The sequence below is a fragment of the Microcystis sp. LEGE 00066 genome (assembly GCF_015207925.1).
Classification (GTDB): Bacteria; Cyanobacteriota; Cyanobacteriia; order Cyanobacteriales; family Microcystaceae; genus Microcystis; species Microcystis ichthyoblabe_A.
Genome location: NZ_JADEVX010000001.1, coordinates 1 through 102,972, shown reverse-complemented (window position 1 = coordinate 102,972; position 102,972 = coordinate 1). Strand labels below are relative to the sequence as shown.

Annotated in this window: 59 protein-coding genes and 3 pseudogenes; 25 read left to right on the top strand and 37 right to left on the bottom strand. The window is 40.1% G+C overall.

Annotated elements, in window-relative coordinates:
* The first annotated feature begins 423 nt into the window (after window positions 1–423).
* The 4 genes from IQ224_RS00310 (at window position 424) to IQ224_RS00295 (ending at window position 2,360) form a co-directional block, all read left to right on the top strand.
* Window positions 424–699, top strand: a complete 276-nt coding sequence (locus IQ224_RS00310; RefSeq protein WP_036402980.1) for a BrnA antitoxin family protein — start codon at window positions 424–426, stop codon at window positions 697–699.
* Between the two features lie 405 nt (window positions 700–1,104).
* Window positions 1,105–1,686 (top strand): hypothetical protein, encoded by a 582-nt coding sequence (locus tag IQ224_RS00305; protein WP_036402971.1) that lies wholly within the window; start codon window positions 1,105–1,107, stop codon window positions 1,684–1,686.
* A 189-nt stretch (window positions 1,687–1,875) separates the two neighbouring features.
* Window positions 1,876–2,094: a hypothetical protein gene (locus IQ224_RS00300; protein WP_002748617.1), complete on the top strand. Its 219-nt coding sequence runs from the start codon at window positions 1,876–1,878 to the stop codon at window positions 2,092–2,094.
* A complete protein-coding gene (locus IQ224_RS00295) occupies window positions 2,091–2,360 on the top strand; it encodes a type II toxin-antitoxin system RelE/ParE family toxin (RefSeq protein WP_002748618.1) in 270 nt (89 codons plus the stop codon). The genes IQ224_RS00300 and IQ224_RS00295 overlap by 4 nt, the downstream gene beginning before the upstream one ends.
* Here IQ224_RS00295 and IQ224_RS23700 read toward each other — a convergent pair.
* From IQ224_RS23700 to IQ224_RS23695, 3 genes are all read right to left on the bottom strand, one after another.
* Window positions 2,286–2,462 carry a hypothetical protein gene (locus IQ224_RS23700; RefSeq protein ID WP_002748619.1) on the bottom strand — a complete coding sequence of 59 codons (177 nt, stop codon included), beginning with the start codon at window positions 2,460–2,462 and terminating at the stop codon, window positions 2,286–2,288. The two genes, IQ224_RS00295 and IQ224_RS23700, sit on opposite strands and share 75 nt — an antisense overlap.
* Window positions 2,463–2,645: 183 nt before the next feature.
* Window positions 2,646–2,921, bottom strand: coding sequence for a hypothetical protein (locus IQ224_RS00290; protein WP_228036038.1), 276 nt, complete (start codon window positions 2,919–2,921; stop codon window positions 2,646–2,648).
* Between the two features lie 52 nt (window positions 2,922–2,973).
* The gene (locus IQ224_RS23695) at window positions 2,974–3,090 is read right to left on the bottom strand and encodes a BrnT family toxin (RefSeq protein WP_002748622.1); all 117 of its coding nucleotides are present in this window, start codon (window positions 3,088–3,090) and stop codon (window positions 2,974–2,976) included.
* 275 nt (window positions 3,091–3,365) lie between these two features.
* Between IQ224_RS23695 and IQ224_RS00280 the strand changes: the two genes are divergently transcribed.
* Window positions 3,366–4,952 carry a hypothetical protein gene (locus IQ224_RS00280; RefSeq protein WP_002748623.1) on the top strand — a complete coding sequence of 529 codons (1,587 nt, stop codon included), beginning with the start codon at window positions 3,366–3,368 and terminating at the stop codon, window positions 4,950–4,952.
* Window positions 4,953–5,510: 558 nt separating this feature from the next.
* On the opposite strand, the gene IQ224_RS00275 is transcribed toward IQ224_RS00280, so the two are convergent.
* The 3 genes and pseudogenes from IQ224_RS00275 to IQ224_RS00265 form a co-directional block, all read right to left on the bottom strand.
* Complete coding sequence (locus tag IQ224_RS00275; RefSeq protein WP_002748629.1) at window positions 5,511–6,773, bottom strand: NAD(P)/FAD-dependent oxidoreductase; 1,263 nt, start codon at window positions 6,771–6,773, stop codon at window positions 5,511–5,513.
* A complete protein-coding gene (locus IQ224_RS00270) occupies window positions 6,770–7,735 on the bottom strand; it encodes a hypothetical protein (protein ID WP_002748630.1) in 966 nt (321 codons plus the stop codon). The genes IQ224_RS00275 and IQ224_RS00270 overlap by 4 nt, the downstream gene beginning before the upstream one ends.
* Window positions 7,735–8,448, bottom strand: a pseudogene (locus tag IQ224_RS00265) (MBOAT family O-acyltransferase); the annotation flags it as partial. The pseudogene IQ224_RS00265 and the gene IQ224_RS00270, both read right to left, overlap by 1 nt.
* Here IQ224_RS00265 and tnpA point away from each other — a divergent pair.
* Window positions 8,423–8,866: an IS200/IS605 family transposase gene (tnpA, locus tag IQ224_RS00260; RefSeq protein ID WP_002740761.1), complete on the top strand. Its 444-nt coding sequence runs from the start codon at window positions 8,423–8,425 to the stop codon at window positions 8,864–8,866. The pseudogene IQ224_RS00265 and the gene tnpA overlap by 26 nt on opposite strands.
* 37 nt (window positions 8,867–8,903) lie before the next feature.
* On the opposite strand, the pseudogene IQ224_RS00255 reads toward tnpA, so the two are convergent.
* A pseudogene (locus IQ224_RS00255) lies at window positions 8,904–9,722 on the bottom strand (MBOAT family protein); the annotation flags it as partial.
* A 162-nt stretch (window positions 9,723–9,884) separates the two neighbouring features.
* Between IQ224_RS00255 and IQ224_RS00250 the strand changes: the two are divergent.
* Window positions 9,885–10,856: an FkbM family methyltransferase gene (locus IQ224_RS00250; protein ID WP_002748633.1), complete on the top strand. Its 972-nt coding sequence runs from the start codon at window positions 9,885–9,887 to the stop codon at window positions 10,854–10,856.
* Window positions 10,857–10,966: 110 nt separating this feature from the next.
* On the opposite strand, the gene IQ224_RS00245 is transcribed toward IQ224_RS00250, so the two are convergent.
* Together IQ224_RS00245 and galE are read right to left on the bottom strand one after the other, a co-directional pair.
* Window positions 10,967–11,392: a hypothetical protein gene (locus IQ224_RS00245; RefSeq protein ID WP_002748640.1), complete on the bottom strand. Its 426-nt coding sequence runs from the start codon at window positions 11,390–11,392 to the stop codon at window positions 10,967–10,969.
* A 129-nt stretch (window positions 11,393–11,521) separates the two neighbouring features.
* Complete coding sequence (gene galE, locus IQ224_RS00240; protein ID WP_002748641.1) at window positions 11,522–12,520, bottom strand: UDP-glucose 4-epimerase GalE; 999 nt, start codon at window positions 12,518–12,520, stop codon at window positions 11,522–11,524.
* Between the two features lie 69 nt (window positions 12,521–12,589).
* Here galE and pap point away from each other — a divergent pair, with 69 nt between their 5' ends.
* From pap to IQ224_RS00215, 4 genes and pseudogenes are all read left to right on the top strand, one after another.
* Window positions 12,590–14,083 carry a polyphosphate:AMP phosphotransferase gene (pap, locus tag IQ224_RS00235; protein ID WP_002748642.1) on the top strand — a complete coding sequence of 498 codons (1,494 nt, stop codon included), beginning with the start codon at window positions 12,590–12,592 and terminating at the stop codon, window positions 14,081–14,083.
* 98 nt (window positions 14,084–14,181) lie between these two features.
* Window positions 14,182–14,466: a hypothetical protein gene (locus IQ224_RS00230; protein ID WP_002748643.1), complete on the top strand. Its 285-nt coding sequence runs from the start codon at window positions 14,182–14,184 to the stop codon at window positions 14,464–14,466.
* Complete coding sequence (gene purN / locus IQ224_RS00225; RefSeq protein WP_036402974.1) at window positions 14,463–15,101, top strand: phosphoribosylglycinamide formyltransferase; 639 nt, start codon at window positions 14,463–14,465, stop codon at window positions 15,099–15,101. Before IQ224_RS00230 ends, purN begins: the two co-directional genes overlap by 4 nt.
* Before the next feature lie 414 nt (window positions 15,102–15,515).
* Window positions 15,516–15,758 (top strand): annotated as a pseudogene (locus IQ224_RS00215) (transposase); the annotation flags it as partial.
* Between the two features lie 255 nt (window positions 15,759–16,013).
* On the opposite strand, the gene IQ224_RS00210 reads toward IQ224_RS00215, so the two are convergent.
* The 9 genes from IQ224_RS00210 to IQ224_RS00170 form a co-directional block, all read right to left on the bottom strand.
* Entirely contained in the window at window positions 16,014–16,691 is a 678-nt protein-coding gene (locus IQ224_RS00210; protein WP_002740199.1) for an MAE_28990/MAE_18760 family HEPN-like nuclease, read from the bottom strand.
* 18 nt (window positions 16,692–16,709) lie between these two features.
* Window positions 16,710–17,873 carry a DUF262 domain-containing protein gene (locus IQ224_RS00205; protein WP_002748648.1) on the bottom strand — a complete coding sequence of 388 codons (1,164 nt, stop codon included), beginning with the start codon at window positions 17,871–17,873 and terminating at the stop codon, window positions 16,710–16,712.
* 481 nt (window positions 17,874–18,354) lie between these two features.
* On the bottom strand, window positions 18,355–19,641 hold the full coding sequence (locus tag IQ224_RS00200; protein ID WP_002748653.1) for a glutamyl-tRNA reductase: 1,287 nt from the start codon (window positions 19,639–19,641) through the stop codon (window positions 18,355–18,357).
* 184 nt (window positions 19,642–19,825) lie between these two features.
* Window positions 19,826–20,863, bottom strand: coding sequence for a class II fructose-bisphosphatase (gene glpX, locus IQ224_RS00195; protein ID WP_002748655.1), 1,038 nt, complete (start codon window positions 20,861–20,863; stop codon window positions 19,826–19,828).
* A 775-nt stretch (window positions 20,864–21,638) separates the two neighbouring features.
* The gene (locus tag IQ224_RS00190; RefSeq protein ID WP_036402674.1) at window positions 21,639–22,400 is read right to left on the bottom strand and encodes a sulfite exporter TauE/SafE family protein; all 762 of its coding nucleotides are present in this window, start codon (window positions 22,398–22,400) and stop codon (window positions 21,639–21,641) included.
* Window positions 22,401–22,952 (bottom strand): DUF2854 domain-containing protein, encoded by a 552-nt coding sequence (locus IQ224_RS00185; RefSeq protein WP_002739647.1) that lies wholly within the window; start codon window positions 22,950–22,952, stop codon window positions 22,401–22,403. It lies immediately after the preceding gene.
* Between the two features lie 178 nt (window positions 22,953–23,130).
* A complete protein-coding gene (locus IQ224_RS00180) occupies window positions 23,131–23,760 on the bottom strand; it encodes a DUF3782 domain-containing protein (protein WP_084989970.1) in 630 nt (209 codons plus the stop codon).
* Window positions 23,761–23,873: 113 nt separating this feature from the next.
* Window positions 23,874–24,524, bottom strand: a complete 651-nt coding sequence (locus IQ224_RS00175; RefSeq protein WP_002748281.1) for a DUF3782 domain-containing protein — start codon at window positions 24,522–24,524, stop codon at window positions 23,874–23,876.
* Window positions 24,525–24,647: 123 nt separating this feature from the next.
* The gene (locus IQ224_RS00170; protein WP_084989971.1) at window positions 24,648–24,836 is read right to left on the bottom strand and encodes a hypothetical protein; all 189 of its coding nucleotides are present in this window, start codon (window positions 24,834–24,836) and stop codon (window positions 24,648–24,650) included.
* Window positions 24,837–24,882: 46 nt separating this feature from the next.
* On the opposite strand from IQ224_RS00170, the gene IQ224_RS00165 reads away from it, so the two are divergent.
* Window positions 24,883–25,083: a hypothetical protein gene (locus tag IQ224_RS00165; RefSeq protein WP_084989972.1), complete on the top strand. Its 201-nt coding sequence runs from the start codon at window positions 24,883–24,885 to the stop codon at window positions 25,081–25,083.
* Entirely contained in the window at window positions 25,080–25,334 is a 255-nt protein-coding gene (locus IQ224_RS00160; RefSeq protein ID WP_084989973.1) for a type II toxin-antitoxin system RelE/ParE family toxin, read from the top strand. Before IQ224_RS00165 ends, IQ224_RS00160 begins: the two co-directional genes overlap by 4 nt.
* Window positions 25,335–25,524: 190 nt before the next feature.
* Here the strand turns inward: IQ224_RS00160 and IQ224_RS00155 are convergent, their stop codons facing one another.
* The 7 genes from IQ224_RS00155 to pdxH form a co-directional block, all read right to left on the bottom strand.
* Window positions 25,525–25,815 (bottom strand): UPF0175 family protein, encoded by a 291-nt coding sequence (locus tag IQ224_RS00155; RefSeq protein ID WP_104398401.1) that lies wholly within the window; start codon window positions 25,813–25,815, stop codon window positions 25,525–25,527.
* Window positions 25,816–25,897: 82 nt separating this feature from the next.
* Complete coding sequence (locus IQ224_RS00150; RefSeq protein WP_002739840.1) at window positions 25,898–26,167, bottom strand: type II toxin-antitoxin system RelE/ParE family toxin; 270 nt, start codon at window positions 26,165–26,167, stop codon at window positions 25,898–25,900.
* Window positions 26,160–26,408 carry a type II toxin-antitoxin system Phd/YefM family antitoxin gene (locus tag IQ224_RS00145; protein WP_002739617.1) on the bottom strand — a complete coding sequence of 83 codons (249 nt, stop codon included), beginning with the start codon at window positions 26,406–26,408 and terminating at the stop codon, window positions 26,160–26,162. Before IQ224_RS00145 ends, IQ224_RS00150 begins: the two co-directional genes overlap by 8 nt.
* Before the next feature lie 800 nt (window positions 26,409–27,208).
* Complete coding sequence (locus IQ224_RS00140) at window positions 27,209–29,713, bottom strand: CHAT domain-containing protein (protein ID WP_194032330.1); 2,505 nt, start codon at window positions 29,711–29,713, stop codon at window positions 27,209–27,211.
* 59 nt (window positions 29,714–29,772) lie between these two features.
* Window positions 29,773–30,471 (bottom strand): COP23 domain-containing protein, encoded by a 699-nt coding sequence (locus tag IQ224_RS00135; protein ID WP_002748275.1) that lies wholly within the window; start codon window positions 30,469–30,471, stop codon window positions 29,773–29,775.
* A gap of 69 nt (window positions 30,472–30,540) precedes the next feature.
* Window positions 30,541–30,798 (bottom strand): trypco2 family protein, encoded by a 258-nt coding sequence (locus IQ224_RS00130; protein ID WP_002748273.1) that lies wholly within the window; start codon window positions 30,796–30,798, stop codon window positions 30,541–30,543.
* A gap of 231 nt (window positions 30,799–31,029) precedes the next feature.
* Window positions 31,030–31,674 carry a pyridoxamine 5'-phosphate oxidase gene (gene pdxH, locus IQ224_RS00125; RefSeq protein ID WP_002787824.1) on the bottom strand — a complete coding sequence of 215 codons (645 nt, stop codon included), beginning with the start codon at window positions 31,672–31,674 and terminating at the stop codon, window positions 31,030–31,032.
* Between the two features lie 51 nt (window positions 31,675–31,725).
* Between pdxH and IQ224_RS00120 the strand changes: the two genes are divergently transcribed.
* The 3 genes from IQ224_RS00120 to recQ all read left to right on the top strand — a co-directional run bounded on the left by IQ224_RS00120 (window position 31,726) and on the right by recQ (window position 35,733).
* Window positions 31,726–32,496, top strand: a complete 771-nt coding sequence (locus IQ224_RS00120; protein ID WP_002770439.1) for a segregation/condensation protein A — start codon at window positions 31,726–31,728, stop codon at window positions 32,494–32,496.
* Between the two features lie 411 nt (window positions 32,497–32,907).
* The gene (locus IQ224_RS00115; RefSeq protein WP_194032329.1) at window positions 32,908–33,519 is read left to right on the top strand and encodes a DUF3318 domain-containing protein; all 612 of its coding nucleotides are present in this window, start codon (window positions 32,908–32,910) and stop codon (window positions 33,517–33,519) included.
* A gap of 108 nt (window positions 33,520–33,627) precedes the next feature.
* Entirely contained in the window at window positions 33,628–35,733 is a 2,106-nt protein-coding gene (gene recQ / locus IQ224_RS00110) for a DNA helicase RecQ (protein WP_194032328.1), read from the top strand.
* Window positions 35,734–36,071: 338 nt separating this feature from the next.
* On the opposite strand, the gene IQ224_RS00105 is transcribed toward recQ, so the two are convergent.
* Together IQ224_RS00105 and lnt are read right to left on the bottom strand one after the other, a co-directional pair.
* The gene (locus IQ224_RS00105; RefSeq protein WP_002740130.1) at window positions 36,072–36,314 is read right to left on the bottom strand and encodes a hypothetical protein; all 243 of its coding nucleotides are present in this window, start codon (window positions 36,312–36,314) and stop codon (window positions 36,072–36,074) included.
* 60 nt (window positions 36,315–36,374) lie between these two features.
* Window positions 36,375–37,901, bottom strand: coding sequence for an apolipoprotein N-acyltransferase (lnt, locus tag IQ224_RS00100; protein WP_194032327.1), 1,527 nt, complete (start codon window positions 37,899–37,901; stop codon window positions 36,375–36,377).
* Between the two features lie 237 nt (window positions 37,902–38,138).
* Here lnt and IQ224_RS00095 point away from each other — a divergent pair, with 237 nt between their 5' ends.
* A complete protein-coding gene (locus IQ224_RS00095; RefSeq protein ID WP_194032326.1) occupies window positions 38,139–38,897 on the top strand; it encodes a GAF domain-containing protein in 759 nt (252 codons plus the stop codon).
* Window positions 38,898–38,978: 81 nt separating this feature from the next.
* Here IQ224_RS00095 and IQ224_RS00090 read toward each other — a convergent pair whose 3' ends face one another.
* Window positions 38,979–39,365, bottom strand: coding sequence for a hypothetical protein (locus IQ224_RS00090; protein WP_002739650.1), 387 nt, complete (start codon window positions 39,363–39,365; stop codon window positions 38,979–38,981).
* Between the two features lie 79 nt (window positions 39,366–39,444).
* Between IQ224_RS00090 and hpsP the strand changes: the two genes are divergently transcribed.
* From hpsP to IQ224_RS00070, 4 genes are all read left to right on the top strand, one after another.
* Window positions 39,445–40,605, top strand: a complete 1,161-nt coding sequence (hpsP, locus tag IQ224_RS00085) for a hormogonium polysaccharide biosynthesis glycosyltransferase HpsP (protein WP_194032325.1) — start codon at window positions 39,445–39,447, stop codon at window positions 40,603–40,605.
* 365 nt (window positions 40,606–40,970) lie between these two features.
* A complete protein-coding gene (locus tag IQ224_RS00080) occupies window positions 40,971–41,537 on the top strand; it encodes a glyoxalase-like domain protein (RefSeq protein ID WP_016517333.1) in 567 nt (188 codons plus the stop codon).
* Between the two features lie 49 nt (window positions 41,538–41,586).
* Window positions 41,587–41,928, top strand: a complete 342-nt coding sequence (locus IQ224_RS00075) for a hypothetical protein (protein WP_194032324.1) — start codon at window positions 41,587–41,589, stop codon at window positions 41,926–41,928.
* A gap of 28 nt (window positions 41,929–41,956) precedes the next feature.
* Window positions 41,957–43,291 (top strand): flotillin family protein, encoded by a 1,335-nt coding sequence (locus IQ224_RS00070; protein WP_194032323.1) that lies wholly within the window; start codon window positions 41,957–41,959, stop codon window positions 43,289–43,291.
* A gap of 267 nt (window positions 43,292–43,558) precedes the next feature.
* On the opposite strand, the gene hemL is transcribed toward IQ224_RS00070, so the two are convergent.
* Window positions 43,559–44,860, bottom strand: coding sequence for a glutamate-1-semialdehyde 2,1-aminomutase (gene hemL / locus IQ224_RS00065; RefSeq protein WP_194032322.1), 1,302 nt, complete (start codon window positions 44,858–44,860; stop codon window positions 43,559–43,561).
* 464 nt (window positions 44,861–45,324) lie between these two features.
* The gene (locus IQ224_RS00060) at window positions 45,325–46,512 is read right to left on the bottom strand and encodes an RNA-guided endonuclease TnpB family protein (protein WP_194032332.1); all 1,188 of its coding nucleotides are present in this window, start codon (window positions 46,510–46,512) and stop codon (window positions 45,325–45,327) included.
* Window positions 46,513–46,602: 90 nt separating this feature from the next.
* Between IQ224_RS00060 and dnaN the strand changes: the two genes are divergently transcribed.
* On the top strand, window positions 46,603–47,751 hold the full coding sequence (gene dnaN / locus IQ224_RS00055) for a DNA polymerase III subunit beta (RefSeq protein ID WP_012266634.1): 1,149 nt from the start codon (window positions 46,603–46,605) through the stop codon (window positions 47,749–47,751).
* A 569-nt stretch (window positions 47,752–48,320) separates the two neighbouring features.
* On the opposite strand, the gene IQ224_RS00050 is transcribed toward dnaN, so the two are convergent.
* The 7 genes from IQ224_RS00050 to IQ224_RS00020 all read right to left on the bottom strand — a co-directional run bounded on the left by IQ224_RS00050 (window position 48,321) and on the right by IQ224_RS00020 (window position 83,389).
* Window positions 48,321–49,256: a methyltransferase domain-containing protein gene (locus tag IQ224_RS00050; protein WP_194032321.1), complete on the bottom strand. Its 936-nt coding sequence runs from the start codon at window positions 49,254–49,256 to the stop codon at window positions 48,321–48,323.
* Between the two features lie 76 nt (window positions 49,257–49,332).
* The gene (locus IQ224_RS00045) at window positions 49,333–50,316 is read right to left on the bottom strand and encodes a hydroxyacid dehydrogenase (protein WP_228036037.1); all 984 of its coding nucleotides are present in this window, start codon (window positions 50,314–50,316) and stop codon (window positions 49,333–49,335) included.
* A gap of 68 nt (window positions 50,317–50,384) precedes the next feature.
* Window positions 50,385–52,142 carry an ABC transporter ATP-binding protein/permease gene (locus IQ224_RS00040; RefSeq protein WP_036400363.1) on the bottom strand — a complete coding sequence of 586 codons (1,758 nt, stop codon included), beginning with the start codon at window positions 52,140–52,142 and terminating at the stop codon, window positions 50,385–50,387.
* 82 nt (window positions 52,143–52,224) lie between these two features.
* A complete protein-coding gene (locus tag IQ224_RS00035) occupies window positions 52,225–60,120 on the bottom strand; it encodes a type I polyketide synthase (RefSeq protein ID WP_194032320.1) in 7,896 nt (2,631 codons plus the stop codon).
* A 131-nt stretch (window positions 60,121–60,251) separates the two neighbouring features.
* Entirely contained in the window at window positions 60,252–61,007 is a 756-nt protein-coding gene (locus IQ224_RS00030) for an aspartate/glutamate racemase family protein (protein ID WP_002742839.1), read from the bottom strand.
* Window positions 61,008–61,038: 31 nt separating this feature from the next.
* Window positions 61,039–71,472 (bottom strand): non-ribosomal peptide synthetase/type I polyketide synthase, encoded by a 10,434-nt coding sequence (locus IQ224_RS00025; RefSeq protein ID WP_228036036.1) that lies wholly within the window; start codon window positions 71,470–71,472, stop codon window positions 61,039–61,041.
* A gap of 196 nt (window positions 71,473–71,668) precedes the next feature.
* Complete coding sequence (locus IQ224_RS00020) at window positions 71,669–83,389, bottom strand: type I polyketide synthase (RefSeq protein ID WP_194032318.1); 11,721 nt, start codon at window positions 83,387–83,389, stop codon at window positions 71,669–71,671.
* 732 nt (window positions 83,390–84,121) lie between these two features.
* On the opposite strand from IQ224_RS00020, the gene IQ224_RS00015 reads away from it, so the two are divergent.
* The 3 genes from IQ224_RS00015 to IQ224_RS00005 are packed head-to-tail and all read left to right on the top strand — an operon-like array spanning window position 84,122 to window position 102,753.
* Window positions 84,122–92,485 (top strand): non-ribosomal peptide synthetase, encoded by an 8,364-nt coding sequence (locus IQ224_RS00015; RefSeq protein ID WP_194032317.1) that lies wholly within the window; start codon window positions 84,122–84,124, stop codon window positions 92,483–92,485.
* A gap of 15 nt (window positions 92,486–92,500) precedes the next feature.
* Window positions 92,501–98,881 carry a non-ribosomal peptide synthetase gene (locus IQ224_RS00010; RefSeq protein ID WP_194032316.1) on the top strand — a complete coding sequence of 2,127 codons (6,381 nt, stop codon included), beginning with the start codon at window positions 92,501–92,503 and terminating at the stop codon, window positions 98,879–98,881.
* Window positions 98,878–102,753 carry a non-ribosomal peptide synthetase gene (locus tag IQ224_RS00005; RefSeq protein ID WP_036400352.1) on the top strand — a complete coding sequence of 1,292 codons (3,876 nt, stop codon included), beginning with the start codon at window positions 98,878–98,880 and terminating at the stop codon, window positions 102,751–102,753. The genes IQ224_RS00010 and IQ224_RS00005 overlap by 4 nt, the downstream gene beginning before the upstream one ends.
* Window positions 102,754–102,972: the final 219 nt, after the last annotated feature.

The window sequence follows — 102,972 nt, the reverse complement described above, 5'->3', positions numbered from 1 at the left end:
CCCCCAACTGCACCACTAGCTGTCTGACACTGGCTGGGGTCTTTTCCCAATCCTCTGCGTCAATTCCTGCCGTCTCTAGTAGGTGCTTCTCATCCATGCCTCTTAGATTACCAGATTTCGTTCCCCCGCTAAACGGTTACCCCGTACTTTTTCAGCAAGCCCTAATTATCGGTTAATTTCCCCTATTCAATAGTTTTAAATTTCCCAAAAGCGCGAGTATGTCCAGCTTTTGGGGAACAAAGAAAATAGTGCTATATTTGGCTATTTATTTAGGTCATTTCCTCAAATGCTTTGGACAAAAATTGACCATACTTGGCGATTAATGTTTCCTCTCCAACCATTAAAAGTGTCAAAATAATAGTAAAGTTTTGTGACAAAGTGCAGTCAGATATAAGAATCTTTGCTAGAACTCCAGGACGAAATATGAACAACGAACCTACTTCGAGCAACTCTCAAACTGATTGGCAACGATTGGATGCGATGAGCGATGAAGATATTGATTTATCAGATTGTCCAGAGATTACGCCAGAAATGTTTGCTAAGGCGGTAGTGCGGCGGGGTTTACCTGCTACAAAAGCCAAGGCTCAAGTTACACTCCCCATTGATAGCGATGTATTAGAGTGGTTTAAGTCTCAAGGGCGTGGCTATCAAACACAGATCAATCAATTGCTACGAGCGTATAGGTCGGCACATCAATAACAGGCAGATTCATGTTTTTGTATTTGAAAACAAGGATGGCAGCGGCATAACAAGGGATTTACCATACTTTAATTAGACTGAAAACCGCTATAACAAATCACCGCACCCGAAATAATAGTGAAATTTTGTGACAAAGTGCAGCCAGATACAAGAATCTTTGCTAGAATCCCAGAAGGCCCCTGTGATAAGTCTCCTTAAAAGTAGATTGTTTGCAGTAAGCTCATCTGGTTGACACGCTTTTGAGTGTGATCTGGGGGAAGTTTCTTGCGATTGCGCCTAAATGGAGTGACATACAGAAAGTTGACCCATATCGTTACTCTGAAGAGTGTTATACAGAGAGTTTCCGTATAATTAACAGTTATGCGGCAACCCTCGGATAACAGTACCTACATAGAGTTAAAAGCCATGACTAGAATTCGAATTGAGCTGGTTGATGTATATTGCCGTGACACTGAGGATGTTACTGGTGCGGATGATTTTTACATCTTGGGTGGTGTCGGTTCTTACTCAAAATTAGGAGCGACAGGCGATGATCTGAAAATTCGCCCAGTCTTGACTGTTCCTATTAAAATTAACGACAAGCAGCGCAAACCATTTGGTAAAGGGGGCGGTATTATATTTGATGATGACGTACCTGAAAACAACACTTTGTACATTGCCTTCGCTGGATATGATGAAGACGCAAACAAAGACTGGTCAAAGCATGGTGAAATGGTGACGAAAGTGGGAAGTGCCATATCTGCGGGCTTAAAAGCGGTTCCCTATCCCCCTGCCCAAATTACGGGAACAATTCTTCCGCTTGCGATTGCGGGTGTAGGACTCGCAATGATGCTGGATAAAGATGATGAATTGGGACAACTCAAGCGTGATTTGCCAGTTTCAGCAATTCCCAGTGGGAGCCACGCCCAGTTTTGGACTCTCCGAAAAAAAGGAGGATGGTATTCGAGTTGGGATTACACCGTGACCTATCGAATTCACAAGGGATAATATTGCCGTAGGGTGCGTTCCCTAATCTGTATTCTACTGCTCTACCGATCGATTTTTGGGAACGCACCATGCACATTTATTGAGGCTGTGAGTTTAAGTGCAATGCTGAAGGCACTGGGTAGCAGTACGCCATCGCTGTAGCAACGTGGAGGCTAGAATATATCAAGCCCTATACGTTAGATGTTGTCTATGACTGAACGACTTGAGCAGGCGATCGCCCAATTACAAACCTTGTCAACCGATCAACAGGACGCGATCGCAACCCTAATTTTGGCAGAACTCGAAGAAGAAAAGCGATGGAATGACTCCTTTGCCCGCTCACCAAACTTGCTGGCTAAACTAGCAGCCGAAGCAATGGCAGAACATCGATTGGGCAAGACTCAAGAATTAGACCCAGAAACGTTGTGAAGTCTTGTACCACTGCTCGTTTTCGGGAGATGTTTGCAAATCTTCCAAAACCGATTCAAGAGCAGACCCGTAAAGCGTATCGGCAATTCAAAGAAGACCCAAGCTATCCCAGCTTGCGATTCAAGAAAGTCCATCCAAAGCTGCCCATCTATTCTGCACGCATCAATAGGGATTATCGTGCTGTCGGTCAATTAGAGGATGATACGGTGATTTGGTTCTGGGTTGGTTCCCATGCAGAGTACGATATGCTGCTGGAGCAATTGTAGTGCGATGCCGAAGGCACTGCGTAGCAGCACGCCATCGCCATAGGGTGCATTCCCTAATCTGGCTCCTGCTGCTCCACCAGTAGATTTTTGGGAACGTACCATGCACATTGATTAAAGTTGTGAGTTTAAGTGCGATGCCGATCTTGTAGGGTGCGAAAACGCGCGTGTAACGGACCTTTTTCAAGTCAGCTATAATGTCGGTTAGACAATGCTCTTATGAAGCGTTTAACCATCAGATATACATTCACGAGCATATTGTTTCACCAGTAATTCGATTATTTTTTCCTAAGTAATTTGCTTTCGATCTGTTTGAGATTTAAAGAAGCTTACACTTTCTTCTGTTAATTCTAATGTTACTTGAGTAGTTTTGGTTTTACCTTTAGGAACTAACTGGTCTGGAGGCGGTAAAAAATCTTTAACGACTTGTCCCAGTTCCATTGGTTCATCAGTATAAGTTATTTTGCTGTTCATATAGTTTACGTCCTTTTCGTCAACAACCAGCTCCAAAAATTCTAACTTTTCCTTCCCGGTAAGTAAAGCGTACTGTGATAATTTCTTCATTGATTTGCCCTATACAGTAAAATCGATTTTCTTCTTGACTGTGAGCCAGATCTTATACGATAACTCTGTTGGGGTCAAAAAATGCATATTGAGCTAATTCAAAGGAAACATCGTGTTTCTGTTGGTTTAAACGATTTTTATCTTCATCCCATTCAAAGCTTTCATCCATAGGCGGAGTTGATAAGCCTAATCACTATGATTTTAACATAGACTTTCAAGAACATGAGTTGAATCAAATTGATCGGCTGGTGATAGAACATCAGACAACATTACTCGATACATGGTATGACTACTTTCACATTTGAGACAGAACCGACCGTAAATCAAGTGCAATCGCTGATCGCATGGTGCGATCGCCGATCTTGTAGTTTCAGCCTTGTTTTCTTGTATAATAGAGTTGAAGTTGTATAATCTCAAATCGTCATTCGTAAATTATGTTAATCAATGCAAAAATTAATTAACTTCAGACCCAAAGATAGAATGCAGTTAACAGCAGTGGTTTTGATAATCTTAGCCATTGCCTTCGCATTTTTTACGAGAATTATCACTGCTTTTGAATACGTTACCTTTGATATCGGACCAGAGCCCGATCAGATAGTAATTGGCAATACTGTAATCAATATGTGGCAGGGAAAAATACCCGCTTTAGGTATGGCTGGTTCTGGAGGAAAATATCCCTTTACTATTCCTCCTCTTTACTTTTATTTAGTATTTCCTTTTACTATTTTTGGTTCCGATCCCGCTTTTCTAGTTTTAGCTAATGGTGTTTTTTCCTTTTTAGCGATTCCACTCCTAATCTATCTAGTTTATCAACTTTTGGAAAAGGTGGAATTTTCCAAGCGAATCCTCTTATCGAGTCTAGCTGGGTTTTGGTATAGCACGTTTTATACAGACTATTTTATTAGTAATTTTTCTTGGAATCCTAGTCCAATACCGTTTTTTCTAATAATCTTTGTACTTCTTTATAAATTTCAGTTAGAGACTAAACAATCTTCATATTATCAAGCAATTTCTTGGATAGTCTATGGTGTAATTTTAGCCATCTTGGTAAGTTTACATTCTACTACAATGTTCGTTCTTCCTGTCGTATGTGTCCTTACTTCTCTATGGTTTGTCTATAAAAACAGGAAAAATTTTCTCAAGTGTCTTTTACCTTTTTTAGCGATTATTTCCTCGAATATTGCTCTACTACACTATTGGAAAGTAGAAATCGCTCGTAATTTTAGCAACACCAAAGCGATCATCAATGCAATTATAGGTTCGGACGAGACAACAACTCAAAGTGGTAATCTGTTAGCTCGCTTATTTAAAGCTATTTGGGAGTTTGTTTTTCTTGGTAATCAAGTGTATTTTATCTCGAAGGATTGGCTATGGTTTAATTTATTTTTGTCAGTGTTTTTTTGTGTTATTTCTTTATACTTTACCCTCAGAAAGTTTCAAGGTAACAAAACTATATTAGCTGTTCTTGCTCTAACTTGGCTAATTTTTATGTATGCTGCTTCCAATTATCAAGAAGAATACTTTTTCTCTCACCGTAAAATATTAATTTGGTTTGCACCAATGTTGATGGGAATTATCAGTTTGGCTTACTTAAATTTTAACAACAAATGGCCAAGATTTTTCGGTATTATTTTAATTGGATTAATTGGTTATTCTATCGCTACAAATCTCTACTTCGATCAACGCTATATATCTAGCAAATATAGTACAGAAAGACTACTATCTGCTTCTGATATTATAGACATTTTTAATCAGATTCCCCCTAGATCAAATATTTGTTATCCAGCCAAGAAAGGCAAAAGAAAAATAAACAATCAATACGACTATATTGATAATCATATAACTAAAAGAAACTTACAGGTTGTTAATAGCTGTCAAACAGGTGACTATATACTGCAATCCAAGTTTAAAATGGACTTAGAAATGAATGATCTATTTCCCATTTTTTCCCTAACTAAAACTCCATCGCTAGAGCAGAAAGCTAATCTTGTTTTAGAAACTCCCGAAGCCTATTTATATAAACTAAATTAGCTGAGTTGAAAATTGACTAAATCAATTTTCTTTAGCTATTTAACGAGTATTTTTTGATTCAATCGGTTGCTTAGATAACAACTGTGAATAACGTAGTGCGATCACCGATCTTAAGCGTTTAACCATCAGATATACATTCAGATCTTCTAGGGTGCGTTCCCTAATCTGGCTCCCACTGCTCCACCGAGTTAGGGAACGCACCATGCACATTGATTAAAGATGTGAGTTTAAGTGCGATGCCGAAAGCACTGGGTAGCAGTACGCCATTGTTGTAGTAACGTGGAAGCTAGAGTATATTAAGCCCTATACGTTGGATGTTGTATATGACTGAACGACTTAAGCGAGCGATCGCCCGCTTAAAAACCTTGTCAACCGCTCCACAGGATGCAATCGCAACCCTAATTTTGACAGAACTCGAAGAAGAGCAGCGATGGTAAGCTAAACGGCGCTTAACCTGCATGATCCAATAGCTATAACCCTTTTGGAGTCTATATCGGTGATCCGAAGTAAAAGCCGTTTAGCTTATGATACTAAATCCAGTTATTAAAAACTGATTATTTATTCTCCCTTTTGCCTTGTTCCTCTCCTGATATGTAGCCTATACTCAACGGATTTAGTATTAGATAACACCTGTGAATAACGGAATCGGAAAAGAATTTTTTTTGCCCAATGTTGAAACACTTTTAACTGATGGCGTTGGCTGGGTAAACGCAGTATATAGACAAAGCGACGCATTATATCAGCCAATCTACCAGTAATATTAATGCCAAAACTGGAAACAAGGGCTGATTGTTTACCCAGGGTTAACATATCACCTAAATGAAGATAATAATAGGGTTGGGGCGATTTTTTTCTGATCACTGCCGAGATATTTTTTGCTAATAGACTGGCTGCTTGATAGGCTGCTTGTGCTGTGGCAGGAATTACCTGTTTATTAGGATAAATTTCGGCTAGATCCCCAAGGGCAAAAACTTCGGGATAGTCGATTAATTGTAAACTGAAACGGGTTAATAATTTGCCCTGTGCTGTTTTCTGACAATCTAAATTATTGATCCAATCCTGTGCTTGGGTTCCTGCTGTCCACAATAATAAATCAATGGGGATAAATTCATTTGTATTATCTTTAAATACGGTTATGGAATTAGCTGCAACTTCCCTTAATCCCGTGTTTAAATAGAGACTAACATTCTTGGCTAAAAGGGAACGATAGGAAGCAACACGCACCGATTTAGGGAAGTTTTGCAGTATTTCCTCGTTCCTTTCCACTAGATAAACTTTGCCTTTTTTTCCTAAACGATCAGCCACCTTACAGGCTAATTCTACCCCATTGGGACCACCGCCAATAATTGCTAAATTAATTGAGGATTTTCCTTGAGTTTCTAAGTCATGAATTGCTGTTTGTAATTTTTCTACATCCTCTAAACTCCGAAAAGTTAGCCCATAATCAGCTAACCCCAGTATATCCGGCCAACAATTCCGCACTCCCACCGCTAAAACGAGGTAATCGTAATCTAAAATTTCCTCATTTTCTAAATATACTTGATGATTGTTTAAATCAATATTACTGGCTTTTTGAGTTTTTAAATTAATCTGAGTTCCTGTTAATAATTGACGGTAGGAGGGGGCAATTTCCCAGCGTTGCAATTCTCCTGTAATTAGTTCATAGAGAAGAGGAGTAAAGAGAAAATGGTCTTTTGGTTCGACTAAAGTTATTTGCCATTGACCTGATTTTACTGCTGTTAATCGACTCAAATTGAGTGCTGTGTATAACCCTCCAAAACCACCACCGAGAATGCAAATCTTAGTTATAGGTTTATTCATGGATTTTTATTCTCAGTTGTGTTTAAGAGAGGTTTCAGTTCCGAAACTAATTGTTCTGAACGAATAATTCTCGCTGGGGGCAAAAGATGATAGTGAGTGTCAGCAAAAATAGTAGAATCGGTCTTAATATTCAAGTCTTTTGGGTCGTAAATTGTTGGCACAACCCGACTTAATTCTTCGGCAGATTTGCGAATATTAGCCAAGGTTTTACCATCATTTTTGGCATAAACCCAGGGCAAAGAAACCACTAAAGTCGCCCCTTTTGCTTCTAAATCTTTCTTGAGTTTTTCAATCAATTTAATCGAGTGAGCAGAGACAGGAGTATCAAAGGTCATTTGCCACCATTTCCATTTCCCTGTTTTTTCCTTAACTATAGTCGGATCTCCTGTATTAGTAATCGGATCGGAAAGATAACCCGTCATTCTGCCTTTAGTGAATAAATCAACCGTGGATTTAGTGACTGCACGCATCCCCGGAATACCTAATAACCAAGTATCCTCGATCATGGTTTTTAAAGGTATTCCACCTAACCCCGGTTTGCCAATAGCGACGCTAAAAGGTGCGGATCCCCAAAGTCCTTCGCCGCGATTAAAACCGTCCTCATCCATGAGCATGAGATATTCAGGAATCAGCAGAATTACATCCCCTTTGCGTGCTTTTTCGAGAATCATAGCGGCAATGACATTTAACCCGATATCACCCTGTAAACCGAAGTTAACCACCGGTATTCCCAATTCTTTGACCATTAATTCCGAATTTATGCTATAATGCGCCCCCGATCCTGCCGTGACGATTAAACGTCGCGGTCCTTCGATCCTATCTGCGATCGCTGATTTTTCTTCGTACATCATCCGCAGCCAGCTTAATTCGCCGCCGTAGATGACATTATAAACAAAGCCGAGGGACCAAGCGACTCCCAGAGAAGCTAACCAGGGGAAAATGTTAAAAGATTTAGTATTCATCAGAATTCAAAGTAAATAAAATCACTGGTATTAGTGGAAGCTAGGAGAATAGTTAAACCTAGCAATATTTTAGACAGCCAAGGCGATAGTAATAGTTCATATTCAAACTTTTTCTGGGCAACAGCCAGATGTTCGAGGATTAAGACAATGATACCAAGAGCTAAAGCGACGCTTAAAACTGCTCCTTGATTGAGACTATAGGAACTAAAAATCTCAGCGATATTAGCTAAGGAATAATTGAAAGGATTGGCAATAATCAGCATTTTGCCAATTAATCTTCTGGTGTTAATCTCCATGAAAAAGAGACAACCAAAAATGACCGCCAATTGCGTTAAAGCCCAGGAGACAATTTGCGGCTGAAAAACGTATTTTCCGACAAAAGCATAGAAAGGTCGGCCTAAATAACGCAGTAATAATAATAATGCCCCGTGGTAAGCCCCCCAAAAGATGAAATTCCAAGCTGCACCGTGCCAGAAACCAGAGAGAGTAAAGGTGATAAATAGGTAAAAAGGCGCCCAATTTTTATTGGAACCCATCAGGGGTAAAAACACATAATCCCGAAACCAGGTGCTGAGGGTAATATGCCAACGTCGCCAAAATTCGTTAATACTTTGGGATGTATAGGGGGCTAAAAAGTTTAATCTCTTCGGGTCTAATTCCCCGCCGCTCGCGGCGTACAATAGAAAAATGAGTGAATACATCCATAAGAGCCATAATGTAAGTGTTTTGCTATATCATTTAGTGTTCCCAGCCAAATATCGTAAAGCCGTTTTCGACGAACAGGTAGATAGCTTGTTGAAAGAAGTCTGTCTAGAGATGGAAAAACGATACGAGATAAAGTTTGTAGAAATTGGAGTGGATAAAGATCATGTGCATTTTCTGGTGCAATCAGTACCGACCTATAGTGTGACAAGGATAGTGACAATGATTAAAAGTATAACGGCGAGAGAAATTTTCAAAAAGTGTCCTCAAGTGAAAAAGCAGTTGTGGGGAGGAGAGTTTTGGAGTGATGGATATTACGCAAGTACGGTAGGAAAGCATGGGGATGAAGGTATGATAGCGAGATATGTAAAAGAACAAGATAAAGAATACCTGCAGCTACACCAAAATCTACAATTGAGTCTATTTTGATTCTGATACCCCGTCCGCTTGCGGCGGGGTAGTTCATTTCTAATCTAACCCCGACAAAATAGGCTAAACCGACAGCAATAAAGCTATAACCACCGAAGTCAAAATAGATTCTCAGGGTGAATAAAAAGGCCTCAAACCAGATATACCAAGCATTGTCGATCATCTTATCTAATTGGATGTAGGGAGCCAGGTTATCGGCGAGGACAAATTTCATAAATAAACCGAGGGAAAGCCAACGCAAACCCTCCTCGAAGTTTTCTCCTGTAAATTTGAGGCGAAATCCCTCCATTTGTGGTAATAAATCCCGGCGACGCTCGATCGGACCTGCGACAATCTGGGGGAAAAAGGAGATAAAATTGACATAATCGAGGACGGCTAGGGGTTTCTTTTTCTTTTCGCGTAGGGAGTCCACCACGAAAGCCACCATCTGGAAGCTATAGAAGGACACCCCCGGCGGTATTTGGCTAGGCACGGGAATTGGGGAAAGTTCCTTCCAATTGGGAGGGAGAGAAACGAATAATCCGATGATTTCTTGGACAAAAAAGCCGAAATACTTGAAGTAGGCGAGGACAAGAATATCGATGACGATAACGATAATGGCTAGGAGATTCGCTTTCCAGCCGCTCATTTTCAGCACTAGCCAGACCATAATGTAGTTAAAGGCTAGGGAGACGATGAAAACGAGGAAACTGGTGCGACTGGCGTAATAAAACAGGATCAGGGAAAGTACCGCTAATCCAACTCCATCAAAAACACCTCGCCAGAGATTGAAGGACTTGGCTATATAACGCGCCGTTAAGAAAGGAACGCTAAAAAGGATTAATATCCACCAAAATATAAAATCAGAGTAATTCAAGCCTTGTTAACTCCTGATGGTCTGTGTTACCTTGTTTGAGATGGGTTTCCTGACTTCTGATGCACAGAGACGAGAGATTTTCTTGACAAGCCTATCAAACTTTGTCAGACTTGTCCATAAAATTAACTCCAGCAATCCTAAAAAATTGAGGCTAGACAAGCAATGCTTTATCAAAAACTGTTAGATGCACATAAACGCTATCGGCAATTTAAGACTTATCCTCATATTGCTGATCAATATTGGTCTAGTCAGTTGGCAGAGCATAATATTAGTCCTAATTATGTGGAATATGATGCTAAATCTGGTCAACTTTTTTATAAACCTTTAGGTATCAGTTTAAGCAAAAATAAGCAAGACTTCCTCTTGGTTAGTAAAGTTTGTAACAAAGCTGGAGCCTTAAAAGCTCTGGCTGATTGTAAATTTTATATTGATGAGCAACAGGAATTAATTATCGAGATCGATGGAGTTAAGTTAATTATCGAGACGGGACAGGATTTAGATATCGCTCATGAAATTTTCCTTTTAGGTGTATATAATTTCCTCTATAACAAGCCCTGTGTAGTGATCGATATTGGTATGAATACGGGTTTTGCTAGTCTCTTTTTTGCTAATCGAGCTAATGTGAAAGCTGTCTATAGTTACGAACCTTTTAAGGCTACCTACGACCAAGCTTTAAGAAATTTTGCCCTCAATCCTAATCTAGCGGAGAAGATTAAAGCTTTTGATTATGGAGTCGGCGCTCGGGATGAAATTATTCAAGTCGAATACGATTACACCGTGAAAGCTAGTGTTGGTATTTCTGGTATTGACAACCAATTAAAACCTTTTGCCTCGAAACAAACCGCTACAGCCGATTTAATTCTGAAACCTTTCACCGATGTGTTTAAAGGTATTACCTCTGACTATCCCGATATTGATATTGTTGCCAAGATTGATTGTGAAGGCTCCGAATACGAAATCCTCGATTCTTTAGCGGCAACTGGTCAATTGGGACAGATTAAAATTGTCATGATGGAATGGCATAAAAAGGGTCCCGATGCTTTAGTCAAACATCTGCAAGACTTCGGTTTTATCATCTTCTCCCGGATGCCTCGCAGTAAAAATGTCGGCACTTTGTATGCAATTAAACCCTAAAGTACAGAAGTGAGGTGATAGGGAGATGGGGAAATTTCAACTAATACCCCAAAACCCCAACAGGTTCTAACTGATAACTGATAACTGATAACTGATAACTGATAACTGCTTTACTGTGCTTGACAATAGGTATTAAAAGCTTCGCCAGTTTCTTTTTCTAATTGGCCGGCTTTTCTGACCTTTTCCTGTGCTAATTTTGCCCCGTTTTTATTGCGAGTTTCGATCACTTGAATTATTTCACGAGTGGCAGTGGCATAATCTTCGTAAACTTGAGCGAAAGTGGTCTTATATTTCTCTATTTCAGGATCCTTCACTGCTAATTTTTTCATATTTTCCGCGGCCTGTTCGATTTTATCGGCGGCTAATAGCCAACTTTTTTGGTCAATTTCTGTCCCTTGACCCTTGGTTAAAGATTTGGTTTCTTGGGCGACTTCGTTGGCAATCCGATAGATTTTTTGACATTGAAACTGTTTACTATCAGCACAACTTGCCAAAAAAGTCAAGCCCATAAATATTAAGATTATTTTGTTATTCATACCATTGTATTTGAGATGATTCTAGAGAAGCTTATAGCGGTAAACTATCAGCCTCTAGTAGTTTTTTACTGTTATCGACTGATAGAATTGTTCAATCTGATAATACTAAAGTTTAGCACTCGATCGCCGTTAAGCGTGTCTTTTTTGATGCCAATTCCAAGCGTGTTCAACTATTACCTTAAGATCGGCATATTGGGGATGCCAACCGAGAACCTGTTTAGCTTTATCACTACTGCCGATTAAAATAGGGGCATCACCTGCTCTTCTGGGACTTTCGATGACGGGAATATCCAAACCAGTTACCGCTTGCGCTGTTTCAATCACTTCCCGCACAGAAAAACCGTTACCATTGCCCAAATTAAACACATTACTTTCGCCCCCATTTAAGAGATATTCTAAGCCTAAAACGTGAGCTTGAGCTAAATCATTAACATGGATATAATCACGCACAGCAGTACCATCGGGAGTATCATAATCCGTGCCAAAAATTGACAGGGAATCCCGTTTTTTTAGAGCAGTTAATAAAGCCAAGGGAATTAAATGGGTTTCCGGTTGGTGATCTTCCCCTAATAAACCACTGGGATCGGCTCCTGACGCATTAAAATAACGGAAAGCCACCGATTTTAAACCATAGGCCCGATCAAAATCCCTAAGAATTTGTTCCACCATTTCCTTACTGGCTGCGTAGGGACTAAGGGGATGATGGGGGTGATTTTCCGTCATCGGAATTTCCTTCGGCATTCCATAAATGGCACAGGTGGAAGAAAAAACAAATTTCTTCACATCGGCGGCGATCATCGCTTGCAAAAGAGTCAGACTACCACTAACATTATTTTGATAGTAAATAGCCGGTTCTTGTACCGATTCCCCCACGGCAATAAAAGCGGCAAAGTGCATGACGGCAGCAATATCACGACTGGCAAATAAATTATCCAGCAGCGATCGATCCCTAGTATCACCGACAATTAACTCAACTTTTAATATATCCTTAATGATTTCGGCGTGACCGTAGGATAAATTATCGAGTACGATGACGGAATAACCGGCATTTTTGAGCGCTAGAACTGCATGGGAACCAATATAACCCGCACCGCCAGTAACGAGAATCGTAGGTTTAACTTGAGACACGCGATCATACCTATTTGAAATTGACTTGTCTATAACTTTATACCCTAATTTTGCTTTGAGTTGACCATCATGTTAAGTCCCCTCGATCTATCTCTTTCCCTTGACAAAGAAACTTATCAATCACAAATTAAAGATTTAATGCAGCAACTGCGATCGCTACAGAAGTCCTGTTGGGAATGTAAATTACCCGTGGTGGTGGTTTTGGAAGGTTGGGCGGCGGCAGGGAAGGGAACTTTAGTCAAAAAAATGGTTAACTATATGGATCCTCGCGGTTTTACCGTCCATCCAATTTTAACCCCTTCCCCCCAAGAGGAAAGTTACCCGTTTTTGTGGCGATTTTGGCAAAAACTGCCAGCAAAAGGCAGTATCGGCATTTTTTATCACAGTTGGTACACCCATCTACTAGAGGATCGACTCTTAAACAAATTGCCCTCCTCCCAGATTCCCCTAGTCATGCGCGATATCAACACCTTTGAGCGACAATTATTTGATGATCGGGTTGCGATCGCTAAATTCTGGATTCACCTCAGTCAAAAGGAATTAAAGTCACGCATCAAAGAATACGCCGAAAATGAACTAGAATCTTGGCGTGTGCGTCCTGAAGATTGGCAACAGGCCAAACGTTATGATGAGTATGCCAGTTTAGCCGAGGAAATGATTACCTACACTAGCACGGGGGCCGCCCCTTGGATATTGGTGGAGGGCAACTGTCAACGTTGGGCCCGGGTAAAAGTTCTCTCCCAATTAGTCGGTACGATCGCTCAAGCCTTGGATCAGCGACGATTACCGATCGAACCTCCTGTCAATCTACCACCCCAAGCCCAATTACTGCCCACGGAACCGGATTATCTGGGGAGAGTGGACTTAAGTGCCAAATTGGAAAAAGAAGACTATAAAATCCGTTTGCGTCAGGCACAGGTAGAATTAAGAAAACTGCAATTAGAGATTTTTCAGGCAAATATCCCCGTTTTAGTTCTGTTTGAGGGGTGGGATGCCGCCGGTAAGGGAGGTGCGATCAAACGCTTAACCGATACCCTCGATCCTCGCAGTTATCAAGTGATTGCCTTTGCTGCCCCGACGGAGGAAGAACACCGCTATCATTATCTCTGGCGCTTCTGGCGGAAATTACCCGCAGCCAAAACTATCGGTATATTCGATCGCAGTTGGTATGGACGGATTTTGGTGGAGAGAGTGGAAGGATTCGCTAAAGATATGGAGTGGCGACGGGCATATCAAGAAATTAACGAATTTGAAGCACAATTAACCCATTCAGGCTGTGTTTTAGTCAAATTCTGGTTACATATTAGCCCCGAAGAACAGTTAAATCGCTTCAATGAACGCCAAACTAACCCCTATCGTCAGCATAAACTCACCGATGAAGATTGGCGCAATCGGGAAAAACAGCCCCTCTATCATGTGGCAGTTAATCACATGGTAGCCCGTACTAGCACCCCCGTCGCCCCTTGGACAATTGTGGCGGCAAATGATAAGTATTTCGCTCGCGTTAAAGTCATAGAAACAGTAATTGCTGCTATTGAAACTGGTTTGAAACAACGGGGATAGGGATTTTTTCGATTCCCCTCCCTTAACCCTGATGTGCTGAGAAGCAGAGTCGAGAACTTCATTGAACGTTTTCAATGTCCACCAGAGGAGAAACAATCATGAATCTCAATGAGTTGCCAGGGGTCGAGATCATCTTACCCGGACTGAGGGATATTCACAATGGTGAGTCTAATACCATTGGGGCGTTGCTAGTTGCGATCGCAGCGACGCGCCTAACCGAAGTCGGTTTCGATATCCCTAAAAATCACCTAGCTGCAGAGCCAGAGCTAACCTTGTATGGCTATCTCCAAGAGGAACGGGATGATGCTTATTCTTACTATAATGCTTTGCTGAATCGCCTCAATAGCTTTTGCAATGCACTCGAACTCGCTTATAAAATATGATGACAATTTCCCCAAGTTTAATTTCTCCCGATCTTAGTTTGGCCGATATTCCCCTAGAGGAAACCCTCTCTTTAGGAGTGATGGCTTCTGGTAGTGGTTCCAATTTTGCGGTTTTGGCGGCAGCGATCGCCAAAAAACAGCTAAATGCCCGGATTCCTGTCCTCATCTACAATAATCCCGATGCCAAGGTAAAAGAAAAAGCCGATCACTACAATATCCCCGCGATTTTCCTCGATCATCGTCAATTTAAACCCAGAGAAGAACTCGATCGGGCAATAGTCGAAACTTTCCAAGAATACGGCGTAAAATGGGTAATTATGGCCGGCTGGATGCGAATTGTCACCCCGGTTTTACTAGATGCTTTTCCCGATCGCGTGATCAATATCCATCCTAGTTTACTACCCAGTTTTAAAGGTGTGCGTGCCGTGGAACAAGCTTTAGCCGCGGGGGTAAAAGTGACCGGATGTACTGTGCATATCGCTCGCGCGGAGGTAGATAGTGGCCCAATTTTAATGCAAGCAGTGGTTCCCATTCTCCCAGATGATACCGCAGCCAGTCTCCACGAACGCATTCAAGTGCAAGAACATCGCATTTTCCCAGTAGCGATCGCTTTAGCAGCGAAATTGAGCCTATAGAGATCGATTTCTGGACTTCCTTGGCGAGAATACTGGCAAAAAAACGAAAATTCAAGGCAAATCGTTAAATAGGGTTTGCGGCAAAAAGTTTGTTGGTGGGGTTAGGAGTCAGGAGTCAGCAGTCAGGCTTCGGCAAAAACACTACACGCGGCGGAAAAAGAAAGTGACAGGGTACAGCAAAAAAGAGTGGAATACTGGTCTCAAGTGCGAGAAATTGGCTCTTCGTTACTTTTTATGGTTCGATAGGGTGGCATAAATAAACTAAATCCTTATCTGGCAAGAGATTTAATTGATTAGTTCGCTCTAGATCAAAAACAATTGACAAAAATCGCCAAACGTTTTTCTCTATAAGGGTTCCGTCCCTTATAACCCCCGTACATTACATAACAGAAACCGAAGAACCGAGAAATTTAGGCATCAAAACTAATTTTCATCGATGAATCGGGGGTAAATTTAGCCCAATTAAGACTCTATGCTAGAGCCTTAATTGGCCGAAGAGCTTGGGGAAGAAAACCACAAAAAAGAGGGAAAAATATTTCAATAATTGGTGCTATAAGCTTAGAAAAAGTTGTGGCATCAGTCAATATATACGGTGCAGTGGATGCGGTAACATTTGAAGGATTTATTCTGAAGGAAGTGCTGCCAAAAATTAAAGATTACCTGCTATTTAGGGTTTGCTGAATAATGGTAAAACCCTTTTAAAATAAAGCTTTTGACCTGTTAAAGTCCGATGTTCATGCTGCGAAAATAGGATTGGGACTTTCAAAAACCTTGCATTATCCTTCCTTTAGTACATCGCTTGGTACAAAAAACAAGGGCAACAAAGCCTAAAACGACCGGCTACTGACGACCGGCTACTGACTCCTACCCCCAGGAAAAACTTTTTCAGCAGACCCTATTTATTACAATATGCTACTGCGACTTTAAGAATGTTTTATGTTTAAGACCATACAACATTTTCAATCGGATTTCGTACATCAAATCTGTCACCAACTTCTTAAATCTGGTATAGACTTCCTGGTTAATCCTATCCTTTGGTGCTAAATCACCTCCATGAGCTACAGCATTGCGTAACCGCAGAAATAACTCTAAGGATTCCTTTAAATTACGATTCGGATGTGCATAATCCTTCCAATGTTCTGGAAACTTTTCAAGTGCAAAGCTTTTGAGTAATTTGTTTAAGACGTTGAAACCAACATTACTCTCGGTATTAACAACTCTTGAAAAAGTGCAGCTATCCCCAGCGTGAAACTCTTTAAGTGAAGCAAAAAACCTTACTTTTCTATTGTCATTTGTAGGATATTCCTTGAACTGTTTAAAGGAGTTTTCCATGTGGTGAATAACTATTTCATCGCAAAAATCATGAAGATCTCTGCCAACCTTATTAAGTTCATCAATATAGAGGTTGAAAGATTTTTGGATAAAGCTTTCCCATAAAGAATAAATCATCGATATTGATTGAGTTGAGAAAATGTCTTGATGCTTTGAAGATAGAGAGTACCTTCTCGTAAAAATTGCTCTCTCAATTTCGAAAAGAACAGATATTCTCTCCTCAATAATCTCTTGCAATGCCCTATCAAAATCATCCATAGCCTATTGCTAAGTTTATTATTGAAAAATTTCATCTACTCTTTTAAGACGATTTCTAATCCGACTTCTACTATTAGAAGCGGTTCCAGAATACCTTTTGAAGTCGTTGTCACTTTTTAATTGTGTTATCTTTGATTTCAAAAGTTCAAGGTCTTCAGCATACGTCTCGATATTTTGAGCAACTCCGATTAATATCCCCTCAAAATAAGCTGGAACAAATAAGTTTCTCTCGTTTCTAAATATCTTGTTGTCTTCTATTTGGTAAATTAACTCTAAAACTTTCATGATGAGAGATTCATAAACATCATAGTCAAAATTAGCGTTCTGAACAGTTCTCTCCATAAAATCGTTTAAAAACTTCTCCATATTTTCATTAACATTTTCAGCATTTTTGTAGAAAGCAAAAAACCTAAGAACTAATTCTTGATCATATAATTCATTAAGTTTGCCACTACTTAATTGAGTAAGATATTTGAAAACTTCGCTTTTACTAACTTTTAGTAAAAGCTCGTTAAGCCTGGGATTAACCCCTCGATAAATTGCATTTCTTATCTCTTGTGGAGTTAATTTTGAACCTCCAGAGTTTAGTCTTTTGAACAACTCATACTTCATGGAAGTACTACTTTCTCCTCTCAGAATTTCAACTCTACAAACAGCCCTTTTTAAGTTTATTTTTAGATTTGTTGGAAGATTGTCAACATTAAAGCCTTGCAAGCTTTTGACTAATCCTCCTTCTTGCAAAGTCCATTTATTTATAGTTTTTATCTCTCCAGTTTCTTCCCCGCTTTCCTCATCAATTTCTTCTTCTTCTTCGACTCCTGATCTGTCTATATATTCTTGATAGTCAATTGTCCATCCACTACCTTTTAGTTCACCAAAAAAACTTATGAAAGTAGAAACACGTTGCAATCCATCGACCAATTCCCATACACCGTTTTTATCCTCGGCCACAAATATTGGAGGAATTGGAATCGAGAGTAGAATTGATTCTATAAGTGCAGTTTTTTGTGCTTCTGACCATCGGAATAATCTCTGATACTCTGGTCTAATTATTAATTCACCATTTTTGTATAGGTTGATCAACTCCCCAAAAGAAATGTCAAGTCTATCAGACGACAGCCTTTTTCTCTCATCTGAGACTGCTTTTTCGAGTAAGGCTACTTTTTCAGCAAGGTTTTCCATATTACTCAGGCTTAGTATGCTTTTCCAAGTATAACGAGCTAACAATGAAATTGATGACGACTCTGTGAAAGAGAGAACTCAGTTTTTGACAGTCTAACTATTAATCATATCACTCCCTGCGGTCCCACACCCTCCTCTATCCTACTTCTCATTGACGTACTGTTAGGCCGTGGCTTCGACACCGCACTCTTAGACTCACAGCTTCAATGAATGAGCATGGTGCGTTCCCAAAAATCTATTGGTGGAGCAGTAGGACTTGCATTAGGGAACGCACCCTACAGCGATCGCACTATCAATTATACGGCTCCCTGCTGCCAACTCCGGCACTCATGGACAGTCTTTTAGAGAGTCAACCGCTTAGTGGTCTGTCAATCTTGAAATTGTGGATAGGGGAATGCTGCCAAATTATTCGCCCCCAATCCCTCAAAATCATCTTAACAGACCAGTAGAATCACCCTTAATTTTTGTCAATTGTCGGACTCTAACTATATTCTTCCCCGACACTGAGATTAAAGAGCATTTGTAGGGATTGTAAACAGCGCTTACGCGCTTCGATATCCTGTTGGGCCCGCAGTTGTACCATGGGTTCGTGAAGGATTTTATTGACGATACCGCGGGTCATTGCTTCGATAACTTCTTGGTGTTTTTCGGCGAATTCCGTCCCCAAACGGGAGAGGGCTTTTTCTAATTCCTGTTCGCGAATATCTTCAATTTTGCTTCTTAAACAGCTAATTGTCGGGACAGTGTCCAAAGAACGCCACCAAAGCTCGAAAGCTTCCACTTCCTGCTCTAGGAGTGCCTCTGCTTCCCTGGCCATCTGACGGCGACTTTCCTGATTGGCGGCAACCACCGCTTTGAGATCATCGACGTTAAAAGCTTGCACTTGTGCCAATTCCTTCACGTCGGTGTGGACGTTACGGGGAACAGAAATATCGATTAACATCAGCGATGTAGCAGTAATCGTCACTTCTGTCAATAAATTTTTAGTTAAAATTGGTTCCGTGGCTCCCGTACTGGTGAAGACGATATCCGATGCCGCTACTGTAGCCATCATCTCTTCTAAGCCATATAGTTGGATTGGTACGTTAGGAAATTCACGGGCCAACTCCTGGGCTCGTCTTTGGGAGCGATTGACGATCGCAATTTGCTGAGAACCCTTAGCCAGAAGGTGAGTAACTAATAATCGGGACATTTTCCCTGCCCCGATAATAGCGATTTTCTTGCCGCTGAGGTCTGCCACCTTAGCATGGGCTAACTCCACCGCCGCCGAACTGATCGATACGGCCCCCGTGCCAATACTGGTTTCCGTGCGGACGCGCTTACCGGCAGTCATCGCTTGTTTAAACAGGCGATCGAGTAATTGGCTAATAGTATTGTACTTCTGAGCTAATTTATGGGTATTTTTAACTTGAGCGAGAATTTGCCCTTCCCCGAGGACAAGACTTTCTAAACCGGCGGACACCCGGAGCAGATGACGGACAGCATCCTGATGCAGTAGGGTAAACAGATAACGACGCAGGACATTAAGGGGAATATGTCCGATTTCAGCGAGAAACTGGGTAATTTCCACCACGCCCTTTTCCGTATCCGTAACCACGGAGTAGATCTCCAAGCGGTTACAGGTGCTGATAATCGCCACCTCTTGGATGTGGGGATAACCCTTGAGGTGGGTAAGAGCGGACTCGATTTTCGCTTCCGGGATACTCAATTTTTCGCGAATTTCCACCGGGGCTGTCTTGTGACTCAAGCCCACTACAGCAATATTCATTTATGTTCTCCTACAAATGTTGCTCAGGCTACAAAAATTATTGATAAAGATCAGTGCGTTATGTCTCTAATTGTTGCAATTTAGTCCCAATCGGGATGCAAATAAAAGATGTTTGAAAAAAAACTTTATATATTTTTACCAATGGGGGCGAGGTGAGCCATACCCACCCCACCGCGTCAGGGAATTATCTCAGTTGAATGTATTTGGGTTGGTCGAACAGGTGAACGGTATCGACAAAGCGGGCGGTTTTCGATTGGGTGGAGATAACCAAGCTTTGGGTTCGAGCGCCACCATGAAAGAAGCGGACCCCTTCCATCAGGGTGCCGGGGGTGATACCACAGGCGGCAAAGAGGACGGTTTCGCCACTGGCTAATTCTTCGCAACCGTAAACGCGATCGGGATTGGTGATGCCCATTTCTTGCAGACGAGCGATATTACCCTCGCGACTTTCACCGATTAAACCGGTTTTGACCACTTCGGGATCATAGATTAATTGTCCCTGGAAGTGACCGCCTAGACAACGCATAGCCGCCGCCGAGATTACCCCTTCCGGAGCGGCACCGATACCCATGAGAGCATGAATATTAGTTCCCGAAAAAGCGCAGGAAATAGCGGCCGATACGTCACCATCGCTGATCAGACGAACTCTGGCCCCAGCGTTGCGGATTTCTTGGATTAATTCCTTGTGACGGGGACGATCCATAACCACTACCACCAGTTCTTCGATGGAACGATTGAGACAATCGGAAAGAACTTTCAGGTTTTCCGTCGCCGATTTATTAATATCCACATGACCTTTAGCTGCTGGGGGAGCGGCTAATTTTTTCATATAAAAGTCAGGAGCGGCGAATAATCCACCTTTTTCGGAGATCGCTAACACGGCCATAGAACCATTTTGACCGTAGGCAACCAAGTTAGTGCCTTCGCAGGGATCGACGGCGATATCGATTTCGACTAATTCGTCGGGATTACAATATTGTTTGGCATCAACTTGGGTACAGATACCCACTTCTTCGCCAATATAGAGCATGGGAGCTTCGTCTCTTTCCCCTTCTCCAATAACGATGCGACCGCGCATATGGATTTTATTCATCCGTTCGCGCATCGCTTCCACAGCGACGTGATCGGCGATATTTTTTTCGCCTTTACCCATCCACTTCGAGGAGGCAATGGCAGCCTGTTCGACCACTTCGATAATTTCTAACCCTAGCGTACTTTCCACTCGATGATCCTCCCTACAGCTGATCTATGATTTATCTAGTTAGTTTGTTTCCTTAACAGTCAAAAGTCTATCACCAGACGGGGATCATTCTTAAGTTTTTATGTAGATCATCTGGAGGAGACTGGTATAGCTAGGGAATTTTTGCCAGCACTGTCGCCCCCATCTCAGTTATGGAGAGCTTGTTCGCTGATTTGCTCTGGCGATCGCATGAAGGAAGGTTCTTACCCCTGTTTTGAATGCTAGACAAGGGCAGCTTTGTCAATACTAAACATCTGGTGCGGTTTTGCCGAGCAAAATTATAACGTTATCGGGTCAGGTTTTAAAATGAGCCATTTTAGTTGACTGTCTTTCTCATAAAGATGCAGTATAACCTAATTTGCTATCGACGACTGACTCCCCAAAGGGAAAATTTCCTACCTCATCCTTAAGATAAGCTAAGTAGCTGGTTATAATTAAATTGAAGATAGATTTTGGGTTCGATCCCCCCTGCCCCCCTTGATAAGGGAGCATTTGATAATTTTTAACGCCTACGTAGGGTTTGCTGAATAAATCTAAAAACCTTGTTGGATAAGGCTTTTAGACTTTTTTTCCCTGAAAAAGTCCCTACCATTGGAGTGATTGGGGGGAAAATTTAGGGATTTTTTCCCTGAAAATTAGGTAATTGACCACCTGAAAATGGGTAAAACCCCACACCCCACACCCTGCCCCCACGAAAAACTTTTTCAGCAGCCCCTACGTACTTAAGACGCATTTTAACCGCCTATAACTCGGTTTGTTAACGAAGCCAATAAACTATAGCGATAATAATACTCAGAATTACCACAGTCTGGCGCAGATAACTAGGAGAGATAATTCTAGCTAGTTTTCCCCCCAATACCCCCCCCATTAAAGAGCCAACTGCTACCACTATCGCTGCCGACCAATATACATGATTAGAAAAGAGAAAAAACCAAGATGCGGCCACATTAACCACCAAAGAAAGCAACTGTTTTAAAGCATTTAATCTCGTGAGATTATCCTTGAGAAATAAGCCCAAAATTGCCAACTCAATTACCCCTAAACCTGCGCCAAAATAACCACCATAAACTGAAGCAAGAGCGATGGGTAAAACCGCCAAAATTTCTGGTATATGACCATTTTCGTCCCCTTGTTGCCGCTGTAGCCAAGAGCGTAAAGTATCTTGAAAAGCCAATAAAGCCGCCGCTAAAAGAATCAGAAAAGGAATCAGGCGCTCAAATACTTTATCACTACTATTTAACAGCAAAATACCACCGATAATGCCGCCAATAACTGCCGGTGGTAGTAATAATCGAATCCGTTTTTGTTGCCCGTGCAGGTCTTTTTTTTGGGCGAGGGTTGCCCCCAGATAACCGGGACATAAAGCGACGGTATTAGTCACATTTGCCATTACTGGTGGGATACCCACCGCCATCAGCGTCGGAAAAGTAATCAGACTACCGCCACCGGCAAGAGCATTAATTAAGCCGGCAGCCACGGCAGCGATTACCAAGAAGCCATACTGAATAGGCGTGAGCATTTAGGTGTTAGGGATAGTAATTAGCGATAAATCAATTTTTTCCTCGTCAACTTGCTTAATTTCGGCTCTAATTCCTGGTCCAAAATATCTTTCGATTTTTTCCTGTTTTGCCAGCCACTTTTCTAGGGGTAAAAGGGGCGATTCAAATTCTAGGGTGAAACAATAGGCGGAATCAACAGCAGTTTCACGAATTGCCACTAAAGTCGGTCTTTCCTCGTCTGTGGGGCTTAATCCCAGCTTTTCTAAGGCTTCATCCAGATGCACTTCCTGTCCGTAGCGATAGCGGGTGACATCGTTGCGAAGTTTGGTTTGGGTGACAGTAGCCTGTTGTTGGCGCAATTGCAAGATTTCGGGGCTAGTGGGTTGACTGAAGGGTATCGGTTTGATTTCTGAAGCTTTTAGGGCTAAACCTCCCAATAATAACGGTAATCCGTAGAAAAAACCCGCTAAATTGACCGTGGCGTTACCTTGGGCATAACCGATGATCCCGATAACCGTTAAAATACTGCCTAAAATTAAGCCAAAGTATGATAGTCTAATTTTTCTGAGCATGAAATAATTTTTTTCTTGAGTACGCTAATCCTTTAGAGATTATACAACTCAAGAGAATCTTTTTTGCAGATGGGCAGTGGGAAGATTTTTCAGTTATCAGTAAACAGTCATCAGTCATCAGTGAAAAGAAAGCGGCGAACTTGACACTTAATAAGTAAGTAATCTCAATTTTGATGTTTTAATAAGGTCGAGGTTGAAAATTATCGGGAATATCGAGTTCAAATACTTGGTCATGAATCCGAGCCACATAAAACCCTTCTTGCAGAATTTTTTCGCGTAATTCATTGGATAAGTCAACGGATGCTAGTATGCCATAGAGTTTTTTATCTTTGTGTTCAGAAAAAAAGCTGCGAAACCGTTGCAAAATACTTTTTAATTGTGTAATGGATTCCTCTCTAGCATGACTTTTAACCTCGACGATATAGGCAGTATTTAGCTCACCATTGGTATAGGCAAGGACATCAATTTCTAGGTGTTTTCCATCTTTACTGACTCGGACACTGGGACTAACAACTTCCATACCGAACCTTTGTCTGAGAATCTTTTCCATTGAAGGAAGGGCAAGTCCTTCGGTAAAGCTGCCGAATTTGGCTCCGAGTCCCCCAATTTGCTGACCTAATTCTTTGAGTTGTTTGTCAGTTTTCTTCTGTTGTTGGGCGTTTTCCTTCTGTTGTCGGTCAGTTTCCTTCTGTTGTTGACTAACTTCCTTCAGTTGTTTGTCAGTTTCTTTTTGAGCAGCAGTTAATTCGGCTTGAGCAGTGGCTAATTCGGCTAAGATTCGCCATACGTCTTCGGATGTAGTTGCCATAGATAATTTTTTTTCTCTAATTTGGTCTATTACTATTTTACTGAATTTTGCCGATTCATGAATAAGAGAGTGTTTTTTCCTTTAGCTAAGATAGAGCGATTACATTTAAATTTTTAATAAGGTCGGGGTTGAAAATTATCGGGAATATCGAGTTCAAATACTTGGTCATGAATCCGAGCCACATAAAACCCTTCTTGCAGAATTTTTTCGCGTAATTCGTTGGATAAGTCAACTGATGCTAGTATGCCATAGAGTTTTTTGTCCTTGTGTTCAGGAAAAAAGCTGCGAAACCGTTGCAAAATACTTTTTAATTGTGTAATGGATTCCTCTCTAGCATGACTTTTAACCTCGACGATATAGGCAGTATTTAGCTCACCATTGGTATAGGCAAGAACATCAATTTCTAGGTGTTTTCCATCTTTACTGACTCGGACACTGGGACTAACAACTTCCATACCGAACCTTTGTCTGAGAATCTTTTCCATTGAAGGAAGGGCAAGTCCTTCGGTAAAGCTGCCGAATTTGGCTCCGAGTCCCCCAATTTGCTGACCTAATTCTTTGAGTTGTTTGTCAGTTTTCTTCTGTTGTTGGGCGTTTTCCTTCTGTTGTTGACTGACTTCCTTCAATAGTAGGTCAGTTTCCTTGAGTTGTTGGGCGTTTTCCTTCTGTTGTTGACTGACTTCCTTCAATAGTAGGTCAGTTTCTTTTTGAGCAGCAGTTAATTCGGCTAAGAGTCGCCATACGTCTTCGGATGTAGTTGCCATAGATAATTTTTTCCCGATGTCACCTATTCACTATTTTATCGGATTTCTGCGCTTGCCGAAGACACTGGGGAGCAGACTGCTGATTCAATTGGGTAAGGTGGAGGCTAATTCATAGAACAAGAATCACCGCCACCAGCGACTAACATACCCAATACTTTGATACACTTCTCTTAAGGCAACCTCCCCCCCAAAATGAAGGATTAAAGGGACTAAGTTGGGAATAGTTTCGAGGAAATTAGAACGAGTGAGAGTACCCAAAGCATGAAAGGTTTTTTCCCAGAAGGATAGGTCAATATTGGCAGGGGTTAACACCTGAGTTATAATTGGAACGAAAATTAACTAAGGCAGTTGTTCTCAAATGAAATTAAAGGAAAGGTATATCACCGATGAGCAGGGTAATCGAATAGGTGTTCTTTTAGATATAGAAGAATATCAGAAACTGCTGGAAGAATCAGAAGAGTTAGATGCCATTAGAGCCTATGATTTGGCTGTCTCAGGCGAGGATGATGAAATTCCTTTTGAAGTGGCGATCTCTGAAATTGAAAATAGTCAGCAATGAGTTACAATATTACTATTAAAAAACGTGCTTCTAAGGCTTTAGCAAATCTCCCAAAGGATGATTATCAAAAAGTTCGAGATGGCATTAGAGAATTAGCTGAAAATCCAAGACCATCAGGATGTCTAAAACTGACAGGAAGAGAAGGGTGGCGGGTTGGGATTGGAGTTTATCGAATTATTTATGGGATCGATGATTCAGAAAAGAAGGTGATTGTTCTTGATATTGGGCATCGAAAGGATATTTACCGCTAAATACAAGCAATCATCCCTCACAATATCAGAGCAAAAGCGATCACTGATTCAATTGGATAAGACGGATGCTAATTAGTGAGAGGAGAATCACCGCCACCAGCGACTAACATCCCTAATACTTTGATACACTTCTCTTCAGGCGACCACTCCACCAAAATGAAGGATTAAAGGCGCTAAGTTGGGAATAGAATTAACAATTATCTTCATTCTCTTTGATTTTTTGGGCTAATTTACGGCTGGTTTGTATTTCTGATTCCCATTCTTCTGCTGTGTAATCAATAATGGAAAAACCATACTCAGAGAGAAGTGTATAAAATGTATATTTATCGCATCCTAATACTTGTGCGCCGATTCCTGCTGAAATTTTTCCTTCTTGATAAAGATGCCCTAATGTATAAATTATGACTTTACGAGAGAATGTTTCTTTTTCTTCTCTGGCGGCAATGAGAAGTTCTTCGGGAAATGTTACATTAATGCTCATGAGTGTTTAAAAATAATTTGTTTTTCTTGATTTTAGCAGGAATAATATCGCTAATTAATTGATGGTTGATAATTAATATTCTCTATATTGTTCTCTTTAGTTGTTTATAAATTTCATCATCGTTTCGTTTGTCAATCAGCAAGATTTCTAGTGTTTGCTCCTCAACACGATAAACGATTCGATATTCACCAATATCGGCTCTATGATAAGAGTATCCTTTTAACTTTAGAGAATCTTGGGGATAGGGATTTGTTCTCAGTTCGGTTATTTTTGTGGCTACTTGTTTGGCGTGTTTATCTGGCAGTTTTTTTAAGCGTTTAGTTGCCTGTCGAGATAGGTTAATCTTAAGCATTTAAAATTTCTGACAGTAAAGCCTCACTTTCTGTTGTTCCGATAAAACCTTCTTGATGAGCTTTTTCTGCCTGTAAAGCCAAAAGTTGATTTTCTAACTCGGAAAATCTCTCAAATTCCTCGATTGACAGCACGACTGCAACATTACGTCCCTTTTTTGCTATCTTTACTGGTTCTCTTCGAGCCAAGTCTAACAGTTCGCCAAAGCGATTTTTTGCTTCTGAGGCTCCTAATGTTTTCATAACTAACCTTTATAGAAACTAGCCATTATGACCATTTTAGCTATTATAGCAATTATTGACAGGGCAATCACTTCCACCAGCGACTGACTTCTCTAATCCCTTGATACACTTCTCTTAAAGCAACCTCCCCCCCAAAATGAAGGATTAAAGGGACTAAGTTGGGAATAGTTTCGAGGAACTTACGACGAGTGAGAGTACCCAAAGCATGAAGGGTATTTTCCCAGAAAGATAAGTCAACATTAGCAGGGGTTAATGTGGCTGTTAATGCTTTTAATACGTCTGCACGCGGGTATTCAGACCCAATCGTTCTGGCAATTTCTAAGGGTTTCGGGTAACACTTCCGTTGACATACTCCGCGCCGTGAACGGACGTGGATTCTTCTATCATCGCTGATTAGAATTTCTGGCTCAACGAGTTCGCTTAAATCAGACCCCTTGCGGTATCTAACCCAGAGGCGAGTCTCTCCTCAGACTTTCGCGACCTTACAGAAGCCTGTTCTCGTATGCCCTACGATACAGTTCAAAACCTCTAAAATAATTGGTTTCTCTGGTACTTGATGCTTAGAGCTTTTACCCATAAAAGCAATCCTTTATGGAACCCTATAACTCTAGTTTTCAAGGTGCGCCTATCGATTAGATAGCTAGGTTTTTAGAGCGGTTGAATACCTTATCCGCTACGGTCTATGATTATACATCATAAGGGTAATTATTTCCACCACCGACTAACATCCTTAATACTTTGATACACTTCTCTTAATGCGACCTCTCCCCCAAAATGAAGGATTAAAGGGACTAAAGTGATTAATCTAAAGCATTAGTTGGTTTTTCTGCTTCTCCAAATAAAACGAAAGCAGACCATAAGCCGGGATTTTCATGTTTTTTCATGGTGTTTAACATTGCTTGCCGTAATGCTTTGGCTTTGTCTGGATCATTCTGAAGATTTTTATGAAAATTGATCATTAACTCGTCAGATGGTGAGTCAGGAATTTTCCACAAAGAGACTACAATACTAGGCACTCCTTTTCTCATAAATTCATTAATGAAACTAGAACTACGATAATCACCCAATCCAGCTAAACCTGTTTCACAAGCACTTAAAACGACCAATTGTGCCTTGAAAGTAGTTTTAGGATTAAAAATGGAAGAGGAATCCAAAAACCCATCTTCTAAATTATAGAAGTCGCAATCCATAGGGCCATCTCCTACACAGGAAGGACGGGAAGGAGTTAAGGCTAATACCGAATTCCCCATAGAAGTATAAAATCCATGAGTGGCAAGATGAATAATGTCGGCATTCTGCATTTTTTTAAGGACAACTTCTCCTGTCGCATCTTTTCCAATTAACGGTTCTGTTTGATAAATCTTGGCAATTTCCCTAGCTTCATTTTCTGTTCCTTTTAACTGCCCAAGTTTTTGAGGTTTAATATTACGAATTTCACCATATTCTTGACGACTTTCATCAATAGCAGGTAATTTAATGGTCGGCATGATAGGATTGCCTACGATAAGAGGAGCTTTCTGACTATACTTTCTATACTTTTCAGTTATTGCCGATATTGATGCTTTTACATAAGCCTCATTATGAAGCATTTTTAAAATTTTGATTGAAGGCGCGTAATAGATAGTATGTTTTTCGATCAAGTATTTCCCTTGAGTATCTCTTAACGCAGCAAAGGGAACTTTCAATAATTGACTATCTGGAATAAATACCACATGATCATCAGGATTTGTTGGCAATATATCTGCTATTGGTTCAATCAATACTTGATTTAATTTTTGTAAACATTCAATAGATTTTTGACAATATTTATTTGACAAAGAAGTAATAATTTGGGGTATATCTGTTCTTCCATTTTCTTGATTAATTAGTCCATAATTAACTTGAATTAAATCTTTTAGAGAGGGAATGTTGTCAATTTGAGATTGAGCAAATTGTGATTGTTTTTGGTTCTGACACCCGACAGTATTTAAAACTAAAATTACTCCCCAAAAAAGAATCGCTAATTTTTTATTTTGAGATTTGGCAAAAATCAGCAAAACCAATATTGTAACTATAAAATTAAAAATGAATAAATTGAGAAAATTCCGCTCGATAGATAAAACTGACGATAGGTTATCTTGGTTAAATGCTATTTTCGCTGTCTTGTTAGATAAATTTACCTGGCGAAAATAAACATTGCTATCAGGAGTAACTACCCAGATTAAAAGTTTATCATCTTCATGTAATGAGTATTCGACAATGGTTGTATTTTTGACTTTTGCTATCTTTTTAAAGTCATCAATAGTCATTCTGGGTTCATTTTTTAACTGTTCTTGTCTTTGTTCTTCTGAAAGAGCGGAATCACCCCAATTACGGAGTAGATTGAGAGAACGCCCCAAATCAGATATTTCTAGTGCTTTTTCATATTTCTTTTGCTTGATTAAAACATTTTCATAATCCTTAAGACGAGATAAAGACTCAAAAGGAAGATTTTCAAATGATTGATCAAATTTCTTTTCTGCGTTCTTAAAGTCACCCAATCCAGTTAATATTGTTCCTTCTTGTGCGGAAAGTGAAGAAGTAGGAAAATAAATATATCTATAAAAATTTTGTGAAAGATATTTTTTATATTTACTATTCATATCCTTAAAATCATTTAAGGCATACTTGTAATCTTTGAGGGAATGAGTATTGTTAGCTAACATTAAATTAAGATCATTAATGACCATTACCAAACCACCTATATCTAAACTACGGATGCCTCCAGAATAGTACCCAGTTTTATTCAGTGAATTTAATTGAATATTGATACCATTTTTATACCCTGTAATAAGTTTCTTGATAAGTGAAATTGACTCTTTCTTTTTTCCTATTTTGTCTAATGATTTGATCAATACTATTTCTTTATCTGAATAATATATGCTCTCATTTAATGCGTTATTACCAACTCTAAATAGTCTAAAATACTTAGAACAATACTTTACAATCTCTTTGTGTCTAGTAACAAGGTCTGACAATCTGATATTAAAGTCACATAGCCAGTAAAGCATATTTTCTGTTAACCCTAAATCTGAAGTTTTTTCATATACAGATAATTTATACTCTGCGCGTTTAATTCCTTCTTCAATAAGCTTAATAGTCTCAGGATTATTGGTATCTATCGTTTGAAATTGACCCGTACCTTCTGCGAACATAGGTAATGGCTTTTTTATAATGTCTTGCATTTCCTTTGTCGTCTGTGCCAACGTCAAAGAACATCCAAATGGCAATGATATAGCGATACAAATAGAAACAAAGACAAGGCTTGTCAATTTATGGAGTTTCATAATTTGCCACAGAAAATTTTCAAATATATTTGAATGAGTAATAAAATTCAGAATTATTCTTACCAAGCAGGTTTTTCCGAACTTTTTTCGGTATTCTTTTTAGATTTTGGTGAAGGAATAATTGAAGAAATATCATAAAAAACTCGTTTTCCTTCCGCAAAAGTCTTAGGTGGTTTTTCTCCCCTTAAAACAGGAGGCTCTTGACTAGGTAATTTGTGGCGATTTAATAGCTCTTTTAGAACATCATCAGGGTTATCTTTCGATTCTAAAGTAATTAATAAATCCTTCTCATGGCAAACTGAATTTTCTGATTTAACAGCACAGATTACAGGCACTTCCTTATTGGGAACCCACGTTTCTAATGTGGCAACTAAACGTTTTAAGCCATCACGATCATAAATTCTTTGGAATCGCCGAGAAACTTCCTCACACCTTTTTAGCGGTGGCCAATTATCACCAAAATAATTATTATCTAGCTTCCAAAGAATAATTGGAATCGATTCATCACCCGTTGCAATTGTTGCAGGAAAACTTTTCCCATTGTATTCACTTTCTCCACAAGAAAATGTAACTTTTGACGCTGGAGACTCCGAGTGAACTTGACGAGGAGAAACGTTTGTTTTCTGGGGTTCTGCTTTGGGAGAAGGAACAGGTGATGGCTTAAGTACAGATATTAGTCCAGTCACCGCAACAATAAATGGTGCAGCCGCAGTCAGAATAGCCACAACACCACCAACATTATTTTTGTTATCGCTCATTAATTGATTACCTCTTTAGAAAAGATTCTTTTGGGGTGATCACCTCTTTTATTGTATATCTCTTATCCACTATTGGCAAAAGCTTAAAGGAATTTTAATTCTATGGGTTATCGTATCTTTATTGGTGACACCCCCACCCATTTCTACTACCCAAAATTTCAGCCCACCTTTGCCTTCTTTCGACTGCTCAACCACAAATTGAACCTCTAATTCAATGTTACCCACTTCAAAGCGAATCTGCTCACCCTCAGAGGCTAAAATAGATTTACTCAGTTCAACCCGCAATGCTTCTAAGGTTTCTCGAAGTCCAACTTTATTGATGTCCATAATTCTCTAGTTATTTTTGAAGGATGCAAACAAAAACCCTTTCAATTCTATCGTTTTTCTGAAACTTTAGGGCAGAGAGATTGCCTTTATCCAATTGATATAATAGCCCAACCCAATCGCTAAGGTAAGCGCGGGTTGGGAAAAGACATCGACCTAATATTATCTCAAGACTAAAATGACAAATTGAATTAGCATCGAGCTATTTTGCTAATACAAGGTGTCAAAATAAAACTAAGGAGCTAAACGTTGCCTTTGCCAACTACCATCTTCTTGACGATAATAACAGAGACGATCGTGGAGACGACTGGGGCGACCTTGCCAGAACTCGATTAAACTAGGAATTAGGCGAAATCCGCCCCAATGAGGAGGACGGGGAACTTCACGACCCGCATATTCTTCTTTTAGTTCTGCCAGGCGTTTTTCGAGTATATCTCGCCCGGAAATCACTTCACTTTGATTGGAGGCCCAGGCCCCTAAACGAGATTCCCAGGGACGGACAAAAAAGTAATTATCCGATTCCTCCTCGCTGATTTTTTCTACAGTTCCCTCGATCCTAATTTGCCGTTGCAATTCTCCCCACCAAAACACTAGGGCCGCATTGGGATTAGCGATTAATTCCTGTCCTTTGGCGCTTTGGTAGTTGGTAAAGAGAACAAAACCGCGAGGATCGAAGTCTTTTAACAGTACCATGCGGGCCCGGGGTTTGCCCTCCGGGGAAATAGTGGCTAAAGTCATAGCGTTGGGTTCTAATCTTCCCGAAGATACTGCCCGTTCTAGCCATTGTTTAAATACAATGAAAGGATCGGCAGATGTTTCGGACTCTAGCAATTCTTCAAGATTGTAGTCCAAACGCAGGTCAGCGATCGATATGTCCATGGTTTTGCTTGCTAAATTCTATCCTTTGAGATCCTACAAGATTCTAGAATCATGACTATCACCTCAGCTAGTGACGCGATCGAATCTCTGTTAGAAATGGCGGAACAGGGAGAAATTGACCCCTGGGATGTGCAGGTTATTGATGTGATCGATCGCTTTTTGGCGGAATTGGGGTTATTAAATGATCTAGATTTAGCCATGGCCCAGGCTAATTTACCCCAATCGGGACAGGCTTTTTTATGGGCTTCTATGTTAGTTTTATTTAAGGCTGATACCCTAGAAAGATTGTCTTTGGAACAGCAAGAAGAAAGTCTGATTGATGAGGAAATTAGCGAGTTAGAACGGGAATTAAGAACTTTACCCCGTTATCTAGAAAATCATATTCGCCGTCGTACTGCTGCCCCACCACCGCGAAAAAGACGGGTAACTTTGCAGGAGTTAATCACTCAATTACAACAGATTGCCCTAGAGATTGAAGCTTTACCAAAACTGCCTGTAGTTGTCCCGAAACCCCGGCCACAATCCCGACGGGAAGCGGTACAAATTATCACGGAATTGGCCCACCAAGAAAACCTGACGGAGTTGGCAGCGGAACTGGACTTTTTTTTGCAGAGAAAGTTTTTTCAATTAGAGAAAAATGAGATAGAGTTTGAGTATTTATTAGATTTATGGCAAGGGGAAAAACCCTCTAGTCACTCGGCAACACAGGAAAAGGTGGCGATTTTTTGGGCTTTACTTTTACTCGCTTCTCAATCAAAAGTGGAGTTAAAACAAGAGGATTTTTATCAGGATTTAACTATTTCTTTAATTAGGGTTTGCTGAAGGTATGGGGTTTTACCGATTATTTTCATCTGGTCAATTAACTAATTTTCAGAACGTAGAAAGTAGCGACTGTATCGCCAGTTCGTTCATCAGGTTCGGCTTCACCGTCCCGTTAACCTACTCCCAAGCTTCCGCAAACGCCTTCAGTGTCGCCTCGATAGCGCCCACCGGTTCGGGTTTTACCTGGAGTTGGCAAGATCCGGTCAGGACTGGTTTCATCCCCTCAATAATAATCAAAACATGAGGATTTTGAGGAAGATGCAGGAATTTATTGGCGATTTTCGGGGCATCGAATCCCTCAAAGCCGAACGGTAGGTACTCACGCGGTTTTGTTGAGAAAATTGTCGGAAAAGAGATATTAACTCAGAAAGCGATTATACTCAATGATCGAAGACTATTGACCGGCGATCGATGAACCAAGACAACGAGATTAGTCATTTACTAGACCTCATGCCTGCTTCGGGACGGATGATGACGCGCATTGTCAGCAAACCCGAAAGCAGCAAGGTAATCGAAACTAATTTTCCCCTACCCTGGCAAAGAGGAGTCAGACCGATTCCAATTAATTTTGACCTCTGGCGGCAATTATCAAGATCCCAACGGGATTTAGTCTTGTTAAGGGCTGTCTGTGTTTTAACGGCAGTAAAATGGTTTAAACCCGATCTCGATCGAGTAATTGCTCTGGCTGGTATGATCGGTTTAACCGTGGAAACCCTGCAAACCGATGCCGTCGGTATGGCAGTAGCGGGGGGTTTAACTGCCCTGGCAATTAACCGGATTTGGCGGGAAAAACGCAGCCCCCAACGGGAATTAGACGCGGATGAAGCAGCCATAAAAGTGGCCGTTAGACGCGGTTACACGGAAACCGAGGCCGCTAAAAGTTTATTATCGGCTATTGAAACTATAGCTGAAATTGAAGGGCGATCGAGTCTCAATTTTAACGAGTTATTGCGCTGTCAAAATCTGAAAAAATTAGCCAATCTCTCCTTTGTTGGTGTTCCCGATCAGGTGAGACAATCTTAAGGTCAGTTGTTTTGGCTATCAGCTTTCTTTTTACTGATTAACGATCACTGATTACTTAAATCCCTAACCCTAAAATAACTACTATAAAAATATTTTTCCCCTTGCTCAATGGCTGCAATTGACTCTTTAGAAAAAGTCTTAAAATATCACTTTGGCTACGATCAATTTCGACCGAATCAACGCCAAATAATTGAGGCTGCTTTAAATAATCAGGATTTATTAGTAATTATGCCCACTGGAGGCGGTAAATCTCTCTGTTTTCAGCTACCTGCTTTAATCAAAAAAGGGGTGACGGTGGTGGTTTCTCCTCTAATTGCTTTAATGCAGGATCAAGTAACTGCTTTAGCTGATAATGGCATCGGGGCAACATTTCTCAATAGCACTTTAAACGCGAAACAAGTCAGAGACAGAGAATCTTCAATCCTGCAAGGAAAAATTAAACTGTTATATGTCGCCCCAGAAAGATTATTATCGCCTAGTTTTTTAGATTTTTTAGCTGTTATTGATAATTACCTCGGTTTAGCCTGTTTAGCGGTGGATGAAGCTCACTGTGTCTCCGATTGGGGTCATGATTTTCGCCCTGAATATCGACAAATTAAACAAGTCCGTCAACGCTTTCCCTCCGTGCCAATTCTGGCTTTAACTGCCACCGCTACCCAACAGGTTAGGGAAGATATTATTCAACAATTAGGATTGCGAGATGCTTCCATTCATATTGCTAGTTTTAATCGTCCTAATCTTTATTATGAAGTTCGAGCTAAAACCAGTAAATCTTATCAGCAATTGTATCAATATATTAAAGGACAAAAAGGGTCTGGCATTGTTTATTGTATCAGCCGCAAAACCGTCGATCAAGTTGCCGAACAGTTACAAAAAGATGGTATTAATGCCCTACCTTATCATGCTGGTATGAACGATCAGGAAAGAAGCGAAAATCAAACCCGTTTTATTCGGGATGATGTGCAGATTATGGTGGCGACAATTGCCTTTGGTATGGGGATTAATAAACCGGATGTGCGCTTTGTCGTTCATTATGATTTACCCCGCAATTTAGAGGGATATTATCAAGAATCGGGCCGTGCGGGTAGGGACGGCGAACCGGCTAAATGTACCCTCTTTTTTAGCTTTGCCGATGCCAGAAAAATTGAGTATTTTATTAACCAAAAAACTGAGCAAAATGAACAACAGAAAGCTCGTCAACAATTGCGACAGGTGTTAGATTATGCTGAAGGGACTGAATGTAGAAGATCAAGTGTACTAGGCTACTTTGGAGAAAGTTTTGCGGGTAACTGTGGTAACTGTGATAACTGTCGGAATGGGAACAATTCTGAGGATTGGACAATCGAAGCACAAAAATTTTTATCCTGTGTGGCGCGGACGGGACAAAAATTCGGTATGATGCACATAATCAACGTACTTAGGGGAGGAAAAGGTGAAAGAATCACCCAATATCAACATCATTTATTATCCACTTATGGCATCGGTAAGGATAAAACTCTCGGGGAGTGGAAACGTTTAAGTCGTTCCCTTGTCCAGCAAAATCTACTGATAGAAACAGAAGACAATTTTAGAATCTTGAAACTTAATCAACATAGTTGGGAAGTGATGCGGAAACAGCGTTCCGTGTTTATTGCCGTCCCCCAAAAAGCTAACGGTCCAATCTTGGGAGACGACAATCCCAATACGATGGAAAGTGATTTATTATTCGATCGCTTGCGACAACTGCGGAAAAAAATTGCTGATAGTCAAGGGGTTCCTCCCTACGTTATTTTCCATGATTCTAGTCTGCGTTTGATGGCCCAATCAAAACCCCGGAGTTTAGAGCAGTTTCGTCAAATTTCTGGAGTAGTACAAAGCAAAGTTCAACAGTATGGGGATATATTTATAGCGGCAATTAATGATTTTTGTCAGGATAGTCTTCCCTCTACTCAATTCCTCACTCTCCAATACTATCAAGATGGTTTGAATGCGGAAGAAATCGCTCGCAAAAGAAGCTTAAAAGTCTCAACCATCTATGAACATTTAGCTAAATTGCTGGAAGCTGGTTACGAAATTGATATTAATCAGTTAGTTCCTAAGAATAAACAGGAATATATTTGTTTAGCGATTAAAAAAGTTGGCGTTCAATCCCTGAAAACTCTCAAAGAAAATCTGGGAGATAATTATAGTTATGAGGAAATTAAATTAGTTGTTGCTTGGCAAAGACGACTTTAAAAACTAGGCTCTTCGGTTTGTGTTATGCAATGGACTGGGGTTATAGGGGATGTAACCCTTATGTAGAAAGGCATTTGGCGATTTTTGTCAATTGTTTTTCATCTAAAGCGAACTCATCAATTAAGTCTCTTGCCAGGTAAGGATTTAGTCAATTTATGCCCCCCTATCGAACCATACCAAGTAACGAAGAGCCAAAAACTATAGGAGAGCGGGGAAGTAGGGGAGTTTTTTCAGTAAACAGTGAACTGATAACTGATAACTGATAACTGATAACTGATAACTGATAACTGATAACTGATAACTGATAACTGATAACTGATAACTGAATTAAGCAAACCCTATTTAGGGGACAAGCGTTCTTGTATTTTATTAATTGCCCAGCTTAAAATCGCCCCCGCAATTAAAATACTAATAGCAGGATTGAATAGGGGCAGCCAAAGACGCTGAAAAAGTTTAAATCCTAGGGGAATTCCTGTGGATTCACCGATAACAGCCACGGCAAACCAGAGAAAACCCGCTATCACTAAAAACACATCAAATATTAAGATTCTATTCAACCACTTGACAAATTGCTCTTTCATTGCAGCAAAAACTTAGGTTATTTATACAGTTTATTCACGAAAAAGTATAGCACTTTCACCTTAATCCCAAGCTCTCCAGAGCCAAGCTAGTCCGGCAGTAATAATTAAAACTTTAGTTAACCAATCTCCCCAGCGCACATATAAAGTCCTCGTATCCCGTCGATAAATTGTTTCGCTATGAATTTGATATTTATCCAAATCCGATAGCCAAAGGTGATTACCGTGGGGATCGACAAAAGCAGAATAACCTGTATTGGTGGCCCGGGCCATCCATCGATCGGTTTCGATCGCTCGCATGGTATCCTGAGCGTGGTGTTGAGCGGGCATGGCGTGGCTATAATGGGCGTTATTAGAAGCAGTAATGATAAATTCGCCTCCCCTAGCAGTTTGACGGCGAAAATGTTCGGAAAAAGCCGATTCGTAACAAATGCCCACAATTATTTTACCGAAAGGACTGTTAATAATTTGATCGGGATCTCCCGGGATTAAGTGCGCTTGCAAGGGAGAAAGGCGATCAACAATTCCGCCCAAAATTTCCTGAAAAGGAACGTATTCGCCTAAAGGCACGAGAATTACTTTATCATACCGACTAATCACCCGTCCCTCGCCATCAATGGTCAAGAGACTATTGTTATAACCCTTGTCCACCTTGCCAAATGCACCCAACCAGATCGGCGTTTTTTTGGCTAAAATTGCCGAATAAATCGAGCTATTATTGACTAAGTTCTCCCAATAATAGGGTAAAGCGGTTTCAGGAGTTAAGACGGCATCTACTCCTTGAGCGGCGAGAATTTGATAACCAGAGGTGTAACCTTCGATCGCCTTTTGAAATCCCAGGGGTGAAAGTTTAATTGTGTTGGGAATATTGCCCTGAATTACGCCAATTTTTATCCCTAAATCCCTTGACTTTTCGATCGGTTTATGGTAGGTGTTCCATCCCCAGAGATGGAGGCTAAAACAAATGAGGAGGGGTAAAGAGAGAAAAGCGAGATTTTGCCGCGATTGACGGATTAGGAGCAAGCTTTCGGCAATTAAACCGTTAACTGCCACAATTGCCGCCGTTACCGTCGTAAAACCCGATAATTTGCCCAATTGCAGAATCAATAAATTATGGGGACTTTGACTATAAGCAAGGGTAGTCCACCAGAGAGGGGATTGACTCCAGAGAAATTCTAACCCACACCAGAGGGCAGTGCCGATGAAAACCCGTAGGAGAGCATCGCGAAAAGATGACTGATTAACACTTTTGTTGACATAAAACATAACTAACGTCCAAGTTAGCACGATCGCCGTTCCCCAAAAAGTGATAAACAACCAACAAAACAGAGCAATTGACAAACTCGCTAACCAGGGGACACCCATCCACGTCATCGGGTGAATTCCCGTGATCCAGAATAAAGCGAGGCCATGGTAGGCAAAACCCCAGCCAAAACCGTATAAAAGCTGTTTTTTTAGGGATTTTTCCGCTAATCTCACAACCATCCACAGGGGGACGAGAGAAATCCAAGCGAGTAACCACCAAGAAACCGGCGCTACTGTTAACCCCATCCCCACACCGGCCAAAATTGCCCAGAGAAAACGCACCATCTTTGACTCCAGTCAGGTTAAACTGGTCTGACCCACTAGATCTCAGAGTAGCTAGAGGGAAGACAAAAAACAAGAGACAGACAGAAGTTTTGGCTACATCTACAATAGATCAGTTAGCGAGTAAAAAGCCCCTCGATCAGATGCTATGGCACGCTATAGACTCAGATAAACAGGGAGATGGGGAATGTCACCCTTACCCTAAAAGCCTAAACTCGGACTGAATAAGTGATTGAATACATGGATAATTTTAACCCCAAAATAACGGCTCTGGCTCTTGTCTTGAATGTTGAGGAAAATCTCGAAGATATTTTTCGGAAAATAGCTAGTATGAGCGCTCATCAATTGCGAGCGCGGCGCTGTTTAATCCTGTTAAGCTCTCCACAGGAATTAAAAGGGGAAATTACCGATTATCTAGAAGTTTTTGCCCATTATGATGAGCTATCACCTTTAGCTGATCAAGAAATAATTAAACTTGATCAAGCTATTGCCGACAATGTAGCGGCCACAGGGAAACCTTTACTAATTAAGGATATAACTCGATCATCATTTGCCAGTGCAGCCCCTTATCCCAAAAAATCAAATAATAATAGTTTTATAGCCGCACCGATTATCCTCAATCAGCAGATAATTGGAGTAATTAATCTCAGTTTTCCCCTAGACAAAAAACATTTTGAACCATTAGATTTAGAAATCTTGCAGTTATTCGCTCAACAGGCAGCCCAATCCCTGCAAATTTTTCATTTGCAAGGGATGTTAAAATCTCGTTTTGTGGCTATGGCAGTGACTAGAGAAATAGCAGAAATTCAGTCCGAACATTCGATCGCTGTCCATCCTTATCCCCCGAAATTAGCCAAAATTGTTGCTAAGGCTTTTTTTAAAGAATTAACTCAGGCCGGTTTTGGAACCCATGAAGTTATTGAGATTGCCAATGAGGTTTTGAATTTACTACAAAAGACTCTTAATAAACATAAAAATCGTCTGGAAGGAAAAGATTGAGCGCTAGTCAAGGGTTAAAATCTACTAACTTGCCACTCCCGTGCAGTCCTAAGTAATAATTGAGATGGTTAACAGCTTAATTTACTGATTGCCGCTGCCATCCTGTCTTCCTAATTCATAGACACCGGAGGCAACACAAGCGAGAATACCGACACTAATCGGCCAACTTTTTCCTAAACTGATCTCAATTAACCAATCGGAGAAACCGCCGAGAATGAGAAAGGGAATAATACTAAAGATAGAGGCATAAAAAGCATTTTGGGATTCCCTGGCGACGCGAGTTTTTTCAAACTCCTCTAGGGAAGTATAGAGGAAACGCTCGGCAAAATTAAACCAGCGATAGAAAATTTCTATAAACCAATTTCGTACCCCAGCTAACCCCAAATATAATGCTAAAGACCAGAGACAGCTACCGGCAATAAAAGCCGGAGAAATATTGATAGTGAAGGGCAGAAAGTCGATTACCATAAATGAGAGCCACAGAAGTGGTAAATTTGAGCGAACGGCTTGATCGATTTTAACAAGTCTTGACCTTTGCACCAAAGAGATGAAAATTCTTCAGATTGTTCCTTCGATTTCCCTTGTTTACGGTGGTCCCAGTCAAATGGTACTCGGTTTGTCAGCAGCCTTGGCCCAACTGGGCCAAGATGTGACTATTATCACCACCGATTCCAATGGTGACACGGGACAAGCACCCCTAGATGTGCCTTTGGGGGTCCCTGTTAGTCAAAATGGCTATCAAATCTATTATTTTCCCTGTTCTCCCTTTCGGCGCTATAAATTTTCCCTTGATCTGTTTACTTGGTTGGCTAATAGGGCAAAAGATTACGATATCGCCCATATTCATGCTTTATTCTCGCCGGTGAGCAGTATATCAGCTTTGATCGCTCGTTATCATCAACTGCCCTATATTCTCCGTCCCCTAGGCACCCTCGATCCGGCAGATTTGCAAAAAAAACGGCAACTTAAACAAATATATGCCAATTTTCTGGAAAAACCCAATTTAGCGGCGGCGGCGGCAATTCATTTTACCAGTCAGCAGGAGTGTCAAACTGCCGAAAGATTTAATATAAAAACTAAGGATATTGTCATCCCCCTAGGGGTAGATTTTTTTAACCCACAAGCTTTACCAGTAAAGGGTTTTGAGCTTCCCGAAAATAAACCGATCATTCTCTATATGTCCCGTCTTGATCCGAAAAAAGGTCTAGATTTATTGCTGCCCAGTTTAGAAAGGTTGTTAGAAAATGGTCTAGATTTTCATTTTGTCTTAGCAGGAAGCAATCCCCAGGACCGGGAGTACGAAAATCAGATTAAAAATCAGATCGAGCGGTCAATATTGGGCAAAGATACAACGATTACTGGATTTGTCACCGGAGAAGTCAAAAATAGACTCCTCGCTAGGGCCGATTTATTTGTTTTACCTTCCTACTATGAAAATTTTGGCATCGCGGTTGCAGAAGCTATGGCTGCCGGAATTCCTGTGGTGATCTCGGACCGGGTGGATCTGCATCCTGCGGTGACGGCAGCGGCTGCGGGATGGGTGACAGCTTGTCAGCTTGAGGATTTAACTAATACTTTGGCAACGGCTATCACTAATCCTGAAATTCGCCAACAAAGGGGGAAAAATGCCAGGGATTTAGTCTTAAATCAATATAGTTGGTCAGCGATCGCTGAACAGCTGTTAACTGTCTATCAAGATTTAGTCTGAGCTATCGATCGTCCCCTGCTCGATCGAAGTCACAGACGGATTAAGATTTAAGCCATCAGGATAATCAGCACTAAAAATGCCAGTAGGGTTAAACCTGATTGCAGAAAGACGGGAAGCGCAAAAGAATTCATAACAGTAGCTCACTTTTCTAGGGATGGCTCTATTTCCAATATACGCTTTCATCTCCGCTAATTCCTCATATTTCCCCCCCCCAATGTCATCATCTGATCATTTATTCATCCCAGGGCGAGCATTTTAATACAAATGTACGGAACTTGGTTACTGCCCACCCTGTTCACTTAAGTTTCAGCGTCGTGATTATAATTAGGGAATGATAGAAATTCTTAGGCAATAGGATCACATCAGTGTTGATAAATCATCTTTTCTTCGGCGCTTTCCTACCCCTTGATACTCTCCTGTCCACCCAGGGGATTATGGTTATGCTTCTGGCCGCTTATGCTTTAGCCATGTGGATGTTTCTAACTAGCGCCCCAAAAGTTCATACAATCATGGTGACAGATTTGGAGACAGCCCGACAATTTTATGAAGGACTTTTAAATTTACCCACGGCCGATGTCCCCCTCCATTACTATTACAATTATGAGCAGACGATGGGCAATAATATGATTGACCCATTTTATATGTCTAGTAATCCGGCTGTGACTACTGCCAACCCTTCTTTGGGAGATCAACCCCAGGGTTTATGGTATCAGTTAAAGAAAAATACCCAACTGCATATCGTTGGTGGAGCAACCGCAGGTTATAAGGATCGTCATCGTCATGTTTGCTTTGATCACGATTGTTTAGAACAAATTCTGATGCGGGTGGAATCACGACGCTTAAAGTATAAAGTTCGTCGCAATAAACCTTTAAATTTTTTGGTCAAAGATAATGCTGATCGCGTGATTGAAATGGCCGAAGTCTCGAATTAGTTAACGGTAATTAGATTGGGGGCAACTATAACGGTAAATAACTAAACTTATGAATGCTCAACTGCTCACAATCGTTTTAATTTCCTTAGGGGTAGGTATTGGTTTGGCTATTCTACTCCTAATTTTAGTCAAGTTAAGACGCTACAACCAACAGGTAAATAGTATCGTCGATCATCACTCTCTCATCGGTTTAATCGGAGTTGTTCAAATCCCCTTCGATAAAAATAGCAAGGGGAAAGTACGAGTTAATGTCGGGGATAGTCTGATCGATATAGTAGCGATAACGGAAGGGGAAGAGCAATTTAATGTCGGTGATCAAGCATTTATTCTCAATTTCCAGGACAATAAAGTTTTAGTCATTGCGGAAAAGTATATCAGAGGCGATTTCTAATTTCTTCTAAACCAAAGGGTAACTAACTATGAATAGTCAAAATAATTCCTATCTCATCCAAATTAATCCCAACCAATACGACAACAATAACAATAACAGTGCTGGCAATTTATTATTGAATAGTGTTCCCGTCGCTTTATTGATATTTCTGGGGATCGGTGCGGTTTGGTTTATCAATTCTTTTCTGTGTATTTGTAAACCCAATGAAGTGGTAATTCTGAGTGGGATAAAACGCAAATCAAAAGATAGACAGGATGTGGGGTATCGAGTGGTATCAGGGGGTCGGGCGATTCGTATTCCAATTTTAGAAACTGTTAAACGCATGGATGTCACCACAACCCCGATCAGAATTGAGATTAAAAATGCCTATTCTAAGGGCAATATTCCCCTGAATATAGTGGCAATTGCTAACGTGAAAGTTAGTTCTAAACCTGAAATAGTCGGCAATGCGATCGAACGTTTTTTAGATCGAGATCGAGAAGAAATTATTCGCGTAGCTAAGGAAACTTTAGAAGGAAACTTGCGGGGTGTAGTCGCAACAATGACCCCCGAACAAGTGAACGAAGATCGCCTAAAATTTGCCGAAAGTATTACCAGTAACGTCAGTCAAGACCTGTTTAAACTCGGTTTAGAAATTGATACTCTCAAAATTCAAAATGTTGCCGATGACGTGGATTATCTTAACTCCCTCGGACGGGAAAGAATCGCTTTAGTCATGCGTGATGCTGAAATTGCTGAATCAAATGCCCTCAATGAAGCTGAACAAATAGTCGCGGAATGTGAGGAACAGGCAACCGTAGCTAAAACCCGCGATCAAATTATTATTTTAGAGCAAGAAAACGAGTTGAGAAAGTTAAAGGCAAAACTGGAACAACAGGCTAAATCGGAAGAAGAAATAACTATCGCCGCCGCTAAGGAAAAACGTGCTATAGTTGAGGAAAAATTGCAACAGGTCAGAGCAGAATTGGAAAGATTACGTCTCCAAGCAGATCAAGTTTTACCCGCAGAAGCGCAGCAGGAAGCTGAAACTTTCCGCGCTAGAGGAGAAGCGGCAATTTTTGAAGAAAATGCCAAAGCTGAAGCCTTGGTTAACGAATTATTTGCAGAAGTCTGGCAAAACACCGGCAGCGAAGCAGAAGCAATTTTCTTGATTCAACAGTTAGAAACTATCCTGGAGGAGGCGATTAAAATTCCTAAACGATTACACCTCGATCGAGTTAATATCGTTGATAATGGTGATGGTAAATCCCTGGCTGCCCTGATCAAAGTCTATCCCGAAATCGTCAATCAATTCCTCGCCAGTGTCCATCAAACCCTCGGTATTGATGTGGTGGGAACTCTCACCAATAAAATCGAAAAATAGCAGTCAGAAAACCTACTAGACAGGCCTTCTAAAATATATTGTTACCGAGATCGAGTAGGGTTATACCATTTTTCTTTATTTGCGTCACAACGAATGCAAGCTTGGCAAGCATTCGAGCGTGGATGTCTGTCATGGATTTAGAAATTTGGTATTAAAACCGCCCTCGATCTCACCGATAAGAATCCCCGTCTTTTGCAAGCGGGGAGATGTCAACTCATCAATACTTGGGACCCTATCAATCGATTTTCCCAGTCGAAGCGGCATTAACTATAAACTTGCTAAAACCTCCTTAGCGGCGGCCAAAGTCCGTTCGATATCGGCCTCTGTGTGAGCTAAAGAAGTAAAACCAGCTTCAAACTGGGAAGGAGCTAGATAAACGCCTCTTTCCAACATTCCCCGGTGAAAACGACCAAATTTAGCCACATCGGCCTTTTTGGCATCTTCATAGTTATGCACGGGGTTGCCAGTGAAAAACATTCCGAACATGGCGCTAATATAACCTCCAGAAACGCTATGACCAGCATCTCTAGCCACTTTCAGCAGCCCTTCAGTTAAGGATTTAGTCACTTTATCGAGATATTGGTAGGTGCCGGGGCGCTGGAGTAACTCGAGGGTTTTAATTCCTGCTGTCATGGCCAAAGGGTTGCCGGATAAGGTTCCCGCTTGGTACATCGGGCCGGCCGGAGCCACCATCGCCATAATATCGGCCCGACCGCCGTAGGCCCCCACTGGCAGCCCACCGCCGATAACTTTGCCCAGGGTGGTTAAATCGGGGGTAATACCGAATTTTTCCTGAGCGCCACCGTAGGCGATGCGGAATCCGGTCATTACCTCATCAAACATTAATAAGGCTCCGTATTCCTTAGTTAATTCCCGCAATCCCTCTAAAAAGCCAGCATCCGGCACGATAAAGCCGGCATTACCCACCACTGGCTCTAAAATTATCCCGGCGATAGAGTCGGGATTTTCGACAAAGAGGGCTTTTACCGCTTCCAGGTCATTGTAGGGGGCGGTTAAAGTGTTGTTAGTGGTGGTTTTGGGAACCCCCGGCGAGTCGGGTAGGCCCAGGGTGGCTACACCAGAGCCAGCTTTAACCAAGAACATATCGGCGTGACCGTGGTAACAGCCCTCGAATTTGATGATTTTATCCCGGCCGGTAAAAGCGCGCATTAAGCGCAGGACGGACATACAGGCTTCGGTGCCGGAATTGACAAAACGCACCATTTCAATGCTGGGAACGGCATCAATCACCATTTCAGCGAGAATATTTTCCTGGACACAGGGAGCGCCAAAACTGGTCCCTTTGTCTAGGGCCTGGTGCAGGGCGGCAATCACTTCGGGATGGGCATGACCACAGATAGCCGGTCCCCAAGTTCCCACATAGTCGATGTATTCGTTACCGTCCACGTCGCGAATATAGGCCCCTTTGACGCTTTCAAAAACGATGGGTTGACCACCGACGGATTTAAAGGCCCGCACGGGGGAACTTACACCCCCCGGCATTAATTTTTGAGCGGCTGTAAAGATTTCTTTCGATTTTGTTGTTTGATACGAAGATGTGCTAACCAATCCTGTCTCCTTGTCTATTTGAGTCTATCGGTTTCGGGGAATGCCCGGAGTTTTGTTTTGTTAATTTCCTGCTGCTTGTTCCATTTTAAAGATCACCAGCCTACATTTTACGCAATTTTTTCCCTAAGAAAGGCGCTGGTCGGCTCAAGTCTCGCTCTTCTGGGTTCTGTGTGATAAGTTTAACTTACTATATGATCGATCAATCTTTGTGTCCTCTGTGTCTGGAGTGGTTCCTTCCACTTTGACAATTTTTCCACAATCTTTTCAGAATTGCCAGAAAAACCTAGCAATGGGCGAAGTTATTGCTATTGATAGATTTTAGCCCAGAAAGAGCGATCGAAAAAAGCTCCGGTTTTCCACAGATTTTCCACAGGGGAATTCTTGCTATTATTTCTTAGCGTACAAAAAAACTATTCCTGCTTTGACATCCTCGCCGCCGTAAAACGGACGGCGATTCCCAAACCTCACGATTTAGGTTTCTGCTTCTTTCCCTTGCAGGGTTCCGCACCTGCCTTAACAGATTTACTCTGTTCTGGTCTTATGGTCGCTCTACAGACTGACACCGCAAGCCCTGCGGCCAAAATGTTTTTACTAGCGTTAATATCTCGGTCATGGTGTGTCCCACAGTCTGGACAATCCCATTCTCGAACATTTAACGGCATTTTCTCAGCAATATACCCGCAATTACTACACCTTTTAGAGCTAGGAAACCATCTATCTATTTCGATGTAATTTCTCCCATACCAACGGCATTTATAGGCTAACTGTCGGGTTATTTCTCCCCAACTTACATCAGATATTGTCTGAGATAATTTCGGGTTTTTGACCATATTCTTGACGGCTAAGTTTTCAACCACAATCGTTTGGTTTTCACGAACTAATTGAGTGGTTAGCTTGTGTAAATGGTCTTTTCTGCTATCGGTGATTTGAGCGTGAATCCTTGCTACTTTGATTCTTGCTTTTTCCCGATTTTTTGACCCTTTCTGTTTTCTAGAAAGATTTTTCGATACTCTTCGCAGTCTCCGATAATGCTTTTTAAAATGCTTGGGATTAGATACCTTATCGCCATCCCTGGTAATCACAAGGCTACTAATTCCTAAGTCAATTCCGATGGCTTTATCTGTTACTGGTAATGGCTTAATTGTTGGGTCATCAAATCTTATTGAAATATGCCAACGCCCTGAGGGATGCAATCTGACTGTTACTGTGCTTGGTTCACAGCTTTCTGGGATTTGTCTTGACCATCGAATAGGTAAAGGTTCTGTGCATTTAGCTAAATAGATTTGTTTGTCTTTAAATTTAAAAGCAGACTTGGTAAATTCGGCACTTCCTCCTTGATGTTTTTTCTTAAAGTTAGGATACTTAGTACGACCAGCAAAGAAGTTAGTGAAAGCTGTTTGTAAATGTCTTAACCCTTGTTGTAAAGGTACACAGCTTACTTCATTGAGAAAGTTTAATTCTTCTTGTTTTTTCCAATCGGTTAGCATTGAAGAAGTTTGAACATATCCTACTCTTTCTTGCTTTTCATACCAAGCTTGTGTTCGTTCGTGGAGAGCTTTATTGTAAACCAATCTTACACAGCCCAATGTGCGCCGCAATAGCGACTCTTGTTCTGGTGTTGGGTAAAATCGGTAAGAATAGGCTTTTTCCATATCTCGCATTCTAGCATATATCGTGTAAATGCGCTAATATTTAACAGTAAAGCCGTCGTAGAACGACGGGGTTTCAGACCCAAATTTTCGATGAAATTTACCAGTAGTCAAAGCGAACTCAACAGCAATTTATCCCTAGTTAGTCGGGCCGTTGCCAGTCGTCCTACCCATCCGGTGTTGGGCAATGTTCTTTTTTGTGCCGATGAGGAAAAGGGCGAAATTAGCCTGACTGCTTTTGATTTGAGTTTAGGGATTCGCACCAGTTTTCGGGCCGAGGTGGTGGAAGGGGGCAAGATTACCCTGCCGGCAAAATTACTTAACGATATTGTCTCTCGTTTGGGAGAGGGGGAAATCACCATCTCTGTGGAAGAAAACGAGAATGATGAGGAGCATAGTCTCGCTTTCCTGAAAACCGCCTCGGCACAGTTCCAAATTCGCGGCATGAAGGCCGATGAGTTTCCAGAATTGCCCACGGTGGCCGATGGAGAAATTGTTAATTTACCTATAGTTGCCTTGACAGAGGGACTAAAAGGTGCTTTGTTTGCCGCCAGTGGCGATGAAACTAAACAGGTGTTGACGGGGGTACATTTAACTAAAACCGTCGATTGTCTAGAATTTGCCGCTACAGACGGTCATCGTTTAGCGGTGGTACAAACTCCCCTAGAGGAGGTGGAAAGTGCCTCTGGTGGCTTTAATGTCACTATTCCGGCCCGGGCCCTGCGAGAATTGGAAAGAATGATGGCAACAAAACAAAATATCGAGACTATTACTCTGCACGTGGATGATTCTCAAGTCATCTTTGAAATGGGGGAACAGAGGTTAACCAGTCGTAAGTTAGAAGGGGCCTATCCTACTTATAATCAGTTAATTCCTAAATCCTTCGATCGCTCTTTGGTTTTAGACCGCAAACAGTTAATCCGTTGTTTGGAATTAGTGGCGGTTTTATCGGACCAAAAGAATAATTTAGTTAAGTTTAGTCTCGATAGCGAAAATGACCGTTTATCCCTAGCGGTGGAATCTCCCGATTTAGGTAGCGCCAAAGAGTCCATGGCGGCGGAAATTCAGGGAGAAAGTGGCGATATTGCCTTTAATGTTAAATACTTGATGGACGGTTTGAAGGCTTTACCTAATAATGATATCCAAATGCAGTTAAATGCTAGTACCCAACCGGTTATTTTTACCCCCTTGGGAGGTTTAAAGATGACCTATTTGGTGATGCCGGTACAAATTCGTCAGTAGTTCTGACTTAATTGGAACTGTGGGATCTATTTTTAACCTATCCCATTTTTGATTGTAAGTAGCTGGTTATAATTAAATTGAAGATAGATTTTGGTGTCGATCCCCCCTTAATCCCCCCTTGATAAGGGGGGTGTCGATCCCTCCTTAATACTAGGGCTAATTCATTCTCCGAATCTACTTCTTTTTTTTGCTACCTTTAATCGCTTACGAGGTAAGTTAGGGAGCAGGGGAGTACCGGTTTTTGCTCTCATAGTAGGTTGATTCATGAATCAACCTACAGAGCACGACGTTTTGACAAATTTTCAGCTATGTATTTCCGAGAAATCGACTAAAAACGTTACCAGATAAGGAGTTGAGAGAATGACATAAGAGAGAATGAATCAGCCCTACATCTGGGGGGTGACTAGCGATTTCTAGCTTAACCTGCGTTCGGGATAACGCTATAGAAGGGACTGTTAGAAAACCTTGGCCAATTCTAGATTCTCAACTCCTTGATTAATAGCCAATCGCTAACAAGAAGTCCCCCCTATCTATCGACTGGGTTTTACATCAATCTGCTTAAACCGAACTCAGTTTAATTTAGGCTTTTCTGCCGAAAACAAAAGATAATCATCAAACGCCATAAACCAACCCCGATTTCTTGACCAAGCTTCGAGTCCTGGGTTATCTTTCTGGAGATCGATAACTAAATCATGCTTACTAATTCCTTGGCTAATCTGGGCAAAATAATGAACCATTGCCGGCCAAACATATTCACTAATAGATAAAGCTTGGATATTAACAAATCCATGCTTTTTGAGTTTTTCTACATAAATATGTCGGTCGTATTGATTAGGAAAGGGAATACACATTTTCTTACTATTAACCCGCAGCCAGAAGTTAATTTCTCGACCCACTCTAGGCAAACAATCCGCTACAGCCAACCTTCCACCGGGCTGCAAAACTCGAAAAGCTTCCGCAAAAAAATCCTCACGAGTGTCAAAATGAAAAGCACATTCTAAAGCGGTCAACTTATCAAAAGAATTCTCAGGAAAGGGGATTTGAGTAGCCGAGCCGACTTGAAGTTTTATCCTGTCCGATAACCCTGCTTTAGCTACTCTTTCTTGAGCAATTTCTACTTGTAACTCAGTTGTATTTAGACCAATAATTGAGCTAACATTGTTTTCTCTTACCCAGAGTAAATCCTGTTCAGCAAAACCGAAACCCACATCTAAAAGGTGATCTCCGGCTTTAAGTTCGGCTACTTCGGCTAATTTACGCGCTAAAGCGGCACAAGCTCCGTTATAAGTTGTTTCTTCTTTCCAATAACCAAAATTAAGCCATTGGGGAAAATTAGGATCCTGAAGATGAGGATCGCGTTTCGCTATATTAGTATATAGTTCAGAAACTTGAAACTGATCTTGCAAAAACGCCATTTCTCGAGCTGGATTAAGGATAAATTGTTTGATGGTTGCCCAGCGATTACGCCATTCATCTTTGAGGGGAATTTTGCCGATGTTTTCCAAATTATTATCCTCCTAAGGATTTTGCAGAAATATTGCCATTTTTAATTAACCGAATCCCTGAGATTCTCTAGATGCTTTAAAAAAGATTCCACACCTCCGGATTAATCATATAAGGAGGCTTCTCTCCCCGAAGCACTTGTAATATTTGATTCGCCGCCGAAACAGCAGCCGCTAGACTCGCTTCAGGGGTTACTCCGGCTAAATGAGGTGAGAGAATGACATTCTCAAAATTATATAAAGGATTATCTAAAGCCGGCGGTTCTGGTTCAAAGACATCGAGGGCGCATCCAGCTATCAATTTTTGATTAAGGGCGATCCCTAAATCCTTTTCACAAACGACTTTTCCCCGGGAGGTATTAATTAAAAAAGCTGTTGGTTTCATCTTTTTAAAAACTGATATATTAAACATTTCCCGCGTTTCACTTGTTAGTTCAGTATGCAAAGAAACAAAGTCCGATTCAGCCAGAAGAACATCTAAATCTTTGAGCAAAGTTGCTCCTACTGTCTCCGCTTTGCTGGCTGGAACATAGGGATCATAAGCTAATACTCTCATCCCCAGTGCTAGGTTACATTTGTGAGCCACCAGAGTACCAATTCTTCCTAAACCTACAATACCAAGGGTCTTGTTTTCGAGTTGAATCGGTTGCATCTGATTGCGAATTAAATAGTTACCCTTTTTCACACAATGATCTAAAAAAGGGAGCTTTTTAGCAAGGGCTAAAATCATAGATAAGGTGTGTTCTGCTACAGCTGTAGTTGACATTCCAGGATTATTAACAACGATAACCCCCTGTTCTGTTGCTGCCATAATATCAATAGAATCTGTGCCAAATCCAGAGGTACTAATTACTTTTAAGTGTTTTGCTAATCGGATTGATGAAGCCTCTAAGTTATTAGGATAACGCACAAATACGCCAGATACTTCTTGAATGGCCTCATTAATTTCCTCCGGTGTAGGGTTGGACAAAATCTCTATATTAGTAGATTCTTCAAGAAGTTTTTGCCCCGCTTCATCATACATTTTTCCGATTAAAAGAACCCTGGGTTTTTGAATATCCATAGTCAGAGTTTTTGGTGAAGTAGTAGTCATCGTAATTTTTCCTAAATTGAGGTTTAGCAATGAAACAGTTACAGAGCTTTTGAGGCTCGATAATCATCTATGGAAAGAAGTCGCCAACTAGAATCCTCTAAAAGTTCTAACACCCATTGATGATACTTAAATAAACTTTCTCTATGTCCTACGCTAATAAAAGTTGTCTGTGCTTTTTGTAACTGCTGATATAAGGTTTGTTCGTTGTTCAAATCTAAAGCACTTGTGGCTTCATCTAAGATTACATAGCGGGGATGGGTTACTAACAATCGGGCAAAAGCAAGGCGTTGTTGTTCTCCTAAAGATAATATATTTTCCCAAGGAACTTCCGCATCAAAGCCATGAACTTTTGTGGCTATATTTTGAAGATTAACTTTTTGTAAAACCGATTCAAGTTCTCCATCGGTCATTTCACGGGTTGTTTTAGGATAAAGTAACTGTTCTCTGAGAGTTCCTAAAATAATATAAGGACGTTGAGGTAAAAAGAGAAATTGTTCTAAGGGAGGTCGTTTTAAACAACCAGTTCCTGCATTCCATAAGCCAGCAATAGCTCTTAATAGAGAACTTTTACCTCGTCCACTCGGTCCGACAATTAATAAACCTTCGCCTGGTTCGATAGATAGGGATAAATGTTGAACAATTACCTTTTCATAATCCGGTGTTTGTAAAGTAACATCCTCAAACTTGATCTGATTTTGTTCAAGGGTTTTAATGGTACTAGCATCCTTGGTTTGTTGGCCGATTTCTTCTAAGGCCGACGAAAATTCAGATAGACGCTCAACATAACTGGAAAATCTGCCCAAAGAACCAAATTCAAGGATTAACTCAGAAAAACCATTAGCAAACATACTGCAAGCAATAATAGCCTGATTAACTTGTCCGAAATCAATTTCCCCCCGAATATAGGCTGGAGCGAAGACAACAAAGGGAAATATTTGAATAACTGAGCGATAACCTCGACTAAAAATGTCTTGATTTTTCTCCCAATCAATCTTACTGAGAGAATTTCTGACGAGATTATTAAATCGACGTTGAATGATTTTCAACTCTTGATTTTCGCCTTGAAAAAAGGCAATAGATTCAGCATGATTACGAACATGAGTTAAAGTGTAGGTGTAATTAGCTTTGGATTCCAATTCTTCTTGACTAATCTTATCTAATTCTCGACTTAAATAAACAGCAATTAGGTTGCCGACAATTGTATAAGCCACTAAAATCAAGGCGGCTAGTCGGGAAATCGAAAAAAGAATTACTAAAAAAGTCGTCATTTCTAAGACTTTTTCTAATAAAACAGAACCAAAATTAACAGCATTTCTAGCAATGGGTTCTATTTCTTGGGCTATCCTTTGATCCGGATTATCCACATCGGATCTAAAATTAATTTTATAATAGGCGCGATCACTCAAATATTGGGTAATAACCTGCTGATTTAGCCATTCATACCAATCCAGAATAATTCTTTTTTTAACAAATTTAGAAAATGCAGTAAACAGGGTAATTAAAAGTAATCCTAAGCCATAAAATAATAAAATTGTCAGAAACTTAGAGGCATTTTTATCTTGAATAATAACATCAACTAAATAGCGATTAACGAAGCTATTAACTGCATTAGAGGCAACCAGTCCAACAATTACTAACAGGAGGAGAAACAGCATTCCCCATGAACTTATTACCTCTGAAAATGTCCTTCCTTTAGGATCAGTTGGATACCAGTAAGGAGCGGCAATCAATTTCAGATTGTCAAAAAATTGATGAGAGCTTTTTACGGTTTCTTGTTGAAAAAATGGAGTTTGCATAGTTTGAATATAGGGTAACTTTTAGGAAATGCCTTGAATTTTTTTTAACTTCAAGCTTTCTAACTTCAAGGCTTAGGATTATTTAATCTCCTAAAAAAGCCTCCAAATCAGTAAGTTCTTGTAAGATTAAATCCTCACTAATCTCCTGCTGAACTTCAGTGAAGTTAATCATCTTCTCGGCTGTTTTTTGAACTTTTTCACCGAAAATACGGTCAAACAGATAATCAACTAAGCGTCTAATATTAGGAAAGTCAAAGACTAAAGAAGTGGGTAAGAGAACTTCTAATCTTTTCTCTAAACGATTTTTCAATTCAATAGAGGATAGGGAATCAATCCCCATTTCTATCAATCCCTGTTCTGTATCTGGCATAGATTTAATCCCTAAAATCATTCTGACTTGTTTGCTAACATATTCTAACAAATATTCCCGACGTTCTCCGAAAGGCATCTCCTCTAAAAGATGCAGTACAGAGTCTGATTCTTGAACAGAATTAATGGGAATTTCTGAGAGTCCTAAATTTTTTAGGAGTGGTTTCTCGCCTTTAAATTGATAGATATTTTTGAAACGAACCCAATCCACATCGGCGATTAAAACCTGTGTTTGATTAGAAGCCATAATAGCATCCATCACTCTCAAGGCCATATCTGGAGCAATTTCCCTGATCCCAATCTGTTTGAGCCAGTCCTCATAGTCTTGAGATACTATACCATGACCCGCCAATAATGCCCAATTTAAAGTCGTTGCAGGCAGCCCTTGAAGATGACGGAAATGAGCCAAAGCATCCAGCCAATGACTAACAGTATCATATAACCCTTGTTCTTTTGCCCCCCAAATTGCACCCGCCGAAGAAAACAGCACAAAATAGTCTAATTGACTACCCAAAGATAGTTGATGTAAATTCCAAGAACCCTTAACTTTTGCCTGAAAAACTGCTTCGAGATCCTGCAAAGTACAGTCTTTTAATTGAGCTTGTCGGCCTGAGATTCCGGCAAGATGGAAAATGCCACGCAGGGGATAAGCGGTTTCTTCAATCTGGGTAAATATGGCCTGCATAGCCTCAAAATTGCCAACATCTGCCGAAGTGACTGCGATTGATGCTCCTTTTTCCTCTAATTTTCTGATTTTTTGTGATATTTGAGCTAATTCGGCTGCTGAATCCCACAGGAAGCGGACTGGTAATGAGCGGCGTGTCGTTAAAATGAGATGTTTTGCTCCTAAATTGACTAAATGTTCCGCCAATTCTAAGCCTAGATGTCCTATTCCTCCCGTAATTAGGTAGGTAGCCTCAGGTTGAATCTTAATGGTTTTTGTCTCTAGAGACTTCAGAGGAAGCAGACGAGCAACATAGCCTTGACCTTTGCGGAAGACCAAATGATCCTCATCGTGAGCATGAGTTAATCCTAATAGTAATGCGGTAATATTTTGATTAATGTCAACGTCGGGATCAAGATCGAGCATACCTCCCCATAATTGCGGATTTTCTAGGGCAATAACACGCCCCATTGCCCAAAGAGGAGACTGAAACCCGAAAGAAGGCTGTTCTAATTCAAAGGGTTGGGCCCCCTGAGTAACAAGGAATAATTGAGGGGGATTAGGGATTTTTTGAATAGCTTTGAGAAGATTTAAAAGATAGTTACAGCGATTCAATAAAATGGATTCTGGTTGATCTTTGCCATCACTATTCAAAAGATAAATAATCCGATCTGGAGATGGATTTGACGCAAACCATTCCTCTAATTGTTGTAGTTGATTAGCATTCAAACAAGACTCAGAAGATGATATTTGTGTATTTTTCTCCCCTTGATAAATTATCCGACAGGAATCACACTTTTTCAGTAGTTGCTCTTGAATCCCTAATGCAAAAGTATTTTGCTGGGGTTCAACATCAGTAAAAATTAGCCAGTTTTTAGCGGTGTTAGAGGAGATTTCTGAACTTTGAGCCAGAATAATACTTTGCTGAAATAAAGCAGTACCTATTTTTTGATCAGGAGAAACAAATTCCACCTGAGAAAAACCCGATTTAAGCAGCATAGATTCCCAAGTAGATGCTGTAATTATAGGATGATTTGGGCGCAAATGATAATCGCTAAAACGCCACCACCCTTGAGTGACACCAAAGATTAAATCAATCCAGGAAGATTGCTGAGTTAATTCTAACAGTAATAAATGACCGCCTGGACGTAGTAAACTTTGAATATGAGGCAAGGTTTCCTCTTGTAAATTGGCAGTAGAGTGTAAGACATTAGCTGCGATAATCAAGTCATAAGAATGACAGCAAAACCCTTGTAATTTCGGGTCTTTTTCAATATCGAGAACTTTGTATTCTAGTTCAGAAAATTCAGCCAAATTATCTCTAGCTTTCTCTAGAAAGAAGGGGGAAACATCAGTGAATGTGTAGGTAATTTGACGAGAGTTACAAGCTTTAAGAACCTGTTGGGTTGTAGCTCCAGTTCCCGCACCAATTTCGAGAATGCGGAGGGAGGCTGAGGGAGGATAACTTGAGAGTAGAAGTTCAACGGTTTTAGAGATACCCAGATTGAGAATTTTTGCCGAAGATGTATTTTTATAAAATTCGCTGGCTCCTCCTTGTCCATCTTGAGAAAATAGGATAGATAAAGGAGATATTTTTCCCGTAATAATGGCCGCTAAATTTGTGGCAACTTGTCGAAATAGATTGAGTTCTATTTGAGCATTAGGATAATGATTGATTAAATCTTCTACCGCTAAATCAGGATTAGATTGTTCAGGTTCTTTAACAATTTTCCATCGGGTATTTTGCTTTTCTAAAATGCCGACTTTCGCTAATATTTCTAGAACATAATTCCAGAAAGATTTATATTCTTGTTTGAGTCCAGCTTGAATAAAACTTTGATCGGGATCAAGAAAGGTATTCATTTGAAAGAGTTCTAAATCTTTCAGAGCTTTAACAACAAAGTCAGCCGCCAGTTTTTCCATTTCAGAAAAAGCGAGAGAAACTCCCATCAATTCTGAGGATTGTAATTGGGGTTCTAAGTAAACCTCTAAATCCGTTTTAAGGCTGGTCAGATTTTCTAGCTTACCGTTAGCTAAATCACAGGGAAGCCAAGCTACTTGATAAAGTAATTTGGCAAAATCAAAGTCCTCTTTTTCTTGATAATACAGTTTAATCAACTGTTGAACAATGGCGGATATTGTTGGTTTTTCATCTTCAGAATAATGACCTGTTTCTAAGAGGGTTTGCATTAAAGTAGTTTTGTCCTTTTCGGATAACATTTTGACCAGATTAGATTCCCGTGGAACAGTTGCAGATGGGGTTTTTAAAGAAATCCAGTGTTGACGTTTTTGAAAGGGATAAGTAGGTAAAGCACATCGTCTAGGATGATAGTCTTGATCAAAACTAAACCAGTCTATCTTTGCACCGCGAACATAGAGTTTACCCAGACTTTCTAATAAAACTTGCCAATCAGAAAATCCCGAGCGTAAACTGGGTAGAGTTAGAGGTTCAGATGAAGATAGAGATGATTGAATAATTCCTGAGAGAATAGGTTGAGGTCCAATTTCAATAAAAGTATCACATCCAAGAGATTGTAGGAATAAAGCTCCTTGGTGAAATTGTACCGTATTTAGTAAATGTTGAAGCCAATACTCAGGAGTCATAATGCTGTCATCAGCAATTTCTCCCGTTAGGTTAGAGACCAGAGAAATTTGAGGTTGACTGAAAGAAATCTCTTGAAGAATCGTTTTAAATTCTGCAACCATTGGTTCTACTAAAGGGGAGTGAAAAGCATGGGCAACTTTAAGTTGACGAACTTTAACCCCGGCATTAGTAAAATGGTTACAGAGTTTTTGAATTACGTTTTTTTCTCCAGAAATAACGGTATGCTGTTCCGCGTTAATGGCAGCAATAGCGATTTTTATTCCCTGACTTTGGCAATGCTCAACAACTGAGTTCTTATCGAGAAAAATAGCCGCCATTTCCCCTTGATTTTGGGGTAATTGCCCCATCAAGTTGCCTCGATGGCTGACCAGTTTTAAGCCACTTTCAAGATCAAAAACACCAGCAAAACAAGCAGCCGAATATTCCCCTAAACTATGGCCTAAAATAGCGGCTGGTTGAATTCCCCAAGAATGCCATAATTGAGCGAGAGCAACTTCAATCAGAAATAGTGCAGGTTGGGTATAAGCGGTTTGGTTTAAGGAGTCATCTGTATCGGCAAATACGACGTTTAGTAGGGATTTACCCGTTAGTTTTTGATGGTATTTTTCCCCTGCGTCTAAAGTTTTTCTAAAGGTGGGTTGAGTCTGATAAAGTTGATGAGCCATCCCTACATATTGAGAACCTTGCCCTGTAAATAAAAAGGCAATCTTAGACGGTCTTTTTTCATCAACTATACCATAAATAGTTGACTCATAATCGAGCTGCTTAAACTGCCGTAATTGTTCAATAAAATCACTATTTTTATAGCCAGTTAAGGCTAAACGATTTGAGAAATGAACTCGGCCTGTATTTGCCGTAAATACTACATCAGACAGATCCTTTTCAGGTTGACTTTCTAAAAAGTCTATGTAGCGACTTACTAACTCTGTTAAAGCTAGTTCGGTTCGAGCGGAAAGGGTGAGCAAATGATAGGGACGTTGGCTCTGATTGTCTTGAGGAATAATGGGAGGAGCTTCTTCTAGAATAACATGGGCATTAACCCCGCCAATACCTAAAGAGTTTACCCCTGCCCGTCGGGGTAATTTTTCGGACTTGTCTTGCTTAGTAGTCCAAGAAATAGCTTCATTATTAATATAAAAAGGAGTCTGAGAAAAATTAATTTGAGGGTTAGGATTTTGGAAATGTAATGTAGGCGGAATAACTCTATATTTGAGGGCTAAAGTCGCTTTAATTAAACCAGCAATACCGGAAGCAATCTGCATATGTCCGATATTGGTTTTTACTGAACCTAAAGCACATTCTCCCTCATTTGCACCCTGATAAACTTTAGCTAAAGCATCAACTTCAATGGGATCTCCAAGGGGGGTTCCTGTGCCATGAGCTTCCACAAAACTAATTGTATTAGCATCAACACCGGCAAAGGCTAGGGCTTCCGTAGCGGCAGCAATTTGACCCTCTCCACCGGGGGCAGTAAATCCTAACTTTTGACCACCATCATTATTAATAGCAGAGCCTTTAATAACTGCATAAATATGGTCATGATCGGCTAAAGCATCTGACAATCTTTTGAGCATAATTACTCCTACTCCACTGCCAAAAATAGTCCCTTTTGCTTCAGCATCAAAGGCGCGACAATGGCCATCAGGAGACATAATCAGTCCTTCTTGATATAAATAACCAATTTTTTGAGGAGAATTAATTGAAGCAGCTCCAGCTAAAGCCATATCACTTTCTCCACTGATGAGACTCTGACAAGCGAGATGAACTACAACTAATCCAGTAGAACAAGCGGTTTGAACATTAACGCTCGGACCATGTAAGTTGAGTTTATAAGAAATTCGCGTTGTTAAATAGTCTTTGTCATTAGCTACCATTGTTTGAAACCCTCCCATTGAATCTAGTGTGAAGGGTTGTAACTCGTCATTACTATCTAATTTACCCCGATTAGGATAACAATTATTTATCAGATATGTGTTCATACTTGCGCCCGCAAATATACCAATTGATCCTTGATAAGTATTAGGATTATAACCGGCGTTTTCTAAACATTCCCAACTACATTCAAGCAGTAAACGTTGCTGAGGATCTAGTAATTCTGCCTCTCTATCTGTATAGCCAAAAAATTCGCTGTCAAAGTATTCAACTTGCTCGAGAATTGGTCTAGCTCTAACATAATTAGGCTGATTAAATAGTTCCGAAGACACTCCCGATTCTTGTAATTCTTCTTCAGAAAAGAAAGAGATAGTTTCGATTCCATTTTTTAAATTTTCCCAGAAGGTTGTTAAATTTTTAGCCCCCGGGAATTGCCCCGTCATACCAATAATTGCAATGTCATGGGTTTCATTATGGCGACGGCTCCGATTTTCGGCACGTTGACGGCTTTTTTGTGCTATAACTTGATTAGTATTTGATTCTTCGCTTAAGAAACGGGCTAGGGTGGCAACGGTAGGATTTTTAAACATTTCAGCAAGGGATAGCTGACGGTTAAAAAGTTTTTCAAGTTCATTTTGAACTCGGATTAAGTGTATAGAATGTCCCCCTAGTTCAAAGAAGTTATCTTCTAAACCAACTGAGGTTAACTGTAAAACTTCACTCCAAACTGCTGCTATTTGACGTTCATTTTCTGATTGAGGTAAGGTTTGATTTTTCTGACGCTCTTTTGCTAAATATTGATCTATTTCTTGGATACGGCTGCTAAATAATCCCTGTTCAAAATCCTTATTTAATTTAGATTTTTGAACTTTGCCAATAGAGGTTTTAGGAACTAAATTTCTTTCTAAGGGAATGACATAAGCTGGAGCAATCCCGAATTTTTGGGTTACATGACTGCGAATTTTTCTAACAACTTTTATTCCCTGTTCAAATTGCTCAGATTCTGGGCTAAAAGTAATAATTAATAAATCAGTTTCTCGACTTTGATCAAAGACGGCAAAGGCGGCTGTATAAGAGACTTTAACTCCTTCTAATTCTTCGATTGTTGTTTCAAGTTCATGGGCAAAGTAATTAACACCATTAATTATAATTTCTTGTTTTTCTCTCCCAGTAATAAAGAGTTCGCCCTTAGATAAATACCCCAAATCTCCCGTAGTAAACCACCCTTCTTGAAAAACTTCCTGGTTGAGTTCATTATTATTATAATATCCTTTAGTAACAGAATTACCTTGAATTTGAAGCCTGCCAATTTCTCTTTCAGGTAAAGGATTATTTTCCTGATCGACTATCCGGATAGTTGCTCCCGGAATCGGCTTTCCTAGAGAGACAAAACTATTTTCTTCGGTGAGTTCATTTTTACTTAAACCGGCTGACCAAGTAATCCCAGAACAGGATTCAGTCATGCCAAAGGCCGGTTTAATCGCTCTCTCCTGTAGTTGATGTTTTTCAAGAATTTCTAAGAATAGGCGAATCGTTTTTACTGAAACTTGCTCGCCAGCATTCACTAAAAATTTCATTGAGGAGAGGTTATAAGAGACGTGCTTAAGTTCTTCGGCCTGTTGATTAATTAAGGAAAATGCAAAGTTAGGAGACCAAGAAATGCTTACTTGATGCTTTTGAATGAGTTCTAACCATTGCAGAGGTTGGCGTAGGACTAATTCCATGGGAACATGAATTTGATCACAAGCCAAATCTACCGCCATAATTCCTAAAAATACGATAGCTCCTACATGATCCAAGGGCATCCAATTAAGGGTAACTTCTTGTTGGGTAAAGTGGTTCATCACCACTGTACCAGCAGTCATGGACAGAATATTATGATGAGTTAATATTACTCCCTTCGGCATACCGGTACTACCCGAAGTAAAGAGTAATAAGGCTGCATCTTGTGGGTCAAGAATCGGCAATTGTTCGATTTTAGAGGGTGCTTTTCTGAGTTCATTAACTGAGATAACTTGCCACCCTTCTAAATGAGAGTAAGTTCCTAATTTTTCAATTTCAGTAATTAGCTCACTGTCGGATAATATCAAGGGATTGTCTAAAATTTTCCAAACATTCTCTAGTTTTTTGACGGCAGAATTTTCCAGATCATAGCTAGGAGCAACGGTCAAAGGAACTGGAATAATTCCCCCTAAAAAACAAGCCCATAGTGCGGGAATAAAGTCTTGATTTTTGGCAATTTGTAGAATGACTTTATGCCCTAATTTTATTCCTTTTTGTTCCAGTCCATTTAAAATAACCAAAGCATCTTGATATAAGTCTTGATAACTCTGAAAATATTCAGTTGCGTCATTTCTGATATAAGTAATTCCATGATTATTATGTTTAGTGGCAGTTTCTAATACTTCTGACAGAGTCCGCCAATTATCTTCCAATTGTCCTCCAAGACTGATGGAATGCTTAGACATTTTTTTTACACCTCTTTATCAAAAATAGGAATAATCTTGAAAACCTGATGAACCAGTATATCGCTACCCACAAGTTAAAAGTCAGAAGTGATCAACTCAAGTTTGAATTGTACCTGATAGAGGTGCGATGGTCAAGGGCTTTTTGGGTTTGAAGGCTGATGGCAGTCGGTCACTAGATCTACCTGAGCTTGTTTGATGATTAACTGAGAAAAGTTTTGAGCGATGGTACTTAAAGGATCGATCGCTTTAATGGAGTCAATTCCTTTGAGTTTGAGAGATTTTGTTAAGAGATGAAATTCGGTACACCCAGAAATATAGGAGCGAGTGTTATATTTCTCTAATAATGCTTCTATATCCCTAAGAATACTTAACGGATCGTGTCCTCTTTTTAGCACTTTATAGATCATTTCATGAATCAACTTTTGATCGCTTTCTGAGAGAGAAATAATCAGATCTGCGGTGGTGCAGCCTTCCTGAAATAATTTTTTCTGGTAAGTCCCTGTACTAGCAAGTAAAAGGGTGGGTTCATTATATTCTTGGAGTTCTTGGTCCGCTATTTTAATTAAGGAAATAAGTTTATCCTTCAGATTTTCGGGAATCTGAGGCAGAGCATAATGAGCCGTACAACAGCCAATGACTATGCAATCAGCCAGTTTATTGAGATGTTCCAGATTGACTTGGATAAAATCAATAAATTCTCTTTCTTTTCCACTATCAATAGAACCTGTGCGATCGGGTGCAGAGGGAAAAGAAAAAACGATGACATTAGGGGATTCTTGTTCCTTATCAATAAAAGGATTATATTCATAAATCGACTTAAGAAATTCGGCGGTAACCACTGGTCCCATACCCCCTAAAACGCCAAGAATCGGTAGTTTTGTCTTCATTAAAATCTCCTGCTCGTACAATTGCTGTTGACTAAAAATTAAAATCTTCTGTGAACATATCCTGCCCCTCTTGAATAAGATTTTCTGAGGAAGCTAAGGATAAGTTGATCAAAGGTTCATGGGCAAATTTTAAAACTTGCTCTAGCCAGTTTTTGAACAAATCTATGAGCAATAAAATTCGCTCATGGATAAATATATCTGTGTTGTAGATTAGCTTGAGATAAAGTTCTTCTTCCTCAACAAAGATAAATTCTAAATCAAATTTAGCGGTAATCATTTTTGGGTCAATGGAGTTAACTGTAATTCCGTCCAAGGCCAGATCTACATTTTGATTATTTTGCAGGACAATTGCAACATCAAAGAGAGCATTACGGCTAGGATCTCGTTGTAAATTCAAATCAGATACAATCTGATCAAAGGGATAGTCTTGATGATCATAAGCCTCTAAAGTGGTTGTTTTTACTTTGCTAAGGACATCCGTAAAACTGTCGTGATCTGTTATCTGATCCCGCAGGACGAGAGTGTTAACATAAAATCCGATTTGATCTTCTAAATCAGGATGATTTCTGCCAGCGATAGCAGAGCCTATTGTAATTTCATTTTGCTCAGTATAACGGAATAGAAAACTCTTAACCAAACTAACTAAACCCATAAATAAACTGGCTTCTTGTGCTTTAACTAACTTCTCAAAAGTATCGATCAATTCGGGTTCAGGTTGCCATGTAATTGTATTTCCCTGAAAACTTTTAACAGGTGGGCGCGGATAATCAACAGGTAAGTTAAGACGAACAGGAACTGGAGTTAATTTAGCTAACCAGTAATCCCGTTGACTTTGAAGTTTCAAGGTCTCTAATTGACTTTCTTGCCAAGAAGTATAGTCTTTATAATGAATTCTAAGAGGGGGCATTAATTGGGAATTTTCTTGTCCATAGGCGTGATAATGGGTGAGAAAATCTTTAATTAAAACCCCTGCTGACCAACCATCAAAAATGATATGGTGCATATTAAACAAGACGATGTAATTCTCTTGACTTAGTTTAAGTAAGTTAACTTTAAGTAACGGTCCCACTTCTAAATCAAAAGTCGTTTTGGCATTATGGCTGATTGATTCTTCGATCAGGTTTTCTTGTTCTGTGCTAACATAAGCTGTCAGGTCTATTTGTTTAATGACAAAGTTCATTTGATTATGGACAACTTGACGGGGTTGATTATTGATTAAAGTAAAGGTTGTCCGCAAAATTTCATGGCGTTGAATTAACTGTTGAAAGGCATTTTCAAAAGCGTCAATATTGAGATTGCCCTTGAATTGATAAGCACTGGGCATTCCGTAAGCATTATGATTTTGATCTAGGAATTCTAAAGCCCAAAGACGACGCTGACCATGAGACATCGGATAGGATTTTTGGGGGGGAATTGCCGAAATGGGTTCTTGATAATTGTATTGAGTCTGGGAGATTAAAGTAGCCAATCCAGCAATGGTTGGAACTTTAAAGAAGTCAGCCAATTTTACGGATACATTTAGTTCTTTATGAACCCGGGTTACAACCCTTGATAAGAGTAGAGAATGACCGCCAATTTCAAAGAAGTTATCAAAAATACCGATAGGATGTTTAGAGAGAATTTTTTCCCAGATACTAACGAGATTGGATTCTAAATAATTCCGGGGTGCAACATAATTAGAATTCACCAGAGATTTACCAGTTTCTCTGAGTTCTCTCAGGGAGTGCAGGTCAAGTTTCCCATGTCGAGTTAAGGGGAATTGCTTTAAAAAAATAAAGTAACTCGGAATCATATAAACTGGTAAAAATTTGGCAAGTAATTCTCGAATCTCAGCAATTTCTAGAGTTTTGTCTGTTTGACAGTAAGCAGATAATTGAGTTTGATTATTAACTTGAACGGGTAAAACAATCGCTCTTTCAATGGGAGCATAACGAGTCAATTGATATTCAATTTCTCCGGGGTCAATTCGATAACCATTGACCTTAACTTGATTATCTTTTCGTCCCATAAACTCAATGATACCGGGAGCAGTTTGCTTGCCTAAATCGCCGGTTCTAAAGAGAGTTTTTGTCTCATCAAGAAAGCTAGGTTTAAATTTTTCTTGAGTCATTTCGGGTTGGTTATGATAACCCGATGCTAGGGCGGCACCTTCTACACAAATTTCGCCGATTACATGGAGGGGAACGGGATTATTAAATTCATCAAGAACCCCTAAGCGATTGTTATGGAAAACTTGACCGAGGGGGATTTCGCTGTCTAAGTTTTCCTTGATTTCATACTGGGATACTCCCACACAAGTTTCTGTAGATCCGTAAACATTGCTAATAATTTCTGCTGGAAAACGTTTCCGCAAAGCTAAGGCAGTTTCCCGATCTAATTTTTCCCCTCCTACCGAGATATATTTTAAGCTGGAAATGGTTTCTCCTGGTTCAAGTAGCCCCAAGATTTCTCGATAGATAGATGGGGTGGTGTGTAGGGCATTAATTTGATTTTCCTGTAGGAAAGAAACCAAATGTCCTATATATTTTATTTCGTACATATATAGGGATGCACCTATGGTTAAGGGGAGAAAAATATTACGAATAGATGGATCATGAGTAACAGCAGCTGTGAAAATATAGCGCCATTCAGGATGTTTATCTAAATCAAAGGTAAGTCGTAAGCTTTGAATAACATTCAAAATTGAGATGTGACGGCCCATGACTCCTTTAGGATTACCAGTTGAACCTGAAGTGTAGAAAATATAGGCGGTTTGGCTAGAATTGCGAAATATTTTAGGCTCATCTTTGTCATATTTTTCAACAATAGGATCAATTTTATCTAAGCAAATTTTCTCCATTTTTTCAGGTAACTTAGAGATAAAATTACTCTCCGTTAGGCAAACATGACAGCCACTATCTTTTAAAATAAACTCAATGCGACTGTGAGGATATTGAGAGTCTATAGGAACGTAAGTCGCTCCAGTTTTAAAGGTAGCCAGAATCCCGATGATTAAGTAGTGATTACGCTGGAGCATGACCCCAATCACTTTTCCTACACCTAGCTGATATTCCTGCTGTAAATAATGGGTAAGACGATTGACTTTTTCATTTAATTCTTGATAGCTAAGGCTAATTTTTCCTGCAATTAAGGCGGGAGTATTAGGGGTTAATTTAACTTGAGCTATAAAGTCATCAATGATGGTGGCTTTCTCAGGGAGTTTGCGAGTTTTTCCGGTTAATTGTCTGAGTAACTTCTCTTGTTGGACTGGGGTTAATAAAGGTAACTGATAAAGAAGATGATTAGCATCGTCAATGATTCCCCTCAGCAAAATTTCAAAGCTTTCAATAAATTGTTTAATTGTCTCTTTTTTAAAGAGTTCTGTATTGTAATTGCAGTAAATAATGAGGTTATCATTAAGTTCAATTAAGTTAAATCCTAGATCAAAAGGTGTATAACCAATCGGTGACGGTGGCAAGGATACTTTTAAGTCTTTAAATTCAGGCAGAGTTAAACTAGGATCCATGTTAAAAGATACCGAAATGAGAGGAGAACGAGAAAAATCTCTAGGTAATTGTAAAGCTGCTAATAAATCCTCTAAAGTATAACTCTGATGGCGAAAAGCGTCGATCAGGGTTTGTTTAGTGTGTTGTAAATGTTCAATAAAAGAGGTGGTAGCATCGACTTGTATCCGCAGGGGTAAAAATTGAGAACAAAAGCCTACTAAGTTGTCACTACCTTCTATTTGTCGCCCAGAAATAGGAATACCAATGACTAAATCCTTATGGCCAGAAATTCGACGCAAAAAAGCAGTATAAGCGGCGAACATCGTCATAAATAATGTAGCTTTATTTTTGCGTCCTACTTTCTGCAAATTTTGCCCAACTTCCGAGGGAATGACTTGACTTTCTTGTCCGCCAGTGTAGGTTTTAACGGCGGGACGGGGAAAGTCGGTGGCAAGCTCAAAGGTTGGCAGCTCTTCCTGATAGGTTTTCAACCAAAAATCCCGATGCTCTAACATTTGTGGACTTTGCGTCTCTTGCGCTCGCAAAGTTAAATATTGCCGAAACTGCATCGGTGGTGTGAGAACCTCTTTAGTTGTGTTATTTTGGGATGAATAAAGTTGACCAATTTCCTGCAAAATTAATCCTAGTGACCAACCATCTGCCACAATATGATGAGTTTTTAAAGAGAGCAGATAATGGTCAGATTTTAAGCGCATTAAAATCACAGCAAATAAAGGAGCAATCGACAGGTCAAAGGGTTTTTGGGAAAACTGAGATCGTAACGCTAAGGCCGTCGCTTCGGGATTATCTTCATCCTTAAAATCAATGAGGTTTAATTTAATGTTAACTTCATTGACAACTTCCTGTAATTCTCCTTGTTCTATAATTTTGGTTCGCAAAGCTTCATGGCGATTAATAACTTGATTAATCGTTTTTTCTAAAATGTAAACATCTAAAGAACCTAGTAATTCTAGAGATGTTGTGACGTTATAGGATGCTGAAGCATTACGGTCTAATTCAGCTAATAACCAAAGTTGACGTTGAGCTTCACTGGTGGGAAAGGACTGATTTAAAGATGGTAGATGTCCCCTACCATCTTCATCTTCAGAGAGGGGCTTTTTTTCTTCTTTCTTGACTTGAGGGCGTTTAGCATTAGCAAAAAAACCAGCTTGCTGTAATTCCGTAATCGCTTCTTTGACGGCTACTATAACTCTGTCTATATCTTCATTAGTATGGCAGGTGGAGAGAAAACAAACTCGTTTTTCCCATGTGTAGATTCCTTTAAGATTTAATAGGTAATAAAAGAGGGGTAATTCGATGGGTTGTAAGAAGATACTATAAGCTCCAAAAGGTTCAAAGCGGAATAAAGAGCCAAAATTAACAACCCGAATCGGAATGCCTATTTCTTGAAAAAACTGATTAACTTCGGTGGCTAATCGATGAGTTAATTGATTCACTTTTTCTTGAATCGTTGGACTGTTTTCCCGAAGATGTAAAAGCACAGCACGACAAGCAGCAAGGGCTAAAGGATGACGACAAAAAGTTCCCCCAAAAGCGGTTAACTCGGTTTGGGGATGAGAGTCATCTCCGTATTGCCAGAAACCGCCGTCAACGGTATCTAAGAAATCTGCTTTACCGCAGATCATACTAATTGGTAAACCTCCTCCAATGGCCTTACCATAAATGACTATATCAGCTTCAACATTGAACCATTCTTGCGCTCCTCCCGGAGCAATCCGAAAGCCGGTAATAATTTCATCAAAAATGAGTGTGATCCCTTTTTTATGGGTTATTTGTCGTAGTTTTTGCAGAAATTCTTGAGGCTGTAAATCGGGTTTGCGACTTTGAACTGGTTCGACTAATACGGCAGCTAAATCATCAGCATGAGTAGCAATAATATCGAGGCTTTCTTCAACTCCATAACTCAAGACTATTATGTCTTCAACCATTCCTAAAGGAGTGCCTAAACTTAAGGGTTGAGTCGTGGTTTTATCTTCTCCTACTCGTGCTAAGATGCCGTCAAAAGTTCCATGGTAGGAGCCGGCAAACATAACAATTTTTTGACGTTTTGTCCGGGAGCGAGCAATGCGAACAGCCGCCATAATCGCCTCGGTTCCCGTATTACTAAAAGCGACTCTTTCGACCCGGCCCATTTCACTAATTAAAGCGGCGGTTTCGGCGGCCAGATTTGACTGCATTCCTAAGCCTATTCCTCGATTCATTTGTTCTTGAACTGCTTCAATGACAAAATCAGGACTATGCCCAAAAAAGTTAACCCCAAACCCCATAGCTAAGTCAATGTAATTATTGCCATCAATGTCCTTAAAATAAGCCCCTTGAGCAGATTCTGAAACAATGGGATATTGAAATTCTTTTAAGGCCATGCGGAAGTCAATAGTCGGTTTAACATCCACCATTGTCTTACGGCTATTTTGTGAATAGGCTTTTGATTTGGCGGTTTTCTGGTTATAAATACTCTGTAAATTTTGAATAAAGGCTTGTTGTTGTTCGGTTAAGGATTTGTTCTCAGTCAGCTTTAAAGCTAAGGGGTTTAAATTGGGAGAACTAGGTTTCTCAGGAGATTTGGGCTTCTCTTGAGAAACCGGAAGGTAAGTTTCTGTCTTAGAGCTTTGGGTAGGAATGATTTGAGTCTGATTCGTTAATATTTCGGGGGCTATACTGGGGGAGACGGTGGCAGTTTGAAGAACTTCTAATTGCTTGATAATGGTTTTCTCATGGAGGTCTTTTAGGTCTTTTAAAGATTGTAATTGAGCCATCATTAAGGCTTCTTTACCGGAGCTTTCACCAAAGACAGTGAACTTAGGAATTGCAGGAATTGAGAGGGGTTCATCTGGCACACAAGCAAGAATTAATTCTTGGCCATTGTTAATGGGAATATTGTTTTGTTTAGAGAAACTATTCGCCGTAGCAAACCCACAACTTTTTAAAACGGAACACCAATTTTCACCCCTTAATAAGGGTGTATCTGAGCGTAATTGTTGATCCTGAAAGCGCCACCATCCGGGGGTTAATCCAAAGGTTAAATTCAGCCATGAGTTATTTTCTACGGTTTCGAGGAGAACTAAGTAACCACCGGGGCGCAGCAGTTCCCGAATATGGGTTAGAGTTTCTGTAATATTTCGAGTCGCATGAAGGACGTTAGCGGCCACAACAATATGATAATTACGAGCAGGTATCCCCTGAGAAATGGGGGACTTTTCAATGTCTAGTTGATGAAAGTTTAGGTTATATTTTTTCTGAAATTTTTGCCTAGCTTGATGCAGTAAGAAGGGAGAAGCTTCGCTAAAAGAATAAGTGATATGATCGAGATTTAAGTGGTTAAGAATTGCTTCTGAAGTGGCACCAGTTCCTCCTCCTATTTCGAGAATTTGATAGGGGTGATCACTATTAGAAAAGTTGGTTAAAATCTGGTTAATAGCTTGGGCGACTCGTTGATTCATCAATCGAGATACGGGAGAATTGCCATAGATACTTTCTGCATGAGCAACGGAACCTTCTGGGAAAATTAATGTCAAGGGGTCTATATTTCCCTTGAGAACTTCTGCTAAATTTTCGCCGCAGCGTTGCAACATTTCTAATTCAGGTTTTGCAGATGGACAAGTTTTTTCTAGCTTTTGTAGGGCTTGGGGTAAGGAAAAAGATTCAGGCAAGTTTTTGACAGTCCAAATATTCCCTTGATTGTGAAGAATATTAGCTTCCTCTAAATCCTGCAAATAACGATTGAGCAAAATGTGATATTTACGAGCAACGGGTAAGGTTTGTCTTAGGTTTTCTATCGTCCATTGTTCCCCCTGATTAAGTTTTTTTCCTAAGGACTCTAAGGCCTTGATGATATAGGCTGTAGCGATGGGTTGCAATTGCTCAATGACTTGCAAATAATTGCTTAATTCTGTCTCATCATCGATAACTTTAGTTGTTATTTCTGAAGTATTTTCTAAGGGTTTTTCTTTGACAAATTGGCAGAGGTATTCGGCGATATCAACAAGAGTTTGTAAATCGGTAAAGAGTTGATCTATTTTCACTTTGACTTGAAATTTTTCTTCGACTTTGCGAGAAAAGTCAGTCAAGATAATTGAGTCTGCTCCTAAGTTTAGTAATGTCTCATCCTCTGGCAGATCGTTCTCATCTTCTTTCAGAAGTAAAGCCAAAATTGATTTTAATTGATTACGGATTTCCTGTTGATGTTTTTGCATATTGAAAACTGTGGTTTCGGTATCGGTAAGGTTAGAGGTTTGTGAATCTAGGAATATTTTGTCAATGCTCTGATTTTCTGTTCGAGGATTAGGCTGAAATTGGAAAGGTTTCCTTTGAAAGGGATAGTTCGGCAATCTGACTTTTTTATAGCCATAATTCTGATTGAATTGTTCTGGGTTGAAAGGTGCGCCATTGAGGTAGAGTTGTGCCAAGGCTGAAAGAATTGTCTGCCAGTTATCTAAGCCACGATTGAGAGAACTTAACCAAATGACCTCATCTTTATAACGACGACCTTGTTCTGCTAGTATTGGTCTTGGTCCCACTTCTAAAAATAGGTTATATCCCTTGTTGAAAGCGGTTATTAAACTCGACAAAAATCTTACTGGTTCTCGGCATTGTTTGCTCCAGTAAGTGGCATCTGGTGCATTTTCTAAAACCTCTCCATCAAGTCCTGAAAGTAAGAGAATTTGGGGGCGTTGATAAGAAATTTGACGAGCCTCTTTTTCAAATTCTTTTAAAATTGGCTCCATTAAAGGGGAATGAAAAGCCTGAGTAACGGGAAGATATTGAGCGGGAATTTTTTGCTTTTTGCAGGTGCTAATAACTTCCTCAATGCTGGCACTTTCTCCAGCAATAACAATCTGTTGAGGGTGATTAATGGCAGCTATTGAAACTGTTTGAGTATAATTTTTAATTAGGTAAATTACTGTCTCTTCATCAGCAAAAATTGAAGCCATTTTCCCAGAGGTCGTGGTTTGCATTAATTGCCCCCGTTTGACAACTAAGGCGAGTCCAGCTTCTAAGCTAAATACTCCTGCGATACAAGCTGCTACATATTCTCCCACACTATGACCAATCAGTAAAGTGGGGGTAATTCCCCAAGATTTCCATAGCATTGTTAGGGAATATTCTAGGGCGAATATAGCCGGTTGAGCGTAAGCAGTTTGATTGAGTAAATCGGTCTGTTCACCAAATAATATTTCAGTTAAAGGATGGTCTAAATACTTCGACAATATTTCGGCACATTGATCAATATATTGACGAAATGTCGGCTGAGTTTGATATAGTTGATGCCCCATGCCGGGATAACAAGCCCCTTGCCCTGTAAAAAGAAAAACAATTTTAGGGGATTTTTCCGATGTAAAACGTTGATAAAAAGTCAAATCATCAAGCGGGTTTTCTTCAGCAAAAGCGGCTAATCTTTGTTGCAATTCTGGACAAGTATCGCCAACAATGGCTAAACGCTCAGGTAAATCTATCCTTCCGACAGCTGCACTATAACAAATATCTCCAATTTCAGGATGAGATTCTAGGAGGGTATGAAAACGTTTAGCTAATTCTTTTAAAGCGGTTTTGTTGTGGGCTGAAAGAGTTAAGAGATGACTAGGAATTTGTTGTTGAATTTCTGAGATTTTGCTTACGGGTGCTTGTTGAACAATGACATGGGCATTTGTGCCGGAAAACCCGAAAGAACTTACCCCAGCTATAGGGACTTTATTGTTATTCGGCCAAGGTATATTTTGAGTAGGAATTTCAATAGGATGGTCTTGCCAATTAATCAGAGGATTAGGGCTTTGGAAATGAAGATGGGGCGGGATTTCACCCTGTTGAAGAATCAGAATTGTTTTGATTATTCCAGCCATGCCAGCCGCAGCTTCAAGATGACCAATATTGGTTTTCACTGAGGCGACATAAAGGGGGTCGGAGCGCTTTCCATACACTGAGGCAATGGCATTCAATTCGATGGGATCTCCTAAAGAAGTGCCTGTGCCATGAGCTTCTATGTAGCTGACATCTTCAGGGACTATTCTGGCATCAGCTAGAGCTTGACGGAGCAATTCTTGCTGGGCGGGTCCACTGGGTACGGTTAAACCGGCAGCAGCCCCATTATGATTCACCGCCGAACCTCGCAACAGGGCAAGAATGTGATCCCCGTTTTTCTGGGCTTCTGATAAAGTTTTTAAGATTAAAACCCCACAGCCTTCCCCTCGCACATATCCGTTAGCAGAGGCATCGAAGGTTTTGCAACGCCCATCGGGGGACATCATTCCCGACTGAGAAAGACTAATCGTAATTGCGGGTTCTAAAATGAGGTTTACCCCACCCACTAAAGCGAGTTCACATTCACGATTTCTCAGGCTACGAATCCCCTGATGGACGGCTACTAATGAGGATGCACAGGCTGTATCAATCGAGAGACAAGGACCGTGAAGATTGAGAAAATAAGAGAGCCTTCCGGCGGCGGCGCTTAGAGCATTGCCACTGCCAAAAAAAGAGTCAATTTGATCATAGTTTGTACCGTAAACCTTCAGGGCATGATCAATGCTAGTAATCCCCACAAATACCCCTACTTTATTATCGGCTAAATTTTTCAGAGGTAAATTGGCGTTTTCTAACGCTTCCCAAGCAACTTCTAAGAGTAACCTTTGTTGAGGATCCATGGAGGCTGCTTCTTTTGCTGAAATCGAAAAGAAACGAGCATCAAATTCTGTGATATTCTCTTGAAGAAATCCCCCATAAGCGGTGTTCATTTTTCCTAAAGTTGGTTTTTGAGAATACAGTTTTGAGATATCCCAACGGCTTTTAGGGACTTCCACTATAGCATCAAGCCCAGCTTGACAAAAACTCCAATATTTTTCTGGGGAATTAATACCTCCAGGAAAACGACAAGCCATCCCAACCACCGCAATAGATTCACTTTGTCTCGTTTCTAATTCATTGATACGAGCCTGCATGACCTCCATTTTGCTTAAGGTCGTTGCCATTAATTTTTTGTAATCTATACTCTCAACCATGCCCTATTCTCTATAATTTCTAAATTTATACGCCGTTAAACATAAATTAGGATGCTGTGCTATCAGTAAATATAAACCCAAATTTAACCCCAGAGAGTTAAGCTTACTCATGTTCATCTACCTATCCTACCACATCTCATGGCTTTTGAAAAATAATTTTTCAAGTTTAACCTCCATATTGATCAAGCTCCGTTAATTTTTGATTAAGTAATCTTGCTAGTTCGTCTTCACTGAGGCTGTCGTAGGGATTATGATTGTCAGGAATTGGATTTATTTTAATCTCAAAATCGAGATGATTGGCTAGAATTTCTTCCCTTAAATAGATACTTAAGCTGAGAAGATTAGGATAATCGAAAATGATCGAGGATGGCAATTTACACCCTAAATCTCTTTCTAAGCGATTTTTAAATTCTATAACCATTAGAGAGTTTAAACCTAAGTCTAGGAATGATGTTGGTTGAGGAATAACCTTATTTTCATTTAACCCTGTCACTTCTCTTAATATTTTCTCCAGTCCTTCTACTAAAGCGGTTATTCGTTCATCTATAGAGACAGACTTTAATTGTTCTAATAGTTTTGCTGGACTTGTTTGTTTTTGATTGTTTAGGGTTAATACCTCGCTAAAGAAGGGTTGACTAATGTTGAAAGTTTGATTAAAAATCGACCAATCAATATCGAGAACTATCCCTTGAGTAATATCACCTAAAATTACCTGACTGAGATATTGAAACGCTTGCTCAGAGGGCATCATCTGCAAACCCCAATTAGCGAAACGTTGTTGATCAATTTGGTTGCCCGTCTCCCAAGCTCCCCAATTAATACTAATACCAGGTAATCCTAAACTTTGCCGTTGCTGCATTAGAGCATCCATGAAAGCATTAGCTGCGGCATAATTACTTTGACCAGGCGAACCAAGGATAACAGCCGCAGAAGAAAAGCTTACGAAAAAGTCCAAAGATAGAGAGCGAGTATAACGATCTAATAATAAAGTTCCTGCTACTTTTGGACTGATTACCTTTTGATATTTTTGCCAACTTTGATTACTGATAAGCCCATCTTCTAAGACCGCTGCTGCGTGAATTATTCCTCGTAAGACGGGCAAGTCTGCCCCAAAACGAGAGAATAAATTTTTCATATCTGTGGGGGAAGTAATATCAGCTTCAATCAAGGTTACTTTTGTTCCTTTCTCCACTAATGGGGCTATCAATTCTGTTGAAGATTTAACATGGCGACTACACAAAACTAGGTGACTTGCTCCCATTTCTGATAACCATTGAGCCACTAATCCGCCCAGTTTTCCTCCCCCTCCGGTGATTAAATAAGCCCCTGACTGATTAATAAACTGTCGTTTTTCTGAGATAGGAAGAGATGCAGAAACTAACCTGGCTGCGTAGCGGTTTCCTTGACGTAAAGCTAAACGGAATTCATGGGGGAAACACTTTAATTCATTGAATAAAAGTTCAGCTTCATTAGCTTCTTTATGGATTGGTAAATCTAAACAAACACAACCCATTTTAGGATACTCTTGATTAATGACTGCTCCTAATCCCCATAAATGAGACTGTTGAGGAGATAAAGCCGTATCATTGATCATCTTATTAGCCCCGCGAGTAATCAGCCATAAATGGGGTAATTTCTCCCAGTTATTAGTGAGGGTTTGCACTAAATTTAAGACAGCATGAGAACTCTGATCTACTGTATCTAGAACATCTTCAGCTTCTGAAGATTCCCAACAAAAAACAACACCAGTCGGAAATTCTCCAGATGGATAAGCTTCTTGATAGAGACGCTGAAAATCAGATTTCTGAGCCGGATTGATCACAAAAAAATCTTGAGAATAACATTGATAATTCTGCCCCATTTCTACAGTAATTACTTTTTCTCCTGCCTTTTTGTATAAATTAATTAGGGAATTTAAGTCTGTTTCTGGACGAACCAAGACTAACCAAGAATTTTGAGGATCGACGGCAACAGTTGGCATGGAAGAAAGTTTTTTCCATTCCACTTTATAAAAGCAATTATTTGACTTTTCTTGCCATAAACTCTGTAAAATAGCTGGATTTATGCGCCGGGCTGTTAAGTCAGTAAAGCGAGCGCAAAGCTGTTCTTGTTCATTATAAATATTAACATTTACTCTCATTTCACCATTAGTATCTGAGATGACCTGAACTTTTGTCCAAACTTGCGAAGTTGGATTTAGGAATATTTCCAAGGAAGAGAATCCATAAGGTAGATGTAATTCTTGACCATGAATTTCGGGGAAAGCTGCCCCAATACTCTGTAAGCAAGCATCCAAAAGAACTGGATGAAAATAATAACGCCGATCTGCTAAACTGGGGTTAATACTAATTTTAGCTTGAGAGCCTTTTTTGAAAGAATATAACTCTTGAATCGCTTGGAACTGCTCCCCATACCTGATACCCATCTGCTGATAAAGCTCATAGAATTCACGAATAAAAATCGATTCCTTAGGGTTTTCTCTTTCTAATTTAGTTTGGGTTAATTCTGAGGCAGCCAAGCTTTGTATATCTTTAGGTTTGACTTCACCTGTAACATGAAGAACCCATTGTTCTTGTGCAGAATCACTGCTAAATATCTCAAAAGTATAAATCAGTTGAGATGATTTTTTAGGTTTAAAAATTATTTGGATTATTGAGGGAGTTGGAGATAAGATTAATCCCTGATGGATATAGACATTTTCAAGGGTGACAAAATGCCCATTAAATATTTTCTGACTTGCGGCTAAAATGGCTTCAATAAAACCGGTAGCTGGAAATACAATGTTTTCAAATACCTTGTGTTCTTCTAAATAACTAGGGTTAAGAGAACTCACCTCACCTTCAAAGATCATGTCTCCCGTTGCTAACTTTTTAAAATCTCTAATGAAAGGATGTAACTGAGTCTTGATTTGCCCTAGAGAAAATTCCGAATTAGATAGCCAATACCGTTCTCTTTGAAAGGGATAAGTCGGTAAACTAATTCGCTTACCTTGTTTAAATACTTTAGTCCACTCTACAGAATAACCATTAACAAAAAGTGTCGCTAAACTTCTATAAATTTGTGCTTGTTCATCCTGCCCGGGTACAATACTAGGCAACCATAATAGATCTTGGTTAGCGGAAATAAGGCGAGCCATACTCAGTAATACAGGCTTAGAACCGACTTCTAGAAAACAACGATAACCCTGATCAATTAAAGACTTAAATCCTTGACTAAACTGTACAGTATTACGCAGATGAGCTACCCAATAATCCGGAGTTGTAATTTCTGAACCTACAGCTTTCCCCGTCAGATTACTAATAATGGTTAAGTTAGGTTCATGAAAAGAAATTGTTTTTAAGACCTGGGAAAAGTCATCAAGAATAGGCTGCATTAAGGGAGAATGAAAAGCATGAGATACCGCTAAACGTTTAGTTTTATACCCTTGATCAATAAAGTCTTTTTCCAGTTGCTCAACAATCTCTTTAAATCCAGAAATGACAGTAATTGAGCCATTGGCTGAAGCAATATTAACTTGATTTTCATAAGAAGTTAGAGCATTTGCTACCGTCTCATAATCAGCATAAATAGCGGACATACTGCCATTGTGGGGCAATTTTCCCATTAATTTACCCCGTTGAGTCACTAATTTTAAGGCATCTTCTAAAGAAAAGACTCCTGCCCAACAAGCCGCCACATATTCCCCGATACTATGTCCTAAAAGGGCTGAAGGTTGTATTCCCCAAGATTGCCATAATTTGGCGAGTGCATATTCAAGGGAAAAAATCACCGGCTGAGTGATTTGGGTTTCCTCTAATAACTGGCTATTTTGCTCTTGAAAGATTAAATCTAGGAGAGATTTTTCTAAAAGGGGTTCTAAAATTTGATCACAAAGATCTAATGTTTCCTTAAAAACAACTTCTCGGTTATAAAGAGTTTCTCCCATGCCAGAATATTGAGAGCCTTGTCCAGAAAAGAGGAAAGATATCTTTGGCGGAGTCTCTGATAAAATCGGTCGGATTAATGAGTCAGAATCTTCACCATCTTGGTAATCAATTAATGCTCGTTGTGCCGTCGTTATTGAGTCTGCTAAAATACAGATTCGTTGCGGAAAAATCCCCCGCCCTGTACTGGTGGTAAAACAAACATCAGCTAAATTGATAGACTCAGTCAAAATATCTTGATAGCTTCTGGCTAACTCTTGCAGGGATTGTTCAGAACGAGCCGAAAGGGGTAATAGATAAAAATTATTCTCCGAAGCTTGAGGCAAATCAGCATCAATTTCCCCAACAATGATATGAGCATTCGTTCCACTAAATCCAAAGGAACTTACTCCAGCAATCCTTGGACGTTCGCTGATATTCCAAGGTTTTCCTTGTACAGGAACTTCAAAAATATGAGAACTCCAATCAAAGCGGGGATTAGGATTTTTAAAGTGAAGATGAGGAGGTATTTTATGGTGTTGTAACGCTAGAACGGTTTTAATTAATCCGGCAATTCCGGCAGCACCTTCTAAATGGCCTAAATTCGTTTTTACTGAACCAATAATTAAGGGCCGATTAGGGGAGCGTTGACCAAAAACGGCGGACATACTTTCTAATTCAATCGGATCACCAAGGGCTGTTCCAGTGCCGTGAGCTTCGATATAATCGATTTGTTCAGGCTTGAGATTAGCGCGTTTAAGGGCTTGATGTAATAATTTTTCTTGAGCTTGACCATTAGGAACAGTTAGCCCACTACTTGGACCATCATGATTGACTGCTGTACCATAAATTTTCGCCAAAATTTGGTCTCCATTCTTAACCGCTTGGCTCAACCTCTTCAGAACAACTATTCCACAGCCTTCTCCTCGCACCATGCCATTTGCGCTCTCATCAAAGGTTTTGCAATGTCCATCAGGGGCAAGCATATGGGCGCGACTTTCGATTAAAGAAATAATGGGAGTTAAAATAATATTAACCCCTCCAGCTAAAGCCAGATCGCACTCACCATTAAGTAAGGCATTATAAGCTAAATGAATCGCTACTAATGAGGAGGAACAAGCGGTGTCAATAGTCATTGATGGACCCTGTAAACCAAGGACATAAGAAAGACGACCCGCCGCCATACTAACAGAAGTTCCTGAACCAGTATAAGCATTAATGGCTTGAGGAGAATAACTTAATTGGGCATAATCTTGAGTCATGCAACCGATAAAAACTCCCGTCTGACTGTTGCGTAATTTTTGGGGATTTTGTCCAGCAGATTCTAAAGCTTGCCAGGTGGTTTCCAAGAGTAAACGCTGCTGAGGATCCATAGCGACAGATTCTCTAGGAATAATGCCAAAAAATTCTCCATCAAATTCCTCAATTTGTTCTAGAAATGCACCGTAAGGAGCGTATATTTTGCCGGGGACATCGGGATTAGGATCATACCATGTTTCCTGATCCCAGCGATCTTGAGGAATTTCTGTTATGGCATCTTTTCCCTGTTCCAAAAGTTCCCAGAAAGATTGTAAATTCTTAGCACCGCCTGGAAATCGACAAGCCATGCCGACAATAACAATAGGATCATCATCGAGTTGTGATTTTTCTACAGAGGATTTTTCTGGCTGTTTTTGAGAAATTTCTGCTTTTATTTGAGGGGTCAATACTGGTTGACAATTATCTAGAACTTCTTGCTGTAAATAATTAGCTAAGGCTTCAACATTCGGAAAACGAAAAGTAATTGTCGAAGGGAGAGAACAATTAAAGTCAGTTTGTAACAGATTTCGTAACTCTGTAGAAGTGAGAGAGTCCATCCCCAAATCAAAAAAGCCCTGTTGAGGGGAAAAAGTTTCATCATTTGAGCGTCCTAAAACAGTAGAAACACGCATGATGATATGATTAGTTAGCCAATTAGGACGCTCTTTTAAGGTTAAATTTTGCCATTGTTTTAAAAACTCAGATGAGGGGGCAGCTTGGGTTTTTCCTTGAGGCAGAAAGTTTTTATAAAAGCTTTGATGAATATAAGGAAATTGTTGCCAGTCAATCTTAATTACACCAGCGCGGATAATCTGATTTAGAAGAATTTTTTCCAGAGCATTAAGGGCTAAATCGGGTTTCATAGCCCCATATCCTTTAGCGGCTAATCTCTCCAAAACATTGCGATCTACTGCTGCACCTATTTCACTCCAAGGACCCCAATTTATGACCGTTCCGGGTAAATGATGCGTCTGACGATAATAGATAAAAGCGTCTTCAAAGGCATTAGCTGCCGCAGCATTAGCTTGTCCTGCCGAGCCAATTAAAGATACAGCAGAAGTATAACAGACAAAGAATTCTAATGGGTCATTTAGGGTGAGTTGATGAAGCAACCAAGTTCCTTTAACTTTAGGAGCTAAAACATAATTAAATCTCTCTGGTGTTAGTCTTAATAAGGTTGTATCGTCTAAGGTTCCGGCAATGTGAAAAATACCCTGTATAGGATATTGAGAACGGCATTCGTCTAGGACGGCGTGCAGTTTTTCAGCATCGGTAATATCAAGTTTTTTGAGGGTAACTTTTGCCCCACTAGAGGAGAAATTGGCTAATATTTCAGGGCTAATTCCTTCTGCCCCTCGACGGCTACACAAAACTAGATTCCGCGCCCCTTTTTCAATCATCCATCGGGTTGTTGCTAATCCTAACCCCCCTGTGCCTCCTGTGATTAAATAATAGGCATCAGGACTAAAATTGATCTTTCCATCTTCAAGTTTTCTCTGCACCAAACGGGGATAAAAACGCTGTTCCCCCCGCAAAGCAATCCGGTTTTCTTGGGGATTACTGTAGATTTCTTGCAGCAGTTTATCGGCTGCGTTTACTTCATCTGGATCTAGGTCAATCGCCTTAAAATTAAGTTCAGGATGTTCTAAAACTAGGCTGAAGGCTATTCCTAATAAGGATGCTTGAGAGGGAGAGATCAGGGTTTTAATGGCTTTTGCTGGTACTGCTCCTTGAGTCACTAAAATCAGAGTCGGGGGATTTTCTTGCTGCAATAATGCTTGTAAGAAAAAGAGAAATCGTTGACAATTAATCTCGACTTGTTGATCAATTTCTCCAGGGATTTTTTCTAAGCCCCAGAAGTACAGTATTTGACGAGTTTCTGAAGTTATCGAGTTTCTCAATATTGATAGGTAATCTTCAGCAATCTCTGGGTTAATATCTTGGGTAAAGACGCAAGAACAACTTATTCCTCTCTGTTGGAATAGAGGGATTAAACCGTTAGCAATTCCTTGACTATCTGCCCAGATTATTTGATGAGAGTAAGATTTTGCTGGCAGAGAAGGTAATTGCTCACTGCTTCTACCAATAATGACACTTTGTTTTAATAAATTTCGGGTTTTTGCTTGGCTTGGTTCGATAATATTAATGTCTTCAAATTGATTCTCAATCAGTAAATTTTGCCAATCTTTTGTGCTGATTAACGGATAACCATTCCGCCGCAGATCTTGACTACATAACCACCATCCTTCTGTCAAGCCAAAGGTTAAATCTACCCAACGTCTTGCCCCTGTACTTTCTAAGAGGATTAGTAGTCCTTTGGGAGCGATGAGAGAGCGCACATTTTCAAGGGTTTTTTGAAGGTTGGCTGTGGCATGAAGAACATTAGCGGCAATGATTATGTCAAAACTGCCAGGGAGAAAATCTTGAATAAAGGGATTTTTTTCAATGTCTAGAGTTTGATATTTAATAAAGGGATAGTTTCTAAAATTTTCCTTGGCTCTTGTTAAGAAACTAGAGGAAATATCGGTGAATATATATTCGATATGTTCCGTGGGTAAGTGAGGTAAAAGGCCAGTAGTAACGGCTCCTGTGCCTCCTCCAATTTCGAGAATTCTTAGGGGATAATAGGGTGGTAAATTCGCAATAGCACGGCTGATTGTGGTGGCGACTAACTGATTCATCAATTTAGATCCGGCGGCTTCCGAATAAATTGATGCGATCTCTTCTAAATCCCCTTGAGGAAAGAGTAATTCTAATGGATCAACTTGACGACTCATGACTTCGGCTAAAGCAGAGCCACAACGCTCCATTAGACTAATTTCTGCTGGATAATCGGCAAATTCTTGGCGGAGAATTTTAATTTGTGATTGGGATGAAGGTGCTTCTAATTTTTTGAGGAATAACCAGCCATCTTTTGTCTGATTAACGATTTTTTCTTCAGCTAAAATGCTTAAACATCGAGACAATAAAGGTAGGTAAAAATCGACAATTTGACCTTGATTTGCTATCTGTGCCTCGGAATAAGTTTGACCTAATTTTGGCTGTCCATTAAGTTTTGTTAAGGCTTCCCAGATATAGACAACGCTTAACTTTTCCAAGGCTTCTATTAAGCGCTCATATTGCGCCAATTTTTCCCCTAGTTGTTGTTCTAACTGTGCGGGGTGAATTTGATTTTTAATTACCTGGGGAGCTACTAAAGTGTCTCTGCCATTCCCTAATAATTCCTCGCAAGGCATCCATTCTTCTAGATAGATTTGAGGGGGGATTTCTTGGGGGATAATCTCTTGGGATTGAACGGCTTTTAGTTCTAAGTTGGTGAGGGATGCTAAGGGTTGACCTTGGGGGGAATAGATATCAATATCAGCGATAATAATGTTAGGGTTAGGGGAGGAGTTCTTCAGTCGAACCGCGCTGATTACCTGCTCATCAGGAGGGTGAAAAAATGCCAATTTACCAAGACGAACAGGAACATAAGTTACTGAGGATTCTTCTTTAAATAAAATGGCAGCAATCCCTTGAAAACAAGCGTCTAACATAGCAGGATGAAAATGATATTTTTCCCGCTCTAATCTATCGGTTAATTTGATTTGAGCAAAAGCTGTATTTTCTCCGCGCTTCAGTTGATGAATGAGCCGAAAGTTACTCCCGTAATTTATCCCTGATTTTTGATAAGTTTCATAAAAGGAGTTGATATCGACTTCTTCAGGACAATTTTTTGCGATTTCTTCTAGATCACAATTGGTTAAATTAGTTGATTTCAATTCCTCAATTGTTCCAGTAACTAATACTTCCCAATTTGGCTCAAGTGCATGGTAAATTTTAAAGCTTTTTTGCTCAATGATTAACTGTAATGTGTCTTCCGTATCTTTTAAAATTAATGCCTTCTTAAATTCAACATTTTCTAAAATAACTCTTTGATTCTCCCCAGCAGCTAAAGCCATTTCTATCAAGGCAGATGCTGGCAATATGGCCTGATCAAAAACCTGATGTTCTCCTAAAAATGCAGGTTTATGTTGACTAATGCTCCCTCGATATTGACGGAGAGCTAAGGGAGAAGGAAAATGATCGCCTAGTAAGGGATGTCCAGAGTAATAATTAGGGTTTTTATAGCTAGAAGACTCTGATTTATTGCCAGAATTTATCCAGTAGCGTTTGCGGATAAAAGGCGAATTAGGTAAACTAATTTTTTGCCCTGGATGTGAGCGATGGAAGGCTTCCCAGTTAATATTAAATCCTCTCACATAGAGTTGACCTAGAACCCTTTGCTCATGCTGATCACTGTGACAATCTTTCCCTAAACTAGATAACCATAGAATTGAATTTACCCCTAACTTTTGACGACCTATATTAATGAGATTGGCACTGATTCCCATTTCTAGGAAGATTTGATATCCCATTTGATGCAGAGTAGAAATTCCTTGGGCGATTTCGTCGGATTTCTGCCTAATCTTTTCCCCTCTATTCACCAAATTTCTGAGAGATTTTTTCACAACTTCACCCTGATAAATTAGGGTAATATCGGGGGAGTTAGAATCGACTTCTGGGGTGCTTGTGAGCAAGGATAAAAGGTCTTCTGAGTTGGGGTTTTGTGGGCTAATTCTGGTGCGTTTCGCCACCAGCTTGACGGTATCTTCAAGGGAAAAGACGCCCGCTTGTTGAGCGGCGAGATATTCCCCTAATCCAGAACCTAAAATTGCAGAAGGAGAAATTCCCCACGATTTCCAGAGTTCACAAAGAGCATACTGATAGGCAAATAATGGCGGTTGTACAGACAAAGAAATCTGAGGCTCTAAGGCTTTTTTAGATGACAATAATTCCTGAAGAGAAAATTCTAAATATTTTTTAAACAGATGCTCGCACTGCCTAAAAGCCTCATGAAATACTGGCTCATTATTAAGCAGGTTTTCAATGATTTCTGGACTAATTTCTTCCTCGTAATTGCAGAGAAAAGCAACTTTAGGATGGCTTTGCGCTTCTCCATAAATGATGTCGAAGCTATTATTTTGAATATTTTGAAATTGCTTTTCATCCCCATTGCTATTGAGAAAAGCCTGAATTCCTTGATGCAGATTCTCTTGATTAGAAACTAAAAGAGCGAGACGATGTTTATGGGGAAAACGACCAGTATTTAAAGATAGAGCAATGTCCTTGACGTTGAGATATGTTTTCTGCTCAAGCTCATCGACAAATTGAGTCGTAAAAAGACGTAAACGTTCGGGTTCTTTAGCCGAGAAAGTAACGAGAATGGGTGATATTTTTGGGTTTTGGGGTTGCGGTTGAGGTGGTTCGCTTAAAATAACATGAGCGTTGGTTCCTGATGCTCCAAAAGAACTGACTCCAGCCGCTTTGAGCTTACCATTATTAACATTCCAAGGACAATTTTGCGTAACGATACTAATCGGCAAGGCATCCCAATTAATATGAGGATTGGGTTTTTTAAGGTTTAGATGAGCCGGAATTTCACGGTAGTGTAGCGATAATGCGGTTTTAATTAATCCTGAAATTCCCGCCGCCGCCGCCAGATGACCTAAATTAGTTTTGAGAGAACCGACTAATAAAGGGTTAGATTTGCGACGATTGACGCATAATGCCTCGGCTATGGCTTTAATTTCGATGGGATCTCCCAAAGATGTTCCTGTACCGTGAGCTTCAACATAATCGATAGCCTCGGCATCTAAACGAGCGTCAGCTAGAGCTTCTCTGATTAATTCGCTCTGTACGGGCCCATTAGGAACGGTAAAGCCGCCACTGGCTCCATCGTTGTTGACTGCGGTCCCTCGAATCACGGACCAAATGTGATCACCATCTTCAAGAGCGTCACTGAGTCTTTTTAAGACGATGACTCCGCAACCTTCGCCGATTCCAAACCCATCGGCACTTTCGTCAAAGGTTTTGCATTGGCCATCTGGGGCCAACATCTGATTGCGGCACAAGGCGATGACGACTTCTGGAGTTAAAACTAAGTTCACTCCTCCGACTAAAGCTTGTCTGCATTCTTGGGAACGTAAGGAACGGCAAGCGAGATGAACAGCGACTAAGGAGGAAGAGCAAGCGGTATCTACTGCCAAACTCGGACCATTAAGATTTAAAAGGTAAGAAATACGCCCAGCTGCCGCGTTAGTATGATTGCCCGAAATATGATAGGCTCCGATGGCATTATAGTCCTCATTTGAGGTAAGAATACGGGCATAGTCATTGTTAGTAATCCCGATAAAAACCCCTGTTTTTCCCCTTCTAGCCGTCGTTGTTGCCATTCCTGCATTTTCCAAAGCTTCATAGGCTACCTCTAAAAGCAATCTTTGCTGAGGATCCATAGCGACGGCTTCCTTGGGAGCAATTCCGAAAAAATGGGCATCAAACTGGGAGACATCATCGAGAAACCCCCCCTGAGAAACATAGATTTTACCCACTTTATTCCGATCTGAATCATAAAAATCCTGCTGGTTCCAGCGCTCCTTAGGTATTTCTCTGAGGTGATTTTTACCCGCTTTGAGAAAAGACCAGAAAGATTCAGGTGTCGCAATATTATCACCGAAACGACAACCTAAACCCACGATAGCTAAGGGTTCCCTTTGTTGAGACTCGAAAGCTTTTAATTTTTCTTTAGCTTCACTAAGAGCTTTAAAAACTCTAGTTTGGATTGATTGGTCGTTTTCGGATAAGTTCTTTTTATCTTGAAAGTCCATAGTGTTAGAATCGACTTGGAAAAGAATAATTATTGCGACTGACGGGGTGACAAGCAGATGGAAAGTGAAACAGGGTGTAGAGTGTCGGGTTTAGGGAAAAAGCTTGAGACTTTCGCCAAAAGATAACGAGGGAATTTGGTTTTTGTCTAGTAAGTCGATTAATTTGATGGATCACAGTGAGGAAATTTTTCCCCCACCTCACTTAAACTTCAACCTCGTTGTCACCCCTTCAGCTATTACGACCAGACAGCTAATCGTACCTGATCAAGGTAGTAATTGTCAATAGACATCTGCAATAAACGTTTATGGGGTGTGGCATCCTAAGCTCTGCTCTCTTGGTCTCGCGCAAGCTTATCTTTAAATGTCACACTTTCTGCACTTCTTAATATTTAATTAATGATTTTTACTAATTTATTGGGTTCAGTGGTTTCTACAGTGAAGATTTTTTGTCAAAACATACTAGGGAATGTAAAAATATGTAAAAGTATATGGAGATGTGCAGAATGTCGGTTAGTATGCTACAATGTCGAGGCTCAGAACAATTTTGGAGAAGCGACAGAAACCCTGACCTTAGCCGTAGTCGGGTTTCCTGTAGTTCAAATAGCAATAATTCCACTCGTCAGAGACCGGAATTATCGCTTTAAGGGAACTGGGAACGGGGAAAAAAGCATTGTACCCCATGACTCTGAATACCGCCATCAACCACTATTTAGGGAAAAAGTTAGAACAGCAATGGAAGCACATCTGGTTTCAATAGATTACCAAATTCGGCAACTTCAAGAAATAGATCCAGTAACTACTCTATTTGGTAATGTAAGTCAGAATAAAACCGGGGAGCAGGATAGCGTTCTTGAGGTCATCTCTACAGATTTACAGGAAAAAACTAACAGTTTAACGGCAAATAATTTTGTTAATAATTTAGCATTTCATCTGGCTGTTGTTCAGGTTTTAATGTTTAAATACACTGCTCAAGTCGAGTTTGCCACGGCTACAGCAGCCTTGAATACAAAAAAATTAGATAGCCTGATATTTTGCCGATTCAATCAACATAATTTTAGTTCATTTAAAGATTTACTAAGAATCATTCGTAAAGATTTACAAGAAGGCTATCGCCATCAAAACTATGCGCTGGATAGTTTGGTCAAAACCTTGGCAGCAAGAGGAGGAAATCTAGAGAATATTTTTGACGTTGCTGTGATAAAAGAAGGACTGTGTGCGGACATTTCTTCGTTAAATCGGTTTCAATTAGTTTTTACCATAGAAGCGGATGATAGTGGTGTTTCTGTCACTTTTATTAAAGATAAATTTCCTAGGGATTTTGTCGAGAGAATGCTAGGACATTACCTAGAAATCTTAGAAATGGTGACGAGTAATCCCGATATAGATTTGTCAGAAATTGATATATTAACGACCGAAGAACGAGAACAATTACTGAGAGATTGGAATGATACGGCCATTGAATATCCTGAAAAGCAATGGATTCATCAGCTATTTGAAGAGCAAGCCAAACTTTACCCTGAGAGAGGGGCGGTCATTTTTGAAAATCAAGAATTAACTTATCAAGAATTAAATGAAAAAGCCAATCAACTTGGTCATTACCTACAAAAATTAGGAGTAAAACCAGAGGAATTAGTAGGAATTTATCTAGAGCGTTCCTTAGAAATGGTAGTAGGATTATTAGCTGTTTTGAAGGCCGGAGGAGCTTACGTTCCCTTAGATACTAATTATCCTCAAGAACGCCTAAGTTATCTATTAGAAGATACTGGGGTAAAAGTGATCATTACTGAGGAATCGATGCGGGGATTGTTGGACGAATACCGAGGAATTGTTGTTGCTTTGGATACAGATTGGTCAGCAATTTCTCAAGAAAGTCAGAACAATTGTGACAGTGGTGTAACTGGGGAAAATTTAGCTTATGTTATCTACACTTCCGGTTCCACAGGTAAACCTAAGGGCGTGATGAATAATCATAAGGGGATTAGGAATCGTTTGTTGTGGATGCAGGATACTTATCAGTTAACTAAGAGTGATTGCATTTTACAAAAAACCCCTTTTAGTTTTGATGTTTCAGTGTGGGAATTCTTTTGGCCTTTATTAGCGGGTGCAACCCTAGTGGTAGCAAAACCCGAAGGTCATAAAGATAGTACCTATTTAATACAATTGATCCAAAAGCAGCAAATCACTACCCTTCATTTTGTCCCCTCAATGTTGCGAGTTTTTCTGCAAGAACCAGAGCTAAAAGGATGTAGTTCTCTCAAGCGGGTTTTCTGTAGTGGGGAAGCTTTGTCATTAGACTTAACACAACGCTTTTTTGAGCATTTTGACTGTGAACTTCACAACCTCTATGGTCCGACTGAGGCGGCGATTGATGTGACTTACTGGCCCTGTTTGCCGGAGAATCAAAAAGCTCTAGTGAGTATTGGCCGACCGATTGCCAATACTCAGATTTATATTCTTAATCCGGATTTACAACCAGTTCCTATAGGGATTGTGGGAGAATTACATATTGGTGGCATAGGTTTAGCTCGTGGATACCTCAATCGTCCCGAATTGACGGCCGAGAAATTTATCCCTAATCCTTTTGCTAAGGTCGAAGGAGAAATAGGGGGAGAAATTAGGGCAAAATTATATAAAACGGGAGATTTAGCCCGGTATTTACCCGATGGAAATATTGAGTTTTTAGGGCGGATTGACCATCAAGTTAAGATTCGAGGTTTCCGGATTGAGTTGGGGGAAATTGAAGCTATACTCAGTCAACATCCAGCAGTTGAGCAAGCGGTAGTTATTGCATCGGAGACAGAAACAGGGAGTCAAACACTAATTGCTTATGTTGTGGGTCAGTCTCAAGAGGGGGAACTCTTGGCGACTTCAGAAAAAGGGCAATTATTCGATGAGCAAATCGAGCAATGGCAAAGCCTCTATAACCAAATTTACAGCCAAACATCGGCAGATTCTCAGGGTATATTTAATATTGTTGGCTGGAATAGCAGTTACACGGGGGAACCTATCCCTGCCGCCCAGATGCGAGAATGGCTAGATGATAAAGTTAAGGTTATTCTGGCTCAACAACCGAAAAAAGTTCTGGAAATAGGTTGTGGAACCGGGTTAATATTATTCCAAGTTGCTCCCCATTGCCAGTGTTATTGGGGAACCGATATCTCATCAGTAGCCTTAGACGATATTCAGCGAATTAATCAAGAAGGGCCTCAGCTAGAGCAAGTCAGGCTATTGCATAGCACAGCCGATAATTTTGAGGGTTTGGAGTCAGAAAGATTCGATACAATTATCCTTAACTCGGTTGTGCAGTATTTCCCCCATATAGATTACTTACTGAGGGTTTTAGAGGGAGCTATCAAGGTACTAACTCCGGGGGGGTGTATTTTCCTTGGAGATGTGCGAAACTTGCAACTCATGGAAGCTTTTCACGCTGATGTAGAATTTTATAAGGCTAACCCTGAGGATGCGATTAAGGATTTTAAACAGCGTGTACAGAGAAAAATTGAGCAAGAAAATGAGTTATTCATTGACCCAGATTTTTTTAGAGCAATTCAGTCCTATTTTCCTCAGATTACTGAAGTCGAGATTCATCTAGAGAGAGGTCAACACCACAACGAATTAACTCAATTCCGTTATAATGTTGTTCTGCGGATTGAAACGATTCTGGATTTTAGCACCGACTTTCCAGAATTAAACTGGACTGAACAGCAGCTGACTTTATCTGAGGTAAGAAATCAACTGGGGACATCTGAGGGGTTAAGGGTGATAGGTGTCCCTAATTCTCGCTTGTTTCGACCTTTAAAAAGTGTGGAATTGTTCAGAAATTCTCAAGACTTTGGGACGACCGAGGAATTTCAAGCTATTAAATCGGAAATTATCCCAGAAAATGCCGTAGAACCTGAAGATTTTTCGGCTTTAGCTGAGGATTTATCCCTTTCGGTTTGGGTAACTTGGTCGGATACTCCGGACCGTTACGATGTGATTTTTGCCCCGCTGGAAAATTCCCAGAGAAATTACATCGCTTTTACCCCCACCCACACCGCAAAACCTGAATGGCAACTTTATGCAAATCACCCTTTAAGGTCTAAGTTAAACAGTAAACTGATTCCCCAACTGCGGAGTTATCTGCAAAAGCAACTCCCAGAATACATGATACCTCATGCCTTTGTGCAATTGGATGCTATTCCTCTGACAAATAGTGGAAAAATTGACCGTCGCGCCCTACCCTCTCCAAGCTATAACAGTTTAAGGAATTCGGAGAATTTTGTAGCACCTTGTACCCCTCTTGAGGAAATTTTAGCACTGATTTGGGCTGAAGTTTTGGGCATCGAAGAGGTTGGTATTCACGATAATTTTTTTGAACTTGGGGGGGATTCGATTCGGGCAATACAAGTGATCGCTAAGGCGCGACAAATGGGTTTTCATTTTTCCTTACCCCAATTATTGCAACATCAAACCATTCAAGAATTGGCCAATTGCGTTAGCTATGAAATTGATACTTTAGGGACTGAAAAAACGGAAGTTTTTAGTTTAATTTCTCAAGAAGTTCGCCTCAATTTACCGGAGGAAGTGGAGGATGCTTATCCTCTAACTGCTCTACAATTGGGGATGATATTTCATAGTGAATATCAGGGGAATCTATCGGTGTACCATGATGTGTTTACCTATCATATTCGTGCTGATTTTAGTTTTCCAGCTTTACATAGTGCTATTCAGGAGATTGTCCAGCGGCATCCAGTATTACGAACCAGTTTCGCACTCTTTGAATATCAGGAACCCCTACAATTAGTTCATCGACAAATCGATGTTCCTTTAGGATTAGATGACCTAAACCATCTATCTACTTCTGAACAAGACACGGCTATTGATGATTGGATTGAGCGGGAAAAAATCCGCACTTTTGACTGGAATATTCCTCCTTTATTTCGCTTTCATCTCCATCGCCGCAGTCAGGATAACTTTAACCTAACTTTCAGTTTTCATCACTCTATTTTAGATGGTTGGAGTGTGGCTTCGTTGCTCACAGAATTGTTACAACAGTATCTCTATCTTCTCGACAAAAAAGTTCTCCCTCTCTCTCCAACTCCCGCTCTCAGTTTTAGAGATTTTGTCGCCTTAGAAAATAAAACTATTCAATCGCCAGAATGCCAGAATTATTGGCAAGAAAAACTCAGAGATGTGACGCTGACTAAACTTCCTCAGTGGTCGAAATCTAATCAAGTTAATCAAGATTGGGATTGGTTAGTTCCTATATCTAGTCAGGTATCTCAGGGATTAAAACAACTCGGTAAACAAGTGGGAGTACCCCTAAAAAGTGTTTTATTGGCGGCTCATTTTCGGGTATTAAGTTTACTGAATAATCAGAGGGATATTGTTACGGGTTTAGTCTCTAATGGACGGTTAGAAGCAGCCGATGGTGAAAAGATATTAGGTTTATTTTTGAATACTTTGCCCCTACGTTTAGAGTTATCTGGAGGCCCTTGGAGCGATTTAGTTAAGCAAGCTTTTGATGTTGAAAGAGAATGCTTATCTTGGCGAAGATATCCCCTCGCTGAGTTACAAAAATCAGGTCAACCTTTGTTTGATACGGCTTTTAATTTTATTCATTTCCATGTTTATCAAGGTATCATCGGGGTGAAAGATTTAGAAGTCTTAGGAGGGAAGTTTTTTAATCAAACTAATTTTACATTGTTAGCTAATTTTAGTCTTCATCCCCTTTCATCTCAAATAGAACTTACCCTTAAATATGATGGGAATTATCTAGGGGAAAAGCAGATGGAGTTAATCGGAGGATACTACGAGAAAACTCTCATCGCTATGGCAACGGAAGGGTTAGAACGTTATGAAACTTGTTGTTTACTTTCTGAGCAAGAACAACATCAATTATTGAAAGAATGGAATGATACTGAGGTTCACTATCCGGATGGGTGTATTCATCAATTGTTTGAGGAGCAAGTTAAGCGCAGTCCTGATGCGATCGCTATTATTACAGAAAATGAACAATTAACCTACCGTCAATTAAACGAAAAAGCGAATCAATTAGGGCATTATTTAGGCAAAAAAGGGTTAAAACCGGAGTCTTTGGTGGGAATTTGCCTAGAACGGATCCCTGAGATGGTTATAGGGTTATTAGCTATTCTCAAAGCAGGGGGAGCTTATGTACCTTTAGATCCAGCTTATCCAACTGAACGCCTCAATGTTATCTTAGAAGATGCTCAAGTTTCCTTGTTGCTAACACAAGCAAAATTAGTAGAGAAATTAGGGAATTATCCAGGGAATCTGGTGATATTAGAGGCAGAACAAAAAAATATAGCCCTAGAAAGTCCCGAAAACCTCTCTTTACCCGTAAGTTCCAGTAATACCGCTTATGTGATTTATACCTCCGGTTCAACGGGGAAACCAAAAGGGGTTGTCATTGAGCATCACAGCACCACAACCTTACTGAATTGGTCCAAGGAAGTCTTTAGCAGTGAGGAATTAGCGGGGGTTTTGGGATCTACTTCTATTTGTTTTGATTTGTCAGTATTTGAACTATTTTTGCCCTTGGCTGTGGGGGGTAAGATTATTCTGGCCCAGAATGTTCTAGATTTGCCTAGTTTAAGTGCAGCCAAAGAGGTAACATTAATTAATACCGTACCTACAGCGATCGCCCAACTACTGGAAATTGAGGCGATACCTGAGACTGTGCGAACGGTAAACCTCGCCGGAGAAGCTTTGTCTAATCAATTAGTCCAGAAGCTTTACCAGCAGGAAAACATTAAGAATGTTTATAATCTCTACGGTCCTTCGGAAGATACCACTTATTCCACTTTTAGCTTAGTGCCTAAAGGACACCATGGACAACCGAGTATCGGCCGGCCTATTGCCAATACTCAAGTTTATATTCTGGACTCTTTTAAGCAACCGGTTCCTCTAGGAACTATTGGTGATTTATATATCGGGGGTAAAGGGTTAGCTCGATGTTATCTGAATCAACCTGAATTAACCGCCGAGAAATTTATCGCCAATCCGTTTAGTAATGAACCCAAGGCCAAACTCTATAAAACAGGAGATTTAGCCCGATATTTACCCGATGGAAATATTGATTTTTTGGGGCGGGGTGATAATCAGGTAAAATTGCGGGGTTTCCGCATTGAATTAGGAGAAATTGAGGCAACTCTAGGGACTTATCCCCAAGTTAAGCAAAAGGTGGTGAAGGTTTGGGAAGACTCCTATCGGAATAAGAGGTTAGTCGCTTATCTAGTAGGAGAAAATGGCCCGATAAATACTGAGGATTTGCGTCGTTTCTTGGGACAGAAATTGCCAGAGTATATGATTCCGGCTCTTTTTGTCTCCTTAGAAACTCTCCCTCTGACTCCCAATGGAAAAATTGACCGTTCCAGTTTACCCCTCCCTGAGATACCTTGGACATCTGAGCAGGATTTTGTCCCCCCGCATACTCAGAAAGAAAAGATTTTGGCTAGTATTTGGCAAGATGTTCTCAGCATTAAACAAGTAAGTCGTTATGACCGCTTTTTTGAAGTTGGGGGCGATTCTATTATCAGTATTCAGGTTGTCGCTCGCGCTCGTCAAGCCGGGTTGAAGATTACCCCTAAACAGATATTTGAATATCCTACTCTTGCTGAACTAGCTACAGTTGCCGATTATTCCACAACCGAATTAGCTAAACAGGGTTTAGTGACGGGTATTGTGCCTCTTACTCCCATTCAACTGTGGTTTTTTGAGCAAAATCGCGCTGAAATGCACCACTTTAATCAGTCTGTCCTCTTAGAAGTTCCCCGTCACCTGAAAGCTGATTTGTTAGCTCAATCTCTGAGAAAATTAATTGAACATCATGACGCTTTGCGGTTACGGTTTACTGTGGAGGAAGGACAATGGCAACAAGTTAATGAAGGAATGCCGGAGGAAGTACCTTTTGAAGTGATTGATTTGTCTTCGATTCCTCAATCTCAGCAAAGGGAAACTCTCTTAGCAATGGCAACAACTCAACAGGCAAGTTTAAACCTCTCTACTGGACTATTAATCAAGGCGGTACTATTTGAATTGGCACCCTATCAACCCAGTCGGTTACTGATTATTATTCATCACTTGGGGGTTGATGGTGTATCTTGGCGAATTTTGTTAGAAGATTTATTGATGACTTATCAACAGCTAGAAAGGGGGGAGAATGTAGAACTTCCACCTAAAACCATAGCCTTTCAGGATTGGGCGCTTCTCTTGAGGGATTATGGACAAGGGGAAAAAGCGAAAGAGCCATTAGACTATTGGTTAACTCAACCTTGGTTAGAGGCGAGAAATTTACCTGTAGATGACGAGGCTGGAAAACAATACAATACAGTAGCGACGGCAAATGATGTCACGGTGACTCTAGATGAAGAACAAACCCGCACCCTCTTGCAAAAAGTCCCCGCTGCCTATAACACTCAAATTAATGAGGTTTTGTTAACCGCTTTAGCAGAAACTTTGACAGAATGGACAGAAAATTTGACCATATCTCTTGATTTAGAAGGACACGGACGAGAAGATTTGTTCAGTGAGGTTGACTTATCGAGGACGGTAGGTTGGTTTACCAGTCTTTTTCCGGTTATTTTGCGACTCCCCCCCGAAAATCACCCCGGTGAGCGGCTCAAATCTATTAAAGAACAGTTACGAGCTATTCCTCACAGGGGAATTGGCTATGGAATTTCGCGATATTTGAGTGATGATGCTGATATTAAGTCTCAATTAGCTGCAATTCCTGCCAGAGAAGTTTTGTTTAATTATTTAGGTCAATTTGAGCAAGGACAATTGCAAAAAGGGGAGTGGAAATTAGCGGATGAGTCTAAGGGGCCTAATCACAGTCTTAAGGGACATCGTAGTCATTTATTAGAGATTACGGCCAGAGTTATCGAGGGACAGTTACAAGTAAACTGGACTTATAGCGATCTCATCTATGAACGTTCGACGGTAGAATATTTAGGGCGCAGCTATAAAGAAGCTTTGCTGAAATTGATTGAGCATTGTTTATCTCCTGATGCTGGGGGTTACACTCCCTCAGATTTTCCAGTAGCGCACTTGAATCAACAGGAATTAGACGATATTCTGGCAGAAATTGACTAATAAGGAGAATCTTTCATGGCAGACACAAAAAATCAACCCGCCAAAAATGTGGAGTCTATTTATCCTCTTTCCCCCATGCAGGAAGGGATGCTCTTTCATAGTCTTTATACTCCTGATTCAGGGATTTATTGTAGTCAAACTCTAATTACTCTGGAGGGAGAAATTAACCTTGCAGTTTTTAGGCAAGCGTGGGAAAAGGTTGTAGAGCGTCACTCGGTATTAAGGACTCTATTTCTTTGGGAAAAACGGGAAAAACCTCTGCAAATTGTGCGAAAAAAGGTTGATTTGCCCTGGGATTATCAGGATTGGCGCAATCTTTCCCCCACAGAACAACAACAGCGTTTAGATTTATTGTTACAAACAGAGCGTCAACAAGGGTTTGAACTCAAAGTTGCTCCTTTGATGCGCTGCTTGATGATTCAACTATCGGACCAAACTTATAAGTTCCTCTGCAATCATCATCATATTATTCTGGATGGTTGGAGTATGCCTATTATTTATCAAGAAGTTTTAGGGTTTTATGAGGCAGGTATTCAAGGGAAAAGTTATCATCTTCCTTTGCCGCGTCCTTATCAAGATTATATTGTTTGGTTACAGCAGCAGAACCCATCTATTGCTGAGAGTTTTTGGCAGCGAACTCTTGAAGGGTTTATGACTCCCACCCCCCTGAGGGTGGACAGACTCCAATTAATGAAATCTGAAGGTAAGCCGACTTATAAAGAGCATAACTGTCATTTATCGGCTTCTCACTCCAAAGATCTGCAATCTTTGGCGCAAAAGCATAATCTGACCTTATCTACTCTAGTACAGGCCGCTTGGGCGATTCTTCTCAGTCGCTATAGTGGGGAGTCAGAGGTTTTATTTGGGGTTACGGTTTCTGGTCGCCCCCATGATTTATCAGGGGTAGAACATAGGGTAGGATTATTTATTAATACATTGCCGCTGCGAGTCTCCATCAGAGAATCAGATTTATTGCTATCTTGGTTACAGGAATTACAGCAAAGGCAAGCAGAAATTCAGGATTATGCTTATGTTTCTCTGGCTGAAATACAGAGATTAAGTGATATTCCACCGGGGGTTCCCCTGTTTGAGAGTTTGGTCGTTTTTGAGAATTATCCCAGAGAAGCGTTATCGAGAGATTCTCGTCAATCCTTAAGGGTTAAGGATGTGGAGAATTTTGAGGAAACTAATTATCCTTTGACGGTGGTTGCTATTCCTAGACAAGAGTTACTGATTCAGTTAATCTATGATACTAGCCGTTTTACTCAGGATACGATTGAACGGATGGCAGGACATTTACAGACTATTTTAACAGGAATTGTTACTGATCCTCGGCAACGGGTAACACAATTACCTATATTGACAACCCAAGAGCAACATCAGTTATTAGTAGAGTGGAACAATACGGAGGCTGATTATCCTTTAGATAAGTCTTTACATCAATTATTTGAAGAACAAGCTGCACGGAATCCGCAGGGAATAGCGGTTATTTTTGAAAACCAAAAATTAACCTATCAACAGTTAAATAACTGGGGCAATCAGTTAGCTCACTGTTTACGAGATAAGGGTGTAGGTGCAGAAAGTTTGGTCGGGATTTTTATGGAGCGCTCCCTAGAGATGGTCATCGGTTTATTAGGGATATTAAAAGCCGGGGGAGCTTATGTACCTTTAGATCCGGATTATCCCACCGAGCGCTTGGGGGATATCCTCTCAGATTCGGGGGTTTCTTTGGTGTTAACTCAGGAATCTTTAGGGGATTTTCTACCCCAAACTGGTGCCGAATCACTGTGTTTAGATAGGGATTGGGAAAAGATAGCTACCTATAGCCCAGAAAATCCCTTCAATCTAACGACTCCTGAGAATTTAGCCTATGTTATTTATACATCAGGTTCAACGGGAAAACCCAAAGGCGTGATGAATATTCATAGAGGAATTTGTAATACTCTGACATCTGCTATTGGTCATTATAATATTACCTCTGAAGACCGCATTCTCCAAATTATTTCCTTGAGTTTTGATGGTTCAGTCTTGGAAATTTTTTCGTCTTTAATATCTGGTGCTTCTCTAGTCGTGGCTAAACCTGACGGGTATAAAGATATAGATTATTTAATAGATTTAATTGTGCAAGAACAAGTAACTTGTTTCACTTGTGTTCCCTCAATATTGCGAGTTTTTCTGCAACATCCCAAGAGCAAAGATTGCCACTGTTTAAAACGAGTAATTGTCGGGGGAGAAGCCTTATCTTATGAACTCAATCAACGATTTTTTCAGCAGTTAAACTGTGAATTATATAACGCTTATGGACCAACAGAAGTAGCGGTTGAGACTACTATCTGGTGCTGTCAGCCAAATTCCCAAATTTCTATTGGAACTCCCATTGCTAATGCCCAAGTTTATATCCTCGACAGTTATCTCCAACCGGTTCCTATTGGTGTTGCTGGAGAATTACATATTGGTGGAATGGGTTTAGCGCGTGGATACCTCAACCAACCTGAATTGACGGCTGAGAAATTTATTCCTCATCCTTTTGCTCAGGGGAAATTATATAAAACGGGGGATTTAGCTCGCTATCTTCCTGAGGGCAATATTGAATATTTAGGGCGGATTGATAATCAAGTTAAGCTGAGAGGTTTCCGCATTGAATTAGGAGAAATTCAGACAGTTTTAGAAACTCATCCCAACGTTGAACAAACTGTTGTGATTATGCGGGAAGATAGCTTATATAATCAACGGTTAGTTGCTTATGTAATCAGAAAAAATTCTTTATTAACTCCTCAGGATATGCGTCGTTTCTTACAGCAGCAACTGCCCGCTTATATGGTGCCTTCTGCCTTTGTCCTGTTGTCGGATTTTCCCTTAAATAACAATGGCAAGATAGATAGGAAAAAATTACCTATCCCCGATGAGACATCAATTATTGAATCTGCTTATATAGCCCCAAGAAATGAAAAAGAAAGCCTCTTAGCTCAGATTTGGCAAGATGTTCTTCAGGTATCCAAAATAGGGGTTAGTGACAACTTCTTTGAGTTAGGAGGACATAGCTTAAAAGCTATTTCTCTAGTGAGTAAAATTCAGGAAAAGTTAGGTCAATCTTTGCCTATTAAACAAGTATTTGCTCATCCTACCATTGCTGAACAAGCAGTATTATTAAGCACTGTTACCCCTCTGACGGTAGCCACTATTCCCCTTGTATCTGCACAGGAAACCTACGAAACATCCCATGCTCAGAGACGTTTCTATGTCTTGCAACAGATGGATCTCAATAATGTAGCTTATCATATTGTTTCCACTCTCAAAATAGCAGGAGATTTTAGCCCAGATGTCTTTGAAAAAGCCATACAATTATTGATTTCCCGTCATGAATCCCTGCGGACATCTTTCATTTTAATTAACGGTGAACCACAACAGAAAATCCTGCAAAATCGTCCTTTTGATTGGGAATTTAAAGACTGGACAAATAAACCTGATGAAGAAATCCTAGAAACGATTGCAAAAGAGAGAAAACCGTTTGACTTAGAGAAAAGTCCCCTGGTGCGCTCTAAGATTTATAAACTATCTCCGAATGAATATATTTTAGAGTTAGAAATTCATCATATTATCTGTGATGGTTGGTCAATGAGTTTGTTAGCTAAAGAATGCTTACAATACTACTCTGATTTAGCCAAAGGATTACAGCCTAGTATAGAGCCATTGCCGATACAATATAAAGATTATGCAGGATGGCAAAATAATCTTTTAAGAAGCGAAAATAATTCAAAAAACCTAGATTACTGGCGGCAAAAACTGGACAATGGACAACTGACCAGAGTTCACTTACCGACAGACTTTAAACGTCCCCAAATAAAGACGTTTAAGGGTTCTCATTTAAGCTGGACATTTGACCGAGAAACGATTTCTAAATTAAGAAAAATTTGTCAAGAAAACGAAATCACCCTATTCATGGCATTGGTAGCGGCTGTCAAAATATTACTGTATCGCTACAGTGGTCAACATGATATTACTATTGGTACAGAAATCGCCACCAGAAACCATCCTCAACTGCAATCTCTAATCGGTTTATTTCTCAATACCTTAGTTATTCGTGACCAAATTGAACCCGAAAAAGGCTACAAAAATCTACTCGCAAAGGTTCGTCAAACCGTTACCGAAGCCTTAGAACATTCCGATTATCCCTTTGATATTTTAGTAGAGAAATTAGCTGTTTCTAGAGAAATTAACCGCACTCCCTTGTTTGATACATTAGTCCTTCTGCAAAATTTTGAGCAATCTGTAGGCTTAGAAAATATACAAATAAAATCTCTAGATTCCCTCACCCCGACCAGTAAATTTGATCTATCTTTTGTGTTTAGTGAAGATGAGGAAAAACTCAGATTAGAGCTAATTTATAACACCGACTTATTCCAAGAGGAGAGGATGAAAAAATGTCTCATTCACTTCGATAAACTCTTGAATGAAATGCTATCTAACCCCGCCCAACCCGTCAAAGACATTTCTTTGTTATCGGAGGCAGAAACCGCTTTCATTGCCAATTTTATCAATCCTATTCCTCGCTTAGAAACTCGCACGGTTATCCATGATTTTATTGACCAAGTTGAAGCCACACCGGAGAAAACATCGATAATTTATCCCGGGGGTAAATTTAGCTATCAAGAATTACATGAACTAACTAACTTTTGGGCTTATGCCTTAAAAGAATTAGGCGTGGAAAAAGATAAGGTTTGTGGTGTTCTCCTAGAAGGAGATTATCGTCAGTTAATCGCTATGCTGGCAGTATTTAAAGCGGGAGGAATCTATTTACCTCTACGTTTAGATGAACCCGAGGAGCGCCGGCAACGCATGATGATTAAAACTAGCCCCGAAATTATCTTAGTTGCGGCTGAGAATTTAGAGGGGATTAAACCCCAACTATCCGCATTAGAAAAACCGCCTCATATCTTAGTGGTTAAGGCTCATAAAATTCAGCAATATCATCAGTGGAATGGCATGGATTATCAAGAGTTTCCTTGCCAATTAAGCAAACTGCAACCCCTTCTAGCTATGCCGGATGCTGATGATTCTAATTATATTATGTTTACTTCTGGCTCAACCGGTGAACCTAAAGCAATTTTAGGCAGTCACGGCAGCTTACGTCATTTCATTGATTGGGAAAAACGGGAATTTGGCATTAATGAAAGTTGGCGCTGTTTACAAATTGCTCAAATTAATTTTGATGCTTATTTGAGGGAAACCTGTGTGACTTTATGCTCAGGGGGAACTCTGTATATTCCAGAGAGTACAGAGCGAGAAGACTTAGAGCTTTTATTACTGCGAATAGGAGAATGGGAAATCAATTTACTACACACTGTCCCCTCGGTAATGCGTCTGTTTTTAAAGATAGGGCGTGGTTTAGTTAATGCACATAATCTCCTGAAAAGTTTGCGAATTTTTGTCTTAGGAGGAGAGCCTTTATTTGTGAAAGAACTGGCTGAATGGCATCAAATTTTTGGCTCTCAGACAGAATTTGTAAATATTTATGGGGCAAGTGAAACTACATTTGTTAAGCATTTTTATCGAATTCCAAACCCTAATAATATTCCCTATGAGCGGGTTCCGGGTGGTCAAACTTTGCCAGATGCCGCTTATGCAGTGGTTGATGGAAATCGCGCTAGGGCAATGGGAGAAGTAGGAGAAGTGTTCGTTAAATCCCCCTATTTAACCAAAGGTTATTATCAAGATGAAAGCTTAACTCATTCAGTTTTTGTGCCTAATCCTTTGAATGGGGGGAGGGATATAGTTTATCGTACTGGAGACTTAGGCAGACTGCTTCCTGATCTAACTTTAGAAGTAATAGGACGCAGTGACAACCAAATTAAATTAAATGGGGTACGGATTGAATTAGGAGAGATTGAAGATGTCCTCAGTGGGATTGAGGGAGTAGAAAAAGCCTTAGTTATGGCTAATAAAAAGGAGGAATTAGTAACCGTAATTGCTTATTATCAAGCAGAGGATACAGTTCATCAGGAATATATTCGAGGTAAATTAAAGCAACTCTTACCGATTTATATGCAGCCTAGCTTTTTAATGCGGTTAGAAGCTTTTCCCTTGTTACCTAATGGAAAAATTCATCGTCTAGCTTTGCCAAAACCCGAAGAAAATATTACTAACTCAACTAACCAAGTCCCAGATTTTAATCCACAAGAAGCTTTATTAGCTTCCCTTTGGGGTGAGTTATTAGAAGCAGAAGTTAGTAACAGTAATCAGTCATTTTTTGAACTAGGAGGAAACAGTCTGAAGGCGATGCGCTTAGTGTCACAAATCCGTAATCAATTTGGAGTTTCTCTCCGATTACGGGAAATTTTTACCCATAATACTTTAAAAGAACAAGCTGTATTAATTCAATCCCGACAAAAACGATGATCAACTTACCACAATCTGACTCAATTAACCCACTGGAAAAACAAAAATATTACCAAGTCTCTCACGGTCAAAGAAGGCTTTGGATTTTGCAGCATATCAGCGAATCTTCTAGTGCTTATAATATTAGGCTTGCCATGAGAATTAATGGCAAGTTAGATGTTTCTATATTAACAGCAGCCTTTCAAGAACTGGTGAACCGTCATGAAATTCTCAGAACCACTTTTACCAGTGTTGGGGGCAATATTAAGCAAGTTATTCATGAGGAAATACCCACAGAACAGTTAATCATTTTTAAAGATTTAAGAGCAGAAAAAGATGCTGAACTCTTGGCAGATGATTTAATTCAAGAGTCGGCAAATTTACCTTTTAGTTTAGAAAAGTTGCCCCTTATTCGGGTCTTATTGGTGCAGATTAATTCAGAAGAATTTATCTTTGGTTTGACTGTCCATCATATTATTGGGGATGCACAATCACTTGATATTATCTTTCAAGAGTTCTTTACATTATACTCTGCTTATACTCAACAAAAAAAAGCTGAATTACCCCCTCTTGCTCTACAGTATAAAGATTATGCGGCCTGGCAAAATCAGTGGTTAGAAAGTGAAGAAGTTAGAGAACAACATGAGTATTGGTGTGAGGTTTTTTCCGAACATCCCCCTATCTTAAACTTACCGATAGACTTCCCTCGACCTCAAGTAAAATCTTCTCAAGCGGCTTCTCACACTTATCAATTTAGTCAGAGTCTTAGCCAACAATTACAAACCTTTGCCACTCAAAATAATACGACCCTATTTATTACCCTACTGACCTTCTTTAAAATATTACTCTACCGCCACACCGGCCAGCGTGATTTAGTAGTCGGTATCCCTATTTCAGCACGAAATCATCCTGATTTAGAAAACCAAATCGGGTTTTATGTTAACACCTTGGCTTTGAGATCTTTATTACCAGAGGGAGTAACTTTTAAGCAAGTCTTAGGGGAAGTAACTAACACCTGTCTTGATGCTTATGAATATCGTGATTATCCTTTTGATAAATTAGTATCCGCTCTCAATTTAGAACGTGATTTGTCCAGAAATCCCTTATTTGATGTCATGTTTTCTCTACTGAGTAAAGAAAGCAAAACTGTCTTAAAAATTCCTGGTTTGGAACATCAACCTTATCCCTTAAAACCACGGATGGCTCAATTTGATATGACTTGGAGCTTCTTTGAAGATAGTCATAATCTTACATTAGTGATCGAATATGAGCCAGATTTATTTTTGCCTGAAACCATCGCCAGAATGAACGGTCACTTTTTACAAATTATTAAAAGTGTAATTCAGAATCCCGATGGTAAATTATCTGAGATTAATTTATTAACCCCTGAAGAACAGCATCAATTACTAATAGAGTGGAATCAAACCGAAGTCGCTTATTCTCAACAGTGTCTGCACCATTTATTTGAAGAAAAAGTTAGAGATAATTCCGAGGCAATAGCTCTTATTTTTGAGGGCAAAAAATTGACCTATCGAGAGTTAAATGGTCGAGCTAATCAAGTCGGTCACTATTTACAAGAAAAAGGCGTAACTTCAGAAGTATTAGTGGGGATTTTTATTGAGCGTTCTTTTGAGATGATCATCGGAATATTGGGAATTATGAAAGCTGGGGGAGCTTATGTTCCTTTGGATCCTAATTATCCCCCTGAGCGCTTGGATTATATGATATCTGATTCGGCTATCTCTCTGTTGTTAACTCAACAATCTTTAGTCCAATTTCTGCCAGAAAATCAAGCCGAAATACTGTGTTTAGATACAGATTGGTCAAGGATAGCTAATTATAGTCAAGAGAATTTGACCTCTCCAGTTAAAACAGAAAATTTAGCTTATGTTATATACACTTCGGGTTCAACGGGAAAACCTAAAGGTGTGATGAATATTCATCAAGGAATTTGCAATACTCTAAAATACAATATTGACAATTATAATCTTAACTCTGAAGATCGCATTCTCCAAATTACTCCCTTTAGTTTTGATGTTTCAGTTTGGGAAGTTTTCTCATCTTTAACATCTGGTGCTACCCTAGTCGTGACGAAACCCGACGGGTATAAAGATATAGATTATTTAATAGATTTAATTGTGCAAGAACAAGTAACTTGTTTCACTTGTGTTCCCTCAATATTGCGAGTTTTTCTGCAACATCCCAAGAGCAAAGATTGTCACTGTTTAAAACGAGTAATTGTCGGGGGAGAAGCCTTATCTTATGAACTCAATCAACGATTTTTTCAGCAATTAAACTGTGAATTATATAACGCTTATGGACCAACAGAAGTAGCGGTTGATGCTACTGTCTGGTGCTGTCAGCCCAATTCCCAGTTAATTTCTATTGGGCGCCCCATTGCTAATGTCCAAGTTTATATTCTCGATAGTTATCTCCAACCGGTTCCTATTGGTGTTGCTGGAGAATTACATATTGGTGGAATGGGTTTAGCGCGTGGATACCTCAACCAAGCTGAATTAACGGCTGAAAAATTTATTCCTCATCCTTTTGCTGAGGGGAAATTATATAAAACGGGGGATTTAGCTCGCTATCTTCCTGATGGAAATATTGAATATTTAGGGCGGATTGATAATCAAGTTAAGCTGAGAGGTTTCCGCATTGAATTAGGAGAAATTCAGACAGTTTTAGAAACTCATCCCAACGTTGAACAAACTGTTGTGATTATGCGGGAAGATACCTTATATAATCAACGGTTAGTTGCTTATGTAATGAGAAAAGAACCCTTATTAACTTCTCAGGATCTGCGCCGTTTCTTGCAGCAGAAATTACCCGTTTATATGATCCCTTCTGCCTTTGTGATGTTGTCGGATTTTCCCTTAAATCCTAATGGTAAAATAGACTTTCATAAATTGCCTATACCGGATGAGACTTCTTTAGTTGAATCACCCTATTTAGCACCCCGCAATCAAACGGAAACTATCTTAGTAAGCCTTTGGCAACAGCTTCTACAAGCTGGCAAGATAGGGGTTAATGATAACTTCTTTGAGTTGGGGGGTCATTCCTTACAAGCTATGAATCTTATGGCTTTAATTTATGAAAAAATCGCCATAGAAATTCCTTTATCAATGATTTATGAAAAGCCAACAGTAGCCGAATTAAGCGATTATATTATCTATGCTCAAGAGATGAATATTCAACCGAAAGAACGTCCTTATGTGGTGTTTAATAAGGAGCAAGAAAAGGCCGTCTTTTTATTTCCACCCGCCCTTGGTTTCGCTGCTGCTTATGCCAATTTAGCGGAGTATATAACGGATTATGCTCTCTATACTTTTCGCTACATTAGCGATGAATTAATGTTAGAAAAATACGCTGAATTAATTGAGGATTTAGCTCAGGATCAAGATATAAAATTAATGGGACATTCCGCTGGCGGATTTTTAGCGATGTTAATGGCTCAACAATTAGAAAGTCGAGGGAGAGTTGTTTCTGATGTCATTTTACTGGATACTTACAGAGGAGGACGTGAGGCTAAAAAAGCTGATATGTCAGAGATTCAAGAAGGGGTTGATGCTTTCTTATTAAATCCCAAACGTCAGGAATTAAGAGGTTACTTTTTAGGGAATCAAAAACTCCGCGACCGCACTTATCATCAAGTGTGGGAATACTTTAATTTTCTTTGGAATTCTGATTTAAAAAATGTACAAATTCAAGGGACTATTCATTTGATTCGTGCTGAGGGAAACTATGAAGCTCGAGATGATTGGACACAAGCAACAAAAGGGGAAAGAATCAATCATTATGCCACTGGTATTCATCGTGAAATGATTGATCCTCCTTATCTTCCCAAAAACGCTCTGATTATCAATAGTATTCTCAACCCAAAACAGTCGTAACCGTTTAGGTGGCGGACGAAATCTGGCAATCTGAGAGACATAGATGAGCAGTACCTAGGGTCTGCTGAAAAAGTTTTTTCAGTAAACCCTAAGGTTCTTCGGTTTGTCTTATGCAATAGACGGGAGTTATAAGGGATGGAACCCTTATAGAGAAAGACATTGGGCGATTTTTGTCAATTGTTTTTTATCTAAAGCGAACTAATCAATTAAATCCCTTAC

Coding starts and splice junctions, on each gene's coding strand:
- IQ224_RS00140 (WP_194032330.1), bottom strand. CDS start 29,713: ATGAAACTCCATAAATTGACAAGCCTTGTCTTTGTTTCTATTTGTATC.
- IQ224_RS00200 (WP_002748653.1), bottom strand. CDS start 19,641: ATGAATATTGCTGTAGTGGGCTTGAGTCACAAGACAGCCCCGGTGGAA.
- IQ224_RS00190 (WP_036402674.1), bottom strand. CDS start 22,400: ATGCTCACGCCTATTCAGTATGGCTTCTTGGTAATCGCTGCCGTGGCT.
- IQ224_RS00250 (WP_002748633.1), top strand. CDS start 9,885: ATGCTTTATCAAAAACTGTTAGATGCACATAAACGCTATCGGCAATTT.
- recQ (WP_194032328.1), top strand. CDS start 33,628: ATGGCTGCAATTGACTCTTTAGAAAAAGTCTTAAAATATCACTTTGGC.
- IQ224_RS00280 (WP_002748623.1), top strand. CDS start 3,366: ATGCAAAAATTAATTAACTTCAGACCCAAAGATAGAATGCAGTTAACA.
- IQ224_RS00010 (WP_194032316.1), top strand. CDS start 92,501: ATGGCAGACACAAAAAATCAACCCGCCAAAAATGTGGAGTCTATTTAT.
- IQ224_RS00005 (WP_036400352.1), top strand. CDS start 98,878: ATGATCAACTTACCACAATCTGACTCAATTAACCCACTGGAAAAACAA.
- IQ224_RS00205 (WP_002748648.1), bottom strand. CDS start 17,873: ATGGAAAACCTTGCTGAAAAAGTAGCCTTACTCGAAAAAGCAGTCTCA.
- dnaN (WP_012266634.1), top strand. CDS start 46,603: ATGAAATTTACCAGTAGTCAAAGCGAACTCAACAGCAATTTATCCCTA.
- IQ224_RS00150 (WP_002739840.1), bottom strand. CDS start 26,167: ATGCTTAAGATTAACCTATCTCGACAGGCAACTAAACGCTTAAAAAAA.
- IQ224_RS00120 (WP_002770439.1), top strand. CDS start 31,726: ATGACTATCACCTCAGCTAGTGACGCGATCGAATCTCTGTTAGAAATG.
- IQ224_RS00115 (WP_194032329.1), top strand. CDS start 32,908: ATGAACCAAGACAACGAGATTAGTCATTTACTAGACCTCATGCCTGCT.
- IQ224_RS00095 (WP_194032326.1), top strand. CDS start 38,139: ATGGATAATTTTAACCCCAAAATAACGGCTCTGGCTCTTGTCTTGAAT.
- IQ224_RS00210 (WP_002740199.1), bottom strand. CDS start 16,691: ATGGATGATTTTGATAGGGCATTGCAAGAGATTATTGAGGAGAGAATA.
- IQ224_RS00230 (WP_002748643.1), top strand. CDS start 14,182: ATGAATCTCAATGAGTTGCCAGGGGTCGAGATCATCTTACCCGGACTG.
- IQ224_RS00160 (WP_084989973.1), top strand. CDS start 25,080: ATGAGTTACAATATTACTATTAAAAAACGTGCTTCTAAGGCTTTAGCA.
- IQ224_RS00070 (WP_194032323.1), top strand. CDS start 41,957: ATGAATAGTCAAAATAATTCCTATCTCATCCAAATTAATCCCAACCAA.
- tnpA (WP_002740761.1), top strand. CDS start 8,423: ATGAGTGAATACATCCATAAGAGCCATAATGTAAGTGTTTTGCTATAT.
- IQ224_RS00090 (WP_002739650.1), bottom strand. CDS start 39,365: ATGGTAATCGACTTTCTGCCCTTCACTATCAATATTTCTCCGGCTTTT.
- IQ224_RS00305 (WP_036402971.1), top strand. CDS start 1,105: ATGACTAGAATTCGAATTGAGCTGGTTGATGTATATTGCCGTGACACT.
- IQ224_RS00030 (WP_002742839.1), bottom strand. CDS start 61,007: ATGAAGACAAAACTACCGATTCTTGGCGTTTTAGGGGGTATGGGACCA.
- IQ224_RS00270 (WP_002748630.1), bottom strand. CDS start 7,735: ATGAATACTAAATCTTTTAACATTTTCCCCTGGTTAGCTTCTCTGGGA.
- IQ224_RS00180 (WP_084989970.1), bottom strand. CDS start 23,760: ATGGCAACTACATCCGAAGACGTATGGCGAATCTTAGCCGAATTAGCC.
- IQ224_RS00155 (WP_104398401.1), bottom strand. CDS start 25,815: ATGAGCATTAATGTAACATTTCCCGAAGAACTTCTCATTGCCGCCAGA.
- IQ224_RS00040 (WP_036400363.1), bottom strand. CDS start 52,142: ATGCAAACTCCATTTTTTCAACAAGAAACCGTAAAAAGCTCTCATCAA.
- IQ224_RS23700 (WP_002748619.1), bottom strand. CDS start 2,462: ATGGTACGTTCCCAAAAATCTACTGGTGGAGCAGCAGGAGCCAGATTA.
- IQ224_RS00145 (WP_002739617.1), bottom strand. CDS start 26,408: ATGAAAACATTAGGAGCCTCAGAAGCAAAAAATCGCTTTGGCGAACTG.
- purN (WP_036402974.1), top strand. CDS start 14,463: ATGATGACAATTTCCCCAAGTTTAATTTCTCCCGATCTTAGTTTGGCC.
- IQ224_RS00060 (WP_194032332.1), bottom strand. CDS start 46,512: ATGGAAAAAGCCTATTCTTACCGATTTTACCCAACACCAGAACAAGAG.
- lnt (WP_194032327.1), bottom strand. CDS start 37,901: ATGGTGCGTTTTCTCTGGGCAATTTTGGCCGGTGTGGGGATGGGGTTA.
- IQ224_RS00290 (WP_228036038.1), bottom strand. CDS start 2,921: ATGAAGAAATTATCACAGTACGCTTTACTTACCGGGAAGGAAAAGTTA.
- IQ224_RS00020 (WP_194032318.1), bottom strand. CDS start 83,389: ATGGACTTTCAAGATAAAAAGAACTTATCCGAAAACGACCAATCAATC.
- IQ224_RS00015 (WP_194032317.1), top strand. CDS start 84,122: ATGGAAGCACATCTGGTTTCAATAGATTACCAAATTCGGCAACTTCAA.
- IQ224_RS00300 (WP_002748617.1), top strand. CDS start 1,876: ATGACTGAACGACTTGAGCAGGCGATCGCCCAATTACAAACCTTGTCA.
- IQ224_RS00135 (WP_002748275.1), bottom strand. CDS start 30,471: ATGAGCGATAACAAAAATAATGTTGGTGGTGTTGTGGCTATTCTGACT.
- IQ224_RS00025 (WP_228036036.1), bottom strand. CDS start 71,472: ATGGCAACGACCTTAAGCAAAATGGAGGTCATGCAGGCTCGTATCAAT.
- hpsP (WP_194032325.1), top strand. CDS start 39,445: ATGAAAATTCTTCAGATTGTTCCTTCGATTTCCCTTGTTTACGGTGGT.
- IQ224_RS00185 (WP_002739647.1), bottom strand. CDS start 22,952: ATGCTCAGAAAAATTAGACTATCATACTTTGGCTTAATTTTAGGCAGT.
- IQ224_RS00045 (WP_228036037.1), bottom strand. CDS start 50,316: ATGGATATTCAAAAACCCAGGGTTCTTTTAATCGGAAAAATGTATGAT.
- IQ224_RS00105 (WP_002740130.1), bottom strand. CDS start 36,314: ATGAAAGAGCAATTTGTCAAGTGGTTGAATAGAATCTTAATATTTGAT.
- IQ224_RS00130 (WP_002748273.1), bottom strand. CDS start 30,798: ATGGACATCAATAAAGTTGGACTTCGAGAAACCTTAGAAGCATTGCGG.
- pap (WP_002748642.1), top strand. CDS start 12,590: ATGTTAAGTCCCCTCGATCTATCTCTTTCCCTTGACAAAGAAACTTAT.
- IQ224_RS00075 (WP_194032324.1), top strand. CDS start 41,587: ATGAATGCTCAACTGCTCACAATCGTTTTAATTTCCTTAGGGGTAGGT.
- IQ224_RS00165 (WP_084989972.1), top strand. CDS start 24,883: ATGAAATTAAAGGAAAGGTATATCACCGATGAGCAGGGTAATCGAATA.
- IQ224_RS00275 (WP_002748629.1), bottom strand. CDS start 6,773: ATGAATAAACCTATAACTAAGATTTGCATTCTCGGTGGTGGTTTTGGA.
- IQ224_RS00035 (WP_194032320.1), bottom strand. CDS start 60,120: ATGTCTAAGCATTCCATCAGTCTTGGAGGACAATTGGAAGATAATTGG.
- IQ224_RS00175 (WP_002748281.1), bottom strand. CDS start 24,524: ATGGCAACTACATCCGAAGACGTATGGCGACTCTTAGCCGAATTAACT.
- IQ224_RS00245 (WP_002748640.1), bottom strand. CDS start 11,392: ATGAATAACAAAATAATCTTAATATTTATGGGCTTGACTTTTTTGGCA.
- IQ224_RS00310 (WP_036402980.1), top strand. CDS start 424: ATGAACAACGAACCTACTTCGAGCAACTCTCAAACTGATTGGCAACGA.
- IQ224_RS23695 (WP_002748622.1), bottom strand. CDS start 3,090: ATGGATGAAAGCTTTGAATGGGATGAAGATAAAAATCGTTTAAACCAA.
- pdxH (WP_002787824.1), bottom strand. CDS start 31,674: ATGGACATATCGATCGCTGACCTGCGTTTGGACTACAATCTTGAAGAA.